Below are 113898 nucleotides of genomic sequence, written 5' to 3'. Positions count from 1 at the left end.
CAATGCCTCGTGCATCAACTGTGCCTGCGTCTTCGGCGCCAGGCCGCCGAGCGGCGGGTCGCGGTCGAGATTGGTCGGGAAGGAATAGCCTTCGGCGCAAGCGGCGACGGCGTTGGTGATTTCATCGGGCGTAAGCCTGCCCTGTAGGGTTTTCAACGCGGGGAAGAGCCTGGCGCTCATCCTCTCGCGGTTGACGGTCTCCATTGCCCGGCCGAAGGCGGAGGAGACCTGCAGGAGGTTGGCGACACGCTTGATGTCGGCCGAGCGGTTGGTGCCGGCGGCGTGAAAGACGGCGGGATTGAAGAAGACGACGTCGCCTTTTTCGAGCGGCAGCTGCACGTGGTTGGCTTCGAAATAATCGCGGAACTCCTGGCGCTTCAGCGCGAGATAACCCGGCACATAGCTCTGGCTGTGCGGCAGGAAGAGCGTCGGGCCGCTTTCGAGCGGCATGTCGCAATGGGCGACCGCGCCCTGCAGCGTCAGCACCGGCGAAAGCCGGTGCACATGCGCCGGAAACTGCTCGATCACCTCAGACGACTGGAAGCCGAGATGGTAGTCGCGATGCGCCGACTGTGCTGCGCCGCCCGGATTGACGCGGTTGACCTGCGCCGTCATCTGATAGCTCGGGCCGAGCCAGGCTTCGCTTGCCAGCGCGACGATGGCGTTGCTGTAATATTCGGCGAAATTCGTTGGATCGGCGAGGCAATGTTTTTCCAGCGAATTCCAGATCCGGTCGTTGGCGCCGGGCTTGGCGAAGTGATCGCCGCCACCGGTCGAGGTGCGGTGCTGCTCCTCGATGATCTGATCGAAGATCGCGCTGGCGCGGTCGATGATGCCGGCATCCTCGTAAGCATGTTTGAATACGATGACGCCGGGGCCGTCGCCGAAGGCCTCGCAGATTTCGGCCAGCACGGCGCGCCGGTCTTCCGCTACCGCCGCCATCACCTTGCGGCTGTCATAAATCAGGATGTTTTTCTCGACCGCTGACGCGGTGGGGTAATCGGCAAGCGCGGTCGTCTTTTCCGCAAGACGGCGAAAATCGGCAAGATCGCAGGCATCTTCGGAGAGCCAGACACGGTCGGCGCGCAATTTCTGCTGGTTATCGATTTTCATCCCAGGCTCCTCCCTGTTTCCGATGGGGGCACTATACGCCGCGGTGCGAGGTGATGTAGATCAGGAATCCATCAAAAAACCATCAGGAAGGGTCCCATGGCGCATGCTTTTCTCGTCAAGGACATCGCCTTTCAGGCCGGACTGAGCACCGCCACCGTCGACCGGGTGTTGAACGGCCGACCGGGCGTGCGGCAACAGACGGAAATGCGGGTGAGAGCGGCGATCGCGGAACTGGAGAAGCAGCAGGCGGGGGCGATGAGCAGCGGGCGCACGCTGGCGATCGATATCGTCATGGAGACGCCGCAGCGTTTCAGTGATGCGGTGCGGGCCGCCTTCGAGGCCGAGATGGCAACCTTTCTGCCCGGCGTCTTTCGCTGCCGCTTCCACTTTGCCGAAGTGCTGAAGCCGGTAGAACTTGTGCAGCTTCTCGATCGCATCCGGCTGCGCGGCACGCACGGTATCGTGCTCAAGGCCCCTGATGTCGGCGAGGTCGTTGCCGCCGTCGCGCGGGCGGATGCGGCCGGGATTCCCGTGGTGACGCTGGTGACCGACCTGCCGAATTCGGCGCGCATCGCCTATGCCGGCGCTGACAACCGGGCGGCGGGAGAAACTGCCGCCCATCTTGTCGGCGAATGCCTCGGGCGTGACGGCGGCAAGGTGCTGGTGACGCTGTCGAGCGGGCGGTTCCGCGGCGAGGAGGAGCGCGAAATCGGTTTTCGCCGCGTCATCCGCGCCCATTACCCCGACATCGGCGTCACCGAAATCAGCGAGGGGCACGGCAGCGATGCGGCGACGGGAACGCTTGCGGTGGCAGCGCTCGCGGCCGATTCCGCGATCAACGCCGTCTATTCGATCGGCGGCGGCAACCGAGCCGTGCTGGCAGCCTTCGAAGCCGCCCACCGTCCGGTCCGCGTCTTTGTCGCCCATGATCTCGATGCCGACAATCGGGCTTTGCTTGCGGCACGCCGGATCGGCTTCGTCCTGCATCATGATCTCAGAACCGATGCGCGTTCGGCCTTCAGGGCGATCATGAGCAGCGAGGCCTCGGCCCGGCGGACGGTTCCGGCCTTTCTTTCAGCGGTTGAAATCATCACGCCCTACAACATGCTGGCCGGCGATTGAACCAATCGGCTTTCCATCGATGCCGGATTTGGGCTAAAGCTTGATATGAGCGAGGTAAGCGGCATGGATTACAGCGACGTCAGCACAATTGCGGCCTGGGTTACGGAGCAGGGACTGAAGGGCGCTTCGGAAGCAGAACTGATGACCGGCTTCTGCGCGGCCTGCCGGAATGCCGGCCTGCCGCTCGACCGCGGTCTGGCGCTGATGGACACGCTGCACCCCGTGCATGAGGGCCGAGCCTTCCGCTGGGACAGCGTGGAGGAGATCGAAGCCGAATTCGAATACGGTCCGACGAGCTCGGGCGAAGCGGCCGCGAACTGGCAGCGCTCGGCCTTCTACCATCTCTGGTCGGGCAACGAGCGGGAGGTGCGCCGACGCCTGGGCTTTGGCGATCCGACCGATTTCAGCATGCTCGACAAGATCGCGGAAGCCGGCCACACGGATTTCGTGGCGATGATGCATCGTTTCAGCGAAGCCGGCACAATCGGCGAAATGGATTGCTTCTTCTCGCATTTCGCGACGAAACATCCTGAGGGTTTTTCCGATCACGATCTCGCCATCCTGCGCAAGCTCGTGCCGGTCCTCGGATTGGCGATCAAGTGCATCGCGCTCGGGCGCATCGCCCGCACCATCGCCGAAGTCTATCTCGGTGAGGACGCGGCGCGCCAGGTAATGGAAGGCAAGATCAGCCGCGGCAAGTCGGAGCGGATTTCCGCGGCGCTCTGGTTTTCCGATCTGTTGAACTACACAAAGATTTCCGACCGTGTACCGCCCGAGGAAATCATCCCGCTGCTAAACGATTACAGCGAGGTAGCGATCTCGGCGATCCACGAGGCGGGCGGCAATGTGCTGAAGCTGATCGGAGATGGTGTGCTTGCGATCTTCAAGGGCGAGGTGCCGGCTGAGACATGCCGTGCGGCGCTCAGTGCCGAATCGCTGCTGCGGGAAAAGCTCGCCGCGCTGAATGCCGCCCGCGCGACCGACGGCCGGGCGACGACGGACGTCTATATCGGTCTGCATATCGGAGATGTCTTTTACGGCAATATCGGCAGCCAGGACCGGCTGGACTTCACCGTCATCGGCCCTGCCGTCAACGAGGTCAGCCGGATCGCCTCGATGTGCCGTTCGGTCGATCTCAACCTGCTGATCTCCTCTGATTTCGCTGCGGCCATACCCCAGGAAGAGCGTGCCGCGCTCGCATGCGTCGGACGTTATGCGTTGCGCGGCGTGCAGCGCGCGCAGGAACTGTATACGCTTGACAGCGCCCGACTGAACGGCTGATTTCCAGGGCCGTTAGCGCAAAAGGCTCTGGCCGCCATCGATCCAGATTGGCGTGCCGGTGATGTGACGGGCGTGGTCGGATGCGAGGAAGAGGATCGCCTCGGCGACATCCTCGCTCGAACCCTTCTTGCCGTTGGTGATCGGAATTTCGCCTTCCGGCCAAATGACCGGCACTTCGGTCTCCTCGCGATGGCGCATGGTGGTGTTGGCGGCAATGCCGGTTTCGATCGCTCCGGGGCAGACGGCGTTGATGCGGATGCGATGTTTGCCGAGTTCCAGCGCAAGCTGCTGGACCATGGCAACTTGTGCCGCCTTGGTGGCGGTATAGGCGGTGGCGCCGGGCGTCGTAAAGGTGCGGGTGCCGTTGATCGAGGAGACGACGACGATGGAGCCGCCATTCCGTTTCAGATAGGGCACGGTCAGATGGAGAGTCAGATAGGTGCCGCGCAGATTGACTGCCATCGTCTGATCCCATTCGTCAGGCTTCAGATCATCGATCGGTGCCCAGACGCCGTTGATGCCGGCATTGGCGACGACGATGTCGATGCCGCCGAAGGCCTCGGTCATCCTGTCGATCGCCGCCCGCATCTGGGATTCGTCGCTCGTGTCGGCCGTCAGTGCGATCGACCGGCCGCCGGCAGCGACGATCTCGTTGCAGGTTTCCTGCACTTCGCTTTCCGTGCGGCTGAGGACCGCGACCCTTGCGCCTTCGGCGGCAAGCTTCAATGCAGCCGCTTTGCCGATGCCGGAGCCTGCCCCCGTCACCAAGGCGCTCTTTCCCTCTAATGCCATGAGACGCTCCTCTGCCAAGTGGTGGAGAAGCAATGATCGCCGCGGCTCTTGGTTCCGGAACGATTGTGGATCGATCGCTATTTCAACAGGCTGTAGCGCAGCGCCCATCTCTCCGGCCCATGGACGGCGGCGAAGAGCAGGCCGGCGAGGAAGGTGAAGTGATCGACGAAGAAGCCGAATTCGGCCTGGTTCTGCTGCCAACGAGACGCTCCGTGGAAGGCAAAGGCGAGGAAGATCACGTAGATGCCTGCGAGCAGGCTGGCTTCGGCAAAGAAGGCCCCGGAGATGAAGGCGAGCGCCAGCGCGATCTCGAAGAAGGCCGCGACCCAGGTAAGCAATGTCGGCATCGGAAAACCGGCGGCAGTGATATAGCCCGCCGTCGCGCCGATATCGGCGAATTTGAAGCCGGCGGCCATGAAGAAGATGAAGCTGAAGATGACGCGGGCGACGATGATTGCGATTGCTCTGGCCATGCTGGATCTCCTCTTTGAGTTTCCACTATGACGGATGAGACGGGCGATATCCGACACGGCGCATGAAAAAGGGCCGCTTGCGCGGCCCCTCCAATCTTTACCACTCGGCGAAGCTGCCGTCGGCATGGCGCCAGATCGGATTGCGCCAGCGATGGCCTTGCTTGGCGCGCTCGATGACATAGGCCTCGTCGACCTCGATGCCGAGACCGGGCCCCTGCGGGATCGAGACGAAACCATCGGCATAATGCAATACCTCCTTGTTGGAGATATAATCGAGAATGTCGTTGCCGGTGTTGTAGTGGATGCCGAGGCTCTGTTCCTGGATAAAGGCATTGTAGCTGACGGCATCGACCTGCAGGCAGGCGGCGAGCGCGATCGGGCCGAGCGGGCAATGCGGCGCCAGCGCCACGTCATAGGCTTCGGCCATCGCCGCGATCTTGCGGCATTCGGTGATGCCGCCGGCATGCGAAAGATCCGGCTGGATGATGTCGACATAGCCGTCGGAAAGGACCTGCTTGAAGTCCCAGCGCGAAAAGAGCCGCTCGCCGAGCGCGATCGGCGTCGAGGTATGGTTGACAATATCGCGCAGCGCTTCCTTGTTTTCGGAAAGCACCGGCTCCTCGATGAACATCAGCTTGTAGGGCTCGAGCTCCTTGGCGAGAACTTTCGCCATCGGCTTATGCACGCGGCCATGGAAATCGACGCCGATGCCGATATGCGGGCCGATCGCCTCGCGGATGGCGGCGATGGTCTCGACCGCCTTTTCCACTTTCTCGTTAGTATCGACGATCTGCATTTCTTCGCAGCCGTTGAGCTTGATCGCCTTGAAACCGCGGGCGACCACGTCCCTGGCATTGTTGGCGACATCGGCGGGTCGGTCGCCGCCGATCCAGGAATAGACCTTGATGCGGTCGCGGAGCTGGCCGCCGAGCAGCGAATGGATCGGCTGGCCGAGGGCTTTGCCCTTGATGTCCCACAGCGCCTGGTCGATGCCGGAGATGGCGCTCATATGGGCAGCACCACCGCGATAGAAGCCGCCGCGATACATTACCGTCCAGTGGTCCTCGATCAGGAAGGGATCCTTGCCGATCAGGTAGTCTTCGAGCTCGTGGACGGCGGCCTCGACCGTCAGCGCGCGGCCTTCGACGACCGGCTCACCCCAGCCGACGATGCCTTCGTCGGTCTCGACCTTCAGAAACAGCCAGCGCGGCGGAACAATATAGGTGGTGAGTTTGGTGATCTTCATCGCGGTTCTTTCCGTCTTTTCCCATGTTTCACGCGGCGGCGGCGCCGCTCATTCCTCAGCAACCATTATCTGGTTCTGCCGATCACCTTTTCGGCGGCGGCAAGGTCGCGCACCGCAAGGTCGAGCATGCGGTTGGCGCATTCGCGGGCGCCGGTTTTGTCGCGCATGCGCAGTGCCTCGACCAGCTGCCCGTGAACGAGCACCGCATCCTCCCGGTTTTCGACGGCGATGTTGGAGGCATGCAATGCATATTTCAGCGCCGCGTGGATGGCGCTCGACAGGCGGCGGAAGACCTGGTTGTGGCTGGCGGTGAGCAGCACCGTATGAAACATCAGATCGGCGTCGGTGAAGCTTTCCGGTTCGCCGGCGCTGTCGCGCATCTGCCGCCAGGCCTTGTCGAGATCGGCGATCTCCTGGGCGCTGGCGCGTTCGGCGGCATATTCGGCGGCTGCCGGCTCTATGGTGCGCCGGGCTTCGAGAATGCAGCCCAACAGGTCAAAGTCCTTGATGTAAGGCCCCATCCAGTTGAGCACCTCGGCGTCCAGGATATTCCACTCGTCCCTGTCGCAAACGGTCGTTCCGACCCGCGGCTTGCCGCGGACCAGTCCCTTGGATTCCAGCACTTTCAGCGATTCGCGAATGACGGTGCGGCTGACGCCGTAGAGCTCGCAGAGGTCGTTCTCGCGGGGCAGCGGCGAGCCCGAGGGATAGCGATCCGCACAGATATCCTGCGCGATCGCCGCCGTAACGTTACGGCGTACGCGCGGCCGGCGTTCGCTGCTGCTGGAGCTTTCCGCTCGGCCCTGTCCCTCAGATTCCAACTTCACCTCTCCGCAACTTGCTCCCGGGAAGCAACCGGACCTCATTATCCGAATTCGATCGGCTTTGCGACGGGTCCTCCCGGCTCTCGTTGCTATGCTACTATTATAATCATCATACATTGGCAATTGACTGGTATGATGATTTAACATAATTCATTGGACACTGCCGGGGAGGCAGTGGCTCGATTTCAGAGTTTAGGGAGAGAGACATGCGCTTGTTCAAAGCAGCTATTGTGGCTGGCGCTTTCGCCATCCTGGCAGCCGGCTCGGCATTTTCCGCCGACGTGAAGATTGGATTCATCGTCAAGCAACCCGAGGAGCCGTGGTTTCAGGACGAGTGGAAATTCGCCGACCAGGCAGCCAAGGAGAAAGGCTTCACCGTCGTCAAGATCGGCGCTGAAGACGGCGAGAAGGTTCAGTCGGCGATCGACAATCTCGGCGCTCAGGGCGCGCAGGGCTTCATCGTCTGCACGCCCGACGTCAAGCTCGGCCCCGGCATCGTCGCCAAGGCGGAAGCCAACCAATTGAAGCTGATGACGGTCGACGACCGCCTCGTCAGTGCCGACGGCAAGCCGCTGGAAGACGTGCCGCATATGGGCATTTCGGCCACCAAGATCGGCGAGACAGTCGGCCAGGCCATCGTCGACGAGATCAAGAAGCGTGGCTGGGACATGAAGAATGTCGGCGCGATCCGGGTTTCCTACGATCAGCTGCCGACCGCGGTCGATCGCGTCGAGGGTGCGATTTCGGTGCTGAAGTCAGCCGGCTTCCCGGCCGAGAATATTTATGACGCGCCGCAGGCGAAGACCGATACGGAAGCGGCGCTCAATGCCGCGACCACCGTTCTCAACAAACATGCCGATGTGAAATACTGGGTCGCCTTCGGCCTCAACGACGAAGCCGTTCTCGGCGCCGTCCGTGCCTCCGAATCGGTCGGCATTCCGGCGACCAACATCATCGGCGTCGGCATCGGCGGGGCGGAATCGGCGATCAACGAATTCAAGAAGCCGGCGGCGACGGGTTTCTTCGGCACCGTCATCATCTCGCCGAAGCGCCATGGCTACGAGACGGCGATCAACATGTACGACTGGATCGCCAACGGCAAGGAGCCGGCAAAGCTGACGCTGACCTCCGGGTCGCTGGCGCTGCGCGGCGACTACGAGAAGGTCCGTAAGGATCTTGGCATCGAGTGATCATCTCCGGATGATGTCAATCCGGCAGCACCCGAGCGTGCTGCCGGATTCCTTCTCGGCGGAGCGGTGATGGCTTTCCTCGAATTCAACAATATCTCCAAGGGCTATCCCGGCGTGCAGGCGCTGGCGAGTGTTTCCTTCACCGTCGAGAAGGGCGCCGTCCACGGCCTGATGGGCGAAAACGGCGCTGGCAAATCAACGCTGATCCGCGTTCTTTCCGGCGATCAGGCCGCCGATGACGGCAGCATCTTGATCGACGGTGAGGAGCAGAAATACGCCTCCGTGCGTGACGCCTTCCATGCCGGCATTGTCGTCATCCATCAGGAACTGCAGCTCGTTCCGGAGTTGACGGTGGCCGAAAACCTCTGGCTCGGGCGCTTTCCGGCCAAGGGCGGCGTCATCCAGTCGAAGACGCTGATCGAAACGGTGCGCGCGAAGCTCGAGGAGGTCGGCATCGATGTCGATCCGTCGGCCAAGGTCAGCTCGCTTTCGATCGGCGCGCGGCAGATGATCGAGATCGCCAAGGCCGTGATGCTCGACGCGCGGGTGATCGCGCTCGACGAGCCGACCTCCTCGCTTTCCTCGCGTGAAAGCGAAATCCTGTTTTCGTTGATCGGCAGGCTGAAGGCGAGGGGAGCCGTCATCCTTTACGTCTCGCATCGTCTCGACGAGATTTTTCGACTTTGCGACAGCCTGACGGTGCTGCGCGACGGCAAGCTTGCCGCCCATCACCCGAAGATCGCCGAGACGACGCGTGAACAGATCATTTCGGAAATGGTCGGGCGCGAGATCAGCAATGTCTGGGGATGGCGCGAACGCGCGCCCGGCGACATCCGGCTGGAGGTCAAGGGCCTATCCGGGCCGAGGCTGCGCAATCCGATCAGTTTTTCCGTGCGCCAGGGCGAAATTCTCGGCTTCTTCGGCCTGATCGGCGCCGGCCGCAGTGAGATGGCGCGGCTGCTTTATGGCGCCGATGCCAGCGATCAGGGCCAGGTCACGATCGACAGCATTGCCGTGTCGCCCAACAATCCGAAGGCTGCCATCAGGGCCGGCATGGTGCTCTGCCCGGAGGATCGTAAATTCGACGGCATCATCCAGGGCCGGTCGATCGAAGAGAACATCGCGATTTCATCACGCCGGCACTTTTCGCCCTTCGGCGTTCTGAAGCCGAAGATGGAGGCGGTGCAGGCAGACCAATTTATCGCCAAGCTTCGGGTGCGCACACCGTCGCGCCGGCAGGACATCGTCAATCTCTCGGGCGGCAATCAGCAGAAGGTCATTCTTGGGCGCTGGCTCTCCGAGCAGGGCATCAAGGTTCTCGTCATTGACGAGCCGACCCGCGGGATCGACGTCGGGGCGAAGTCGGAAATCTACGACATCCTCTATGAGCTGGCGGCCGGCGGAATGGCGATCGTGGTGATATCGAGCGAGTTGCCCGAAGTCATGGGCATCTGCGATCGGATCATGGTGATGTGCCAGGGCAGGGTGGCGGTCAATGTCGCCCGGCCGGATTTCGACGAGCGCAGCATCCTGACGGCGGCACTGCCCGATAAGAATGCCGCCGGCACCATTTAAGATCAGGAATACGGACAATGAATGCGTTGAAAAAAACCCTTCTCGGCGAACAGGGGCTGGTGGTGATCTTCGCCGCCGCCTTCGTGATCGTCTCGCTCTTCGTCCCGAACTTCCTGACCGAGCGAAATATGCTGGGGCTCTTGCAGTCGGTCGTCACCATCGGCATCGTCGCCTGCACGATGATGTTCTGCCTAGCATCGCGCGATTTCGATCTTTCGGTCGGCTCGATCGTCGCGTTCTCCGGCATGATCGCCGTAATGGTCTCGAACGCGACGGGTTCGATTCCGGTCGGTCTGCTGGCCGCCCTGCTGTGCGGCGCCATTGTCGGCTTCGTCAACGGCATCGTCATTGCTCGCTTTCGCATCAATGCGCTGATCACTACGCTTGCGACGATGCAGATCGTGCGCGGGTTGGCGCTGATCGCCTCGGATGGCCGCGCCGTCGGCATCAATGACCCGGCCTTCTATCAACTGGCCCTGTCGCGCTTTGTCACCGTGCCGACGCCGATCTGGATTATGCTGATCCTTTTCGTCGTCTTCGGCTTCGTCCTCAATCGCACCGTCTTCGGCAAAAATACGCTGGCGATTGGCGGCAATCCCGAGGCCTCGCGGCTTGCCGGCGTCAATGTCGTCAACACACGTATCTGGATCTTTGCGCTGCAGGGCCTCGTCTGCGGCATTGCCGGCATTCTGCTTGCCTCGCGCATCACCTCCGGCCAGCCGAATGCGGCGACCGGGCTCGAGCTGTCGGTCATTTCCGCCTGCGTTCTTGGCGGGGTTTCGCTGGCCGGCGGCCGGGCGGCGATGAGCGGCGTCATTGTCGGCGTGCTGATCATGGGCATTGCCGAAAACGTTATGAATCTCCTCAATATCCAGGCATTCTATCAGTATGTCGTGCGCGGGCTGATCCTGCTGATCGCGGTGCTGCTCGACAATTTGAGATCTTCGGCCGCGGGACGACGTGGATGAACAACGGACATGGCGGAGATGAAATCGAGCTGAGCCACGGCGATCTCTCGGTCAGGGTCAGCCGCCGGGGCGCTGCCGTCACCGCCGCAACGTTTCGGGGCAAGCCCTTTCTCCTTCCAACTGGCGGCCCAGGCGGAATTTTCGCGAATTTTCCCATGGTGCCGTTCAGCAACCGGGTGGAAGGCAATGCCATGTCCTTCGGCGGACGCGACTATGTCTTCCAGCGAAATTGTCACGATCCTCTCTACCTGCACGGCGATGGCTGGATCAGCCTTTGGCAGCTGGAGGAATCGAGCCCCGAGCATGTGCAGCTCAGCTTTTCGCGTGATGCCGACGGCATTTCGCCCTACGCCTATCTCGCCCGGCAGGAGATCCGTCTAGCCGGCAATCGACTGGCGCTGGCACTCTCCGTGGAGAACCGCGGTGAGGCGGCTCTGCCCTTCGGCCTCGGTCAGCATCCTTTCTTCGTCAGGACGCCGGAAACGCGATTGACGATTGCAGCCGACCGCTTCTGGAACGAGCGGCACGACCATCTCCCCGGAGAGCCCGGACCGGTCCCTGATGATTTCGATTTCATGTCCGGCAAGCCGCTGCCGCGGCTCTGGATGAACAATGCCTTCGAGGGATGGGACGGGCGCGCAGCCATCGCCTGGCCGGAGCTTTCAATTCAGGCGGCGCTGGAAGCTGATGCCGCGCTCGGCCGGTTCATGCTGTATATGCGGACCGACCGCACGGATTTCTTCTGCCTCGAACCGATGAGCCATCTGCCGAACGGCCATCACCTGCCTGAGCTCGGAGGCCTCATGCCGCTTGCGAGGGGTGAGGTCCTTTCCGGCAAGGTCACGATCGAGCTGTCAGCGCTGCCGGTTCAACCGGAGGGAAGATGATGAGCAACCGCCTACAGGGCAAGAACATCCTGATAACGGGCGCTGCGCAAGGTATCGGCCTTGCGATCGCGAAGGCGTTCATCAGCGAAAATGCGGCCGTCTATCTCGTTGACCGCGATGCGGCGCTGCTGGCTCGGGCAGCGGCGGATCTCGCGAGCACCGGCGCCCGCGTCGGTTATCTGCCAGCCGATATAACCGATGCCGGAACGATCACGCGGGTGGTTGCCGAGGCGAATGAGGAGATCGGTCTGTTGAACGCGCTCGTCAACAATGCAGGGGTCAACGTCTTTGCCGAGCCGCTCGCGACGACCGACGACGAATGGAACCGCTGTTTCGACATCAACCTCAAGGGCGCATGGAATTGCTGCAAGGCGGTGCTGCCGGGCCTGATCGAACAGGGCGGCGGCGTCATTCTCAACATTGCATCGACGCATGCCTTCACCGTCATCCCGCACACATTTCCCTATCCGCTGGCAAAACATGCATTGCTGGGCATGACGAAATCGCTCGGTCTCGAATATGCGGCCCGCAATATCCGGGTCAACGCGCTGGCGCCGGGCTATGTCTCGACGCAGAAGGTGATCGATTACTGGAACAGCTTTCCCGATCCGGAAGCGGCAAAGGCCGCGACGATGAGGCTGCATCCCGGCGGGCGGATCGCAACACCGGAGGAGATCGCCATGGCGGCGGTGTTTATGATCTCCGACGAGTGCCCGTTCATGAACGCGACCTGCCTGACGATCGACGGCGGCCTCAGCGTTCTGCAGCATTCCGCCTGAAAGGGCTTCAAGCCGGCTGATTTTTACAGGCCTGTCGTCTTCTGGCGATAGAGCATTATATTGCCATCGGGAAGACAATCTGATCTCCCGCAGGCATGGAGCGGCACCCTGCCGCTTCCTCGAAAGCACAATCGAAACAGGAGGACGGCATGCAGATCAATCGCACGGCTTCGGCCCATTGGACCGGTGGCCTCAAAGACGGCAAAGGCCTGATCTCGACGCAGAGCGGCGCCCTGACAGACTACCCTTACGGCTTCGCCAGCCGCTTCGAAGGCATTCCCGGCACCAACCCGGAAGAGCTGATCGGTGCTGCCCATGCCGGCTGCTTCACCATGGCGCTGTCCTTGATCCTCGGTGAAGCCGGTTTCACCGCCGAGCATATGGAAACTTCCGCCAAGGTGACGCTCGAAAGCGTCGAGGGCGGCTTTGCCGTCACCGCCATCCATCTTTCGCTCTCCGGCCGCATCCCCGGCGCCGATGAGGCGACCTTTACCGAACTCGCCAATAAGGCGAAGGCCGGCTGCCCGATTTCCAAGGCGCTCGCCGCCGTTCCGATCACGCTCGACGTCAAGCTCGCCTGATTGCTGCTGCCGCCGACGGGAAGTGCCGCGCCTCTCTGTCGCGGCACTTTCCAATTTCCTCACGTCTTTCCGAGAATTCGCTGTGTTCAATGCGCCGGGCTGCTCCGATAGCCCTTCGCGTCGCATTCCCGTGCCGGTATATTGACAAATGCCGGCTGATATTTTACGACTGACGAAATTCGAAAATCGTCAGTCGTAACTCGGACTCCGAAAACCATGAACGACATCGCGGAAAATACGCTCGACGTCACCCGGCAGGAGAATGTCACCCGCATTCTCGATGCGGCCGAGCGGCTGTTTCGCCACTATGGCTACAGCAAGACGACGGTGGCCGACATTGCCCGCGATCTCGGCATGTCGCCGGCCAATATCTATCGGTTCTTCGCCTCGAAGGTGGAAATCCACCAGGCGCTCTGCGGGCGCATGCTCGCCACGGCCTATCAAATCGCCTACGACATCCGCCATCAGCCGATCAGCGCCAGCGAGCGGCTGCGCCGCTATGTCGAGACCCAACATCAGTTGACGCTCGATCTGATGCTCGACGAGATGAAAGTGCATGAGATGATCATCGTTGCGATCGAGCGCGACTGGCATGTCATCGAGAAGCATATCGACCGCGTCCATGATCTCATTGCCGAAATCATCGCTGAAGGGATCGCGGCCGGCGAGTTTGCCGAGCAGGACCCGGTCGTTGCCTCGCGCTGCTTCGGCGCGGCGACGATCAATCTCTGTCACCCGCAGATGGTGGCGCAATGTCTTGCCAAAACCAACCGCGCGAGCGTCGACGAACTGATCGATTATGTGATCAGGGCGCTGAAGAAATAACGGGCGGCAGCCGCCGCCGAATCCCCCGAAACGATCCAGGAGTGCGGAAGATGTTTTCGCTCAAGACCCTCAGCCACCGCATGCCGTCCGTCGCCAGCCTTGTGCTCGTCAGCGCCGTCGGCATCGGCCTTTCCGCCTGCTCGGAGGAGAAGGCCGAGGTGAAAGAGGTCATCCGGCCGGTGAAGGTCGTCGAGATCGCCAGGGCCGGCGACACCCGCAAGCTCGATTATTCCGGTTCGGTCAAGGCGCGCACGGAGATGAACCTCGGATTCCGCGTCGCCGGCAAGATCACCGAACGCCTCGTCGACATCGGCGATCGGGTGACGCCGGGTGACGCTCTCGCCCGCATCGACGCCACGGATTACCAGCTGGCTGTCAAGACGGCTGAAGCCAATCTCGCCGCGGCCGAAAGGGGTGTGGAAACCGCCGATCTCGCCAACAAACGCGCCGAGCAGCTTTTCGACAAGAGCGTCGCTCCGAAGTCGCAGCTCGAACAGGCAGCCCTCAGCCACGACCAGGCGATTTCGCAGCGCGATGCCGCGCTTTCCGCGCTCGACCAGGCGAAGAACCAGGTAAGCTATACCGATCTCAAGGCCGGCCAGAACGGCATCGTGACCGCGATCAATGCCGATATCGGCCAGGTCGTCGGCTCCGGCACCGCCGTCGTCACCGTTGCCGTCGACGGCGAGAAGGAAGTGCAGATCGCCGTTCCGGAAAACGATATCGCCGAATTCAAGCCGGGCAAGACGGTCAAGGCAAGCTTCTGGGCCGACGACAGGCTGGTGCTTGACGGCAAGGTGCGTGAAGTCTCAGGCAGCGCCGACCAGCAGTCGCGCACCTTTGCGGTTCGGGTGAGCCTGCCGAACGATCCGCGCGTGCTTCTCGGAATGACGGCGACGATCGAGGCCGATGTCAGCAACGGCAACAGCTACGTTTCGATCCCGCTCAGCGCGCTCGCTGAAAAGGACGGCAAGCAGATGGTCTGGACCGTCGACCGCGACACGGCGACTGTGCATGGCCGCGACATCAAGGTCGCCGATTTCACCGGCGACGGCGTGCATGTGACCGAGGGCCTCGATACCGGCGATCTCGTCGTTGCCGCCGGCACGCAGTTCATGCACGAAAATCTGAAGGTGAAGGTGCCGGACCAGCAATCGGCCCTGGCCGCCACGGACCAGACGGTCCGCTGATCGCGTCGCAAAGGGAAGAAAATCATGGATGCCACCACCACTGAAAAGCGGCCCTTCAACCTGTCGCGCTGGGCGATCGGCCATCCGAGCATCGCCCGCTTCCTCTTCGGCCTGATCATCATCACCGGTGTGCTCGGCCTGATGCGCATGGGCCAGCGCGAGGATCCGGAATTCACCTTCCGCGTCATGGTCGTGCAGGCGATCTGGCCGGGTGCTTCCATCCAGGAGATGGAAGACCAGGTCGTCAACAAGATCGAGCGCAAGCTGCAGGAAACCCCGCATATCGACTGGGTCAAGTCCTATACGCGGGCCGGCAGCGCGATCATCACCCTGCAGGTCAAGGGCGACACGAATTCGAAAGACGTGGCGGATGCCTTCTACCAAGTGCGCAAGAAGGTCGGCGACATCTCCAGCGAGCTGCCGCAGGGCCTGCTCGGCCCTTATTTCAACGACGAATTCGGCGATACTTTCATCACGCTGCACTCGATCAGCGGCGACGGTTATTCCTATCCGGAACTGAAGAAATTCGCGATCCAGGCGCGCGACATGCTGCTGACGACGCCGGGCGTCGAGAAGGCCGTCATCATCGGCGACCAGCCGGAGAAGATCTATATCGACGTCTCGTCCAAGGCGCTCGCCGAGCGCGGCCTGACGATCCTCGACCTGCAGAACGCCGTCAAGGGCCAGAACAACGTCGATCCGGCCGGCTCCGTCGATACCGGCCTGCGCTCGGTGCGCATCTCCGTCGAGGGCGACGTCAAGAAGGCGGCCGATATCCGCGAGCTGCGCCTTCGCGCCGGCGGCCAGGTGACGCGTCTCGGCGATATCGCCACCGTCAGTTCCGGTCTCGAGGATCCCTATCAGCGCAAGTACCGCTTCAACGGCCATGATAGCGTCCAGGTCGGCGTCGTCATGGCCAAGGGCTTCAATGTCACCGATGTCGGCAAGGGCGTGGAGACGACCTATCAGCGCTTCGAGGACGCGCTGCCTTACGGCGTCGCCGTCGACCAGATCGCCAACCAGCCCGACGTGGTGACGGATGCGATCAGCGAATTCATGCATGCGCTTGGTGAAGCCCTCGTCATCGTGCTTGTGGTCTCGTTCCTGTCGATCGGCTGGCGCTCGGGCCTCGTCATCGCCATCGCCATTCCGTTGGTGCTCGCTGCCACCTTTGCGCTGATGTACGAACTCGGCATCGACCTGCAGCGCATCTCGCTCGGCGCGCTGATCATCGCGCTCGGCCTGCTCGTCGACGATGCGATGATCGTCGTCGAGATGATGGAGCGAAAGCTGGAGGAGGGGCTGGTCAAGATCGAAGCGGCAAGTTTTGCCTATTCCTCGACCGCCTTCCCGATGCTGACCGGCACACTGATCACCACGGCCGGCTTCATTCCGGTCGGCTTCGCCGCATCGACGGCCGGCGAATATGTCAGGTCGCTGTTTTATGTCGTCGGCATCGCGCTGGTGACCTCGTGGTTCGTCGCGGTCTACTTTACCCCCTGGCTCGGCTACATGATCCTCAAGCAGCGCCATCACGCCGGCGAGCATCATGATGCGTTCGATACCGGCTTCTATCGCCGGCTGCGCGGCACCGTCGGCTGGGCGGTCCGCCACCGGGTCATCGTGCTGCTCTTGACGCTCGGCACCTTCGTCACCAGCCTCTGGGCCTTCCAGTTCATTCCGCAGAATTTCTTCCCGCAATCCTCGCGGCCGGAAATCCTCGTCGATCTCTGGCTGCCCGAGGGCAGCAGCATCAAGGAAGTCGAAGTCCAGGCAAAGGCGCTCGAAGCCAAGATGATGGATGATCCCGACAAGCGGTTCATCGCCACCTATATCGGCGAAGGCGCGCCGCGCTTCTTCCTGCCACTCGACCAGCAGCTGCGCAACCCGAACTTCGCTCAGCTCCTCGTCATGGCCAATGACGAACCGGCGCGCGAACGGCTGATCGTCAAGCTGCGGACGATCCTTGCGGAAGACTTCCCCTCGATCCGTGGCAAAGTCGACCGTCTGTTCCTCGGTCCGCCGACCGGCTGGCCGGTGCAGATGCGCGTTATGGGACCGGACCGCCAGGAAGTGCGTGAGATCGCCGACCAGGTGAAGGCGCGGTTTGAGGCCAATCCGATGCTCGGCGCCATCCATGACGACTGGCTGGAACAGGTGCCGGCGATGAAGCTGGTGATCGACCAGGACCGCGCCCGGGCACTCGGCGTCACCTCGCAGCGCGTGCGCCAAATGCTGCAGACCGCCATGTCGGGTGCTGCGCTCGACGATTTCCGCGACGGCGAGGAGACGGTCTCGATCGTCGCCCGTGAGCCGGATTCCAGCCGCTCGCTGCTGTCTGCGGTCAATTCGGTCTATGTCCCGACGGATTTCGGCGGCTTCGTGCCGGTCTCGCAGGTCGCCAAGGTCGTGCCCGTCATGGAGCAGGGCATTGAATGGCGGCGCGACAGGCTGCCGACCATCACCGTGCGTGCGACGCTGCCGGACGGCGTGCAGCCGAACGACGTGGTGATGAAGATGTATGCCGACATGCAGGACCTGCGCGACAGTCTGCCGGCCGGCTACAAGGTCGAGATCCAGGGCGGCGCCGAGGACGCGGCGGAAAGCCAGATGTCGATCGCCGCCAAGGCACCGATCATGCTGGCCGTCATCATCGTGCTGCTGATGATACAACTGCAGCATTTCGGCAAGGCGATGCTGGTGCTCGCCACCGGCCCGCTCGGCATCATCGGTGCGGCGGCCGCCTTGCTGATCAGCGGCGCGCCCTTCGGCTTCGTGGCGATCCTCGGCGTCATCGCGCTGCTCGGCATCATCATGCGCAACTCGATCATCCTGGTCGATCAGATCGACCAGGATATCAAGGCCGGCATGCACCGGCAGGAGGCGATCGTCGGTGCTGCCGTACGGCGTTTCCGGCCGATCATGCTGACGGCTCTGACCGCGGTGCTGGCGCTGATCCCGATCTCGCGCGGCGTCTTCTGGGGCCCGCTCGCCTACGCGATGATGGGCGGCATCCTGGTTGCGACAGTGCTCACGATCCTGGTTCTGCCTGCCGGCTACGCGCTTTTCTTCGGCCGAGAGCCGAAGGCAAAGAACGAGCCGGGCAGGGATGCCGACGCCATCCAGGAAGAGGCGGATGACAGACATCCGCCGGCGTTGGCAGCTGAGTGAGGACGGCGCGGCGAAAGCCGCGCCGTTTTCCTTTGCGGGGTCGTCATCCCTCTCAAAGCGCGTTTCTTGGGGCGGTTCACGGAAACGCGGACCGCCCAACCCGTTATTGCGCTGTAATTTCCGCAACCTGCGCAGGCCGTTCCGCCTTGAAATCGGGCGGCCGATTCCATTGCCGTCTCGAAAAAGCTAAGCTTGCGAAAGCATGCCGAGAGTTCCGCCGCGATCCCGGCCATGCATTCGCGCGGATCAATTCGCGGCGGGAGGCAGGACCATGGCCGATTACCATCTGGAAGCAAGCTGGAGCCCGGTCGAGGGTGGTTCCGGCCGCTTGACCTTGACGCTCTTCAATCTTTCGTCCGAACCGCTTTCCGGCTTCTCGCTTGCCTATAGATCACCGACGCGGATTGCCGACACCCATGTCTGCGACGGTGCCAGCATGCGGCGGCAGGTCGCGAATTTCCATGAATTCCTGCCGCCCGAGGGGCTGAGCATTCCCCCGGGCGGGCACTGGCGGTTCACCGTCGAGGGGCTGGCCGACGAACCGAAACATCGGACCGACGGCATCAAATCGGCCGGTTTGACGCTGGCGGACGGCCGTCGCGTTGCGGTCGGTTTCGGCGATCTCATGCTTGAAGGCGGGGACGGCGGTGTGACGCCGCCGCTGCTGCCGCCGGGTCGGGTCGAGGAACCCTTTGCGCTGCTGCCTTGGCCGCTGTCGCTCGGTCTGAAGGCGGGAGATTTGCCCTCCGTCCTCTATCCTGCCGAAAGGACCCGGCCGGAGGCGATCAAGGCACTCTCTCTGCTTCTTGCGCTTTACCAGCGGCTCTATCCTGCCGAGCCCGCGCCGTTCTCGCTTGCTGCCATCAAGGGCGGGCGGGCCATTCGTTTCGTCACCGAATCCTCGATCGCAGCCTTAGCTTACGAACTGCGTTTCACCGCGCGGGAGATCGTGCTTTCGAGCGCGGACGCAGCGGGACGGCACTATGGGCTGATCAGTCTGGCGCAACTGCTGCACGGCGCCCGCGCCGGCCACGACGTCTTCAAATTCCCGAATTTCGGGACGATCGCCGACCAGCCGCGTCATGGCTGGCGCGGCTGCCACCTCGACGTGGCGGGGCAGTTTTATCCGGTGGCTGATGTCATCCGGCTGATCGATATCCTCGCCTGGAACAAGCTCAATATCTTCCACTGGCACCTGACCGACGACGAAGCCTGGCGGCTGGAGATCAAAGCCTATCCCGAACTGACGGAAGCGAGCGCAAAGCGTGGGCCTTATGAAACGCTCATACCTGACTTCGGCGATGGGCAGGGCGCGCGCATCGGCCACTATACGCAGGACGACGTCAGGCGCATCGTTGCGCATGCCGCCTCGCTGCACATCGAGGTGGTGCCGGAAATCGACATTCCTGGCCACAGCACCGCGGCGCTCTCTGCGCTGCCCGATCTCGTCGACCGGCAGGAGCCGCCGGACAGTTACCGCTCGCCGCAGGGCTATGCCAGCAATGCTCTCAATCCGGCGGTCGAATTCACCTATGAATTCCTCGGCAAGGTGTTCGACGAGGTGGTGGCGCTGTTTCCCGGCGAATATGTCCATATCGGCGGCGACGAGGTTGCTGAGGGGGCCTGGCTTTCCTCGCCGCTCTGCAAGACATTGATAGAGCGGGAGAAGCTTGCCGGCACCGCCGCGCTGCAATCCTATTTCCTGAAGCGCATCAAGGCCATGCTGTCGCAGCGCGGCAAGAAGCTCGCCGGCTGGAACGAAGTATCGCACGGCGGCGGCGTCGATCGCGACGGCACGCTGCTGATGGCCTGGGAAAAGCCGGAGCTCGGCCTTGCGCTGGCCGAGGACGGTTACGACATGGTGATGACGCCGGGACAGACCTATTATCTCGACATGGCCCAGGCTGAGGCCTGGGACGAGCTCGGCGCCAGCTGGGCTGGTTTCACGCCGCCGGAACGCACCTATACTTATGAGGCCGAGGTCGGGCTGCCGGAGACCTTGAGGGACAAGATACGCGGCATCCAGGCCTGCATCTGGAGCGGCAATGTCGGCTCGCGCGCCACGTTCAACCGGCTGGTCTTTCCGCGTCTTCCGGCAATCGCCGAAGCGGCGTGGACGCCTCTGACGCGCAAGGACTGGGATCGGTTTGCAGCGATCGTGCGGATGTGGCCGGTACTTTAAAGAGCGGCTGCCTCGGCCTTCAGTCCCAGCAGTGCGGCGCCGATCAGTCCGGGTTCGATGCGGCATTGGCTGCGCACAACCAGCGGGCGGTCGAACTTGCGCAGGATGCGGGCGCGCACGGCGTGGTCGAGTTCGGCAAGCAGGGGTTCGACATTGGACAGGCCGCCGCCGACCGGCACGATGGTCGCGCCGGTGATGTTGATCGTCAGCGCAAGGGGCGAGGCGACGAGATCGACATAGACGTCGATGGTCCGTGTCGCCTTCTCCTCGCCTTGCTGCCATTGACCGATGATCTCTTCGCTGGAAAGATCGAGATCGTGCAGCGTCTTGTGCAGACGCTCCAGGCCGCGGGCGCCGCCGACGGTATCGACGCAGCCTTTCTGGCCGCAGCCGCAGGCATAGGCGGGAATGGCGACAGGCGGATTGCCGGCTGCAGACGCGATGATCGGGCCATGACCCCACTCGCCGGCAAAGCCGCCGGCTTCATTGACGAGGCGCCCGTCGGCGACCAATCCGCCGCCGACGCCGGTGCCGAGGATGGCGCCGAAGACGATGCGGTGGCCGCGGCCGGCGCCCAGGCCGGCTTCGGCGATGGCGAAGCAGTCGGCGTCGTTGGCGATCAGTGCCGGCAGACCGAGTTCAGCTTCGAGATCGGCCGCCAGCGTGCGGCCATGGATGCAGGGAATGTTGGCGCAGATCAGCCGCTGCGTATCGGGATCGACGACGCCGGCGATGGACAGCGCGACACGGCTCGGCGCTTCGCCGGTTTCGGCGATGATAGCGCGCAGGGTGTCGACGAAAGCGGCGAAATCATCCTTCGGCGTCGGACGGCGGCCGAGCGGCACGATGTCTGTCTCGGAGCGGGCGATGCCGCCCTTGATTGCGGAGCCGCCGATGTCGAACGAAATTATCATTGTCACTCTGCCGCTTTCCTGGTCTGGGCCGTCTGCTCGCACTGTTGGCGGGGAATTACAAGCCTTCATTCCCTCCTCGGGTTCAGGGTTGTGCCGTAATTCTGACCGCATAAGTCATTCAATTGGCATATTGCGCGGCCAAAATCGGATTCCGCACTTCCATCATCCACCGGTATCATGACAATCGAAAACGCCGATTCCAACAAACGCCGAAGACCACGCCCGCCACGGCCCAAAGGCCGCCGCCTCTCATCCATCCTGCGGCAGTTGGCCGCCGACCGCAGCCGGGAGCGGATTTCGATCGGTGATCTGTTCCAGACGATGGGCGACAGGGCGATCAGCGCGCTGATGCTGATCTTCGCGCTGCCGAACGCGTTTCCCACACCGCCCGGCACCTCCGCCCTGCTCGGTGCGCCTTTGGTATTTCTGGCGGCGCAGCTGACCTTCGGGTTAAAACCCTGGCTGCCCAAGGCGATCGCCGACCGTTCGGTGCTGCGGGAGGATTTCGAGAGCGTTGTCGTCCGCATCCATCGCTGGCTCGCCTGGGCCGAACGCATGCTGAAGCCGAGGCTTGCCATCTTCGCCGAGCCGCCGGCAGAGTATTTCGCCGGTCTCGCATGCTTGCTGCTGTCGATCGTTCTGGTGCTGCCGGTTCCGCTCGGCAATATCCTGCCGGCGATCACGATCTCGGTCTTCGCTTTCGGCATCATGGGCCGCGACGGGCTCTTCGCGCTCATCGGCTTCATCATGACCGCCGTGTCGCTCGTCATTGCCGGCGGCGTGATTTACGGCCTCGCAAAGGCGGGGGTCTATCTCGTGATGCAATGGTTTGCCTGAATAGCAGCGGTTATTCGGGCAAGGCTTCTGTCAACAGGCTCGACATTTTCAGGAATTTTGTTTTGATCTGTCGCGGTACAGACTCGAAATCATCTCCGGCGGGCGGCAAGCCGGCTCACTTTGCGTGGTAGGCATCATATGGCAAAAAGATCCGAGACCCCTGCACGGCTCGACGATGCGGCGCGTGCCGGCTGGCTTTATTACGTCGCCGGGCGCACGCAGGACGAAATCGCCGCCTCGATGGGGATCTCGCGGCAGTCGGCGCAGCGGCTGGTTTCGCTCGCGGTCGCCGAACGTCTGATCAAGGTGCGGCTCGATCATCCGATCGCCGCCTGTCTTGAACTCGGCAGTCAGCTGCGGCGGAAATTCGGACTGAAACATGTGGAGGTGGTGCCGAGCGATCCGGGCTCCTCGTCGACCACCATCGGCATCGCCGAGGCGGCGGCGGCCGAGATCGAGCGCTGGCTGAAGCGGGCGGAGCCGATCGTGCTTGCGGTCGGCACCGGCCGTACGCTGAAGGCGGCCGTGGACCAGCTTCCGGCCATCGAATGTCCCAATCACCGCATCGTCTCGCTGACCGGCAATATCGCGCCGGACGGATCGGCGGCCTATTACAACGTCATCTTCAGCATGGCGGATGCGGTGAAGGCGCGGCACTATCCGATGCCGCTGCCGGTTCTCGTCACCTCGGCCGAGGAGCGGGAACTGCTGCACGGCCAGCAGCTTGTGCGTTCGACGCTCGACATGAGCGCACAGGCCGACGTCACCTTCGTCGGCATCGGTGAACTCGGCATCGACGGGCCGCTCTGCGTCGACGGTTTTCTCGAGAAGGACGAGATGATGGAGCTGATGCGCGGGGGTGCGGTCGGCGAGATCTGCGGGTGGATTTTCGATGTTGACGGCCGGCTGCTCGACAACCCGATCAACGAGCGTGTCGCGTCCGCACCGATCCCGTCCCGCGAGGCATCGATGGTCATCGGGCTCGCCAAGGGCAAACGTAAATTCAAGGCGATCAAGGCTGCCGTCGTCGGCCATCAGATCAATGGATTGATCACCGACGAAGAGACTGCTGAGTTTTTGCTCAAGAATTGAGCAAAAAATTCTTCTTCTGAATCAATTAGATAGGTAGGCTGTTCGGCATTGCAGCAACGATTGCCGATTGACATTTTTTGCTGCGTGGTGAGTAATTGCTCATGAGCAAAGCGAATGCTCACATCTCGTCTTCTGGGAGGAAGATATGACATTGAGAACTTTCCTGCTGGGCGCCTGCTCGGCATTGGCGTTTGCCGGCATGGCTTCGGCCGAAACGCTGACAATCGCGACCGTCAACAACGGCGATATGATCCGGATGCAGAAGCTGACGGATGACTTCAAGACGAAGAATCCCGGCATTGACCTTGAATGGGTCACCCTCGAAGAAAACGTGCTGCGCCAGAAGGTTACGACCGACATCGCGACCAAGGGCGGCCAGTACGACGTTCTGACGATCGGCACTTATGAAGTTCCGATCTGGGCAAAACAGGGCTGGCTGCTGCCGCTCGACAATCTCGGCGCCAATTACGACGTCGACGACCTGCTGCCGGCAATCCGCAGCGGCCTGACCACGGATGGCAAGCTCTATGCGGCGCCGTTTTACGGCGAAAGCTCGATGGTCATGTACCGCAAGGACCTGTTCGACGCCGCTGGCCTGAAGATGCCGGATGCCCCGACCTGGGACTTCGTGGCGGAGGCTGCCCGCAAGATCACCAACAAGGACAAGGAAATCTACGGTATCTGCCTGCGCGGCAAGGCCGGCTGGGGCGAGAACATGGCGTTTCTGACGGCCATGTCCAACTCCTTCGGCGCGCGCTGGTTCGATGAAAGCTGGAAACCGCAGTTCGACCAGCCGGAGTGGAAGGAAACTTTGGACTTCTACGTCAAGCTGATGAAGGACGCCGGCCCTCCGGGTGCTTCTTCCAATGGCTTCAACGAGAACCTGGCGCTCTTCCAGACCGGCAAGTGCGGCATGTGGATCGACGCAACGGTCGCCGCTTCCTTCGTCAGCAACCCGAAGGAGTCCACCGTTGCCGACAAGGTCGGCTTCGCGCTCGCCCCGGACAAGGGCCTCGGCAAGCGCGGCAGCTGGCTCTGGGCCTGGAACCTCGCCATCCCGGCAGGCTCGCAGAAGATCGAAGCTGCCGAGAAGTTCGTCGCCTGGGCAACGAGCAAGGATTACACCAACCTGGTGGCTGAAAAGGAAGGCTGGCTGAACGCACCTCCCGGCACCCGCACCTCGCTCTATGCGAGCGCGGATTACCAGAAGGCCGCTCCCTTCGCCAAGATGACCCTCGACTCGATCAACTCGGCCGATCCGACCAAGCCGACCGTCAAGCCGGTCCCCTATGTCGGCGTCCAGTTCGTGGCGATCCCGGAATTCCAGGGTATCGGCACGGCGGTGGGGCAGCAGTTCTCGGCAGCCCTTGCCGGCCAGATTTCGGTCGATCAGGCGTTGAAGAGCGCACAGCAGCTGGCAACCCGGGAAATGACCAAAGCCGGCTACATCAAGTAAACCTCCTGAGAAGGCGGATCCTTGACAATCCGCCCCTCTGGGCCGCCGATCGCCCGAACCGCATCGGCGGCCGTTTTTCCAGACAAAGCTTTCCTGCGGCCGCTCCCCGCTTCAGACCAGATCGGTGATTGCCATGGCAACCTTGCACACTCGCTCTTCCGCGCGCCTGATGATCGCGCCCTCCGTGCTGCTCCTCTTTGCGTGGATGATCGTTCCGCTTGCGATGACGATCTATTTCTCGACGCTGAACTACAATCTGCTCAGCCCCGGCATGGAGAGCTTCGTCGGCTTTCTGAACTATGAATATTTCCTGTCCGATCCGGCCTTCTTCGCCGCGCTGATCAATACGCTGCTGCTCGTCGCCGGCGTGCTTGTGATTACCGTCATCGGCGGCATCGCCTTCGCGCTGCTGCTCGACCAGCCGATGTACGGCCAGGGCATCGTGCGCATCCTTGTCATTGCTCCGTTCTTCGTCATGCCGACGGTCGCTGCGTTGGTCTGGAAGAACATGTTCATGAACCCGGTCAACGGCCTCTTTGCGCATCTTGCCAAGGCGCTCGGCCTGCAGCCAATCGACTGGCTGGCGAATGCGCCGCTGTTTTCCGTCGTTCTCATCGTCGCTTGGCAATGGCTGCCCTTTGCCACCCTCATCCTGCTGACGGCGTTGCAATCGCTCGACGAGGAGCAGAAGGAGGCGGCCGAGATGGACGGCGCCGGGGCGATCTCGAAATTCATCTATATCATCCTGCCGCACATGGCCCGCGCCATCACCGTGGTGATCCTGATCCAGACGATCTTCCTGCTTTCGGTTTTTGCCGAAATCCTCGTCACCACCAATGGCGGGCCGGGCACCGACAGCACTAACCTGACCTATCTCGTCTATGCGCAGGCGCTCTTGCAGTTCGATATCGGCGGCGCGTCGGCGGGCGGCATCGTCGCGGTCGTGCTTGCCAATATCGTCGCGATCTTCCTCGTCCGCCTCGTCGGCAAGAATCTGGAGGCTTGAGATGGCCAGAAAAGTCACAACGCAGCGCAAGGTCATCGTCACCGCGATTGCCTGGACGCTCGGCATCCTGATCTTCTTCCCGATCCTCTGGACCTTCCTGACGAGCTTCAAGTCGGAAGCCGACGCCATCGCCTCGCCGCCGCAGTTTCTGTTCTTCCACTGGACGACGGAGAACTATGCGGAGGTGCAGAGCCGGTCGAACTATCTCGGCCACTTCATGAATTCGGTGGTCATTTCCTTCGGCTCGACGCTGATCGGCCTGATCATCGCAATCCCGGCCGCCTGGGCGATGGCGTTTTCGCCGACCAAGCGGACCAAGGACGTGCTGATGTGGATGCTGTCGACCAAGATGATGCCGCCGGTCGGCGCGCTGATCCCGATCTATCTGATGTTCCGCAATTCCGGCCTGCTCGACACCCGCACCGGGCTGGTGATCATACTGACGCTGATCAACCTGCCGATCATCGTCTGGATGCTCTACACCTATTTCAAGGAAATCCCCGGCGAGATCCTCGAAGCGGCGCGCATGGACGGAGCGTCACTGATGAAGGAGATCATCTACGTGCTGACGCCGATGGCGGTGCCCGGCATCGCCTCGACGCTGCTTCTGAACATCATCCTTGCCTGGAACGAGGCGTTCTGGACGCTCAACCTCACTGCCTCCAAGGCGGCGCCGCTGACGGCCTTCATCGCCTCCTATTCCAGCCCGGAAGGCCTGTTCTACGCCAAACTCTCGGCGGCTTCGACCATGGCGATCGCGCCGATCCTGATCCTCGGCTGGTTCAGCCAGAAACAACTCGTCCGCGGCCTGACCTTCGGCGCAGTGAAATAAGAAAAGGGAGACAAACATGGGCAGTATTACCCTTCAGAAGGTTTCCAAGGTCTTCGGCGAAGCCAAGGTCATCCCTTCGATCGATCTCGACATCAAGGACGGCGAATTCGTCGTCTTCGTCGGCCCGTCGGGCTGCGGCAAGTCCACGCTGCTGAGGCTGATCGCCGGTCTCGAGGACGTTTCCGGCGGCAAGATCGTCATCGACGGCAGGGACGCCACCGAAAAGGCGCCGTCGGAACGCGGCCTTGCCATGGTGTTTCAGTCCTACGCGCTCTATCCGCATATGAGCGTGCGCAACAACATCGCCTTCCCGCTGAAGATGGCGGGCGTCGACAAGGCTGAGATCGACCGCAAGGTGACCGATGCCGCCCGCGTGCTTAATCTCACCGATTATCTGGAGCGCAAGCCGCGTCAGCTTTCCGGCGGCCAGCGCCAGCGCGTGGCGATCGGCCGCGCCATCGTGCGCCAGCCTTCGGCCTTCCTGTTCGACGAGCCGCTGTCGAACCTCGACGCCGCACTGCGCGTCAACATGCGCCTCGAAATCAGCGAACTGCATCAGCAGTTGAAGACGACGATGGTCTACGTTACCCACGACCAGGTCGAGGCCATGACCATGGCCGACAAGATCGTCGTCTTGAACCGGGGCAATATAGAGCAGGTCGGCTCACCGCTCGAACTTTACAGCCGCCCGCGCAACCTTTTCGTCGCCGGCTTCATCGGCTCGCCGAAGATGAATTTCATCAAGGGCCAGAACGCCGCCCAGCTCGGCGCTCACACGATCGGCATCCGTCCCGAACATATGCTGTTGTCGATGGAGAGCGGTGACTGGAAGGGCAGGGTGGTGGTCGCCGAGCATCTCGGCTCCGACACCTTCCTGCATATCGATGCCGACGGCATCGGCATGGTGACGGCGCGCGGCAGCGGCGATTTTGCCGCCAAGGCGGGCGATACGGTCTACCTGACGCCGGACCGTTCGCGCATTCACAAATTCAACGAGGGCGGCCTTGCCATCTGAGGCAGGCGGCCGGCTGGGGGCAGGCATGCGAGCCGGGCGATGGCGCCCGGCCGTTTCGGCAAGACCTTCAAGAGGACTGGAACATGACGTGCAAACTATCGCTGGCAACGCTTCCGGACGCGGCGCGCACCGCCGCCATTCCCCGATATGACAGGGCGTCGCTGAAAGCCGGCATCGTGCACTTCGGGGTCGGCAACTTCCACCGGGCTCACCAGGCGATTTATCTCGACGATCTCTTCAACGCGGGCACGGATCACGACTGGGCGATCGTCGGCGCCGGCGTGCTGCCGTCCGATGCCGCCATGCGTGAGAGGCTTGCGGCCCAGGATTTCCTGACGACGGTGGTCGAACAGGACAACAACAAGACGGCGGCGCGCGTCACCGCGCCGATGATCGACATCTTGCCGGTCGGCGATCCTGCCGCGATCATCGCCAGGCTTGCCGATCCCGAGATCCGCATCGTTTCGCTGACGATCACCGAGGGCGGTTACTTCATCGATGCATCGGGCACATTCAACCCGGCCCATCCCGATATCGCCTCCGACGGAAACAGTCCCGACGCGCCGAAGACGGTGTTCGGGCTGATCGTCGCCGGCCTGAAGGCGCGCAAGGAAAAGGGCATCGGTCCCTTCACCGTCATGTCCTGCGACAACATTCCCCACAACGGCATCGTCACCGCCAATGCGGTGGTCGGCACGGCGGCACTTTCGGATCCCGCCTTCGCCGACTGGATCCGGGAAAACGTCGCCTTCCCGAATGCGATGGTCGACCGCATCACGCCGGCGACCGGCCAGCGGGAGATCGATTTCCTCAGGGACAATTTCGACATCGAAGACAATTGGCCGGTCTATTGCGAGGAATTCAAGCAGTGGGTGCTCGAGGACAAGTTCACCGCCGGCCGGCCGGCGCTGGAAAAGGTCGGCGTGACCTTCGTGCCCGATGTCACGCCTTATGAGCATATGAAGATCCGCATCCTCAACGGCGGACATGCGGCGATTGCCTATCCGGCGGCGCTGATGGACATTCATTTCGTGCATGATTCCATGGCAGATCCGCTGATTCGCGCCTTCCTCGCCAAGCTCGAAAAGGACGAGATCATTCCGATCGTGCCGCCGGTGCCGAACACGTCGCTGACGGATTATTTTGCGCTGATCGAGCATCGCCTGCTCAATCCGAAGATTGCCGACACCATTCCGCGCCTGGCCCAGGACGGTTCGAACCGCCAGCCGAAATTCATCCTGCCGTCGACGCTCGACAATCTCCGCCAGAACAGGGATGTCGTCGGCCTGGCGCTGGTCTCGGCGCTCTGGTGCCGTTATTTCGCCGGCAAGACCGATAGCGGCAAGGATATCGTCTTCAACGACGCCAGCGCCGAGCGCCTGCATGCGGCGGCGCTGAAGGCCAAGGACGATCCGTCCGCCTTCCTCGCCTTCGACGATATTTTCGGTGAGGTGGCAAAATCCGATCTCTTCCGCAAGCGTTTCGCCCATGCGCTCAAAACCTTGTGGGAAAAGGGCACGCGGGGAACGCTGCAGCTCTATCTCGACGGCAAGCTCGCGGTGTAAGGACCGGGTGGCGGTATTCGCGCCGCCATCCGTCCGGTCTGCGAGCGGCGCGGACGTGCGTGCGAATTGAACTCAGGTTGGGTCTTTCATGGCTGATGCTGAACCACGGCTGGTCATCTTCGATTGCGACGGCGTGCTCGTCGACAGCGAGCCGATCTCGATCAGCGTCCTCGTCGGCGCGATGAACGATCTCGGCGTCTCGATCAGCGAAGATCAGGCCTATGAGCGCTTTCTCGGCCGCAGCCTGTCGACGCTCATCGATACGCTGGAAACCGAATTCAACATCCATGCCAGCGAGGAATTCCTCGAACGCATCCGCACCGATCTCTACGCTCGCTTCCGCACCGAATTGAAGCCGATCGATGGCATTGGAGCGACGATCGACCGGCTCGGCATTCCGTGCTGCGTCGCCTCGTCCAGCCAGATGGAGCGAATCCGGCTGTCGCTTTCCGTCACCGGCCTTCTCGACAGGCTGCCCGACATCTTCAGCGCGACGATGGTCAAGCGCGGCAAACCGGCGCCCGATCTCTTCCTGCATGCGGCGCGCGAGATGCAAGTCGAACCTGGATCCTGCGTCGTCGTCGAGGACAGTCCGGCCGGCATTGCCGCCGCCAAGGCGGCGGGTATGACTGTCTTTGCCTTCACCGGCGGATCGCATGCGAATTTCGCCGGATACCGTGCCGAACTCGACCGGCTTTCGCCGGAAGTCGTGTTTGACGCCATGCCGGATTTGATACACCTTGTCCGCAACCATAAGCTGGACGGGACCAAGATTTGATGCGTGATCATGTGGTTGCGGTCGATGTCGGCACCGGCAGCGCGCGCGCCGGTGTCTTCGATGCCGCCGGCCGTCTGCTCGCCAAGGCAGAACATCCGATCGCGATGAACCGGCCGCGCGAAAACCACGCCGAGCACGATTCCGAAGACATCTGGTCGGCTGCCTGCACGGCGGTGCGCCGCGCGATGGCGCAATCCGGCATTGCCGCCGCCTCGGTCGGCGCGATTGGTTTCGACGCTACCTGTTCGCTTGTCGTGCGCGACGTCGAGGGCCGGCAGATCAGCGTTTCCACCGGCGGCGAGCAGCGTTTCGACACGATCGTCTGGCTCGACCATCGGGCGCTGAAGGAAGCCGATTTCTGCACGGCGACGGAGCACGGGGTGCTCGAGCATTCCGGCCACGTCATGTCGCCGGAAATGGAAATGCCGAAGCTGATGTGGCTGAAGAAGAAGCTGCCCGCCACATGGGAAAAGGCCGGTTACTTCTTCGACCTTGCCGATTTCATGACATGGAAATCGACCGGATCGCCGGCTCGCTCGCGCTGCACGTTGACGGCGAAATGGAATTATCTCGCCCATCTCGAAAAGGGCTGGCAGCAGGATTTCCTGCAGCGCATTGGTCTCGAAGATCTTCAGGCGCGCGGCCACCTGCCGGATGAGACGACGCCGGTCGGCGGCAGCGTCGGCCGGCTGACGCCGGAGGCGGCGGCAGTCCTTGGGCTGACCACCGATTGCCACGTCTCGGCCGGGATGATCGACGCCTATGCCGGCGCGCTTGGCGCACTCGGCGGTTATGCCGCCGATCCGGTGAAACGCGAGCATCAACTGGCGCTGATCGCCGGCACGTCGAGCTGCATCGTCGCCTTTTCGCAGGAACGCAAACCGAGCCACGGCATGTGGGGTCCCTATTACGAGGTGGTCTTCCCGCAGTCCTGGCTGGTGGAGGCCGGACAATCGGCGACCGGGGCGCTGCTCGACCATATGGTCCGCATGCATGCGGCGGGCGGCGAGCCGACGGCGGCGCTGCATCAGAGGATCGTCGCGCGCATTGCCGAGTTGCGGGCCGAGGAAGGCGATGCTTTCGGGGAGCGCATTTTCGTGCTGCCGGATTTTCACGGCAATCGTTCACCCCGCGCCGATCCGCATGCGGTCGGCGCCGTCAGCGGGCTGACGCTCGATACCTCCTTCGACGGGCTGTGTGCACTCTATTGGCGGTCCGCAGTGGCCATTGCGCTCGGCATTCGCCATATCCTGGAGAAAATGAAGGAATATGGCTACGTGCCTGATACACTGCATGTCGCCGGCGGGCATGTGAAAAACCCGGTGCTGATGGAACTCTATAGCGATGCCACCGGCTGCAAGGTCGTGGTGCCGAAGATGAACGAGGCGGTGCTGCTCGGCACGGCGATCGCGGCATCGGTCGCCTGCGGCCTGCACAAGGATTTGGCGGCAGCCGGCGAGGCGATGTATCCGGGCGGCCAGGAACGGCTGCCCGACAGGGCGAAGCAGGCCCTCTACGATCGCGATTATCGCCGTCTTCTGGCGATGTATCGGCACCGCGCCGAGCTGGAAACGATGCGGTAGCCGCCGAAAGCGCGGTTTCAGTGGTTGGCCGTCTCGCCGAGGACGGTTGCGAATTCCAGCATGCGGCGGCGGCGAAGCGCGGCCTCTTCCCCGACTTCGAGGATGACCGACTCCGACAGGCAATCGAGCAGGGCGATCAGCGGCGGAAGATTGTCGAGATCGGGGGCGCGGGCGGGCGGCAGGGGCAACATGACGTTGGATTGATCCGCCATCCAATCCGCCTGCTGCGGTGAAATCAGGACGACCTTGTAGCCGTAGCGCCGCGCGGTTCTGGCAAGCAGGCGCGCCTTGGCGAAGCGGCGACAGTCGATGATGACGAGCAGCGCGTCGTCGACCGCCGGGCGGGCAAAGAGGTCGGCAAAACGGTTGTCGGCGCCGTCGAGCGTGCGCACGCCGTCGCGGGCCTGTGTCAGCCGCTGGCAGAAGTGATTGGCGAGACTTGCAAGCCGTGCGTGGGTGGCGATCGAGACTTCACGAGCGGTGCTGATCAGGCTGACAGCTTCGGACCAGTGCGGCTGCGCCGTCAGATGATAGATATGATGGAGCGCCTGGATCTGTTCGGCGACCAGCACGGCGAGCGGTTTGCCTTCCGCAGCATCCGCATGCAATTCACTCATGGCGCTCTGCAACTGAGCCGGCGATGTCGTCACGGTCTCGCGGATCTCGACCTTGACGCTGTCCAGGCCCTGGTAGCCGAGCGCGCGCAGAAAACGCCCGACGGTCATGGGCGATAGGTCCAGCCGGTCGGCAACCGACGCGGCCGTCTCAAACGGCAGGTCATTCAGGTGTTCGGAGAAATATTTCGCGATACGACGCTCGGCCGGTGTGCCGCTTTTGACGTATTGCCTGAGTTTGTGCACAAAATCTTCCACATCAGCCTCCCCCGTCTTCCCTCAGAGGCGTTCCGTGGATGCGCTATCGCGATCCCTTGTCTTTGCAACTATTTTCGGAAGCTGCTTCTCAGGCCCATGCTTAATTCTATGGGCCATAATATTATATTAGCACTTATATTGCGACAAGTTTCTATTACAGCCTGCAATTTTATTCTCTCTTGTCGGTGGCATTCGCCTTTCCTACATCTTCTGCGCAACTGGAGACGCTGAAGAAATGATCCTTGACGCCGCTCGACTATCACTCGCCAACCTGTTCGCGCCGGAAACGCGTTCGGTCTTCTGGAAAGTGCTCGGCCTGACGATTCTGGTGCTGGCCGGTCTCTGGTTTGCATTGCGCGGGGCCTTCATGGCCTTCCTCTTTCCCTGGCTGACGGGCTTCTTTCCCGATCTGCCGGAATGGGCGGGGTGGCTCACCCTCGTCTTCGCGATCCTCGCGGGCATCGGCCTTGCGCTCCTGCTGGCGCTGTTGCTGTCGCCGGTCACGGCCTTGATCGCAGGCCTGTTTCTCGACGATGTCGCCGATGTCATCGAAAAACGCGATTATCCCGCGGACGCGCCGGGCACCGCCATGCCGCTCGGTCCTGCCATGGCAAGCTCGATCAAGTTCCTTGGCGTGGTGATCCTCGGCAATATCGTCGCCTTGCTGCTGCTGTTCATTCCCGGCGTCAATCTGGTCGCCTTCTTTCTGGTGAACGGCTACCTACTGGGAAGGGAATTCTTCGAATTCGCCGCCATGCGCTTCCGCCCGCCGCAGGAGGCGCGGCTTTTTCGCGCCAAGCATGCGCCCACCGTCTTTCTCGGCGGGCTGCTTATTGCGCTGTTTCTGATGATCCCCTTCGTCAATCTGCTGACGCCGCTCTTTGCCGCCGGCATGATGGTGCATCTGCACAAGCTGATTTCGGCTCGCGACACCGGTTCGCGCGCCTGAGGCTCAGCCGGGCAGGGCGGAGGCGTCGTACAGCGCGGCGAATTCCGCGCTCGGCGGGATCGGCTTGATGATGTCGATCAGCACGCCGTTCGGATCAGCGGTGATGAAGTGCCGCTGGCCGAAATCCTCATCGCGGATCTCTCTCAAAATCGGCAGGCCTGCGTTCCGGCAGGCCTCGTAGATACGATCGACATCCTCGACCTCGAAATTGAGCAGCAAGCCGCGAACCTCACCGCGCGCGGCGGCAGGGATGGTCTCGTGGCTGCCGTCCAGGATGGCGAGCGCGACATGCTCCGCCTCGACCGATTGCAGGTGAACGTACCAGTCGCTTTCAAAAAGCGCCTTGAAGCCGAAGTGGGCGCAGTAGAAGGCGGCGGTGCCCTCAACGTCGCCCGTCATGATGACAGGATAATAGCTGGTCGATTTCATCTCTTGCTCCTTCGCTTTTACATACAGTCTGTATGTTTTTTTGTATTAACATACATGCAGTTTGTATGTAAATAGACGGTATGAGCCGCAGCAATCGCGAGAGAACCGAACAGACAAGGCAGGCGCTGATCGACGCCGGGCGGCGTATCTTCGTCGAGAAAGGTTATGCCGAAACGGCGACGCCGGAGATCGTCGCGGCGGCAGGGGTGACGCGCGGGGCGCTCTACCATCATTTCGAGGACAAGAAGGCACTGTTCCAGGCGGTGATCGCGTGCGAGGCCCAGGATGTGGCCAAGGCGATCGAGGCGTCTTCGGCGCCGAAACAAGGACAGCGGGCTGCACTGATCGCCGGCGCTTCGGCCTATTTCGCCGCGATGGCGCAGCCAGGGCGAACACAGCTGCTGTTGATGGAAGCGCCTGCCGTTCTCGGATCGCCGGTGGTCGCCGCACTGGATGCGGAAAATGCGGAGGCGAGTTTGCGGGAAGGACTTGCGGCGTTTCTGCCGGAGGCAGGCGCCTTGCTCGACCCGCTGACATCACTGCTGTCGGCAGCTTTCGACCGCGCCGCGATCGCGATCGACGCCGGCGGGGACAGGCGGGATTACGAGCGGGCGATCGCCGTCTTACTCGACGGCCTCGCCGATCACCTGCGGCGGTAGCTCGACGAGCGGCGCCGGAATATCCCAACTTTTGTCCGGCGATTTGCAGATGTCGGCGATGACGCAGCGCTCGCATTCGGGGCGGCGTGCCTTGCAGGTGTAGCGGCCGTGCAGGATCAGCCAGTGATGGGCGTGATAGAGGTAGTGTCTCGGAACCACCTTCATCAGCCGCGCCTCGACCTCGTCGGGCGTCTTGCCGGGGGCCAACCTGATGCGGTTGGCGATGCGGAAAATGTGAGTGTCGACCGCCATCGTCGCCTGGCCGAAGGCCATGGACAGTACGACATTGGCGGTCTTGCGCCCGACGCCCGGCAGGCGGACCAGTTCCTCGCGCGTTTCCGGTACTTTGCCCGCGAATTCGTCGACCAGCATCTGGGAAAGCGCGATGACGTTCTTTGCTTTGTTGCGATAAAGGCCGATCGTTTTAATGTAATCGCGGACCTTCTCCTCGCCGAGATCGAGCATTTTCTGCGGCGTGTCGGCGACCTTGAAGAGCGCTCGCGTCGCCTTGTTGACCCCGGCGTCGGTGGCTTGGGCGGAAAGCGCCACGGCGACGACGAGAGTGAAGGGGTTGGTATGCTCGAGTTCGCCCCTCGGTTCCGGCCGCTGCACCGAGAAACGGCGGAAGATCTCCTCGCGCTCAGCCACGGAATAGGCGGTTTTCACCGCCGCTGCCGGTTTGCGGCGGGTGATGCCATTCGAGTTTTGGGACGGTTTGCCAACGGATTTGAGTTTCGGATTCGCCATGGAGAATCTATACTCAACGGCCATGATGGAAAGCAACGCCGACAGCTTCAACGAAAAGCCTGTTTTCGCAGCCGAACTCTTTCCCCACCGATCGCTCGGGCGCAAGGGCTTCAAGGTGCTGCTCATTTTGTCGGGCGCCGTCTGCTTTCTCTACGGCATGTTCTTCACCGTGACCGGCGCCTGGCCGATCGGCTTCTTCTTCGGGCTGGATTTCCTCCTGCTTTACGGTGCTTTCTGGCTGAGCTACCGCTCCGGAAGGGCGCGCGAGGAAGTCACGGTGTCGCGCACGGATGTTTCGGTGCGCAAGTTTGCGCCGTCGGGGCGGATGGTGGAACATCATTTCAACCCGTTCTGGGCGCGGTTCCTCGTCCGCCGGCATCAGGAAATCGGCATCCTCTCCATGCAGATTTTCGGCGAGGGCCGGCGCACGGATGTCGGCTCCTTCCTGAACCCTGATGACCGCGAGAGTTTTGCCAAGGCTTTCAAAGGGGCGCTCGCCACGGTCAAGCAGCGTCTCTGAGCCGATCCGCCGGAGGCGCAAGAATCGGGTGGTTTGGCCGTCCGCCCTTGATTATCTCCTGTCTAAAGGAGAAAAACGATGAATATGATCGCGAAGCTCGACACAGATATCACCCCCGGCGGCCCCGACTACGATACCGTCCGTCGGGTCATCGAACTCATCAGCGAAGAATATCGCGACCAGCCCTCGCTGGAAGCGATCGCGGCGCGGCTGAATCAGTCCCCAACGCAGCTTCAGAAGACCTTCACCCGCTGGGCCGGCCTCTCTCCCAAGGCCTTTCTGCAAGCCGTCACGCTCGACCACGCCAAGCGGCTGCTGCGCAAGGAAGAGATGCCCTTGCTCGAAACTTCCATCGAGGTCGGGCTTTCCGGCCCGAGCCGCCTGCACGATCTCTTTGTCACCCATGAGGCGATGTCTCCGGGCGAATGGAAGGCGAAGGGCGGCGGCCTAACGATCCGCTACGGCTTCCACAGTTGTCCCTTCGGTGCGGCTCTCGTCATGGTCACGGATCGCGGCCTCGCCGGCCTTGCCTTCAGCGACAGCGGCGACGAAAAGGCCTGCCTGGAAGACATGACCTGCCGTTGGCCGAATGCTGAATACATCGACGACCGGCAGGCGACGGCTCCCTATGCCGAGCGCATCTTCCAGCCGGGCCGCTGGACGTCGGACCAGCCGTTGCGGGTCGTCCTGATCGGAACCGATTTCCAGGTCAGCGTCTGGCAGAGCCTGCTGAAGATCCCGTTCGGCAAGGCCGTGACCTATAGCGATATCGCCAGGGACATCGGCCGGCCGACCGCCATGCGCGCTGTCGGGGCTGCCGTCGGGGTCAATCCGATTTCCTTCGTCGTGCCCTGCCATCGCGCGCTTGGCAAGAACGGAGCATTGACCGGATATCATTGGGGCCTGACCCGCAAGCGGGCCATGCTCGGCTGGGAATCGGCGCACGCCTGAGGAGAGCGGCGGGTCGTTCGCCGCTGCCGCCCACCCCGCATTGCCGCGCTATCGCTCCGGTATTTCTCTCCGCTGAGGAGAAGAGGCTGACGGTGATGTCTCAGCCAATTCCAGCAGCGCCCGCGCCGCGCTTTCGTCGGTGATCAGCGTATTGCAGCCGATGCGCTTGATCGTGGCGCGGATGGCGACGGCACGATGGGCGCCGCCGGAGGAAAGCACGATGTGCTTGGCTTCCTTCAGCGTGTCGAGATCGACGGACATCACCCGACGATTGATTGAGTGGTCGACCGAATTGCCATCTCTGTCGAGGAAGTTGAACATGGTGTCGCAGACGCAGCCGGCGTCGATCAGTTCCTGCAGTTCGGCCTTCGATATCCAGCCTTCCGACAGCGAAGTCGAATGAGGACCGATATCGCCGCAGCTGACGATCGCCAGATCAAGATTCTCGGCGAGACGGTAGATCGTGTCCAAGCCGCACTTCTCGATGAGATTGCGTTTGGTTTCTACGGAATCGACCAGAAGCGGCGCCAGGAACATATAGCATTCGGCGCCAAGCTGATTTGCCAGCCGCCACGTGTAATCGATCGGGTTCGTCTGGTGGACGGCGACGATGCCGCCGAGCAGCGACACGACCTTGCAATTGGCGCGGCGCGGTGGCCGGAAGCTCGACAGCGAGGCGGTCATCGTGCGGCCCCAGCCGACGCCGATCGTATAGTCGTCCGGGATGGCCTCGGAAAGGAACTGGCCAAGCGCCAGGCCGACATTCTTTGCCAGCGAGGCGACGTCGCCATGGACCGGCGCCGGCACGACGATCGCCTCGTCGAGGCCGTAGGCGCGCTCCAGCTTCACGGAAAGCTCGACGCAATCGCCGATCGAATCGTTGATCCAGATCTGGACTTCGCTGCGCTTCATCGCCTCGTCGAGCAGCCGGATGACGGTGGTGCGGCTGATACCGAGCTGTTCGGCGACATCCTTCTGAGTCAGGCCCTCGTTGTAATAGAGCCACGCGGCCCGCAGCCGCAGCGAGGATGCCTCCGAATAGGCTGTATGCGTTCCGCGTTTGAGCTTGACCACATGTCCTCCAGCCGAGTCCTGCCCTAAATCCCATCAGGAATGAACGGCTGTCGCGGCGCGTTTGTTGCCGGGATAATGACGGGTGTGACACTTATGTCAATTGAAATGCACAAATGTCCTTGACTTTTCCTCGGGCGAATGGCGATAGTCCCGGCGACACGAAGTCGTTCTGTCCGTCCGAGGAGGACATAGTGCGGGCATGCCGAAAGTCACGACCGGCCTTCCAGCCGCAGGCGACATCGCTCGCGTTCGGCGTGCGGTTTGTCCGCGGGAACATGGCCACTGTCCTTCACGTTTATGAATCATCCGTGACGGATGTGCGCATTTTCGCCTGCAGCATGCCGACAACCTGTCGGTAGATCACCTTTGCCGGGCGGAACTCGCGCCGGTCGCAGCCCAAGTTCAACAAGGATTATTGATCATGACATCCAAGCTTGACCAACTCCGCGAGATCACCACCGTCGTCGCCGATACCGGCGACATCGAGGCGGTCGCGCGCCTGAAGCCAGTCGATTGCACGACGAATCCGAGCATCGTGCTGAAGGCGCTCGGCACACCGATGTTTGCCGATGCCATCAAGGAAGCCGTCGCCTGGGGCAAGTCGCAGGGCGGCAATCCTGAAGCCGTCTCCTCCGCCGTCGCCGATCGCCTCGCAATCTCGGTTGGCGCTGCGCTGGTAAAGCTTGTCCCCGGCCGGGTCTCGACCGAGGTCGATGCCGACCTGTCCTTCGACACCGAGGCTTCGCTTGCCAAGGCGCGCTCGATCATTGCTGCCTATAAGGATCGCGGCATCGAACGGGACCGCATTCTTATCAAGCTCGCGTCCACCTGGGAGGGCATCCGCGCCGCCGAAGTGCTGCAGAAGGAGGGCATCGACTGCAACCTGACGCTTCTCTTCAGCAAGGTCCAGGCGATCGCCTGCGCCGATGCCAAAGTGTTCCTGATCTCGCCCTTCGTCGGCCGCATTCTCGACTGGTACAAGAAATCGACCGGCAAGGATTACACCGCCGAGGAAGATCCGGGCGTCATCTCCGTGCGTGATATCTATAACTATTACAAGGCGAACGACATCAAGACGATCGTCATGGGCGCCTCCTTCCGCAATGCCGGCGAAATCGAAGCCCTTGCCGGCTGCGACCGGCTGACCATCAGCCCGGCGCTGCTTGACGAACTTTCCAAGGATGAGGGCAAGCTGGAGCGCAAGCTCTCGCCCGAGAGCCGCAAGCCCGACGCCAAGGTTTCGGTCGACGAGAAGACCTTCCGCTGGATGATGAACGAAGACGCGATGGCGACGGAAAAGCTCGCCGAAGGCATCCGTGCCTTCGCCAAGGACCTGACGACGTTGCGCAGCATGGTGCAGAAGGAACTGCAGCTCGCTGCCGCCTGATCGAGGTGCGCAAACAATTGGAGGCGCGGAGGCCGGCCTCTGCGCCTTTTTCGTGCTGATATCAACGGCCTATGCGGCCGGAGGCAACGATAGTGCAAGAGAAGCTGGCAAGTTCTTTGGTGACATTTTTCCGAAGACATGCAAGCTTCATCATCGCTTTCCTGGCCGGGCTGGCGGTCTTTCTGCTGGTGACGTCGCGTGAGGTCAGCGCCCGCAACATCCTGTTCGGATGGAATGCGAGCGCCGGCGTGTTCATCGTGCTCAGCTGGCGCAAGATGCTGCAGGCGACGGTGGAAAGCATCCGCGAACGCGCTGCGGATCTCGATTTTTCCGATACGGTCCTTTTGGCCCTTTCGATCGGCGCGGCCGTTGCCAGCATCGCCGGTATCGGCCTCGAGCTTCATTCGATCAAGGAGGCTACACCCGACGTCGCGCTCACGCGGGCAGGCGGCGCCGTGCTGACGATCCTGATCTCCTGGGTTTTTCTGCACACGCTCTTCACCATTCACTACGCCCATTATTTCTATGGCGGGGCCGACGAAGAGCGCGGCTTGAAGTTTCCCGACGGGATCGAAGAGCCCAGCTATTGGGACTTCCTCTATTTCTCCTTCACCATCGGAGTTGCGGCGCAGACGGCGGATGTTGCAGTCGGGTCGACCGGCATGCGTAAGCTGACGCTGCTGCATGCCGTGCTGTCTTTCCTGTTCAATACGACGATCCTGGCGTTGGCGATCAATGTTGGCGCAAGCCTGCTATAATGCGCTGCCACCGCGGCCGCGAGGATCGGAGAACCGGCTGGCCCAGCATGGACGGGGAAGCTGAAGCAAGAGCGGCTGGCCGATCGCCGCCTTTCGACCGGAGGGTAAGATGGAAAGCGCCTCAAGCCGGCTGCAACCGGCCGATCTCATTCTTCTCCTGGGCAGGCTTCTGCTGTCGCTGATCTTCCTGCACGAGGGGTTGTCGCTTGCGGCCGATCCCGCCGCGACCATAGACACCTTCGAAAAACTGGGTCTTTCGGCGCCGATCGCCTTTGCCACTATCGTCCTTCAGATCGGCGCCGGCCTTTGCGTTGCGACCGGGTTCCTCAGCCGGCTCGGCGCCTTGGCGCTGGCGCTCTTTTGTCTGGCAACCGCCTTTCTCTTCCACACCAACTTTGCGAGCCAGAACGAGCTCCTGCATTTCGAGAAGGATCTGGCGATTGCCGGCGGCATGTTCGTGCTGGTGGCTGCGGGCGCGGGATCGATATCGATCGGGCATCTGCTGAAAAAGCGGACGGACCGTATGCACCGCTGGCTAAGGGCGATGTTATAGCAGGCGCAATCCTGCCCCGCTGCCATCGAAAGGCCGGATAGAGAGCGAGAGACGTGGCTTCAGGCCGGCGGCTTGCCAAATGCTGCTGGCCGCAACTTACAGAACTGCCTGTCCAGCCATCAGTGCAAGGACCAGGAAGATCAGGAAGATCACCAGGGCGATGCCGAAGAGCACGCGGGCGATGGTCGCCGTGGCTGCGGAAACACCGGAAAATCCGAAGAAGCCGGCGATGATCGAAATCACCAAAAATATCAAAGCCCATTTCAGCATGGCGTCATCCTTTGCTTTTGCGTGAGAAGACGCGGCAGCTGGGAAATTGTTCCAGATCGTTGGCATCGGACCGCATTGCCTCGGGGTGAAACGCGGCTCACTTCAAAGCGTACACCGGCTGTGATTTGCCGATCGATGATCAATCACCGGCAACCATCGTCCAAGCTGCGCTCCGATATGGCCTGGCGCGACGGCAGGCAGTTGCCGGCGCTTACAGCCAAACCACCCGAGCCTCCCCAGATCCTGCCTTGCGCCGTTAGCCGTGATTGATCATCACGTGGCGAACGGCGGTGTAATCCTCCAGCGCATAGGTCGACAGGTCCTTGCCGTAGCCAGACTGTTTGAGACCGCCATGCGGCATCTCGTTGACCAGCATGAAATGCGTGTTGATCCAGGTGCAGCCATATTGCAGCCGGGCGGCGGTCTTCATGCCGCGGCCGATATCCTTGGTCCAGACCGAGGAGGCCAGGCCGTAATCGCTGTCGTTTGCCCAGGCGACGGCATCGTCGGCATCGGAAAAGCGGGTGACTGAGACGACCGGGCCGAAGACCTCGCGGCGGACGATCTCGTCGTCCTGCACGGCGCCTGCAATGACGGTCGGGGTGAAGAAGAAGCCCTTGTCGCCGGAAACCTTGCCGCCGGCGGTGATCTCCATGTGCTTGTGTTCGGAGGCGCGGGCGACGAAGCTTTCGACGCGATCGCGCTGGCGCCGGGAGATCAGCGGGCCGATTTCGTTTTCGGTATCGTCGGCGTGGTTGAAGCGGATGCTTGCGACGGCCGAGGAGAGATCGGCGACGAAATTGTCGTAGACCCTGGCGTCGGCATAGATGCGGCAGGCGGCCGTGCAATCCTGTCCGGCATTGTAATAGCCGAAGGTGCGGATGCCTGACACGACGGCATCGATATCGGCGTCATCGAAGACGATAACCGGCGCCTTGCCGCCGAGTTCCAGATGGGTGCGCTTGACCGTTTTGGCGGCGGCCTGCAACACCTTTTTGCCGGTGGCGATATCGCCTGTTATCGAGACCATGCCGATCTTGGCGTGATTGATCAGCGCGTTGCCGACGCTTTCGCCGCGGCCGAGGATGACGTTGACGACGCCTTCGGGCAGGATTTTGGAGAGCAACCTCGCCATCTTCAACGCCGTCAGCGGCGTCTGCTCCGAAGGTTTGAAGACGACGGTATTGCCGCCGGCGATCGCCGGCGCCAGTTTCCAGGCCATCATCATCAGCGGATAGTTCCACGGCGCGATCGAGCCGACGACGCCGATCGGATCGCGGCGGATCATCGAGGTGTGGCCGGGCAGGTATTCGCCCGCGGCCGGTGCATGCAGGTTGCGCACGGCACCGGCGAAGAAACGATAACAATCGACGATCGCCGGGATTTCATCGTTCAGCACTGATTTGATCGGCTTGCCGCAATTCAAAGCCTCCAGTGCGGCGAAGCCGGCGGCATCCTTCTCGATGGCGTCGGCGATCTTCAGCAGGTAGCCGGAGCGTTCGCCCGGCGTCGTCTGCGACCAGCTTTTGAAGGCTTTTTCGGCGGCATCGACTGCGGCGTCGACCTGGGACAGCGAGGCTTCGGGAAGGTCGGTCACCGTCTCGCCGGTCTTGGGGTTCAGGATGTGCTCTTCCGTCTCCGTGCCTTTTTCGAAGCGGGAACCGATCAGCATTTGGGTATCCATGATGTTCTCCCTGTTATTTGCCGGCGCCGGCAATCTGGTCGCCGTCGCGGGTGAGGTAATAGGCTGCCAGGATCGGCAGGAAGGTGACGAGCACCACGACCATGGCGACCACATTGGTGACCGGGCGCTGGCGCGGGCGGATGAGTTCTTCGAGCATCCAGATCGGCAGGGTCGATTGCTGGCCGCCGGTGAAGGTGGTGACGATGACCTCGTCGAAAGACAGCGCGAAAGCGAGCATGCCGCCGGCAAGCAGGGCGGTGCCGATATTCGGCAGGATGACATGGCGGAAGGTCTGGAAGCCGTCGGCGCCGAGGTCCATCGAGGCCTCGATCAGCGAGCCGGAGGTGCGGCGGAAGCGGGCGACGGCATTGTTGTAGACGACGACCACGCAGAAGGTGGCGTGGCCGAGCACGATGGTCCAGACCGAAAACGGGATGTCGAACAGGCTGAAGGCGGAGCGCAGCGCAATGCCGGTAATGATGCCGGGAAGGGCGATCGGCAGGATGACCAGCAACGAGATCGCCTCGCGGCCGAAGAACTTCGTCTGGCTGACGGCTGCCGCGCAGAGCGTGCCGAGGACGAGCGCGATCGCGGTGGCGATGACGGCGACCTGGACGGAGAGACCGAGCGCCGACCAGACGTCCGGCCGGTTCCACGCTATCGTGAACCACTGCAGCGTCAGGCCCGGCGGCGGCCATTGATAGCTCTTTTCCTCCGTCGTGAAGGCATAGACGAAGATCAGCAGGATCGGCAGGTGCAGGAAGAGCAGTCCGCCGGCGGCGGCGATCTTCAAGGGCAGCGGCGATCTCTTGAGATCAGAGCGCATCGAAGGCCCCCAGCTTTTTGGCGAGCGACAGGTAAAGCGCCATGATGACGATCGGCACGACGGAGAAGGCGGCGGCGAGCGGCACGTTGCCGGCCGTCCCCTGCTGGGCGTAGACGGCTTGGCCGATGAAGAGCCGGGACGAGCCGATGATCTGCGGAATGATGTAATCGCCCAATGTCAGCGAGAAGGTGAAGATCGAACCGGCGACGATGCCGGGCAACGCTAAAGGCAGCAGCACGGTGCGGAAGGTCTGGCGCGGCGTCGCGCCGAGATCGGCCGAGGCCTCGATCAGATTGCCGGGCACACGCTCGAGGGCCGCCTGCGTCGGCAGGATCATGTAGGGGAGCCAGATATAGACGAAGACGATGAAGGTGCCGAGGTAGCTCACCGAGAGCGAATTGCCGCCGATGACGGGCAGATTGAGCATGCCGTCGAGCAGCCAGGCGAGATGCAGCTTTTCAAAGATCCAGGTGAGGATGCCTTCCTTGGCGAGGATCAGCTTCCAGGCGTAGATCTTGACGAGATAGCTCGACCACAGCGGCAGCATGACGCCGAGATAGAAGAGCACCTTCCATTTACCTTGCGCATAACGCGCCGCGTAATAGGCGATCGGAAAGGCGATCACCGCGGCGGCAACGGTAACCAGCGCCGCCATGACGACGGTGCGGATGATGATGTCGAAATTCGTCGGACTCAGAAGCTGGGCGTAGGTCGCAAGGGTGAATTCGTAATTCACCAGGCCGGAAAAATCGTCGATCGAGAAGAAGCTCTGCAGCAGCAGGGCGATCAGCGAGCCGATATAGATGATGCCGAGCCAGAGCAGCGGCGGCGTCAGCATCAGGAAGAGCAGGAGTTTCGGGTGCCGCCAGAAGGCGTCCGACATGCGGCCGAAGAGCCCGCTGCGTCCCGGCAGGATCGATGTCTTGGCGTCGGAGAGGGTGAGCGCCGTCATGCCGCATCGTCCATGTAGTGGATATCGGCAGCCTGCCAGGCAAGCCGGATACCGGTGCCGATGTCGGGCACAGGCGCGCCGGCCGGCAGCATGACATGCAGCCGGCTGCCGCGGAGATCGACGCTGAGGCGAGTGGCGGCGCCGAGGAAGCTTGCATGTTCGATGGTCGCCTCGATGCCGTCGCTTGCCAGGCGGATCGCTTCCGGACGCAGGCTCGCCCAGCGTTTCTCGCCGCCGAGCGTGGCCATCAGATCCGGCCCGATGACATTCGAGGAGCCGACGAAATCGGCGACGAAGCGGGTCCTCGGGCGGCGGTAGATATCCTGCGGCGTGCCTTCCTGGACGATGTTGCCATTGTTGAAGACGGCAACACGATCGGCCATGGACAGCGCCTCGCCCTGATCGTGCGTGACGAAGACGAAGGTGATGCCGAGCGCGCGTTGCAGGCTCTTCAATTCTTCCTGCATCTGCTCGCGCAGCTTCAGGTCCAGCGCGCCGAGCGGCTCGTCGAGCAGCAGTACCTTCGGCTTGTTAACGAGGGCGCGGGCGAGCGCCACGCGCTGCCGCTGGCCGCCGGACAGCTGACCGGGGCGGCGGGCGCCGTAGCCCGGGAGCTTGACGAGTTCGAGCGCATCGCCCGCCGCCTTTAGTCTTTCCGCCTTGCCGACGCCCTTGACCATCAGCCCGTAGGCGACATTGTCGAGGATGTTGAGATGCGGGAAGAGCGCGTAGTCCTGGAATACGGTATTGACGTTGCGGCGATAGGGCGGAACGCCGTCGGCCGTCTCGCCGAAAATCTGGATATGGCCGGCGCTCGGCTGCTCGAAGCCGGCGATCAATCTCAGGCACGTCGTCTTGCCGGAGCCGGAGGGGCCGAGCATGGTGAAGAATTCGCCGGCCGCGATCTCGAGATCGACGCCGTCGACGGCGCGAACCTGGCCGAAATAGCGCGATACCTGCTGGAAACGGACGGCTGACGTCATTGGAGCTCCGGAAATTGTCATCTGGCTTCTCCCTAGTAGGAGAGCTGAATGCAGCGGGAGCGCTGGCTCCCTCTTCTCCCCAGCGGGGAGAAGGTCGCCCGAAGGGTCGGATGAGGGGGACGGTGAGGCATGTGCGACCTCGCTTGGCTCGGTCGTTCGCTCCTTCGTCGCCCACCCCCTCATCTGTCCTTCGGACATCTTCTCCCCGTTGGGGAGAAGGGAAGTAGCTCACCGCCCGCCGATCACGCCGATATAGTCCGACACCCAGCGATGGTAGGGTACGCATTCAGTCTGCGTCGCGCATTTGGCGACCGGGGTCTTCCAGAACTTGATCTTGTCGAAGTGATCGAAGCCGTTGGTGGCGCAGCCGGCATCGCCCATCAGTTCGTTGCCCTTGCAGGCGGCGGGAACGGAGGGGACGGCGCCGAACCAGGCGGCGGCGTCGCCCTGGACCTTGGCCTGCAGCGAATGTTCCATCCACATATAGGCGCAGTTCGGATGTTCGCTGTCGGCGTGCAGCATGGTGGTGTCGGCCCAGCCGGTGACGCCTTCCTCCGGGAAGGTGGAGGCGATCTTCTGCTTGTCGGCCTGCAGCAGGTTGACCTGGAAGGGCCAGGAGCCGGAGGCGACGACGCCTTCGTTCTTGAAGTCGTCGATCTGGATCATCGCATCGTGCCAGTAGCGCGAGACCAGCTTGCGCTGGCCGCGCAGCAGGTCGAGGGCCGCCTTGTACTGATCTTCGGTCAGCTCGTAGGGGTCCTTGATGCCGAGATCCGGCTTGTGGGCCATCAGATACATGGCGGCGTCGGCAATATAGATGGCGCCGTCATAGGCCTGGACGCGGCCCTTGTTCGATTTGCCGTCGGGCAGCGTCTGTTCCTCGAAGACGACGTTCCAGCTGGTCGGCGCCTTGTCCTTGAAGGCATCGGTATTGTACATCAGCACATTCGGGCCCCAGAGGTAGGGCACGCCGTAATGTACGTCGCCGACCGTATACCAGGCGCCGTTCTGCAGGCGCTGGTCGACGGTCTTGAAGCTCGGGATCAGATCGGTGTTGATCGGCTGAACACGCTTGCCGGCGATGAGGCGCAGCGACGCATCGCCCGATGCGGTGACCAGGTCGAAGCCGCCCTCGTTCATCAGCGAGACCATTTCATCCGAGGTGGCGGCGGTCTTAACGGAAACTTTGCAGCCGGTCTCCTTTTCGAAGCCGCTGACCCAGTCGTAGTTCTTGTCGGTTTCGCCGCGTTCGATGTAGCCGGCCCAGGCGACGATGCTGACCGCACCCTCGCCTTTGCCGAGCGCCTTCAGCGGTTCGGCGGCGGTCACCTGCGTCGCGAAGCTCAGGCAGGCGATCGCTGCCGTGCAGGATTTCAAGAGATTCGTCATCGTCCGGCTCCCGGTCTGGCGCCACTTTCCGTGGCGGTTTGTTCCCGCTCAAGAAGGTGATCCCAAATGGGCGCTTTCGCAAATTCATTTATCAGAAAGGCGATATCGGAAATTCCGATATCAGCGGACGCGACCGGATCGCAGGCTTTCGGCGATGCCGACGAAGTCGCGCGCCGCCTGCGGCAGGCTGGAGCCCTTGCGCCAGACCATGCCGACCTGGACCACCGGCAGCGAACCGGAGACGTCGCGGCTCTCGATGCGGTCGCCTTCCAGCGACCACGGGCGGTAGACGAGATCGGGAAGCAGCGCCACGCCGGCGCCCGTTGCGACCAGGCTGCGCACCGGCTCCACCGAGCGGGTGCGGAAGGCGACATGCGGGCGGGCGCCGAGCGCCGACAGTAGCTTGCCGGTATTCTCCTCGATTTCGTCGACGGTCAGCATGATCAGCGGTTCGCGGGCGATATCGGCCACCGAGATAATGTCGGCCGAAACCAGCGGATGGCCCATCGGCAGCCATAGCCGATAGGGTGAGGTTTCGAGGATTTCCGCCTGCAGCGCCATGCGGTCGCGCAGGTTCGATATCACCATGACCGCGACATCGAGTTCGCCGCCGACCAGGAGATGCTCGAGATAACCGCCATTGTCCTCTATCGCACTGACCTCGACGCCAGGACAGGCGCGCCGGTATCGCGCCAGCAAGTCGGAGAGAACGTAGCCGGCGACCAACGAAGTGACGCCGATGTTCAGCGTGCCGGAAAGGGCGCTCTGCCGGCCGGAGAAGCTGGTGCGCGCATCGGAGACGGAGGCGAGAATCTTGGTCGCGTGACGGAGGAACTGGTGTCCGTTGTGGGTGATCGTCAGGCCGCGCGGATGGCGCTCGAAGAGCTCGACGCCGAGATCGGTTTCGAGCTCCTTCAGCGCTTCCGTCACCGAGGATTGCGAGATCGAAAGGTTCTGCGCGGCGCGTGTCACCGAACCTTGTTCGGCGACGGCGACAAAATATTGGATCTGGCGAAGCGTGAAGGCCATCAGCGTTTAGAGCATGGCGGAATGTGCGGTGGCAAGCGGTTGAAAAAGACGGACCTTTTTTGGTGTTTTTTCAAAATGGAGCAGGCTTGGCATGCTCACTTAAACTTTCGGAAACGTCATTTCTCTAGCATTCCCAGCACCTATCCTGCGTTGGAGTTTGAGATGGCGGAGCAGTTGGCGTGAAGGCCTTACTGCGCATATTCCGGCCCTCCCGGAAATTGGCAATCATCATCGGCGGCGTCTCGCTTCTGGCGGGCGTTTCCGGTGGTGCGGCGCTTTATGTCGGCAAGGACAGGTTGATCGGTGTCTCGGGCGGCGGTTCCGGGCTCGAATGCTCCGACGTCAACCTGGTGACGATCAAGAAGCAGGATCACGTCTGGGTGCGGAAATACATCAAGACCGAACCGACCGACGGCATGACGCGTGTCAGGACCGCGCTGCGTGTCGCCCAGGCTGTTTATGCCGCACAGAAACCGGATCTGGTACAGGTGGTGGTGCTCGACGAGAACGGCCCGACGCTGCGCGCCGATATTCGCGGCCGGGCAATCGGCGCCGACGTCGTTTACATCCCGCATCCCGACAAGGCGGTTCCCGGTCTCGACGACAAGCCCTATACGGCGCGCTACTATGACGGCAAGGCCAGCGAAAACGGGCTGTTCTTCGGCGAGCGCATCGACTTGCCGGCTGATGAGATCGCGATGATCAGCGCCTCGTTCAAGGATCCCGAGGATTGCGTCGACCCGGTCGCCGTCGGCTCGACCAATAGCGAAGAAAAGGGCATGAAGGATGCTGGCGGCGGACATGGCGCACCAGCAGCCGAAAGCGAAGCCGCGCCCGCCGGCGAGAGCGGCAGCCCCGGCGTGGTGGCTGAGGCGCCCGCCGAAGAGCCGCCGGCGGAAGCTCCAAAGACACACTGACCGCCGCATGAAAAAAGCGGAGCGCCCCCTACAGCGCCTGCGCCCCCTACAGCGCCTGCGCCCCCTACAGCGCCTGCGCGTCTTATCAGACGCGCAAAGGATGCTGTAGCACTTTTGGATGGCTGCATAATTCTCTCCTTAAATCGATTCCGATTTAAGGAATTATGCAGTGGCACTCCGCTTTCGTTTTCCGACGTCTCTTCCTGTCAGTCGGCTTTGCTGCGGCGGGCCGGGAAGAGGATGACGTCGCGGATCGATGGCGCGTTGGTCAGCAGCATGATCAGACGGTCGACGCCGATGCCGAGGCCACCGGCCGGCGGCATGCCCTGGTCGATCGCATCGAGAAATTCCTCGTCCAGCTGCTTTTCCTTTTCGCCGCGGGCATGCGCCTGTTCGAGCTGCTCGACCATGCGGCGGCGCTGCTCCTCGGGATCGTTGAGTTCCGAAAAGGCGTTGCCGAGTTCCCAGGCGTTGCAATAGGTCTCGAAGCGCTCGACGAGGCGCGGCTCGCCCGGCACTTCCTTGGCGAAGGGCGAGATGTCCTTCGGGAAATGCGTGACGTGGGACGGCTGGATCAGCGTCGCTTCGACCTTCTCCTCGAAGATGAAGGCGAGGCATTCACCCCAGGTCCAATCCTTCTCGACGGCGAAGCCGGCCGCCTTGGCAGCAGCGCGCGCTTCCTCATCGGTCTTGATCGCGAGGAAATCGATGCCGGTCGCTTGCCTGACGGCATCGGGCATCGGCACGCGCTTGAACGGCCCCTTGAAGGACATCGTCTTGTCGCCGAAGGGAAACTCCGTCGTGCCGTGAATGGCAAGCGCCAAGCTCTCGAACAGCCGCTCGACGAGGTCCATCATGTCCTCGTAATCGGCATAGGCCCAGTAGCACTCCATCATGGTGAATTCGGGATTGTGCCGGGTGGAGACGCCTTCGTTGCGGAAGTTGCGGTTGATCTCGAAGACCTTGTCGGTGAGGCCCGAGACCAGCGTGCGCTTCAGGAACAGTTCCGGCGCGATGCGCAGATACATGTCGAGCTTCAACGTGTTGTGATGCGTCTTGAACGGCTCGGCGGTGGCGCCGCCATAGATCGATTGCAGCATCGGCGTCTCGACTTCCATGAAGCCGTCATTCTCCATGAAGCGGCGGATGCCGGAGACGATCTTCGAGCGCTGCTGAAAACGAAGCTTCGAATCCTCGTTGGTCATGATGTCGAGATGGCGCTTGCGATAACGCAGCTCGATGTCGGAAAGGCCATGCCACTTCTCGGGCATCGGCAGCAGCGACTTGGTCAGCATTTCGATCTTCTGGGCGTTGATCGTCAGTTCGCCGCGCTTGGTGCGGCGCACGACGCCGGTAACGCCGATGATGTCGCCGATGTCAATCATCGGCAGCAGGGCGCGGGCTTCCTCGCCGGTGACGTCCTTATGCGAGAAGATCTGGATCTTGCCGGAGGCGTCATGGATATCCATGAACATGCCCGAATTGCGCGAGGAATAGACGCGGCCGGCGACGGTGACGACATCCTGCGTCTCGACATCCGGTTCCAGGGATTCGTATTTGGCGCCGAGCTCGGCGTTGGTCATCGTCCGGTGGAAATGCGCCGGATAGACATCGCCGATCTGCTCGCGCAGCAGCTTCAGCTTCTGGGCGCGCACCTCAGTCGCGTCGGAGGAAAGAGTGCTTTCGGTCTTGTTGTCAGCCACTGTCGAAATCCTCTGACTGTTCTTACTTCGAGCCGACGAGGGCGGCGACCGCCTGCGCGGCGAGCTTCAGGCGCTGGCGCACGACCGAGCGGCCGAGGATCGCCATGGAATCGAAGAGCGGCAGCGAGCGCGATGAGCCGGAGACGGCGACGAAGAGCGGCGAAACCACGACCTTCAGCTTCTTGCCCATGCGGTCGGCGATGGCCCGCAGCTCCGCCTCGATCGTCTCGACATTCCATTCCAAGATCTTTTCGAGATCCGCCTGAACGGTGTTGAGGATCTCGAGAATCTCTTCCGGCGGCGATTTGATCTTGGCGAAGTCGGACGGCTGCAGGCCGAGATCGGACTTCAGCAGGAAGCCGGCGAGATCGGGCAGTTCACCGAGCTTGGAAATGCGGGTCTGCGACAGGCGCAGGCCTTCCTTCAGGCGATCGTTTTCCATTGCCCAGGTCAGCACGCGCGCCTGAAACTCCTCTTCGGAGAGCTTTTCGCGGATCCAGCGGCCGTTTAGCCAGTCGAGCTTCTGGATATCGAAGATCGCGCCGGCCTTGGAGAGGTTGTCGGGATCGAACTTTTCCGACAGCTCATCCATCGTCAACAGCTCTTCGCCTTCTGCGATCTGGATGAAGAACAAGCCGAGGAAGTTCATCAGCGCTTCGGGGATATAGCCGAGCGCGGAATAATAGGAGATCGAGGTCGGGTTCTTGCGCTTCGACAGCTTCGACTTGTCGGCATTGCGCATCAGCGACAGATGCATGAAGACCGGCTGGTCCCAGCCGAAATAGCGATAAAGCAGGATGTGCTTCGGCACCGAAGCCAGCCATTCCTCGCCGCGGGCCACGTGGGTGATCTGCATCAGATGGTCGTCGATGACGTTGGCCATGTGATAGGTCGGCATGCCGTCGGCCTTGATCAGCACCTGCATGTCGACGGAATCCCAGGGGATGGAGACATCGCCGTAGACGCCGTCGGTGAAATCGCAGGAGCCTTCGGCCGGGATTTTCATGCGGATGACGGTCGTCTCGCCGGCTGCCATGCGCGACGTCACTTCCTCGGCAGACAGGCTGAGGCAGAGACCGTCATATTTCGGCGGCTTGCCGGCGGCGCGCTGCGCCTCGCGCATCTGCTCCAGCCGCGCGGGCGTGCAGAAACAGCGGAAGGCGTGGCCCTTGTCGAGGAGCTCCTGGGCGTAAGGCTGGTACATCGGCTTGCGGTCGGACTGGCGATAGGGGCCATAGGGACCGCCGATATCGGGACCTTCCTTCCATTCCAGCCCGCACCATTTCAGCGCATCCAGCACCTTCGTCTCGAATTCAGGGGTCGAGCGCGTCGCGTCCGTATCTTCGATGCGCAGGATGAATTCGCCGCCATGCTTCTTGGCGAAGAGATAGTTGAAGAGAGCGATATAAGCGGTGCCGACATGCGGCTCGCCGGTCGGCGAGGGAGCGATGCGGACGCGAACGCCGGTAGCTGTGCCGGAAACTGTCATTGTGTGTGCCCGTCAATGAATGCCGGACGGTTTTCGCGGGAAAGCGACGTTCGGCCGGAAGGATGCAGATATCTTCGGCAAACCGGCCGGAAAAAGGGCATGCGCCCGCACCATCCGCCGATCGTCCGTTCGGCTGGCCTTAGGCCATATTCAATCCGGCGCGTCAAGAAAAACCGCGCCTGCAAAGGGCCTGACGGCGCTAGGGCAGGGCGCGCCGGCTGCGACGCGCCCCTTGCTTCAGTCTCAGTGAGCGCCTTCGCGTTTGCGCTTGCGGGCGTTGCGCGCGAACATGTTCAGCACCTCGACCAGCGCCGAGAAGGCCATGGCGGCATAGACGTAGCCCTTCGGCACGTGGAAACCCATGCCTTCGGCGATCAGCGTCGTGCCGATCATCAGCAGGAAGGCGAGCGCCAGCATGACGATCGTCGGATTCCGCTCGATGAAGTTGGCAAGCGGGGTGGCGGCGACCAGCATGACGGTGACGGCGGCAATGACGGCGATCACCATGATCGGCAGATGCGGCGTCATGCCGACGGCGGTGATGATGCTGTCGACGGAGAAAACGAGGTCGAGCAGCAGGATCTGGCCGATCGCCGATGCAAAGCCGCTCGTTGCCGACGTCGCGATGAAATCCTCCTGATGGTCGATCGGATCGACGCTGTGGTGAATTTCCTTGGTGGCCTTCCAGACGAGGAACAGGCCGCCGGCGATCAGGATCAGATCCTTCCAGGAGAAGCCGTGTCCGAAAGCTTCGAACAGCGGTTCGGTCAGCTGCACGATCCAGGCGATGGTGCCGAGCAGAGCAAGACGCATAATCAGCGCAAGGCCGATGCCGATCTTGCGGGCTCTTTCCCGGTGCTCGGGCGGCAGTTTGTTGGTCAGAATGGAAATAAAGATCAGGTTGTCGATCCCGAGAACGACTTCCATCACCACCAGCGTGATGAGCGCCACCCAGGCGGCCGGATCCTGAATGAGCGTCACAATTTCCTGCATCAGCGTATATCCCCTTTGCGTCACATGAACGATGACGCCCCGCAATGTAGTGTCGGCGGCTTGCCGCGCAAGCGCCGCAAGGGGATATACGAAATCGATGTGACTTTTATTCCTTAGAACAGGATGATTTAAGGCCGGCTCGGCCTTAAATTTGAATCCTGTTCTAAGTTAAAGAGTTAGAGCATGATGTCGCCCGAAAACCGCTCGCACTTTTCGGCATCATGCTCTGATCGGCAACCAGATTTCGGTGACGCCCATGCCGGTATAGGGGTCGAAGCGCTCGTCGTAGCGTTCGAACATGTCGGGCGTCTCGCCGTGCTCCAGACCAGAGGACGGCCACCACGCGCCGAAAATCCGGTTGATTGTGAGAGAAATGCCGGAGACATGGCCGCGATGGGTGAAGACGACGTAGCGCTGGCCGGGAAGCTTGAGCGTCGCAAAATCGGCGGGCAGATCGCCGGTATCGGAAATCTCCACGGCGGCCATGTAGCGGAATTTCTCCGCTTCGCCGTCGATATGGGTGCAGACGCCGTAGGCGACATTGCCTTTCTGGCCGGAGATATGGCCGAAATGGGCATTGAACTTCTGCCAGAGTGAAGGGATGGCGGCATCGCCGCCATGGGCGTAGATCTCCTCCAAGCCGGCAAGAAGCATCGGCTGCAGGGTTTCGAAGCGGGGTGCTTCGAGGTCACTGAGGTGGGCGGGGTCCATTCTGATCGGCTCCACTAAGACAAGGTTACGAGTGTGCCCCTGTCTGCGCACCGCATCCGGCGTCATGCCGAACTGGTCGCGAAAGGCACGGGTGAAAGCTTCGTGGGAGCCGTAGCCCGCGCAAAGCGCAACCTCGAGGATGGTGGATGAGCCGCTGACCAACGCGGGTACGGCGCGGCTGAGGCGCCGCCCCCTGATATAGCCGCTAATCGAGTGGCCGGTGACCAGCCCGAAGACGCGCGACAGATGGTAGCGCGACAATCCGGCTGCTTCCGATATCTCTTCCAGCGATATATCGCTTTCGAAATGGCTCTCTATGAACCAGATCGCCCGTGCGATGGCGCTCATTTTCACTCCCCTGGTTGCGGCTTCTTCCTTAGAGAAAAGTCGAAAGCGGGGTTTGATCGTTCTTGCGGAGTTTTGGCCGATGCACGCGAGCAGTCAAGAAAGCGTATCAGGCGGTGTCGTGCCGGCGCGCGCCATAGGCCGCCATGAAGACCTTGATCGCACCGCGGATAACGCGGTCTATTTCTTCGCGGCTCGGCGGTTCCTCCATGCTGCCGAACAGACGCAGCTTGAAGAAACTGCCGCTGGCAAGATCGAGAAATTGGCCGGCGGCGAGATCGATGTCATCGATCTCGAGCGTGCCCGCAGCGATGTGGCGTTCCAGGAAATCGCGCATTATGGTGCGCAGATTGACCGGACCCTTGAAGAAGCGTTGACAGAGCTCAGGCATCCGGTCTCGAACGCCGAGAACGGTGCGCATCGCGGTGATGACCTTTTCGTCGGTCATATGGGTGACGAAGCTTATCCCGAATTCGTACAGCCCGGATTCGAGGTCGTCGTGTTCGGCAAGCGCCGTGCGGACAGCGGCGACGAAGGCGGCACGCTCGGTGTCGACCATCGCCGAAAACAGTTCTTCCTTGTTGGTGAAGTAGACGTAGAGCGTTCCTTTCGAAACACCGGCCTCACGCGTCACATCGTTCATGCTGGCCGCATCGAAACCCATTTTCATGAAGACGCGCTTGGCGCCGTCGAGGATCTGCTGGCGCTTGGCCGGATCTTCGCCCGCGGCAAATCGGCCTCCAGCAGGAGGAGGGCTGAATACGGCGGCATTCTCGGGTTTCAGCGTCATGTCTCCTTAACCGTGTTTATGGTTTCGCCCTTTGATTAAAAGAAATCGAACCGATTGGTTCTATGCATCTTGATATGACGGTAAAACAGGTTTATGTCAACTGAACCGAACCGTTCAGTTCGATTGATTACTCCAAGATCGGTAAGTGGCCATGTCGAGCAACCAGAAAAGCAACGTCGCGCGAATCATCAGCGAAAAGGCCGAAGCCGAAGAGGTCAAGGCCGAGGTCGCGACTGTTGTGGAGGCTCCGACGGCGGAAGCCCTGGAAAAGCCGTCCGCCCCCGCGCAGTCGGCGCCGGCTCCGGTCGCCGCACCCGCGGCTGCGAAGAAGCGCCGCAGTCCGGTGCTGCCGATCGTCGTGCTCGCTCTTCTGGCGGGCGGCGGCTGGTATGGTTACGAATGGTGGACGAACGGCCGCTTCATGGTGTCGACCGACGACGCCTATATCGAGGGCGATATCGCAACGATTTCGCCAAAGGTCACGGGCTACGTCGCGAAGGTGAATGTGGTCGCCAACCAGGAAGTCAAAGCGGGCGACGTGCTTGCCACGCTTGATAACGGCGACTATCAAAACGCCCTCGATCAGGCGCAGGCCCAGATCGCCACCGAACAGCTTTCGCTGCAGCGTATCGACGCGCAGATCGAAGGCGCCAATGCAAGCCTTGCGCAGGCGCGGGCGCAGAAGGTGGCACTCGAAGCGGCCGTTCGTGGTGCCGAAATCACCCAGAAACGCCAGAGCGAGCTCCAGGCGAAGTCGGTCGGCACCGCTGCCGATCTCGACAACGCCAATATCGCGCTCGACCAGGCCAAGGCCAATCTTGCCGGCGGCGACGCCAACATCACTGCTGCACAAGCCAATATCACCATTCTCCAGGCCCAGCGCAAGGAAGCCGAAGGCTCGGTCCGGGCGCTGGAAATCTCGCGCGACAAGGCCGCCCGCGATCTCTCCTTCACCGTGCTCAAGGCGCCTTACGACGGCATTGTCGGCAATCGCTCGGTCCAAGAAGGCGATCTCGTCTCGCCCGGCCAGCGGCTGATGGCGCTGGTTCCGGTGCATGAGCTCTATATCGACGCCAACTTCAAGGAAACGCAGATCCAGCATCTCGTTGCCGGCTCGAAGGTCAACGTCCATGTCGACGCCTATGACGACCATCCGATCGTCGGCACCGTTGAATCGATCTCGCCGGCGTCCGGCTCGGTCTTCTCGCTGCTGCCGCCGGAAAATGCGACGGGCAATTTCACCAAGGTGATCCAGCGCGTGCCGGTGCGCATTGCGCTGCCGCAGGAGGCGCTCGACAGCGGGCGTCTGCGCGCGGGCCTCAGCGTCGTCGTCGATGTCGACACCCGTACGGCGCCGAGCAAGTAGGCCTTCAGGAAAGGCAGAGGTGATCTGATGGCCGGGAGCGCGACAGCAACGGCGGGGACGATTCCGGTGGCACCCGCCCATGCCGACGAGCGCATGGATCCTAAGAAGCTCATCGCCTTCTTCGCGATGGTGCTCGGCATGTTCATGTCGATCCTCGACATTCAGATCGTCTCGGCCTCTCTTGCTGAAATCCAGGCCGGCCTTTCGGCCGGCAGCGACGAGATCGGCTGGGTGCAGACGTCCTATCTGATCGCCGAAGTGATCATGATCCCGCTTTCGGGCACGCTGGCGCGCATCATCTCGACGCGTTATCTTTTCGCGATCTCGGCCGCCGGCTTCACCATGGCGAGCGCGCTTGCTGCGACGGCGACGAATATCGACCAGATGATCGTCTACCGGGTCATCCAGGGCTTCATCGGCGGCGGCATGATCCCGTCGGTGTTTGCGGCCGCCTTCACGATCTTCCCGCCGTCGAAGCGGAGCATCGTCTCGCCGATCATCGGCTTGATCGCAACACTGGCGCCGACCATTGGCCCGACTGTCGGCGGTTATCTCAGCCATGCCTTTTCCTGGCACTGGCTGTTCCTCGTCAACATCGTGCCCGGCATTATCGTCACGATCGTCACCTGGAACTTCATCGATTTCGATAAGCCGGAACTGTCGCTCTTCAAGAAGTTCGACTGGTGGGGTCTGATCTCTATGGGCGTCTTCCTCGGCGCGCTGGAATATGTGCTCGAAGAGGGCAATTCGAACGACTGGTTCAACGACAGTTTCATCACCAGCGCAGCGGTTGCCTCCGGCGTCGCGGCCATCGTCTTCTTCTATCGCGCCTTCACGGTGGATTTCCCCGTTGTCGACCTCAAGGCTTTTGCCAACCGGAATTTCTCCTTCGGCTCGGTGTTTTCCTTCGTCATGGGCATCGGCCTTTATGGCCTCACCTATATCTATCCGGTCTATCTCGGGCGTATCCGCGGCTATGACTCGCTGATGATCGGCGAGACGATGTTCGTCTCCGGCCTTGCGATGTTCTTCACCGCGCCGATCGCCGGCCGGCTGTCGACCAAGATGGACCTGCGCCTGATGATGGTGATCGGCTTCGTCAGCTTCGCCGCCGGCACATACATCATGATCCATCTGACGGCGGACTGGGATTTCTACGAGCTCTTCATCCCGCAGATCCTGCGCGGCTTCGGGCTGATGATGTGCATGGTGCCGATCAACAACATCGCGCTCGGCACGATGCCGCCTTCGCGCATTCGCGGCGCGTCCGGCCTGTTCAACCTGACCAGAAACCTCGGCGGCGCCGTCGGTCTTGCCGTCATCAACACCGTGCTCACCAACCGGCAGAACGTGCATTACGAGCGGCTGCGGGAAAATATCGACTGGGGCAATCCGGCCGCCGTCGACCAGATGAACAACATGGCCGCCAATTTCAACACATACGGCATGGATGGCGCCTCGGTCGCGATCAAGCAGATGGTCGGCCTGGCCACCAAGCAGGCGGTCATCCTGTCCTTCAGCGATGTCTTCCTGATCCTGACCGCGCTTTTCGTCGCGATGATCCTTGGAGTCGCGATGATCCAGAAACCCGCGCCGCAAGGCGGGGGAGGCGGTGGCGGCCACTGACCTCCGGCCTGCCGCCCCATGAAAAGGTCCTCTCCGGAGGACCTTTTTGTTTGCAGTTTTCCAGCCCCTATGCGATCAGCCAATAATCGTCCTGCTGACCGGCTCCAGGCCGGCGGCGATGCGGGAAACGCGATGGGCGAGTCGCCCGTTCGATTTTTTGATTTACGTACATCAAAATTGGCGTTAATGGTCTCATCAGGAGGAATGATGAGGCCAACAGTTCACGATATCGCTGCCGCTGCCGGGGTCAGTCTTGCGACTGTCGACCGCGTTCTCAACCGGCGTCCGGGTGTGCGCCATGTCACGCGCGAAAAGGTCGAGACTGCGATCCGCGAGCTCGGTTATATCAGGGACGTGGCTGCGGCCAATCTCGCCAAGGGCCGCACCTATCCGCTGGTGTTCATCCTGCCGGCCAGCGACAATTCCTTCATGCACGGGCTCAATGGGGAAATCCGGCAAGCGATCCTCCGTTCGGCTGCCGAGCGCACAGATATTCGCACCGTCGAGGTGTCGGCCTTCGATCCGGCCGCTCTCGTCGCTGTGCTCGAAGAGCTCTCTCGGGAAAAGCCTTGCGGCGTTGCCATGGTCGCGACCGATGCACCTGAAGTGCGCGCCACCGTCGACAGGCTGGTGCATGCGGGCTTTCCCATCGTCACCCTGGTGTCCGACCTGACGGGCTCGCTGCGCCACCACTATGCCGGCGTCGACAATATCGCGGCCGGCCGCACGGCGGCGCGTCTGCTCGGACGCTTTCTCGGGCCGCGAAAGGGCGAGATCGCCGTGCTCGCCGGGTCCATGCTGGTGCGCGACCATCGCGAGCGGCTGGAGGGCTTCACTGCAGTCATGGCCGAGGAGTTTCCCGAGCTGGCGATCCTGCCGGTGCTCGAAGGCCGTGACGATCCGGAGATCGCCCATATGCTCGTCGCCGACGCGCTTGCCAGGAATGCCGGCATTGTCGGCGTCTACAGCCTCGGCGCCGGCAATCGCGGCCTCATTCGGGCGCTGAAGGAGAAGGCCGTCGACAGGACGCTGACCGTCATCGCCCATGAACTGACCACCCATACGCGGGCGGCGCTTATCGACAATACGATTGATGCAATCCTCAATCAGGACGCCGGCCATGAAGTGCGCAGCGCGATCCGCGTGCTGAAAGCCAAGGCGGACGGGCTCCCAGTCATCGACGCGCAGGAGCGCATCCGTCTCGACATATTCCTGAAAGACAATCTGCCGTAACGGCAAAGGAGCATACCCATGTATCTCGGTCTCGATCTCGGAACCTCCGGCGTCAAGGCGATGCTGATCGACGGGGATCAGACGATCGTCGGCTCGGCCAATGGTTCGCTCGACGTTTCGCGTCCGCATTCCGGCTGGTCGGAGCAGGAGCCGGCCCATTGGGTGCGCGCCACCGAAGAGGCCGTCGCCGGTCTTATGGCGAAACACCCGAAAGAGCTTGCCGCTGTCAGGGGTATCGGCCTTTCCGGCCAGATGCACGGCGCGACGCTGATCGACGCCGCCGACAAGGTGCTGCGCCCCTGCATACTCTGGAACGACACGCGCAGTCATGTCGAGGCTGCGGCGCTCGACGCCGATCCGCGCTTCCGCGCGCTGACCGGCAATATCGTCTTCCCCGGCTTCACGGCGCCGAAGCTCGCCTGGGTCAGGCAGCATGAGCCGGACGTTTTCGCGAAGATCGCCAAGGTGCTGCTGCCGAAGGACTATCTGCGTCTGTGGCTGACCGGCGAATATATTTCCGAAATGTCGGATTCGGCCGGCACCTCCTGGCTCGACACCGGCAAGCGGGCCTGGTCGTCCGATCTGCTCGCCGCCACTCACGTTTCCGAGGAGCAGATGCCGACGCTGGTCGAAGGCACCCAGCAGGCCGGTATGCTGCGGTCCGAACTCGCGGCACAGTGGGGCATATCGGGCAATGTCGTCGTTGCCGGCGGCGCGGGCGACAATGCCGCATCGGCCTGCGGCATGGGGACGGTCAGCGATGGCGCCGCCTTCGTCTCGCTCGGCACCTCCGGCGTGCTTTTTGCCGCCAACGGCTCCTATCTGCCGAAGCCGGAAAGCGCCGTGCATGCTTTCTGCCACGCGCTGCCGAATACCTGGCATCAGATGGGCGTCATCCTGTCGGCGACCGATGCGCTCAACTGGCATTCCGGCGTGACCGGCAAGTCGGCCGCCGATCTCACCGGCGAACTCGGCGAGACGCTGAAGACGCCGACGGGCGTCACCTTCCTGCCCTATCTTTCCGGGGAGCGTACGCCGCACAATGATGCCGTCATCCGCGGCGCCTTCATCGGGTTGGAACATGAAAGCAGCCGCGCGGTGCTGACCCAGGCCGTGCTCGAAGGTGTCGCCTTCGCCATCCGCGACAATCTCGAAGCGCTGCGGTCGGCCGGCACCGGCATATCCCGCGTCACGGCGATCGGCGGCGGTTCGCGCTCGCGCTACTGGCTGGCGTCAATCGCCACCGCCCTCGGCGTTCCGGTCGACCTGCCCGCCGACGGCGATTTCGGCGCGGCCTTCGGCGCTGCCCGACTCGGCCTGATTGCCGCGACGGGTGCCGATCCGATTGCCGTCTGCACGCCGCCGGTGACATCAGGCACGATCGAACCGGTGTCGGCGCTGAGCGGCGCTTACGAGGAGGCTTACCAGCGCTACCGCGCGCTTTATCCGGCGATCAAATCGCTGGCGCATTGAAAGTTTGGGCTAGCGGCCCCCTCATCCGACCCTTCGGGCCACCTTCTCCCCGAGGGGAGAAGGGAAAAGAGGCGCCGCAGCGAGTCTCTTCTCCCCTCGGGGAGAAGGTGCCGGCAGGCGACGAGGGGGCCTCTGGCGTAGACCAACAATACAGAACTTCGAAAAGATACGAACCCAAGGAGACCTGACATGAGCACCGGATTTTTCGGCGATATCCAGAAGATCAAATATGAAGGCCCCGACAGTACCAATCCGCTGGCCTTCCGCCATTACCAGCCGGACGAGATCGTCCTTGGCAAGCGCATGGAAGACCATCTGCGTTTTGCGGTGGCCTATTGGCACACCTTCACCTGGCCGGGTGGCGACCCCTTCGGCGGTCAGACCTTCCTGCGTCCGTGGTTCGAAGATTCGATGAAGGCTGCCAAGCTCAAGGCCGACGTCGCTTTCGAATTCTTCTCGCTGCTCGGCGCGCCCTATTACTGCTTCCATGACGCCGACGTGCGTCCTGAAGGCAAGAATTTTGCTGAAAACACCAAGAACTTGAACGAGATCGTCGATTACTTCGCGGAGAAGCAGGCCGCGACCGGCGCCAAGCTGCTCTGGGGCACGGCGAACCTCTTCTCCAACCGCCGCTATATGTCGGGTGCGGCCACCAACCCCGATCCCGATGTCTTTGCCTTTGCGGCCGCGACCGTGAAGACCTGCATCGACGCCACGCAGAAGCTCGGCGGCGAGAACTACGTGCTCTGGGGCGGCCGTGAAGGTTACGAGACGCTGCTCAACACCGACCTCAAGCGCGAGCTCGACCAGCTCGGCCGCTTCCTCAACCTCGTCGTCGAGTACAAGCACAAGATCGGCTTCAAGGGCACGATCCTGATCGAGCCGAAGCCGCAGGAGCCGACCAAGCACCAGTATGACTACGACGTCGCGACCGTCTACGGCTTCCTCAAGAAGCACGGGCTGGAAAACGAAGTGAAGCTCAATATCGAGCAAGGCCACGCGATCCTTGCTGGCCACTCCTTCGAGCATGAGCTGGCGCTTGCCAATGCGCTCGGCATCTTCGGCTCGATCGACATGAACCGCAACGACTACCAGTCCGGTTGGGACACCGACCAGTTCCCGAACAATGTTCCCGAAATGGCGCTTGCCTATTACCACGTCCTGGCAGGCGGCGGCTTCACCACCGGCGGCACCAACTTCGATGCCAAGCTGCGCCGCCAGTCGCTCGATCCGGCAGATCTTTTGATCGGCCATATCGGCGGCATGGATTGCTGCGCCCGCGGCCTGAAGGCCGCCGCCAAGATGATCGAGGACAAGGCCCTGTCGCAGCCGCTCGCCGATCGTTATGCCGGCTGGGAAACCGCCGAGGCGCAGAAGCTCTTCCGCGGCGAATACTCGCTGGATGAGATCACCAACTGGGTCGAGACCAAGGACGTCAACCCGCAGCCGAGATCCGGCAAGCAGGAACTGCTCGAGAACGTCGTCAACCGTTACGTCTGATAAGATGCGCCGGCGGCCAGCGGTCGCCGGCGCAGCTCTTTGTAGCCGGCTATTATAGCGTCTTCAGCGCTTCAACCATTGGCGCGACGGTGCGGAAACGGAGTTTCGAACCACCAGATCCGGCCGCAGCAGGATTTCCGTTTCGGCCGGCCGACCATCGGACAGGAGCTCCAACAGCAGCGCCATCGCATGTTTGCCGATCGCCGTTCGCGGCTGGCGGATCGTCGTCAGCGACGGGGAGATGAAGACGGCCTGCGGCACGTCGTCGAAACCGGTCACCGAGAAATCGCGCGGAATGTCGTAGCCGCGTGCCTCGAGCCCGACCATGACGCCAATCGCCGTCTGGTCGTTCACGCACATGAAGGCGGTCGGGAGCGTGTCGCGCATGAAAAGCTGCTCGACCGCATGCCGGCCGCTTTCGATCGTGCCGTCGCCTTCGAGCACGATCCTGAGATCCGGCGGGACGCCGGCGGCGTCGAGGCCGGCATCGTAACCCATGCGGCGCCTGACATAGGCAAGCCGGGTGCGCGAATCGCCGATGAAGGCGATCTTGCGATGGCCTTCGGCCAGCAGCAGATCCACCGCCTTTCGCGCCCCCTCGGTATCGTCGACGCCGACATAGGGAATGCCGCCGTTGAAAACCGGTTCGAAAACGCCGACGCTCGGCGGCAGCCGGGCGGTCATCGTCTGATGGCCGAAGGGCAGGATGCCGGTGAAGAGGATCAGCCCGGCCGCCTGGTTGGAGTTGAAGAATTTCAGATATTCCAGGCCGCGCTGGGCGTCATTCTGGGTGTGGCCGATCAGGATGCCGTAGCCGTGGGCGCGCGCCTCGTTCTCCAGTCCGACGAGAATGTTGGAGAAATTGGGATCGCCGATGTCGGGCGCCACCACCAGGATCATGTTGGAGCGACCGAGCCTCAGGCTGCGTGCCATGGCGTTGGTGGTGTAGCCGGTGACGGCGATCGCCTGATTGACTTTAAGCCGCGTCGAGTTGGCGACCTTTTCCGGCGTATGGATCGCCCGCGAAACCGTCGCGATGGAGACCTCGGCGATCCGGGCGACGTCTTCGATTGTTGCGGGCGTGGAATTCGACACTGCGCTCTGCCTTGGGGCTGACTTCGCCGCGACACTACACAGACTCGCCGAGAGGTCAAAGGCAAGCTTCAGCGGATCTGTGTAAATCCACGATGTAAACCTTTACATGCATGATGTAAAGGTTTACATAAGGCTCAAAGCGGACGGGAGCCGCAAGCGCATAGCTCTGAGGATCGAGAGCGGTTTTCAGAATGGAAATGTGCGCTAGTTCAAGGTGATGGAGCGGCGCCGGTGCGTTCTGCCGGATGCAAGGCGCTCTTGGGGGAGGCATGATGACCGTGGAGATCGCCGACACCGCACCCGTGGTGCTGTCCGCCAGGCGCATATGCAAATCCTTCAGCGGCGTGCAGGTGCTCTTCAGCGTCAATTTCGATCTCCGTGCCGGCGAAATCCATGCGCTGATGGGTGAAAACGGCGCCGGCAAGTCCACCCTCGTCAAGGTATTGTCCGGCTTCGAGCAGCCGAGCTCCGGCGAGATTCTGCTCGACGGCCAGCCCGTTATCCTGCCGCCCAATGGTGCGGCGGAAGCGCTCGGGATCGTCATCATCCATCAGGAATTCAATCTCGCCGACCATCTGACCGTGACGGAAAGCCTGTTCCTCGGGCGTGAAGTCACGCGTTTCGGTGTGCTCGACCGCAAATATATGCGCGCCGAGACGCGCAAGGTTCTCGACGTGCTCGGTTCGCATGTCGATGAGAATGCGCTGATCAGCACGCTTTCCATCGCCGACAAGCAGATGGTCGAGATCGCCAAGGCGATCAGCCGCGATGCGCGCGTCGTGTTCATGGACGAGCCGACGGCCGTCTTGTCGCGGGAAGAGACAAGCATGCTCTTCAAGCAGGTTCGCAAGCTGCGTGACCAGGGCACCAGCTTCGTCTTCGTCTCCCATAAGCTCGATGAAGTGATGGAATTGACGGATCGGGTGACGGTGCTGCGCGACGGCCAGTGGATCAAGACGTCGCCGACATCAATCCTCGACGGGGAATCGATCGCGCAGCTGATGGTCGGCCGCGAGCTCTCCAGCCTCTATCCCGCCAAGGTCGAGCCCGATGTCGACGAGGAGGTCGTCCTCAGGGTTTCCTCGGTGTCGACCGGTTATGTCCGGGATGCGAGCTTCGAAGTGCGCAAGGGCGAAATTATCGGCTTCTCCGGGATGATCGGCTCCGGCCGCACCGAATTGATGGAGGCGATCGCCGGCCTGCGAACCCGCCTTGAGGGTGAAGTAGTCATCAAGGGGCAAACCGTTCCCTCCGGCGACGTGCATGCCGCCAATCGCTGCGGGCTTGCCTACATGACCAAGGACCGCAAGTCGAAGGGCCTGCTGCTGCGCTCCGGCATGATGGCCAACCTGACGCTGCAATCGCTCGGGCGGCATTCTCGCCATGGCTATCTCAGCCCGAGCAGCGAAGCGGCGGCGCTGGCGAAGGCCAAGCGACGGTTCGACATCAGGGTTCGCGACGGCAATATCATCGCCGGTCGCATGTCGGGCGGGAACCAGCAGAAGCTGCTACTTGCCAAGGTCATGGAGACCGATCCCGACATCGTCATCATCGACGAGCCGACGCGCGGCATCGACGTCGGCACCAAGCAGCAGATCTATCATTTCATCTCGGCGCTTGCCCGGGACGGTCGGTCGATCATCGTCGTTTCCTCGGAGATGCCGGAGGTCATCGGCCTCTGCACGCGGGTGGCGGTGATGCGCGAAGGACATATCGTCGGCGTGCTCGAGGGAGACGAGATTTCCGAGCAGGAGATCATGCGCTACGCCGCCGGGCTGAAAAAGAAGGCGGCGGCGTGAAGGCGGAGCGGAACTTCGGCGAAGCGGACAATAGATAACGTACCCAGAGTCTGGGGCGGGAGGTTGGTTTTGGATATGAGTGTTAACGAAGAGACCAGGGAGATCCGGCGCAGATCCTGGCGTGACGTCGATCTGCGCGCGGTTGCACCCTTTGCCGCCCTGGCCTTGCTTCTCATTGTTGGCGCATTGGTCAATCCGAATTTCATCGGCATCACCAATCTGGCCAACGTCGCGACACGCTGCGCCTTCATCGCCATTATCGCCGTCGGCGCAACATTCGTCATCTCGGCCGGAGACCTCGATCTTTCCGTCGGCTCGATGGTGGCCTTCGTCGCCAGTCTGATGATCCTGCTGATCAATTCGGGCGTCATTGCCGATCCGGTGCTGATGCTGACGGCTGCCGTGCTGTTCACGGTCATTGCGGGGGCTGTTTGCGGCCTCGCCAACGGCCTCATCACCACCGTCGGCAGGATCGAACCTTTCATCGCCACGCTCGGCACCATGGGCATTTATCGCGGCCTGACCACCTGGCTGTCGCAGGGCGGCGCGATCACCTTGCGCTCGAGCGACATCCAGACGCTCTACCGTCCGGCCTATTTCGGCAATATCCTCGGTCTTCCGGTTCCGATCGTGGTGATCCTCGTCGTGACCGCGATTGCGGCCTTCATCCTGTACCGCACGCGTTACGGCCGCCATGTCGTCGCTGTCGGTTCGAACAGTGATGTCGCGCGCTATTCAGGTATTGCGGTCAATCGCGTGCGCACCATTGCCTTTGTCATCCAAGGCCTCTGCGTGGCGATCGCCGTGCTGCTCTACGTGCCGCGTCTCGGCTCCACCTCGGCGACAACCGGCATCTTGTGGGAGTTGCAAGCCATTACTGCCGTCGTCGTCGGCGGCACGGCCCTCAAGGGTGGCGCCGGCCGTGTCTGGGGCACGATCTGCGGCGCCTTTATTCTCGAACTCGTCGGCAACATCATGCTGCTTTCGAATTTCATCAGCGAATATCTGATCGGCGCGATCCAGGGTGCGATCATCATCATCGCCATGCTGGTACAGCGGTCACTGGTGCGCAAATCGTAAGGCAAGCCGGCTTCTCGAATTGGTCGGGCTTTACAGGGCACCCGGCTCGAATTGGACAAGTCCCTGATATTTTTGGGAGGAAATAGCATGCGCAAGCTCATGTTGGGTCTGGCGGTTGCGGGGGTGGCTTTTGCCGGCGCAGCCTACGCCCAGGACAAGAACTACACGATCGGCGTATCCATTCCGGCCGCCGACCACGGGTGGACTTCCGGGGTCGTGTTCCACGCCGAGCGCGTTGCCAAGAAGCTGATGGCCGAACATCCGGGCTTGAACGTCATCGTCAAGACTTCGCCGGATGCCGCGACACAGGCCAACGCCGTGCAGGACCTTGATACGCAGGGCATCGACGCCCTCGTCATCCTGCCATCGGATCCGGATCCGCTCGTCAACGCCATCAAGGAAGTCAAGGACAAGGGCAAGTTCGTGGCGCTGGTCGACCGCGCACCGTCCAACAACGACAACTCCGTGCGCGACCTCTATGTCGCCGGCAACAATCCGGCGCTCGGCGAAGTCGCCGGCAAATATATTGCCGAAAAGACGCCGGAGGCTGAAGTCGTCGTCATCCGCGGCCTGCCGATCCCGATCGACCAGCAGCGCCAGGACGGCTTCGACAAGGGTATCGCGGGCTCCAAGGTCAAGGTTCTTGACCGCCAGTACGGCAACTGGAACCGCGACGACGCCTTCAAGGTCATGCAGGACTATCTGACCAAGTACCCGAAGATCGACGTCGTCTGGTGCCAGGACGATGACATGGCGGTCGGCGTTCTGCAGGCGATCGAGCAGGCCAAGCGCACCGACATCCAGTATGTCGTTGCCGGCGCCGGCTCCAAGGACATGATCAAGAAGGTCATGGACGGCGACAAGCTGATCCCGGTCGACGTTCTCTATCCGCCGGCAATGGTCGGCACGGCGATGGAACTGACGGCGGCTGCGCTCTACGATCAGGTGCCGGTCCACGGCAATTACATCCTCGACGCGACGCTCGTCACCAAGGAGAATGCCAAGAACTTCTACTTCCCGGATTCGCCTTTCTGATTGCGATTGAGATATGCGCCCATTCGAAAAGAATGGGCGCGTTTCTATTTTTCCATCGGCATGCCGCCCAAAATGCTGCACGTACCTCTTGCCCGTCAAAGCCCATCATGATTAGCTCGCAGCCATATCGCATCCGGGCTCACGCCAGATCCGAGAGCGAGGGCGAAGAGGCGCCTTGCGCCCGCCGAATTGCGTGCTACAAGTTTCCAGAAACGTTTACGGTCGATGTTCAGGGAGGAATCTGACATGAAGACGATCAAGGGCCCCGGCCTGTTCCTTGGCCAGTTCGCGGGCGATGCCGCGCCTTTCAATTCGTGGGACGCCATCACCAAATGGGCGGCCGATATCGGCTACAAGGGCGTGCAGGTGCCGACCTGGGCGAGCCAGCTGATCGACCTGAAGGAGGCTGCGACATCCAAGGATTATTGCGACGAATTCGCCGGTAAGGCCCGCGAGAACGGCATTGAGATCACCGAACTTTCCACCCACCTGCAGGGCCAGCTCGTCGCCGTTCACCCGGCCTATGACGAAGCCTTCGACGGGTTCGCAGTCCCCGAGGTGCGCGGCAATCCGAAGGCCCGCCAGGAATGGGCGGTCGAGCAGGTCAAGATGGCGCTGACCGCATCGAAAAACCTCGGCCTCAGGGCGCATGCGACCTTCTCCGGTGCGCTCGCCTGGCCGTTCATCTATCCCTGGCCGCAGCGCCCCGCCGGCCTGGTCGAGACCGCTTTCGACGAGCTTGCCCGCCGCTGGACGCCGATCCTCAACCATGCCGACGAAAACGGCATCGACGTCTGCTACGAGATCCATCCGGGTGAAGACCTGCATGACGGCATCACCTTCGAGATGTTCCTGGAGCGGGTGAAGAACCATCCGCGCGCCAACATGCTCTACGATCCCTCGCACTATGTCCTGCAGTGCCTCGATTATCTCGACAATATCGACATCTACAAGGACCGCATCAAGATGTTCCACGTCAAGGATGCGGAGTTCAATCCGACCGGGCGCCAGGGCGTCTATGGCGGTTATCAGGGCTGGGTCGAACGCGCTGGCCGATTCCGCTCGCTCGGCGACGGCCAGGTCGATTTCGGCGCGGTCTTCTCGAAGATGACGGCCAATAATTTCGACGGCTGGGCCGTGGTCGAATGGGAGTGCGCGCTGAAACACCCGGAGGACGGCGCCCGCGAAGGAGCCGAATTCGTCGCCGCCCATATCATCCGCGTCACCGAAAAAGCTTTCGACGACTTTGCGGGCAGCGGCACCGATCAGGCGGCGAACCGGCGGATGCTGGGGCTTTAGTTCTTCATTTCCCTTCTCCCCAGCGGGGAGAAGATGCCCGTTAGGGCAGATGAGGGGGATGAGAAGCGATAGCGACGAATGCCTTGAGCGGAAAGCGAAAGGCGATGTCTGTCGTGAAGCCTCCTCATCCGACCCTTCGGGCCACTAACCAGGGTCGAGCCGCAGGTCTCGCCCCGTCCTTCGAACCCCCGCCGGGGAGAAGGGAAGAAAGATTCAGGAGGACAAGAATGGCAATCGAAGCATCATCGGAACAGACCCGCGAGCCGCGCATCCGGCTCGGCATGGTGGGCGGCGGCGCCGGCGCGTTCATCGGTGCAGTGCACCGCATCGCGGCGCGCATCGACGATCAGTACGATCTTATCGCCGGGGCGCTGTCGTCGACGCCTGACAAGGCCGTACAGTCGGGCCGCGATCTCGGTCTCGACCCGTCGAGGACCTATTCCAGCTACCGCGAGATGGCGATCCGCGAGGCGAAGCTGAAGAACGGCATCGAGGCGGTGGCGATCGTCACGCCGAACCATGTGCATTACGACGCAGCCAAGGAATTCCTGAAGCGCGGCATTCACGTCATCTGCGACAAGCCGCTAACGTCGAACCTTGCCGATGCCAAGAAGCTGAAAAAGGTCGCCGACGAAAACGGTGCGCTCTTCGTGCTGACGCATAATTACACCGGTTATCCGATGGTCCGCCAGGCGCGCGAGATGATCGCCAACGGCGAACTCGGCGATATAAGAGTCGTCCAGGCCGAATATCCGCAGGACTGGCTGACCGAAGCGGTCGAGCAGACCGGCCAGAAACAGGCCGCCTGGCGCACCGATCCGGCCCAGTCCGGCGTTGGCGGCTCGACCGGCGACATCGGCACGCATGCCTATAATCTCGCCTCCTTCATCACTGGCCTGGAACTCGACAGCCTGGCCGCCGATCTCGACAGTTTCGTGCCCGGCCGCCGGCTGGATGACAATGCCCATGTCATGCTGCGCTTCAAGGCGAAGGGCTCGGAGAAGCCGGCCAAGGGCATGCTCTGGTGCAGCCAGGTCGCGCCCGGCCATGAGAACGGCCTGATGGTGCGCGTCTACGGCACGAAGGGCGGCCTGGAATGGACGCAGAAAGATCCGAATTACCTCTGGTACACGCCCTTCGGCGAGCCGAAGCGGCTGATCACCCGCGGCGGCGCCGGCGCCGGAACTGCTGCCGGCCGCGTTACGCGCGTGCCGTCCGGACATCCGGAAGGTTATCTCGAGGCGTTCGCGACGATCTATACGGAAGCCGCGCATGCGATCAATGCGCGCAGGAAGGGCAAGGCGGTCGACAAGGCGGTCGTCTATCCCACGGTTGACGATGGCGTGAAGGGTGTCGCCTTCGTCGAGGCCTGTGTCGCCTCGTCCAAGAAAAACGGTGCCTGGGTCAAGCTCTGAGCTTGGCGATCCGCGCCTGGAACGGCGCGGAGCCCGCGAAAATGCCGAGGCGGCCAATGGCCGCCTCGGCTTGTCCGTCATTCGTCAGGCTGCAGCGCGGTTGCGCTTCATCAGGCTGTCGACGCTGAGCGGCCCGGCACCTGCCGCCACCAGATAAAGAAATACGAAGCAGAACAGGATCGCTGCGACGCCGCCATTCTGCGTGGGATAAAAGCTCTTTCCCGCATGGCCGATGAAATAGGCGAAGGCCATCAGGCCCGAAAGCACGAAGGCTGCGATGCGGGTCTGGAATCCGACCAGGACCAGGAAGCCGAGGGTGAGTTCGATCAGCCCGGCAATCCAGGAGAGCGAGCCCATCGGCGGCACGCTTGCCGCGGCCGGAAAATGCAGGATCTTCTGCGTTCCGTAGCTGAAAAGCACGAGCGAGGAGATGATGCGCAGCAGGCTCAGCAGATGAGGCTGCAGCAGATGGATCGAAGACAGCATTGGGTCCCTTTCATGTTTGCAATGTCTTCGCTGTGTAGTGATCACGGGCTCGGCAGCAAGTCACGCCTGCTGACATTCGCGTTATGAGGTCGGTCGCGGCGGGAACGCGAATGTCCGAAGCGGTAATATGATGCCGGACATGGCTGTTCCGTCCTTCCTACTGCAACGTTGCAGTTTTTCTTGACCGAGACCTGTACTTTGTTTTTCGGCTTGGCTAAATCCGGCCCAACGGCCAGTCAACATGCTGAGAGACGGGGATTAGAGATGATCGATGCGAAGACGCTTGCAGACCGCTTTCCCGGCGATTTCACCTTTGGCGTCGCCACCGCCGCCTTCCAGATCGAGGGTGCGAGCAAGGCCGACGGCCGCAAGCCGTCCATCTGGGACGCTTTCTGCAACATGCCCGGGCGCGTCCACAATCGCGATAATGGCGACGTTGCCTGCGATCACTATAACCGGCTGGACCAGGATCTCGATCTCATCAAGGAAATGGGCGTCGAGGCCTATCGCTTCTCGATCGCCTGGCCGCGCATCATCCCTGACGGCACGGGTCCGGTGAACGAGGCCGGCCTCGATTTCTACGACCGGCTCGTCGACGGCTGCAAGGCGCGCGGGATCAAGACCTTCGCGACCCTCTACCATTGGGACTTGCCGCTGCTGCTTGCCGGTGACGGCGGCTGGACGGCACGCTCAACTGCTTATGCCTATCAGCGCTATGCCAAGACGGTGATGAGCCGCCTTGGCGATCGTCTCGACGCCGTCGCGACCTTCAACGAACCCTGGTGCATCGTCTGGCTCAGCCACCTCTACGGCATCCATGCCCCGGGTGAGCGCAACATGCAGGCCGCCCTTCACGCCATGCACACCATGAACCTCGCCCACGGCCTCGGTGTCGAGGCGATCCGCTCGGAGGCTCCCAATGTGCCCGTCGGACTTGTGCTGAACGCTGTCTCGATCATCCCGGGCTCCGACAGGCCGGCGGATCTCGCTGCCGCCGAGCGCGCGCATGAGTTCCACAACGGCGCCTTCTTCGATCCGGTCTTCAAGGGCGAATATCCAACGGCATTCGTCGAGGCGCTCGGTGATCGCATGCCCGTCGTCGAGGACGGCGACCTGAAGCTCATCAGCCAGACGCTCGATTGGTGGGGGCTGAATTACTATACGCCCGAGCGCGTCGCCGATGATGCCGACCGCAAGGGCGATTTTCCCTGGACCGTGAAAGCGCCGCCGGCAAGCGACGTCAAGACCGATATCGGCTGGGAAATCTATGCGCCGGGCCTGAAGCGCCTGATCGAGGACCTTTACCGCCGCTACGAGCTGCCGGAATGCTACATCACGGAGAACGGTGCCTGCGACAACACCGATATCGCCGATGGCGAGGTCGACGACACGATGCGCCTCGACTATCTCGGCGACCATCTCGACGTTATGGCCGATCTCATCAAGGACGGCTATCCCATGCGCGGCTACTTCGCCTGGAGCCTGATGGACAATTTCGAATGGGCGGAAGGCTACCGCATGCGCTTCGGGCTCGTCCATGTCGATTACGAGACGCAGCTGCGCACAGTGAAGAAGAGCGGCAAATGGTATCGCGACCTCGCGGGCCAATTTCCGAAAGGAAACCATAAGCCGGGTCAGCGGTCTGTCTAAGCGCAAATTCTACCGGCGGCCCCCGGCCCCTTCGGACCGGCGGCGGGCAAAAAAATAGACCGACCAAATCCGCAACAGGCGGTTGCTTAAACGTTTCTGAACCGTTGGCTGGCAAAGTCCGATGGCTAGGGAGCGGTAATGCAGATACTCGGAAAGTTGCAGGGCAAGGGATCGGGAATAGGCCGTCACATCACCGTCACGGCTGTCCTGTTCTCCTTTGCTGTCATCGTCGCGGTTGCCACCATCATGGTGCTGACGGCAATCGAACGCGTGGCTGAAAATGCCAATGTCCTTGATGACGCGCGCTCGCGTGAAACGACGATCGGCGCGTTGCAGACCTTCGAGGATCAGCTCGGTGCGACGCTGGACGATTATGCCGCCTGGGACGATGCCGCCGCCAACGTTTACGCAGCCGATGGAATGGCGTGGACGGTCAGCAACTACGGCGAGATGTCGGTCAATAGCTCACTTTTCGATATGGCGATCGTCATCGATGATGCGAAGAAGTCGATCATAGCCTATCGCGATGGCAAGCCGATGGAGGAGCCGCTCGCAGATTTCTTCGCGCCTTCTTTCTGGAAGCTGCTCGACACGGTGAAGGCGGCCGGCCCGGCCGATAAGCCTCAGGCCGTCGGTTTCGTTCGCACCAAACGGGGGATTGCCGCAGCCGGCGTGGCGCTGGTGCGGCAAAAATCCGGGGCGCTCGATGTGCCTGCCGGTCAACATCGCTATCTTATTTTCGCCCGGCATCTCGATGACGACAGGGTGAGCGCGCTCGGTCAGACCTATGTCATCGGTGGCCTGCGGCTGGCGCCGCCGACCTTCGAAGCCGAGTATCTCGTGCCTATCGTCGACCCGATGGGGGCAACGCTAGGCAAGCTCGTCTGGACCTCGCGCGCACCGGGGAATATCGCCTATGCGCAGGTGCGGCCGATGGTTATCGAGGCTCTCGGTCTGGTCGGCTTGTTTTTCGTGGTGCTGCTGGCCATCGGCTGGCTCGCCGGCCGCCGCCTAAAGGCGGAGGAAAACAGGGCCCGCGAGGAGGCGCTGCGCGACAGGCTGAGCGGGCTGTCCAATCGCGAGGGTCTCGGGCTGGCCGTCGACCGCTTTGTCGTCGAAGCCCGCCAGAGCAAGCGCAATGTGCTGCTCCTCTATCTCGACCTCGACGGTTTCAAGGAAGTCAATGACAGCTATGGACACGGCACCGGCGACCAGTTGATCCGCGCGGTCGCGGCCGGGCTCAAGGTGTTGATCCCACAAGGCGCGGTTCTCGCCCGCATCGGCGGCGATGAATTTGCGATCGCCTTTCTCTCCGACGGCGAGAATGCCGCCGCGCTGCAGCTTTCCGAGCAGATCCTCGATTTTCTGGTCGATCCGCTGGAGATCGGTCGCCGCGTCGTCGTCGTCGGCGCCAGCATCGGCATCGCCATGTCGCCTGCCGGCGCAATTGACCGCGAAGAACTGGTGCGCCGCTCCGACCTTGCGATGTACAAGGCGAAGGAGGCCGGTCGCGCGCGCATGACGCTCTACGATCCGTCGATGGATGCGGACCGGGAGCAGCGCAATGCGCTGGAGCTCGATCTCAGAATTGCCATCGAAAGCGGCGACCTGACGCTCGCCTATCAGCCATTGGTCGATGCAACCACGCATGCGCTCAGCGGCGTCGAGGCGCTGGTGCGCTGGAACCGCCCGGGTCACGGCCCTGTTTCGCCCGAGATATTCATTCCGATCGCCGAGACCAGCGGTCTCATCGAATCGCTCGGCCTGTTTGTGCTGCGCAAAGCCTGCGAGACGGCCAAGCAATGGCCGGAACTCAATGTCTCGGTCAACGTCTCACCCGGACAGTTCCGTAATCCCGCCTTCACCGACTATGTGCGCTACGTGTTGAAACAGACGGAGATCGAGGCCAGCCGCATCACGCTGGAGATCACCGAAGGTTACATGATCCAGAACCCGCAGCGGACCCGCCAGTCGATCGAACGGTTGAAGGGGCTGGGGGTCAAAGTGGCGCTCGACGACTTCGGTTCCGGCTTCTCCTCGATCGGTTATCTCAGGCAGTTCGGCTTCGACCGCATCAAGATCGACCGCTCGCTGGTCATGGGCGTCAACGAGGACAAACGCCAGCGCGAAATGCTGCAGGCAACGGTGGCGCTTGCCCGCTCGCTCGATATTCCGGTGACGGCCGAAGGCATCGAGACCGAGGGGCAGGCAGTCGCCATGCGCCTGTTCGGCTGCGACTGTCTGCAAGGGTATTTGTTCGGAAAGCCGATGGTGGCCGAGCGAATTACCGACATGCTCAACGAGCTGCGCGCTGCCGAGCCGTCGGCCCAGCGCCGTCTCGGCGCGGCCTGACGACGACATTCTCGGACAGCAAGCCTGTGCGACAGGAACAGGTCAGCTGCCGATATGCCGCTGGCCGCGTTTTCTTGCCAGCGCGATCTGATGCTGCCGCTGACGGTAGCGCAGCCGGTCTTCCTCTGTGCGCGTGTGATAGCAGTGGCTGCAGGAAACGCCTTCCTCGTAGAGCGGCGAGGTGATTTCCTCGGCGGTGATCGGGTTGCGGCAGGCGTGGCACAGCCGGTGCTCACCTTCCTTCAGGCCGTGTTCGACGGACACACGCTCATCGAAGACGAAGCAGGCGCCATCCCAGAGGCTTTCCTCCGGCGGCACGTCCTCCAGATATTTCAGGATGCCGCCCTTCAGATGATAGACCTCGTCGAAGCCCTCAGCCTTCATGAAGGCCGTGGCCTTCTCGCAGCGTATGCCGCCGGTGCAGTACATGGCAATCTTCGGCTTGTTGTGCAGGCCGGAATTCTGACGCACCCAATCCGGAAATTCGCGGAACGTCTTCGTCTTCGGGTCGATCGCGCCGCGAAAGGTGCCGATTGCCGTTTCATAGTCGTTGCGGGTGTCGATGACGATCGTATCGGGATCGGAAATCAGCGCGTTCCAGTCCTGAGGCGCCACGTAGGTGCCGACCACCTTGTTGGGGTCGATGTCTTCGACGCCCATGGTGACGATTTCCTTTTTCAGCTTCACCTTCAGGCGCAGGAAAGGCATCTTCGAAGCGCGGCTTTCCTTGTGCTCCAGGCCCGAAAATTCCGGCTGGGCACGCAGGAAAGCGAGCACGGCGCCAATGCCGGCATCCGGTCCCGCGATCGTCCCGTTGATGCCCTCATGCGCCAGAAGCAGCGTTCCCTTGACGCCGTTCTCTTCGCAAAGCGCCTGCAGCGGCGCTTGCAGGCTGGCAAAGCACGGTACGGAAACGAAATGGTAGAGCGCCGCTACGAGGAACGGGCCGGTGTGTGTCAGGCTGTCGGTCATGCGCGGGAAATACAGAAAATCGGCGGCTCGCGCAATTGCCTTCGCCGGTAGCGGCTTTGACGGTGACCGATTATGTTTTCGCCTTCCATTCCGAAAACGGCCGCACGCCGAAGCTTCGATCGGGAGTGTCGTCGAAAATGCTGATGAACTCGATCGAGTGTCCATCCGGATCCTTGAAATAAATCGACAGGGCCGGCATCCAGCCGAGAACCACCGGCTCCGCCGCCGGTTCGCCGGTAAAGCCGAGAGGTTCGACACCCTTTGCCTTGAGAGCGGCGGGCGCCTGAAGCACGCCTTCGACAGTCATGCGGAAGGCAATATGCAGCCGCATCCTCAGGGGTCCGGTTCCGGTTTCCCAAAGGCCGAGCATGCCAGTCTTCCTGTCGTCCACCAAGAGGAAAGCGACTTTGCGCTCCTCGAATGACGCCGCCGGTTCGAGTCCGACGACATCCCGGTAGAAATCCGTGGAGGTCTTGAGGTCGGCAACGGTCAGATGGGTCTCGTAGAGCCCGAGCAGCTTTGGCAAAGCAGCGTTTACGGCAAGCATTTTTTCCTCGCGGTCAGGTCTGCTTGGTCGATTGCCGGAGGGTAGGACCTCAAGCCTGGTTGAGGTCAATGGGCTTTCGACATTTCAAAGGCGCTGGCGCAATCGAAATAATGACGCCGCCGCTCAATTTGCGGCCGTCAGCCAGAGCAGTTCGATGCGCTGCGCTTCGTCATCAGGATCATCGGCGAAAACGGCTTCGGCTTTGACAAGCGCCTGCCGCCGGTCTTCCTGCTGGCGGAAGATGATGGCGTCGAGCAGATGCGCCAGATCGTCATTGCGGGTGAAGAGTTGCGGCTCGGCTTCCACCAGTTCGCAGAGCACTGCCAGGTCGTGAATATGGCCGAGATCCTCGACGAGCTCCTTGGCTGCATCGCGCTTGGCCTTCATCGCGCCCGGCCAGATGTCGCGCAACAGGGCGTGATAGAGCCGATAATCGTAGGTGCGTTTGCGCAGAACATGGAAGTCGTCGGCCGACGCCTCGCCGTGGCAGGCGGTAAGCGCGGTCCCGGCCTTTCGCGCGGTGCGGCGCCAGCTCTTCGCCAGCATGCGGGCATTCCTGCGATGACCGCTATCAAATGAGACTGTATCGAGTGCGACGATCGCTTTTTTCAGAACGTCCGAGGTTTCCGCGAGCCGCTGCTGCAGGCCGCTTTCGGCCTCCGCCATCCAGTCACGGCGCCCTTCGAGAACGGTGACGATCCGTCCGAGCGCTTCGCCCTCTTCATTTCCGCGGGCTGAATGCTGCAGATATTGCGCCGTGCCGATGAAGGCGGCGGCGTCGCGGATTGCCGACAGCGAGCGTGCAGCATCGCGCAGCCTTGCATTTTCGCGGTCCTGAAAATCCGGCACGTCGCGCGCGACGAGCCGGTAGAGCGAGCGCAACCGCTTGAGGTTCTTGCGGAAAGAGTGGATCGCCTCATGCGCGCCGTCCGGCCGCTCCTCAAGGACCACGATAGCGCTTTGTAGCTGCTCGGTCGCGACGTCGCGGAACGCCTCGGTGAAATCGGCGTCAGGCCGAATGCGATAGGCCATGCCTGTCATGCCCGTATTCTGTGGCGAGGGCCTGGTTGGAATAGCGGAAATCGCCAGTCACTTCGCGGCCAAGCCAGCTGGGCAGCGCCGGGTCGTCGGTTTCCGCCGTCATTTCCACTTCGGCGATCACCAGCCCGCGATGCGCGCCCGCAAAGACGTCGACCTCCCAGACGAAACCCTGATACGGAACGCGGTAACGCGTTTTTTCGATGACGATGCCGATCGCGTTCTGCAGCAGCTCTTCGGCATCGGCAATCGGGATGTCAAATTCGAATTCGTCGCGGGTGATGGCGCTGCGGCCAATCTTGATCGTCAGCTTCGCCTTCCGGCCGTCGAAGATGCGCACCCGGACGGAGCGGTCGTCCATTGAGGCGATGTAACCCTGCTTGAGCACAGATTTCGTCTCGACGGCGGATCGCCATCCATCGCTGCGTACCAGGAACTTCCGCTCGATCTCTTTCGCCATGCCAGTGAACCTTTTGTGACGATCGCCGCACGGTAGACCAATTTCCCCGCATTTCCTACCCATCTTCTCATGCGACCGGGTTTTATCTCGACAAGGGTCGGCGGGGGCGTTATTCGGGATGCAATTTCAATCGTTTCAAGGAGGTCGCGCGACCATGGGCGAGAAAACAGAGAAACTCCTTTCCATCCTGAAACTCCAGCCGGTCGTCCCGGTCCTGATCGTCGATGATGCCAGGTCGGCGGTGCCGCTGGCCCGCGCGCTCGTCGCAGGCGGCCTGAAGGCAATCGAGATCACCATGCGCACGCCGGCGGCCCTCGAGGCGGTGCGGGCCGTCGCTGCCGAGGTCGAGGGCGCCGAAGTCGGCGCCGGCACAATCCTGAATGCCGCCCATTGGCAGGCCGCCGTCGAGGCCGGTTCGAAGTTCATCGTCAGCCCGGGCACGACGCAGGAGCTGCTCGATGCTGCCGCCGATTCCGATGTGCCGCTGCTTCCGGGCGCTGCGACTGCCAGCGAAGTCATGGCGCTGCGCGAAGAAGGCTATCAGGTGCTGAAGTTCTTCCCTGCCGAGCAGGCCGGCGGCGCCGCCTTCCTCAAGGCGCTTTCCTCACCCCTTGCCGGCACGCTGTTTTGCCCGACCGGCGGCATATCGCTGAAGAACGCCAATGATTATCTCTCATTGCCGAACGTCGTCTGCGTCGGCGGCTCCTGGGTGGCGCCGAAAGAACTGGTCGCCGCCGGCGACTGGGCTGGCATTACCAAGCTCGCGGCAGAAGCGGCGGCGCTGAAGGCCTGAGGCCGTATTTTCTTGGGTTGGGTGTGAACCCCCTTCTGTCCTGCCGGACATCTCCCCCACAAGGGGTGAGATCGGCAGGAGGTTAGCCTTTCCGCCCCATCGTGGCTGTCAGTTGTTTGGGGAAGCCCTCACGCCCAGCCAATCTCCCTCCTTGTGGGGGAGATGCCCGGCAGGGCCGAGGGGGTGCGCCTCTCGGCGGCGAGCCCTCACATTTGTATTTCAACCGTCGCAAACCTATGTACTCCTCCAGCTTCAAACAGGGAGATGACGAGGAATGTTCGACGCAAAGAAGCTTCTCGACCAGTTCTTGGGTTCGCAGGTGCCGGGTCTCGGCGGTTCGGTCCGCGACAGGGCCGGCGATGCCGTCCAGACGGCAAAGAACAATCCGATGAAGACCGGTGCGATCGCCGCCGCGCTTCTAGGCACCAAGACCGGCCGCAGTATTGCCGGCAATGCCCTGGCGATCGGCGGTCTTGCCGCCATTGCCGGCCTTGGTTACCAGGCCTACAAGAATTATCAGGCGGGGCAGGCGCCCGCAGCCCCCTCGGATGCACCCTCGGCAAACAATCCGGTTCTTCTGCCGCCGCCTGTCGAATCCGGTTTCGGGCCGGCGTCTCCTGCCGGCAGCAATGAATTCGTACTGGTGCTGATCCGCGCGATGATCGCCGCCGCCAAGGCCGACGGTCATATCGACGATGCCGAACGCGCCCTCATCATGGACAAGGTCAAGGCCGCCGATGTCAGCGGCGAGGCTGCGGCCTTCATCGAGCATGAACTCGCTTCGCCGACGGATATCGACGCGCTCGTCGCCGCCGCCGTCACGGAAGAACAGCGCGTCGAGCTCTACACCGCCTCGCGGCTGACCATCGAGCCGGATTCGCGCGCCGAACGCGGCTACCTCGATCTGCTTGCCGGCCGGCTCGGCCTTGCCGACCAGCTGGTCGACCACATCGAGGCGACAGTGTCGTCCGCCAAGACGACATTGTCACAGTGACATCCAGGCCGGTTGCCTTTATCGGGCGGCTGGCCTATCCCCTCTGCCGAAAAGGGGAGTGAACATGCGCGATCTTGCAAATTTCAAGGGCTGCCCGGCGCCGAAGCCGGTCACGCTGAAAGGCCGTTTCGTTACTGTCGAGCCCTATCGGCGCGCGGAACATCTCGAGGCGTTGTGGGACGGGCTCGGTGGCATGGGCATCAACCCGCTGCTGCTCTATTTCGCGCAGGACGATTTCTCCGGTATCGAAGATTTTGCCAACTGGCTGGAGGTCGTCCACACCAAGTCCGGCTGGCTCACCCATATCTTCCGCGACAACGCCAGCGGCAAGATTGTCGGCATGGCGAACTATATGCGCGCCGACCCGGCAAATGGCGTCGTCGAGATCGGCGGCGTGGCGCATGGGTCCGATATGAGCCGTTCGCCGCTTTCCACCGAGGCGCACTACCTGATGGCCAAACACGTCTTCGAAGATCTCGGCTACCGCCGCTACGAATGGAAATGCGACAATAACAACGAAGCGAGCAAGACGACGGCGGTGCGGTACGGCTTCAGCTTCGAAGGGGTGTTCCGTCAGCACATGATCTCCAAGCATCGCAACCGCGACACCGCCTGGTTCTCGATGATTGATGCCGAATGGCCGCTGATCAACGATGCTTTCGAGGCCTGGCTTTCGCCCGATAATTTCGACGCCGCCGGCAAACAGATCCGACGCCTGCAGGATATTCGTGCCGATCTTGAGAAGGAAAGGCTCGCGTGAATCAGGAGAGCCGCTCGCAGGCGACCGCCGCCGCTATCATCCTGCTCGGCGCCGGCCTCGTCATCTATTTTCTGCCGACCATCGTTTTATGGATCGGCAATTTCTCGCCGGTGCTGGGAATTGCCGTCGGAGTCTGCCTGATTATGGCGTTTTTCGCGGTTTTCTGGCTCAGGGCGCGTTACCAGCGCGGCCGAGAAAAATAAGGTCAACCCTGCAGGGAGGCGCCGAGCAGCAAGACGCCCATCAGGATGACGAGAAGGGCGCCGAGGATTTCGATGGCGTTGCCGATCCAGACCGAGGCGGCCGAGCCGCGTCCGGAGAGGCGGATGGCAGCACCCTTGGCGGTGACGGCGAGGGTGGCAAGCAGCGATACGGTAATTGCGGTGCCGAGCGACATGGCGGCGACCGACAGCATGCCGCCGAGATAGAGACCGTTCAGCAGCGAAAAGGTCATGACCAGAAGCGCACCGGAGCACGGGCGGAGGCCGACGGCCACGATCGCCGACCAGGCTTCGCGGACGCTGAACCTGTCGCCGGCGAGCAGGGCCGGATCCGGCACATGTGCATTGCCGCAGGTCTCGCAGACCATGCCCGGAACGAAGGTGTGGCCGGCGTCCACGGCCTGCGCCTTGCCATTGAAGGCATAGGCCTGGCGTTCGGCGGCGTTGTCCTTCCAATCGAGCATCATGCTGACCGGACCGGCGGACGTGGCCATCAGCCGGCGGCGCGGCAAATTGCCCGCCATCGAGCGCAGTTTGCGAAACAGCAGCCAGCCGCCGAAGAGGATGACCATGACGAAGCTGGCGATTTCCATCGCATGGGTCGCGGCCGTCAGCGTGATGCCGGTGCCGCGCAGCACCAGCCAGGTGCCGCCGACCAGGGCGACGGCGACGACCCCCTGGATGAAGGCCGAAATGAAGGAAATCACCACGCCACGCTTCAGCTCGACCTCGTTGGCGATCATGTAGGAGGAGATGACCGCCTTGCCGTGGCCGGGGCCGGCGGCATGGAAGACGCCGTAGGCGAAGGAAAGACCGATCAGCGATGTCAGCTGCCACGGATCCTCGCGCATGCCCTTCAAGGCATCCGTCAGCGCCCGGTAGAAGGCCTGCTGTTCATAGTTCACATAGAGCAAAAGCGGTGCGAACGGCCCGCCGGTCGGTTGAAAACTCGGTTCGGCCGTGCCGATGCCGAGCGGCGATTGCGCATGGGCAAGGCTTGCCGCTGTCACGAGCGCAAGCAGTGCTGCGGAAAGGATGAGGGGGCGTTTCATCAACATGTGATATCCAGCCGGGTGGCGAAGAGCTTAGACATGTTGGTGCCGGTCGGATCGTTGAAGAAGGCGTCCGTCAGCGACTGCTTGTTTTGCGTGATTACCTCGTCGGCATCCGGTCTCACCACCTGGTGTTTGCAGGCCTTGAAGCTGTCGCCGACCGTGGAGAGTTCGTTGTCTGTCGGAAAGTCGATCGACGTATAGAGCGTCGGGTCGTAGACGCCGAAAGTGAGCCTGCCCTTGAGCGGCATCTTCTCCGCCGGCTTGACCGCGAAGAACATCAGGAGCTGGCCGTTCTTATAATCGACATGGATGATGTCAGGCTGCTGGACGGTGACGTTCTTCCCGTTGACCGTCAGGTTCATGTAGTAGTCGTAATCGGCAAGCGATTGCTTCACCGTTTTCCCGACCTGCGCGAGTTCGTTCGGCTCCAGCTTCAAATCGGTGTTCTTGTCGAAATCCATGACGACCGAGGAGGAGAAGACCTCGTCGAAGCGCCAGACATTGCGCAGTTCCTCGATGCTGCCGTCGGCGCCGGCGACGACTTCGAGCCGCGCCTCCACGAAGATATGCGGATGCGCAAGGGCGGCGGCCGGCGCCAGCGAAAGAAGCGCGGCTATCAATGGTATGGATTTTTTCATGCGTCCCGCTGCCTTATTCGCTCGACCCGAGTTCTTGCCAGAAATTGGGACGGAATTGGGACCGGCTTGCGGCCGATGCCGTCGTCGACGTCCGATCGCCCAGTCGGGCGGGTCTTTCGGCGCAGTCTCACGGATGCTTCTTGAACCAGTTGTGCAGGTAGTCGACGAAGATCCTCACCTTGGCCGGCAGGTAGCGCCGGTGCGGGTAGACGGCATAGATGCCGCGGTCGGTCGGGATGTAATCGTTAAACAGCGTCAGCAGTTCGCCGCTCTCGATCGGCTTGCGGGCGACGAAATCGGGGATGAGGGCGATGCCGATGCCGGCGAGGGCGGCGCGCAATGTCGCATGCGGACTGTTGACCTCTATCGGCCCGGAGACGGCGACGGTGAAGGTGGTGTTATCAGGATTGTAGAAGCGAATGCTCCCCTGGGTGCGCGAATTGGTATCGACGATAAAGGGGACATTGGAGATGTCGCTCGGATGCTCAAGATCGGGATGACGCTCGATAAAATCCGGGGTGGCGCAGAGATGGACGCGGAAATCGGAGATCTTGCGGGCGATCATGCCGGAATCTTCGAGCTTGGAAATGCGGATCGCCACGTCGAAGCCTTCCTCGATCAGGTCGACGAATCGGTCATCGGCGGCGATCTCCAGCGAAAGGTCCGGGTTCTCGGCGGCAAAATCGATCAGCGACTGGCCGACGTCGGCGTCGACGAAGGTGCGGGGCACGGAGATGCGCAGCCGTCCCTTCAACTGGGCATTGTTTTCGCGCACGAGATCGGCAAGGTTGTCAATCTCCTTCAGAATATCGGAGGCGCTGCGGTAATAGGTGTGGCCGGCTTCGGTCATCGAGAACTGCCGGGTGGTGCGGTTAAGGAGCAGAGCGCCGAGTTCGTCTTCCAGTTCGCGCACATATTTGGAAAGCAGCGCCTTCGAGCGGCCGGTGCGCCGTGCGGCGGCGGAAAAGCCTTCGGCCTCGACGACGTCGATGAAGGCGCGTATGCGGGTCAGAGTGTCCATGGCGCTTCCCCAAGCTGTTTCGAAACATTGAACAAATTGGCCCAACCTGTTCAATTATTTTTTTGACCTCCAAATCAAAAAAACGCTTGATTGTGAAGGCGAATATTCTTATTTCCACCTCAGCCCAAAGTCGCACGTGCCCATGGGTGTCCGCCGAACCCTCGAATTGGTGAGGAAATCGGTAAGGTACCTGGAATTAACCCCTCCAGTCGCTATTCCGGCCAACCGGAAAATGCGAGGACGCCTGAAGCAACGACGGTGCGGGCCTTTTTGTTCTCTCCCTGCTTTCCATCAGCGGGGGTTACTGAAGAGGCACACCATCATTGCCGGAAGTGCGGTTGGGATTCTCCCTCCAATCCATGGCAGACAAAGCCGAACTTACACCGCCTCCGCGGCGTTGGTTCACTATCCGCGCATCGAGCGCTTGCTATGGTTCCGGGGTCTCCACCGGCTGGTTCCAATGCGAGTTCTCGTATGCCCTTTGTCCTCCGGTTCATGCCGGAGCTCTGGAATTGGAAGAGGGAATCGATATGACCACCCAGCGCATCCGCGACTTTCTCGCAACCCGACGTCCCGACGGTCCCTGCCTCGTGGTTGACCTCGATGTCGTTCGCGACAATTTCCACGCCTTCCGTCACGCCATGCCGGACAGCGCCATCTACTACGCCGTCAAGGCCAACCCGGCTCCTGAGGTGCTGAAGCTGCTCGCAGGCCTCGGCTCTAATTTCGATTGCGCATCCGTTGCCGAAATCGAAATGGCGCTCGAAGCCGGCGCGACCGCTGCCCGCATCTCCTTCGGCAACACGATTAAGAAGGAACGCGACGTCGCCCGCGCGCATGCGCTCGGCGTCAGCCTCTTTGCGGTCGACAGCCACGAGGAAGTCGAGAAGATCTCGCGCGCCGCTCCCGGCGCCCGTGTCTTCTGCCGCGTGCTCACCGACGGCGAAGGCGCCGAATGGCCGCTGTCGCGCAAGTTCGGCTGCGTTCCGCAGATGGCCGTCGACGTTCTCGTCTACGCCCATCAGCTCGGCCTGCAGTCCTACGGCGTCTCGTTCCATGTCGGTTCGCAGATGACCAAGGTCGATGCCTGGGATTCGGCACTCGCCGATGCCAAGCGCGTCTTCGTATCGCTTGCCAAGCAGGGCATCCACCTGCAGATGGTCAACATGGGCGGCGGCTTCCCGACCAAGTATCTGCGCGACGTTCCGTCGGCAGAGGCTTACGGCAAGTCGATCTACCAGGCGCTGCGTACGCATTTCGGCAACCAGATCCCGCAGACGATCATCGAGCCGGGCCGCGGCATGGTCGGCAATGCCGGCGTCATCAAGGCGGAAGTCGTTCTGATTTCGAAGAAGTCGGACAATGACGATGCCCGTTGGGTCTTCCTCGACATCGGCAAGTTCGGCGGTCTCGCCGAGACGATGGACGAAGCCATCCGCTATCCGATCCGCACGGAGCACGACGGCGACGAGATGGAGCCCTGCGTCATCGCCGGCCCGACCTGCGATTCGGCCGACGTGCTCTACGAGAAGAACCTCTATCCGCTGCCGATCTCCCTTTCGATCGGCGACGAGGTCCTGATCGAAGGCACCGGCGCCTATACGACGACCTATTCGGCGGTCGCTTTCAACGGTTTCGAGCCGCTGAAGGCCTACGTCATCTAAGGTCGTTTCCGCCGGCCCCGTAACCAGCCGGGGCGGCAACTTCACAATTTTCCTTCATCGCCGCTGATAACGGTATTGGGTACGGGAGGCCAAGATGGCCGCTGTTCTTGATTCTGTCCGCGCATTCTTTGCGCCCACCACGTTCGCCATCGACGCCGAAAATCCCTCGGATGTCGTTGCCCGTGAAAACCTGCTCGACCGCATCATGGGGCCGGATCGCCGCAAGAAGTCGTCGGAGAAGATCCGCCGCAACCGTGTTCCGGCCGAGGGCCTGGCGCTGGTCGCGCGTGATCGCGATGGTCATGTCATCGGCTCGGTGCGGCTCTGGAACATCGAGGCCGGCGTTAATGATGCAGGCACGCCGATCAATGCGCTGCTGCTCGGTCCGCTCGCCGTCGATTCCCGTCACGGCGGCAAGGGCATCGGCGCGGCGCTGATGCGCGCGGCGATTCTCGAGGCGAAGAACCGCGGCCATGGCGCTGTCCTGCTCGTCGGCGACGCCGCCTATTACGAGCGTTTCGGCTTCTTTGCCGAAAAGGCTCGCCATCTTGTCATGCCGGGTCCGTTCGAACGCTCGCGCTTTCTTGCGCTCGAGCTTACGGAAGGCTGGCTTGACGGCGCGGCCGGCATGATCGTCCCGTCCGGACGCATGCTGACCGGCGCGCCGGTGCGCCGCGCCGCCTAACCCATCGGCTGGCCGGGGTCGGATCTCCTTCCTCCGGCCGGCAATATCCGCGCCGCTTGAGCATGCAGGCAGGCGGGCCTGCCGTGGTCGCGGCGCGGATTGTCTTCCCGCCCGGTGGCGTGGGCGAAGCGGGCACCGGCGCGCCGGTGCACTGGCAACACAATCGCGTGAAAAAAGCAGTCGGCCCGCGACCCTGTCGCGGCAATACCTTATCTTGCCCCGGATGGTCCGCGCTCTCTCGCTGCTGTTTTTCTTTTTTCTGTCGCTTGCCGCAGCGGCGCCGGCTGCCGCCCAGAGCACCGCCCGCGCCGTCACCGGGCTTGGTCCGCGTCTCGATCGGGCGGCCAGCGACCCGGCGATGCGGCCGCTCAAGACGGTGATCGTCGCGCGCGGCGGACGCGTGCTTGCCGAACGCGGCTTCCGCGGACATTCTCCGGCGGAATCGGCCAATATCAAATCCGCCTCGAAAGCGATCGTTTCGGCGCTTGTCGGCATCGCCATCGGCAAAGGCCTGCTTGAGGGACCCGATCAGAACATCGCGCCGATCCTGAAAGCCGATCTGCCTGAAACACCGGATCCGCGTCTCAATGACATCACCATCGGCAATCTTCTCTCCATGCAGACGGGGCTCGATCGCATGTCCGGACCGAATTACGGCCGCTGGGTCTCCTCGCGCAACTGGGTGCGTTTTGCGCTTTCGCAGCCTTTCGTCGATCGGCCCGGCGGCGAAATGCTCTATTCCACCGCCTCCACGCATCTGCTTTCGGCCATTCTCACCAGGGTCGGCCGCCGCTCGACGCTGGCGTTGGCGCGCGATTGGCTCGGCCCGGTCGAGGGTTTTCGCATCGGTGCATGGGAGCAGGATCCGCAGGGCATCTATCTCGGCGGCAATCAGATGGCGATGAGCGCGCGGTCCTTGCTTGCCTTCGGCGAACTCTATCGCAACGGCGGCAAGACCGCCGAAGGCCGTCAGGTCATCCCGGCCGACTGGATCTCCCAATCGTGGCAGCATCGCACCAACTCCCGCTTTTCGGGCGACGAATATGGCTATGGCTGGTTCACACGGCAGATCGCCGGCGAGCAGGTGCATTTCGCCTGGGGTTACGGCGGGCAGATGCTCTATATCGTGCCGTCACTCGATCTGACGGTCGTCATGACCTCGGAAGAGAGCGGTCCGTCCGCCCGAAACGGCTACCGGGATTTGCTGCACGGTCTGTTGGCTGACATCATCGGTGCGGTGCGGGCCGCCTGATTGCGGCGCCCCGGGCATCCTGGAAAATCAGCAAGCCGCGTAACGACCCGGGCGAAGCACATTTTGGAAAGCCCTAGATATTCTGATCCATCGTTTCGGCCGGGATTTCGTCGGCGCGGTGGATGCGCACGACGGTGGCCGGCACGCCGGCGACCGTACAATGTTCGGGAACCGGCTTCAGCACGACGCTGCCGGCGGCGATCTTGCTGAAGGCGCCGATTTCGATATTGCCGAGGATCTTGGCGCCGGCGCCGATCATGACGCCGTGGCGGATCTTCGGGTGGCGGTCGCCGGTTTCCTTGCCGGTGCCGCCGAGCGTGACGCCCTGCAGGATCGATACTTCATCCTCGATCACGGCCGTTTCGCCGATGACGATGCCCGAGCCGTGGTCGAGCATGATGGAAGCGCCGATCCGTGCGGCCGGATGGATATCCGGGCCGAAGACCAGCGAGGCGAGATTGGCGAGCCAGGTGGCGATCTCCGGCCGGCCGGCGTTCCACAGCGCGTGGGCGATGCGGTGCGTCTGCAGCGCATGAAAACCCTTGAGGTTCAGAAGCGCGTGCAGGAACGTCGTGCAGGCCGGGTCGCGCTCGCGCACGGCTGCGAGATCGGCCTCGATTTTCCGCATGATATCGTCGGTGAGGGTGGAGAGGGCAAGATCGAACAGATTGCCTGTTTCCACCTGCGTTACCGAAAGCCGCGCCGCCAGCACCCGGGCGATGATCTCATTGTTGCCGGTGGCATCCGTTACCTCTGTGGCCAGCAGCCGTCGCAAGATCGGCTCGCGCACGGCAAGTTCGGCCGCCTCGGCGCGGATCACCGCCCAGACGGAGGCATTGTCCGGGGACGGTGGCTGTTGTTCGGCCAAACCGAGGCCGGTCGATTTCGGCATTCCCGTTTCCTCTGTCAGCGACAGCGCGGTCACTTCCTGCGCGCGGTTCATGTTTCGCCTGGCCAAGGCATTTGGCAAGTCCAATGTTCTACGGCCCTGGATCAGACGGCTGTAGGCAAGGCGTCAGCTCCGGAAGCCGGCGCCAGTGATAGAGCACGTCGGGCTCCTTTTCCTCATTGTCGAGACCATCGGTCTTTTCCTCGACGGAAAAACCGTGCCGCTCGTAGAAAGCGCGGGCGCCGCTATTGCGCTGGAATGTCCACAGCCTGATTTCATCCATCTCCTCCCGGGCGCAGCCGAGCAACAGCGAGCCGATGCCGATATTCTGGAGATCGGGGAGAACGTAAAGCTGTTCGATCCAACCGTCACCATAGGCGATAACGCCGCCCAGCCGGTTTCCGATCTCGGCGCCGAGGATGGTGCAATTCGGCAGGAGATGCGTGCGCCAGTACTGCTCTTCTTCCTCAGGCGTATGCAGATCCGGCAGCCAGGGCAATCGCCGCCACAGGGCGACGCGCCTGATTGCCGCCGCCGCCTGCATATGCTCGGCGCCAAGCGCCACGATCTCCGGTTCGGTCACGGCGTCGCCCATTGCCGGCAACAGGAGCTCACGCCGAAATATCGATGACGCCGCAATCGCCGGCTTCAGAGGCGAAAGCGAGCAGCTTGCCGTTTGCGCTCCAGCTCATCGCCGTGATCGCGCCCTTGCCGGGGCGGCGCAGCAGCGCTTCCTTGCTGTCGGCGATGCGCACGGCCAGAATCATGCCGTCGATGAAGCCGATGGCAAGAATGTCTTCCAGCGGGTGGAATTTCACCGAGGTTGCAATGATATTGGCGCGGGTGCCGAGTTCGAGCGGCGCCTTGCCCATCGGCCCGTCCTTGCCCTGGAAGGGCCAGACGATGGCTGCGGGCGCGCCTGATGAGGCGAGCCATTTGCCCTTTACCGACCAGGACAGCGATTTCACCTTGGCGGGATAGCCGGTCATGCGCATGTGCCGGGCCTCGGCGCCGGGTTTGCTGTCGAGCTTCCAGCCGTGCAGGGCATTTTCCTGCATCGAGGTGACGAGAAAATTGCCGTCAGGCGAGAAGGTGACGCCGGTATGCGCGCCCTTCCATTCGAGATCGACCGGTTTGGCGCTCGTGCCGACCCAATGCAGCGACACGCCATTGTAACGGGCGGCAGCGATGCGCAGCCCTTTCGGCGCGAAGGCGATGCCTTCGACCGTGCGTTCCTCCGGGAATTCCTTGGTCGTGCCGTCAGCGAGGCGGACGAGCGAGCTCTTGCCGTGAGAATAAGCGACGGCGCCCTGCGGGCCGGCCGCGACCTGCGAGATCCACTTGCGTGTCGCAGTCGCGAGCTCGCTGACGCTGCCGTCGGCGGCAATGCGGAGCACCTTGCCGTCCTCGCCGCCCGAGATCAGGCTGTCGCTATAGGGATCGCGGATGGCGGTGAGCATGCCCTGATGGGCCTCGCAAACCCTCTCGCCGCCGTCCAGCCGATGAAACGTGCCGTTTGCGTTTGCGAAGAAGGGGATGTCACCTAAAAATTCGACGGCCAGAACGTGGCCGTCGAGATCAAGCGGTGCAACTGTCGGCATCAGGCTGCTGCCTCGCATGCCTTGAAGGAGGCCTCGAGCTTTTCACGGTCGAGATCGCGGCCGATGAAGACCAGACGGCTTTCATGCTTCTCGCCGTCCTTCCAAGGGCGCTGATGATCGCCCTCGATGATCATGTGCACGCCCTGAACGACGTAACGCTCGGGATCGTCCTTGAAGGCGATGATGCCCTTGAGGCGTAGAATATTCGGGCCCTGGATCTGGGTAACCTTCTGGATCCAGGGGAAGAAGCGCTCCGGGTTCATCTCGCCGCCGCGCAGCGACACCGACTGCACCGTGACATCGTGAATCGCCGACATCGCGCCATGATGGTGATGGTCGTGATGGTCGTGATGGTGGTGATCGTGATCACCATGCTGATGATCGTGATCATGGTGATGATCGTGATCGCAGTCCGGGCCGCAGACATGGTCGTCATGGCCGTGTTCGAGGAAATGCGGATCGTTTTCGAGCGCCCGCTCCAGGTTGAAGGCGCCCTGGTCTAGCACGCGGGCGAGGTCGACGCCCGAGCGGCTGGTCTTGTAGACCCGGGCCGCAGGGTTGATGGCGCGGACAATGTCCTCGATCACGTCAAGTTCTTCCGCAGTCACCAGGTCGCTCTTGTTGATGACGACGACGTCGGCGAAGGCGATCTGGTCTTCGGCCTCGCGACTGTCCTTCAGGCGCAGCGGCAGGTGCTTGGCGTCGACGAGAGCGACAACGGCGTCGAGCTCGGTCTTGGCGCGCACGTCGTCATCCATGAAGAAGGTCTGGGCGACCGGCACCGGATCGGCAAGGCCCGTCGTTTCGACGATGATGCCGTCGAAGCGGCCGGGGCGGCGCATCAGGCCTTCGACGACGCGGATCAGGTCGCCGCGCACCGTGCAACAGACGCAGCCATTGTTCATCTCGTAGATTTCCTCGTCGGACTCGACGATCAGGTCGTTGTCGATGCCGATTTCGCCGAACTCGTTGACGATGACCGCATATTTCTTGCCGTGGTTTTCGGAGAGGATGCGGTTGAGCAACGTCGTCTTGCCGGCACCGAGATAACCGGTGAGCACGGTGACGGGAATGGGCTTCTGGGTGGCTGTCGCGTCGGTCATGAGAACCTCTAGGATTAGGCGTGCGGCCGAGCGGCTTTGGATCGGCTGCTTAAACGGTTGGTCTCATATTATGGCATGGGCGCGGCAGTTCAAAGGGTTTTATAATGTTATAAGATCACGTCATCTGCCCGTGCAAATCAGTCGTCTTCACCGGAGCTCGCCGACGTCGAAGGCATCGACATCTTCCAGCAGCTCCACCAGGCCCCTTACCGCATGGGCAATCAGCGCCTCGCCCTTTTCAGCCGTCGCCGCCGCGGCATTGCCTGCCACGCCTTCGGCATTGAGATCCGACATCTTCCAGCCGAAGGCGTGCGGCCCGTAGGCGCGCAGATGTTTGAAGCGCTCGGCAAATTCCGTCTGACGCGAAGGGAAATCTGCAGCCTTCGCCATATCGACCCTGTCAGGATGAAGCGCCAGCATGACCGAGGTCTCGATATCGCCGCCATGAATGCCGATCGCCTTTTCCTCGGAAGGGATCACCCCATCCGGCAGGCCGAAGCGAGTCCAGCTCGTCGCCACGGCCAGCATGGCAAAGCGGACCCGCGCCTCGGTCGCGACGATCGTCATCACGGGCGAGTTGCCGCCATGGGCGTTCAGCATCACCAATTTACGGATATCCTGCTTGGCCAGGCCTTCGGCAATGCCCAGCCAGCGGTTGACCGCCTCGTCGAAGGCGAGCGTCTTCGTTCCTTCAACATCCAAATGCTCTATGGAGTAGCCGACCGATTCGGGGGGCAGGAAGGTGATCGGCAAGCCGGCGGGCAGCGCCGCCTTCAATCGTTGGGCGATGCCTTCGGCAATCAGCGTGTCGGTTTCGAAGGGCAGGTGAGGGCCGTGCTGCTCATGAGCACCAAGCGGCAGCACGGCGATGGGGTGGCGCGGGGCAGAGGCCGGGCGGCTCTCGTCGAAGCGGGGCGAAGGCGTCATCATCCGGTCGTTGCCTCTTGTTTATGACGAGATCCTGGGCAATGTCATATCGCAGCGGCGTCGGGGCTTAAAGATCAAAGGGATGGCTATGGGAAAGAAGCATAAGGACGGCAAGAAGAGCAAGTCCAAGAAGAAGGACCAGACGGAGTATACGCTCGTCGATCTCTCGCCGGCGCTGACCCAGGCGGCTCGTTCCATGCGTACGGTGCTCTCGCGCAACCTGTTCGAAAGCGGCCTCTATGCCGGCCAGGACGGCGTCATTCTCTCGCTCGCCGAGAGCGACGGCATGACGGCGGGCGGCCTTGCCCAGAAGCTCGGCGTCAAGGCGCCGACGATGACCCGCACGATCGGCCGCATGGAGGCGCAGGGCTTCCTCGAGCGCAAGCCGGACGCCGAGGATGCGCGCCTGACCAAGGTCTATCTCACTGCGCTCGGCCGTGACAGCGTGCGGGCGATCGAGATGGCGGCCTCGGCCTGCGACAGGCTGGCGACGCTGGAATTTTCAGAAAAGGAAATCCGCAATCTCGTGCGCCTCTTGAAGGCGATCGACGCCAATCTGCAGGCCGAAGCGCTTCCTTTGGAAGAACATGACGAAGAGTGAAATTTCGCTGAAAAGACGAATTGCTTCCGCCTGTTAAATCTTTTAATTAAACATTTTAAGGGACCGCGCCGGTTTTCCGACGCGCTCTGCTGTCTTGCGTGCTGCCTGGAGGAGGACACGTGGTCCAGAAGATCAAGCTTTCGACAATCGCCGAAACGCTCGGCATTTCAACGGCGACGGTATCGCTCGCCTTGCGCGACAGTCCGCTGGTTGCCGGCAATACGCGGGAGAAGATCAAGGAACAGGCGCGCGCGCTCGGCTACATCTACAATCGCCGTGCCGCGAGCCTGCGCACCTCGCGCTCCGGCATCATCGGCGTCGTCGTGCACGACATCATGAATCCCTTCTACGGCGAGATCCTGAAGGCGATCGAAAGTGAGCTCGATCGCAGCCGTCACACCTTCATCCTTTCCAACCATTACGACAATGTCGAAAAGCAGCGCACCTTCATCGAGACGCTCCTGCAGCTCGGCGGCGACGGCGTCATCATGTCGCCGGCGATCGGCACGCCGCCGGAAGATCTGCAGCTGGCGGAGGAAAACGGCATGCCGGCAATCCTTGTCGCCCGCTCGATGGATGGTCTGGAGCTGCCGACCTATCGCGGTGACGACAGCTACGGCATTTCGCTTGCCACCAACCACCTGATCGGCCTCGGTCACCGCTCGATCGCGATGATCGGCGGCACGGACCAGACGTCCACCGGCCGCGACCGCTACCAGGGTTATGTCAATGCGCTGCGCAAGGCCGGCATCGAAGTCGATCCGAACCTGCGCATTCCCGGCCCGCGCTCGAAGCAGGGCGGTTTCGAGGCCGCGGTGCATTTCCTCTCGCTGCCTCAGAAGCCGACGGCGGCCGTCTGCTGGAACGATCTCGTCGCCATCGGCCTGATGAACGGCATTGCTCGTGCCGGCCTGGTGCCAGGGCGCGACATTTCCGTCACCGGTTATGACGATCTCGAGGAAGCTTCGATCGCCACGCCGGCGCTGACGACCGTCTGGAACGGCCAGACCGAAGTCGGCCGCCTGGCTGCGCGCGCGCTTCTCGATCGTCTCGCTGGCAGTCACGAACCTGACGGCATGCATCTCATCAAGCCGGAAATGCGCATCCGCCAGTCGACCAGTCCCCATCGGCCCCGCGCCTGAACCAGCCCCGTCCAAGAGGAAAAGCCATGTCCCGCATCGCCATTCTCGTTCCTGGGAAGATACACGAGCGTGTTCTCGAAAGGCTGAAGGATCGTTTTGAGATCATTGCCGTCGCTCGCGAGGAAAAGCTGGCGCTCGACGGCGAGACAGCCGGCCGCATCCGCGGCGTCGCCGTCTCCGGCGCTTTTCCCGGCACCTGGATGGACCAGCTGCCTGGTGTCGAGGTGATCGCCAGTTTCGGCGTCGGTTATGACGGTATGGATGTAAAACGGGCAGCCGAAAAGGGCATCGTCGTCACCAATACGCCTGACGTTCTCAACGACGAGGTTGCCGACACGGCGCTCGGCCTGCTCTTGAACACGATCCGCGAATTGCCGCGGGCCGAAGCCTGGCTGCGTGCGGGCAACTGGAAGCCGGGCACGGCCTATCCGCTGTCGCGTTTCTCGCTCAAGGGCCGTCATGTCGGGCTCTACGGCCTCGGCCGCATCGGGCTCGAGATTGCCAAGCGGCTGGAGCCGTTCAAGGTAAAGATCAGCTATCACACACGGTCGCGCCATGCCGATGCGCCGTATGATTATTACCCGACGTTGAAGGGACTGGCCGAGGCGGTGGACACATTGATCGCCATCGTTCCGAAGACGCCGCAGACGCACAAGACGATCGATGCCGATATTCTCGCCGCTCTCGGTCCGAACGGCATCCTCGTCAATGTCGGCCGCGGCTGGACGGTGGATGAAGAGGCGCTGAGTGCGGCTCTTGCGTCAGGCGCGCTCGGTGCGGCCGGCCTCGACGTCTTCTATGAAGAGCCGACCGTGCCGGCGACGCTCATGGAACCGGCCAATGCCGTGCTGCTGCCGCACGTCGCCTCGGCCTCCGTGCCCACGCGCAATGCGATGGCCGATCTCGTGGCCGACAATCTGATCGCCTGGTTCGAGAAGGGGGCGGCGCTGACGCCGGTGCCGGAGACACCGCAAAAGGTTTGGAGACGCGATGGTTCAAGCTGGCGCGCCTGAGCTGGCCAGTGGTCACGCGATCGCCTGCGCCGCGGTCACGGGCGGTTTGGCGGCAGCGTAACTGCGAACGGCATCGCCGAAGGCGGCAAACAGCCCGTTCGACGTCTTGTCGGTTTCGACCCAATATTCCGGATGCCATTGCACGCCGACGGCGAAGGCCTTGGCATCGATGACGGAAACGGCCTCCACGGTGCCGTCCTCGGCGGTGGCCTCCACCTGCAGGCGCGGCGCGGTCCTGGCGATCGCCTGGCGATGCAGCGAGTTGACGCGGATATCGCCCGGGCCGATGATGCCGGCAATGCAGGACCCTTCCTTGACGTGGACAGTCTGCCGGATGGCGTACATGCCGTCACGGTCGACGCCTTCCGGCCGGCGATGGTCCCAGATGCCGGGTTGCTCGTGGATCTCGCTTGCCAGCGAGCCGCCGAGGGCGACATTCAGCTCCTGAATGCCGCGGCAGATGGCGAGCAGCGGTATGGCGCGATCGATGGCGCGGCGGATGAGCGGCAGGCTTGTGGCGTCGCGGGCGGGATCGAAGGGACCGTCCTTGTCATTTGCCTCGGCGCCGTAAAGTGAAGGATGCACATTGCTGGCCGAGCCCGATACCAGCAGACCATCGACGCGGTCGAGGATCGCGTCTGTGTCGTAGCCAGCCTCGAAAGCCGGGATGACAAAGGCCATGACGCCGGCCGCATTCAATGCGGCACTGAGATATTGATGCTGCACGGCGTGCCAGGTCGCGCCGTCGAAGCTGCGAATATCGGCAGGAATGGCAACGATCGGTTTCGTCATGTTTGCCCCGGTGAAATCTTCTGCTTGTCGTTTCTGCCGCCAGAATGGCCGCGAAGTCAACGTTTGGCTGCAGCTGGCGGCCGATTTCCGCCAAGACCTCGTCGTGGCGGCTGTCCTCGCGGCTAAGCTGCTGATTTTGATGGGTGCCTGCCTGTTGCCTTATTGCCGTCTTGATGCCAAAGGCTAATAGACTAAAGCTTGAATCGCGGCCCTCGCCATGCTTAGCTCTGCCCTCGCTGCGGGTAGGGGTGAAGATTGGCCGCGCAGTGCCATCTATACGGGAGGTTTTTGATGGATCGTCGTTCGTTTTTCAAGAAGGCGGGAACCGCCGGGGCCGGCGCGGTCGCCGCAACGGCATTGGCAGCGCCTGCGATCGCGCAGGAGAATCCGAAGATCGCGTGGCGCATGACGTCGTCGTTTCCGAAGAGCTTGGATACGATCTATGGCGGTGCCGAAGACATCGCCAAGCATGTTGCCGCCGCCACGGACGGCAACTTCACCATCCAGCCTTTCGCGGCCGGTGAAGTCGTGCCGGGGCTGCAGGCCGTCGATGCGGTGGCTGCCGGCACGGTCGAGGCAGCCCACACCACCTCCTATTATTTCGTCGGCAAGGATCCGACCTACGCCATCGGAACGGCCATTCCGTTCGGGCTCAACAGCCGCCTGACCAATGCCTGGTTTAATGACGGCAACGGCAACAAGCTGATGAACGAGTTTTATGCCACGCAGGGCATGTATGCTTTGCCGGCCGGCAATACCGGTGCCCAGATGGGCGGCTGGTTCCGCAAGGAAATCAACACGCTCGACGACCTGAAGGGCGTCAAGATGCGCATCGCCGGCCTGGCCGGCCGGGTCATGGAAAAGGTCGGCGTCGTCCCGCAGCAGATCGCCGGCGGCGACATCTACCCGGCGCTCGAAAAGGGCACGATCGATGCGGCGGAATTCGTCGGTCCCTATGACGATCTGAAGCTCGGCTTCCACAAGGTGGCGAAATATTACTATTATCCGGGCTGGTGGGAAGGCGGCCCGACGGTGCATGCGTTCTTCAACCTCGACAAATGGAGCAACCTGCCAAAGCACTACCAGGCAGCGCTCACCGACGCCTGCGCCTTCGCCAACACCAACATGCTGGCGAAATACGACACGAAGAACCCGACTGCGCTGAAGCAGCTCGTCGCCGAAGGCGCGACGTTGCGCCCATTCAGTCAAGAGATCATGGAGGCCTGCTTCCAGGCGGCCATGGGCATCTACGGCGAAATCTCGGCCAACAACCAGTATTTCAAGAAGATCTACGACGACCAGACCGCTTTCAAGCGCGACGCCTATCTCTGGATGCAGCTCTCGGAATACACGTTTGATACGTTCATGATGATCCAGCAGCGGGCCGGCAAGCTCTAAGCGCTTCCATCGGCGCGTGACACGAACGCATACCAAAACCCCGGATCGCTTGATCCGGGGTTTTGTTTTGGCCCTGTTATTTCCGGGAGTTATTTCGCAGGTGGCGGCGGGGCTCCCGGCAAGCCGAGCGGCGGCAGGTTCAGGCCGGGGATCTGCGGCGCGCCATTGCCGCCGCCGCCCACCGGCGGCAGGCCGAGCTGGCCGCCGAAGCCCGGCACTTCGATCTTGATCGAGTTTGGGTCGACCTTCGGGCCGCGGTCCAGCCAGTAGGTGACCGATTGCGGCCAGAAGATCACGATTGCCACCAGGATGATCTGCATGCCGACCCAGGGCAGCGCGCCCATATAGATATCGGAGGTCTTGACGTCCTTGCTGGCGATCGAGCGCAGATAGAAGAGCGCGAAGCCGAAGGGCGGATGCATGAAGCTCGTCTGCATGTTGACGCAGATCAGCACGCCGAACCAGATCAGGTCGATGCCGAGACTGGAAGCGACGGGGGCGAGCATCGGGATGACGATGAAGGCGATTTCGAAGAAATCGAGGAAGAAGGCGAGCACGAAGATGAAGATGTTGACGAAGATCAGGAAGCCGACCGGGCCGCCTGGGATACCCGACAGCATGTGCTCGATCCAGCGCGAACCGTCCATGCCCTGGAAGACGAGGCTGAAACAGGTGGAGCCGATCAGGATCATCACCACCATCGAGGTGATGTGGGTGGTCGACGTCATCGCCTCGCGGATCAGCGGCCAGGTGAGACGACGATGCAAGGCGGCAAGCCCCATGGCGCCGACCACGCCGAGCGCGCCGGCTTCCGTCGGCGTCGCAAGCCCCATGAAGATCGTGCCGAGCACCAGGAAGATCAGCACGATCGATGGCACCATGCCCATCATCACTTTGGCGAGCAGCGCCCAGTCAAGGTTGCCGCGCACCTCTTTCGGCAGCGGCGGCATCGATTTCGGCCGGATGATCGACATGACAAGGATGAAGAGGACGAAGATCGCCACCTGCAGGATCGAGGGGCCGATCGCGCCGAGATACATGTCGCCGACCGATCTGCCGAGCTGGTCGGCGAGGACGACGAGCACGAGCGAGGGCGGGATCACCTGGGTGATGGTGCCGGAGGCGGCGATGACGCCGGTGGCAAGGCGCGGGCTGTAACCGTAGCGCAGCATGATCGGCAGCGAGATCACACCCATAGTGATGACGGAGGCGGCCACCGTGCCGGTGATGGCGCCGAGGACGGCGCCGACCAGGATGACGGCATAGGCAAGGCCGCCGGGAATGCCGCCAAAGAGCTTGCCGGTGCCTTCGAGCAGATCCTCGGCAAGGCCGCAGCGTTCCAGCACCGCGCCCATGAAGGTGAAGAAGGGGATGGCGAGCAGCAGGTCGTTGGAGACGATGCCGAAAAAGCGCAGGGGCAGCGCTTGCAGAAAGGCTTCGCTGAAATGGCCGGTGGCGATGCCGATGATGCCGAAGAACAGGCCGACGGCGGCGAGTGAAAAGGCGACCGGAAAGCCGTAGAGCATGAAGAGGACCATGCCCAGGAACATGGCCGGCGGAATAATGCCGAAATCAAACAAATCCGTTCCTCCCGGGGCGCTATTGCAGCGGCTTTTCGTATTTTGTGTCGATGCTGATATGGCCGGTGAGGGCGGCGATCCGCTTGATCAGCTCGGAAACGCCCTGAAGGGACAGCAGTCCGAAGCCTGCGACCAGGATCAGCTTGACGGGCCAGCGGATCAGTCCGCCGGCATTGCCCGATATTTCCCCCTGCCGGTAGGACAGTGCGAAGAAAGGCCAGCAGAGCCAGGTGAGGAAGATGCAGACGGGGATGAGGAACAGGATGAGGCCGACGATGTCGATCCAGATCTTCGCCTTGTCGGACACTGCGCCATAGATCAGGTCGACGCGGACATGCTCATTGTTGCGCAACGCATGCGAGGCGCCGAGCATGACAACGAAGGCGAACAGATACCACTGGATTTCCAGCCAGCCATTCGAACTGTAGTTGAAGGCATAGCGGACGATGGCATTTCCGGCACTAATCAGACAGCAGAACAGCACCATATATTCGGAAAGTTTGCCCATGATCCGACTGACCGAATCGATCAGCCGGCTTGCCGCCAGAAGTCCCGACATTCGTTTCCCTTATTCTTGTCCTGCCGTTATTCGGCAGCTTTCCCTCTTAGGAATCGGTGTAGACTACGGCCCTCGAAATTGGAAGGATAAATGCCGCGCATAGGCGCATAGACGTATAGCGCCGTCGCCTTTCTTGCGCGGACTTGGGATTTTTCCGAAAACGATTCCGATTTTCAGGGCTGAGGTGGTACTAAGACGGCCGCCCGCATGGCCGGTAGGGTATTTTAACAACCCAGGCGTGGATGATTATTTCAACAATCTCGCGACAAGGCTGCATTGTCACGCCAAGGCTGTGCTGTTCACCCTTAGGTTTTAGAAAATTTGACCAAATGTTTGATTCGATTGAAATCAATTTTTAAAGGGTTGCCTCTAGAATTCCCGCGCACAGGGAAAGTGTGGATGAAGCCAGATAGCCCGAACAGGGTCCCTTTAGACGTGTATCTGTCGTTTGTGAGTTCCCTTTCCGGGAACCGCATGACGCTTCTTGCTGGCGTAATCGTCCACGTGGCGACATGCCTTGCCGTCGCCGCCAAGACACAGTCTTCCGTCTACATTCTCCTCTCTGCCGCCTTCCTTCTGGTCTTCAGCGTCCGCATGGCCATCTTCCGGCAGTTTGACCGTGTCGACAAGGAGAAGCTGTCGCACGCCGGAATCGAGCGTTGGGAGCGGATTCTGGTTGCCGGTGCTGCCTGCACTACGGCATTGCTTGGTATCGCCAGCGGCTACGCGATCTTCGTCGTGCGCGATTCCTTTGCCGAGCTTGCCTGCATTGCCGTCACTATGGCAACCATGGTTTCGGTCGTCGGCCGCAACTACGGTTCGCGCCTCGCGGTCGACCTTCAGACGTTCTCCTGCTGCCTGCCGATGATCGTCTGCAGCCTGTTGGCGCTGGATTTCTACCGCGGTCTACTGTCGATCTTCCTTATTCCCTTCTGGCTGACGACGCGGGCAATGGCGAATGGCGTGCGCGAGTTCCTTTACGAGAATGTGATCGCGCGCCGGGAAATCACCATGATCGCCGACCGTTTCGATACAGCGCTCAACAACATGCCCCATGGCCTGGTGATGGTGGATGTGGAAAATCGCATTCAGGTCGTCAACCGCAAGGCCTGCGAGCTATTGAGGATCGGTGCACCGGAGCGGCTGAAGGATCGCGACCTCGGCGCCGTGCTGCGTTATGGCGCGCGTTACAGCTTCATGGATGCCTCGCAGCCGGAGCTCATCCTGCGCCAGCTCACTCAGGTCGCCGACGGCAACCTGTCACGTACGCTCATTCATTTCCCTGAGGACCTGTCGCTCGAATTCTCTGCCAGCCGGAGGGCAGACGGCGGCGCCGTTCTGATCTTCGAAGACGTGTCGAGCCGGGTGAAGGCGGAGCAGAAGATCATGCACATGGTCCGCTTCGATGCGCTGACCGGCCTGCCGAACCGCGAATATTTCGGGCAACTGGTCCAAGAATATCTCGCCAGGCACCCGCGCAAATCAGGACCGCTCGGCTTCATGGTTCTTGATATCGACGAGTTCAAACATGTCAACGACATGCGTGGTCACGTCACCGGCGACCATCTGCTTTGCGCCATCGCCGCCCGCATCAAGCAGGCTTGCGGCAATGCCATCCTCGGCCGGTTGATGGGCGATCAGTTCATCCTGTTCTTCCCGCATGCGAAGGAGCCCACATCGCTCGAGCTCTCGATTCGCCGCGTGCACGCCGCGATCCAGGGCCATTATGAGGTCGACGAGCTGACCTTCCTCGTGTCGCTCAGCGCCGGCTACGCGATCCTCGAAAGCTCGGCCTTTGCAATGGATGAGTGGAGCGTCAAGGCGGATCTTGCCCTGTTCGAAAGCAAGTCCCGCCTCAAGGGCGGCATATCCGGATTCGAGCGGGAGATGGACGGGCGCTATATCGAGCAGCAGAAGCTGAAGGCTGACCTGCGCGAAGCGGTTTCGGCGCAGGCGCTGCATCTCGTCTTCCAGCCGATGTTCCGGGCCGATGGCACACGGATAGAATGCGCCGAGGCCTTAGCCCGCTGGGTGCATCCGGAGAAGGGCTCGATTCCGCCCGATGTGTTCATCCGGCTTGCCGAAGAGATGGGCATTATCTCCGACATCACCCGTTTCGTCCTGTTCAAGGCCTGCAGCGAGTGCATGAGCTGGCCGGACCATATCGCCGTCTCGGTCAACCTCTCGGCGCGCGACCTGCGCGATGCCGATATCCTTTCCGTGGTCGCCGATGCGCTCACTCATTCCGGCCTCGATGCGGCGCGGCTGCATCTCGAAGTCACCGAAAGCTGCCTGATCGACGAGCCGCAGGCCGTGCGCGCCATCCTGGCGGAGCTGAGGGCTCGCGGCATCACAATCGCCATTGACGATTTCGGCACCGGTTTCTCCAGCCTCAGCTATCTCGACACGCTGCCGCTCGATATCGTCAAGATCGACCGTTCCTTCGTGCGCAACATCGTCGAGGATACCCGCCGTCTCAAGCTGTTGCGCGGCACGGTCCATCTCGCCCGCGAACTCGGCCTGAAGATCGTCATCGAGGGCGTCGAGACCGAGGAGCAGCTCGCGCTGCTCAACAAGCACCGCAGCACCGATCTGGTGCAGGGCTATGTTTTCTCGCAGCCGGTGCCTTCCCAAAACATCCCGCTGTTGCAGCAGGGCATCGGCCGCCGCCCCGTGCAACGTCGCCGCAATAAGGTCGCCTGAACGCTCTGTGAGCGCCAATTCTTCCGCTGACAATCCCCCGCACCGTTAACCTTAATAGTTTATATACGGGCCGAATTATCGGATTTCCTTGCCTAAATTTCACCGGCGTATGATTAATGATCCGTTAACGAGCGGATCGAGAGAATGTCAGAGACACTGTTCAAGCGTGGTGATTTCAGCACGAAAATTTTGGATATTTTGGATCATGTCGAATATCGCCGCGTCGAAAGCAGCGAAGACATGGAACAGGTGGAACGCCTGCGTTACAAGGCTTACAAGGCCCATGACGTCCTGGCGCTCGCTCCGAAAGGGCTGCTTGATGACAGCGATTTCGACAGCCACGCCTATATTTTCGGGTTGTACTATTATGGTGAGCTGATCAGCACGATCCGAGTTCATTATGTGACACCTGATCACCGCCTCAGTCAGTCCGGTGGCGCTTTTCCTGAAGCGATGGACGAGCTCCTGGATGCCGGGTTGACGTTGATTGATCCGGCGCGTTTCGCAGCTGACCCGGAACTCACCGCGGATCTGCCCTGGGTTCCCTATCTGACGCTGAGACCCACCATCGTTGCGGCCGCCTATTTCCGCGCAGACCGTGTGCTTCAGTTCGTTCGACCGCCGCATGCCGCTTTCTATAAGCGGGTCTTCTATGCCGACACGATCGTCCCTGGCCGACTGGCGAAGAATTACGGGATCGACATGACGCTGATGGCGACGAATGTGGTCGAGGTCGGGCGCAAGCTGTTGACGCGCTATCCCTTCTTCATCTCCAGCGCCAGCGAGCAGCGTATGATGTTCTCGCGCAATCCCAACGACACGTTGCCGCCGCTCACCATTATTCCGACGGCGCGTTTCGTGCCGCCGGGTGAACTCGGCACTGACCTGCCGCTCTGATTTCTCCTGCCTCCGGACGGGGCGACATAGGGCGATGACAAGATCCGCAGCCGATGTCCCGCCATGCCTTTTTCCTCCGTGGGAGAGGGGTGGTTTGGAACTGTGGCTGCGGCATTCTCATGCATTGCGCTTTCGCCTGTCATTGTGTAATTCCTGCAGGCAGGGATTTCCCTCGGCCTAAGCGGGGGAATCAGGCAGCGCAGAGGCATTCAGGGAGACGATATTTATGGCCGAACATCATACCGGACCGGTCGAGACCGGCGCGCCGATGGATTACCGGGAACATGAAAAGACCTACGACATGTTCATCGCGGCCACGAAATACGGCTCGATGCTTCTCATCGTCCTCCTGCTTGCGATGACTGCCGGTTTCTTCGGCGGCGCCGGCCTTCTCGGCGGCCTCTTCGTCTTCATCATTCTTCTCGCTGCCGGCGTCTTCCTGGTCCGCTGATCGCGGCAAAGGGAGGGCTTCGCCGAAGCTTGTGACTGAAGCGCGTTGCGATCGTTCAGATTCGCTGTTCGTGCTTCAGGTCTTTATTTTCTCGCATATCGTTATCGCAGAACCGCCGGACAGTTTTGCGCGACATGCTTAGGTGCTTGGCCTGCGCAGGGAAGCCTGCGGCGGTCTGGCTGACCCGGAGGAGGGGGCAGTTGGGCAATATCGTTTTCGTTGCAAGGGAAATTGCCGGCGAGGAGACGCGTGTCGCGGCCTCCGCCGAGACCGTAAAGAAAATGAAGAGTTTCGGCTTCGACGTCGTCGTCGAAGCCGGCGCCGGGGCGGCGTCTCGTATTCCGGATGGAGAGTTCGAGGCGGCGGGCGCCAGGATCGGCAGTTTTGCCGACGCCGCCTCCGCCGACGTGGTGCTGAAGGTCCGCCGCCCGAACGAACAGGAAATCTCATCCTATAAAAGCGGCGCCGCGGTGATCGCCATCATGGATCCGTACGGCAATGACGAAGCGATCGCGGCTCTGGCCAGTGCCGGGCTTTCGGCTTTCGCGATGGAACTGATGCCGCGCATCACCCGCGCCCAATCGATGGACGTGCTGTCGTCCCAGGCCAATCTCGCCGGTTACCAGGCCGTCATCGAGGCGGCGGCGGTCTATGACCGCGCCATGCCGATGATGATGACGGCCGCCGGCACCGTGCCGGCCGCCAAGGTCTTCGTCATGGGTGCCGGCGTCGCCGGCCTCCAGGCGATCGCCACCGCGCGCCGTCTCGGCGCGGCGGTTTCGGCCACAGACGTCCGCCCGGCCGCCAAGGAGCAGGTCGCCTCGCTCGGCGCCAAGTTCATCGCCGTCGAGGACGACGAGTTCAAGGCGGCAGAAACGGCCGGTGGCTATGCCAAGGAAATGTCGGCCGACTATCAGGGCAAGCAGGCCGCACTCGTGGCCGAACATATTGCTAAGCAAGATATCGTCATCACCACCGCGCTGATCCCTGGTCGCGCCGCGCCGCGACTGGTTTCACGCGCCATGCTCGCCTCGATGAAGCCGGGTGCCGTTGCTGTCGACCTCGCGGTCGAGCGCGGCGGCAATATCGAGGGCGTCGTCGCCGGCGAGGTCGCCGATGTTGACGGTGTCAAGGTGATCGGTTTTGCCAATATGCCGGGCCGGGTTGCGGCCAGCGCCTCGGCGCTCTACGCCAAGAACCTCGTCACTTTCCTCGAGACCATGGTCAATAAGGAAACCGGCAGCGTCGTCGTCAACCTCGACGACGAGCTGGTCAAGGCGACGATGCTGACCTTTGCCGGTGACGTGGTTCATCCCGCCTTCGGCGGCGTGAAGAAGGGGACAACTGATGGCCAGTGAAGCAATGGACAGAGCGCTGGAACAGCTCGACCAGGCGGTGACCGCGGTGATTGCGGCGACGGCCCAGGCGCCGGAAGCGGCCAGTGCCGCCACCGGCGGGGCGATCGATCCCTTCGTCTTTCAATTCGCGATCTTCGTCTTGTCGATCTTCGTCGGTTATTACGTCGTGTGGTCGGTGACGCCGGCCCTGCATACGCCGCTGATGGCCGTCACCAATGCGATCTCCTCGGTCATCGTCGTCGGCGCACTGCTGGCGGTCGGCATCTCGACGAGCGGACTTGCGACCGGCTTCGGCTTCGTCGCCCTCGTGCTGGTTTCGGTCAATATCTTCGGCGGCTTCCTCGTCACGCAGCGGATGCTGTCGATGTACCGCAAGAAGGACCGGTGAGCGACCGATGACCAATATCGCAGCCTTCCTCTACCTCGTCTCCGGCGTTCTGTTCATCCTAGCGCTGCGCGGCCTGTCGCATCCGGCCACCAGCCGCAAGGGCAATCTCTACGGCATGGTCGGCATGGGGATCGCCATCCTGACGACGCTGGTGCTGGCGACGCCTGACTTCGGCGGCTTTGTGCTGATCATCCTTGGGCTTAGCATCGGTGGCAGCGTCGGCGCCTATGTCGCCCGCACCATCGCCATGACCTCGATGCCGCAGCTCGTCGCCGGCTTCCATTCGCTGGTCGGACTTGCGGCCGTGCTGGTCGCGGCTTCGGCGCTCTATACGCCTGCTTCCTTCGGCCTTGGCGAGATCGGTCATATCCACACCGAGGCGCGTGTCGAGATGGCGCTCGGCGTGGCGATCGGGGCGCTCACCTTCACCGGCTCGATCATCGCCTTCCTGAAGCTCGACGGACGCATGTCCGGCAAGCCGATCCTCTTGCCCTACCGGCATGTGATCAATGCGGCCCTGCTGGCGCTGATCATTCTGTTCATCATCGGGCTTGCCGTCGCCGAAAGCCATTTCGACTTCTGGGCAGTCGTGGCGCTGTCGCTGGCGCTCGGCGTTCTCTTGATCGTGCCGATCGGCGGCGCCGATATGCCCGTCGTCGTCTCGATGCTGAACTCCTATTCGGGATGGGCTGCGGCCGGCATCGGCTTCACGCTCGGCAATCTGGCGCTGATCATCACCGGCGCGCTCGTCGGTTCCTCCGGCGCAATCCTCTCCTACATCATGTGCAAGGGCATGAACCGTTCCTTCGTCTCCGTCATCCTCGGCGGTTTCGGCGGCGAGACGGCGGCCAGTGGACCCGACACCTCGGACCGGACGGTCAAGCTCGGCTCGGCCGAGGACGCGGCCTATCTGATGGCGAATGCCTCGAAGGTCATCATCGTGCCCGGATACGGCATGGCGGTTGCCCAGGCCCAGCATGCCTTGCGTGAACTCGCCGACAATCTCAAGAAGAACGGCGTCGAAGTGAAATATGCCATTCACCCAGTTGCGGGCCGCATGCCCGGCCACATGAATGTGCTGCTCGCCGAAGCGAATGTTCCCTATGACGAGGTCTTCGAGCTCGAGGACATCAATTCGGAATTCGCCCAGGCCGACGTCGCCTATGTCATCGGCGCCAACGATGTCACCAATCCGGCCGCGCGCGACGACAAGACCTCGCCGATCTACGGCATGCCGATCCTCGACGTCGACCGGGCGAAGACCTGCCTCTTCGTCAAGCGCTCGCTCGGCTCCGGTTATGCCGGCATCGACAATACGCTTTTCTACAAGGACGGCACGATGATGCTGCTCGGCGATGCGAAGAAAATGACCGAGGATATCAACAAGGCGATTTCGCATTGATCGAGTGAAACAGCCGCCCTCCTGCATATCGCCAGGAAGTGTGCAGCGGGGGCTGCTTTCTTATGTCTCGCCCGGCACCAGCGTCATCTTCTCGACCCCGATCGCCAGGTTCAATCCTTCCTGAGCCTGGACGTTCAACGGCTGCAGCATGAACGCTTTGTTGGTGCCGCCGGCGATCACCTTGGCGCCGGCGCCTGCACCGATGCTCGCATCCGCCCCGATGCCATAATATTCACCGGCCAAGGCGAATTGCGGCATATCCGTGCCGGTTTTCGCAAGCACTTGCCAAATCATCACGCTCTTGCCGGTCTGACCAATGTCGAGGCCGAACTTCTCGATTTTGCCGGCGTAGACCGCCTTGACGCCGCCGGATGCCGGCGTGTAGGTGCAGATCAGGTTCTTCTGCGACGTGATGATCAGACCCTGGCCGCCATCCGATCCGCAGACCAGGCGGCCAAGCGTGACATAGTTTTCCGCGCCCGCCGGGCTTGCCCAGGCCGCGGCCGTCAGAGCCGCGGCTGCGATGATGGTTTGCTTGAACATGGTCTTTCTCCTTAGGAACGACCTGTTCGAAACGGGTGCAGGTGGCGATTGTTCCGGGAGGCTGAAGCACGCCGCATCAAACGTGATTCATGGGATGCGCTCTGGCGCTTTGATTTCCAGGAACCCCTGCGCTCCTCCGGGCTACATGGGTCAGTCCCGTTCCAGTGCGGCGCGCTGCGCCGTCAACACCCATAACAGGCCTTCAGGCAGGAAATCGATCTCAACTGTGCCGCGGAAGGCGGCGGCGGCATGGGCCTTGATCACGGTCGTACCGAAGCCTGTGCGTGAGGGCTCTATCACCGGCGGGCCGCTACGCTCCTCCCAGGTGAAGCGGAGCAGGGCATCCGGCTTGTCTTCCTCCCGGACATCGCGCCATTCGAAGCGGACACGGCCCTGCGGAACGGAAAGTGCGCCGTACTTCACCGAATTGGTGGCCAGCTCATGCAGCGCCAGACCGAGATTCTGCACCGCGTCGGGCTTCAGGACGAAATCCTCACCTGTGATTTCGATCTGTTCGCGCGATTGCGGGAAGGCCTGTAGATGGATATCGACGACCCGCCGCAGCGACACGCCTCCCCATTGCTCGCTGGTCAGCAGCTCGATCGAACGCACCAGCCCCTCGAGGCGGTCGGCGACAGCGGCCTGGAAGGTCTCGACGCTGTCGGCCTGCTTGGCGAGCTGGCGCATCATTGCCTGGACAAGCGTCAGAAGATTTTTCGTGCGGTGGACGAGCTCGTGCATGACGAAACGCAGCCGGTCCTCGGTCTGGCTGCGGTCGAAGGAGGCATTCGACAGGGCGATCGCCACCTGGTTCGCCTCGATGACGCTGGTCTCGACCGGCGAGACAATGTGGCCGTCGCCCATACGCTTTGCCATTTCGGCGATATCGCGGATGGTGGTGCGCACCTGTCTCGCGACGGCATAGGCGGCGAGCACGGCGACGAGCACAAGCGCCACGCCGCCGATGATGAGGAAGCGCCAGGTGCTGAGGATCGAAGCCTGTGCCACCGGCCCCCAGATCACCGTTTTCCATGACCAGCCGGGAATTTGAGCATAACCGAGCAGCATGTGGGGCAGGATCGTCTTGTCTTCGAAGACACCCCGGGAGAAACCAAGCGCCGGCAGGATGCGCGGATCGAAGGGCGTGCCGGGTTCCAGGGCTGCGGGGCCGGCGGCAACGACCACGTGACCGCTTTGATCGATGACGGCGGCCGACCAGCCGGCAGCAAGGCCCTGAGTCGTCACCAGCCTGCCGAGATCCTTGGCATCCTGCGTAATGATCAGGGCTGCGACCGGATCATCCGCTGCCCGCGGGAGGGTGACGTTATAGACCCAATCGCCGCTGGTTCTGCCGCGAAAAACATCGGAAGCCTCGATGCGGCCGGATTTCATGGCGGCATCGAGGGCGGCGATATTTGCCATCTCTCCGAGCGGCGTGCCGAAAGGCCGGCGTGTATTCAGCAGTTGCCGGCCGGTGCGGTCGACGGCAAGCACGTAAAGCGAATTGTTGCGCAGAGCCGTTTCCGTGCGCTCGTGGAAGGAGGCGAAATCGCCGTTTTCAAGTTCCGGCGAACTCGACAGCAGCCGCAGCGTCGTCGCCATGTCCTGAAGCTGGCGGTCGATGATGCGCGAAAGGGCAAGCGCGTCCTGCGCCGTCTCGCGCTTCAGCGCCGAACGCTGATTGTCCTCAAGCTGCAGCAGAAGCAGCGTCACGAAGGCGAAAATCGGCAGCGCGATCGCCACCGCCATGGCAACGAGATAGGTGCCGATCGAAGCCTTTGGGAAGAACAGCGCAACGATCTTCATTGAATGCGCCACGCCGCCTGCGCCATCGCACAATCCATCGAGTCCAATCGAGCGAAGGATAAAATCACCGGGCACAAAACATGGCCGCATCCCTTGCGTCGCTTGGACGATGCGCGGCGCTGGGGCGGGCGCTGCCCGCAACAGTTTTCGCTCGCGGTCAGGAACGCAAAGATCCGTATCTCTTGCAAAACGCCCTCAACACGTTTTTCCAACGCCCGATAGCGGGCTATCGAAGCAGCGACATGTTAGGGGGAGCAAGAGCGGCTTGCAACATCGTATGACATGCCATCAAAGACGGCGGGTGTTTTTTCCGCACCTCTCTTTTCAAGGCGATGCAGCCGCCTCCATGACAGCGTCGACGTCATCGACCGCCGCTGCACGCGCATCGGGCCGGTGACAGATAAGGCGGCTCCGCCCGAGATTTCTCGCAACGGCAAGGATCTGGAGCATCCGGTGGTCCGGCCGCCCCAATGCACATCCTTAGCCGGCTGGTGCGACGCCGACGCGAGCAAGGCCGTCACGAGCCGGCTGGTACTTCGGATCGAGGCCGATCGCATGGCGATAGGAGCGGGCGGCCTTGGCCTTGTCGCCGCGGCGTTCGTAGACGAGCGCCTGGTTGGCCCAGGATTCGGCGATGTTGCCGTTGAGCTCGATCGCATGGTTGAAATCGGCAAAGGCGTTGTCGTCGTCGTTCAGCGCGATATAGGAAATGCCGCGGCCGTTATAGGGCTCGGGCGAGTTCGGCGCGAGCGAGATCGCTTTCGAGAAATCGTCGATCGCCTTGTCCTGCTGATTGCGCTTCTGATAGATCAGACCGCGATTGTGATAGGCGCGGCCATCGGTGGTGCCGAGCTGGATCGCCCGGTCGAAATCGTTGAATGCCTGGTCGTCCTGGCCGGCCATGCGATAGACATTGCCGCGGCCGATATAGGCGACGTCATAGCTCGGGTTGATCTGCAGCGCGGCGTTATAGTCGGCGATCGCCTGAGCCTGCTGACCCATGTTGCGATAGACGAGGGCGCGGTTGGCATAGGCCTGGAAGAAGCGTGGATTGATCTGCAGCGCCGTGTTGAAATCGTTCAGCGCCGGACGGAATTGGCCGCCGCGGCCGTAAGCGGAGCCGCGGACATTATAGCCTTCGGGATCCCGGGGGTTGGCGTTGATAACTGCCGTCAGCGACGCGATGTTTTCTTCCGAACCCTGCGCCTTGTCGATGCGGATCACCGCGTCCGTAGTATTGGTCGTTTCGCAGCCGGCAAGGCCGAACAGGGCGGCCAGCGCCATAGCCGGCAGCAATGCGGTTTTCTGCAAGCGCCAGGCGCGGGACGGATTGAAGGTGGTAACAGCCATTCGGGCTCGCTTTCCCCATGCGGCATATCCGATATTGGGATATGCGATCTTCAGCGGCAAACTAAAAAGGCGGCGGCGAACCAATCGCCCCCGCCACAATGCATCTGAAAACGTCGAAAAAACGACGGCAACGCTTAGCGTGCGACCAGGCCTTCGCGCTGGGCGCGCTTACGGGCCAGCTTGCGAACGCGGCGAACAGCCTCGGCCTTTTCGCGGGCACGCTTCTGCGACGGCTTCTCGTAGTAGTCGCGCATCTTCATTTCGCGGAAAATGCCTTCGCGCTGCATCTTCTTCTTGAGAGCGCGGAGAGCCTGATCGACATTGTTATCGCGGACAAGTACCTGCACGAGAATCACGTTCCTTTGGTTTGGTTGATGCCTGAGGCGGCGCAGCGCCAGGGGCAAAAAAATAACGTTCGCGCGGCCGCAGCCTTGCGATTGGTGATGCGGGATAGCAGATCGGGTCGGGGAAGTCCAGACGGATATGGGAGGCAGGTGGAAAAATCACACCGGCCCGGTATCCTGTCTCGATCGCGCCGACTCCGGCAGGGCTTCATCGAGAGCTGCAATCGCCTCCTTGAGCGCCGTCTTGACCCGAAGGCGGTCGGCGGGCTCCACCCGGCTCATATCCAGATGCAGGTCGAGGCCGGCGAGATGTTCGCTCAGAACGCGGCTCTTGTGATCCGCGCCGAGCGTCAGCCCATCCACAGCATAGGGCACGATCTCGCGCTGTATGCCCTTCATCGTGATCGGCGGCAGCGGATGGGCATCGACGATCTCGTTGACCAGCGCATAGGTTTCGTAGCTGATGACGATCTCTCCGCCCTGGGCGATCGATTGCAGGCGGGCCGCGAGATTGGCCTCCGCGCCGATGATCGTATAGTCCATGCGGTCGCTGCTGCCGAAATTGCCGACATTGCAATAGCCGCTATTGATTCCCATGCGCACGACGAAAGGCTCTTCGGTGCCGTTTCTGCGCCATCTGTCCTTCAGTTCGCCGAGGCGGCGCTGCATGTCGACGGCCATGCGCAGGCAGGCTTTCGCATCCTCCTCCGGCCCCTTCGTTTCCGGGTCGCCGAAGAAAACCAGCATGGCGTCGCCGATGAACTTGTCCACCGTGCCGCCATGCGCCAGGGCAATGTTCGACATCTCGGTCAGATATTCGTTGAGCATCTCCGTCAGCGCTTCCGGCTGCAGCCGCTCGGTGGTCGCGGTGAAATCCTTGATGTCGGAGAAGAAGATCGTCAGGCGCTTGCGCTCGGTATGGACGACCACGTCCTTCTGCCCGCTGAAAATGCTCTTGTAGATCTGCGGCGAGAGGTAGCGTGAAATCTTCAGCGAGACGCTGGCGAGGAATTCGTTGGCCGCTTCCAGGTCCTGGTTGGCGTTATGGATTGCGCGCGCCTGCTGCCGCTGCAGGAGAATGAAGCTGAGGCCGATGATGGCGACAAAAAGAAAATAGCAGAGCAGGTATTTGAAGGCGAAGACGTTGCTGGCATAGGGCTGCCGGATGATCACTTCCTGAATGCCGCGCACATCGCTCACCTTCCAATCGGTCTTCGGGCTTTCCGGGTGGCTGTTATGGCAGGCAACGCAGGCCTGGCCCATGACGACAGGGGTGGTGAACCGCAGGGTATCGGTCAGTCCGACACGGGTGAGGTCGTTCAGCGTCTGTTGCGGATTGGCGCGCAGCGCCGCGAGCGCTTGTCTTTCGAAGTCGTCGAGCTCGTGGGATGCGCGGCTCTTGAACGGGAGATCGGAGACGAAACGATAGGTGATATTGGCCTGCTGTTCCTTGATGACGTCGCCGAGCTCCAGCGAAAGTGTTGCCGGCAGCGGGATGGCGCCTGGAATATTGGCATAGTTGTGGGAGACGACCGTGCCGGCGGCCGCACCGCTGGCATGCGCGGCCAAAACCCGTCCGACGACGTTCGCCGAATAATAGGAGCGGATGCTCGATATGAGCGAACTCATGTCACGCGCCTGTCGCCGCAAGGTATTTCCCGAGAGATCGCTAATGTCGAGCCAGACGGCAAGCGGCAGCCCGGCCAGCATGGCCAGCACGACGGCGATCAGCCAGTAGCCGCTTCGGCGCGCGGCGGATTCGGAAATCACGGCGACCCTTACCCTTCTCTTGAAAGCGTGCGATTTTCGATCGCTACAAGAACATTTCGCCGGGCGCCCGGCAAGGTCGAAGCCTTTGTCATCCCAGCAAAAGCCTGGCCAAAATCGGACCCGTGGGCTCATTGACGGCGCTTCTTATCGGCCGGATGGAAAGGCGAAGGGCAAGAGGTCGAAAACGGAGCGCCCATGACGCGTGCGCGAATGGCATTCGGGCCGAAAGCGGCGTAGCCTGTCTGCCGGCAGACGCAGGCCGCTCCGCCGCGGGAGGGACAGCCGGTGAGATGATGACACGCGTGCAGCAAATCGGTGTGGTTATCGGCCTGGCGATCGTGGCGGTGCTGACGATCCTGCGGGCGGGCGATCCGGGGATTTTCAAGCTGATCCGCGGGGTGACCTTCGACGAATATCAGCGGCTGGTTCCGAGAAGCTTCGAACCGATGCCGGTCCGCGTGGTTGACATCGACGAAGCCTCGCTGCGCGAATTCGGCCAGTGGCCGTGGCCGCGGGACAGGCTGGCCCTGTTGGTGGACAGGCTCTCGGAAATGGGGGCAGCGTCCATCGCCTTCGATGTTCTCTTCGCCGAGCCGGACCGGCTGTCGCCGCGCAACGTCGTTCGCGAGATCGCCGGCGTCGATCCTTCCCTTGCCGAGAAGCTGCCCGATAACGACGAGATATTCGCCGGCTCGATTGCCGGCAAACCCGTCGTCCTCGGCTTCGGCTTGTCCAACGAGGGCAGTTACCGGCCGCCCGTCAAGGCGGGCTTCGCCTTCACGGGCGAAAGCCCGGTCTCGGCCCCGCCCTTTCTGCACGCTTCGACGCCGCTCAGGCCGCAACTGGAGGCCAATGCAGCGGGGCTTGGCCATATCAGCCTCAATCCGGGCAATCCCTCGCCTGTGGTTCGAGCGGTTCCGCTGTTCCTGACCGATGGCGAGCAGCTCTATCCGAACCTGGCGATCGAGGCGCTGCGGGTCGCGCAGGGGGTGTCGACCTATGTGCTCTCGGGCGCGCCCGACCGCGCCGCCATTATGACATCGGCAAAGATCGGCGACTTCGTCGTGCCGCTGACGGCGGCCGGCGAACTCTGGCTCTATGTCACGCCGGACCGGGCCGAGCGCTATATATCTGCACGCCAGGTGCTCGCCGGTGCAGGCGCCAGCCCCGACGTTGCGGCCGCCATCAACGGCAGCGTCATTTTCGTCGGGACTTCTGCGGCCGGCCTGCAGGACATTCGCGTCACCGCGCTCGGCGAGAATGTCCCTGGCGTTTCGCTGCATGCGCAGGCCGTCGAGCAGATTCTCTCCGGCCAGTTCCTGTCGCGGCCCGACTGGGCGGACGGGCTGGAAATCCTCACGATCGCGGTGCTCGGATGCCTGCTCGTCGTGGTGACGACCTTCGTCAGTCCCGCCGTCGCCCTGGTCTGCGGCCTGCTCATTACGGCAATGGCGCTCGTGGCGTCGTGGTTGTCGTTTCTCTATGCGGGACTTCTTCTCGATCCGCTGGCGCCGATCGTCAGCGGATCGATCACCCATTTTGCCGCAACCTCGTTCCGCATTCTGGTGATCGATCGGGAAAGGCGCGAGGTGCGGCGCGCCTTCGGACATTATTTGTCTCCGTCGCTGCTCCATCGCATTGAGCATAACCGCGACGCATTGCGCCTGGGTGGGGATGACCGCGAGCTGACGGTCATGTTCGTCGACGTCAGGAACTTCACCGAGATGAGTGAACGGCTGGCGCCGACGGATGTCGTCGCCTTCCTGAACACATTGCTCGACGCGCTGAGCCGTCATGTCGTGGCCAATGAAGGCACACTCGACAAGTTTATCGGCGATTCGATCATGGCGTTCTGGAATGCGCCGGTCGATGTTGCGGATCATGAAACCAAGGCGGTTCGCACAGCCCTGGCCATGCGCGCGACACTCGCCGAACTGAACGCCGGCGACGCCTTCGGCTTCGGTCCCGATCAGGAGGTCGGCATCGGCATCGGCATCCATACCGGCATTGCCTGCGTCGGGAATATGGGCGCCAAGACCCGCTTCAACTATTCGGCGGTCGGAGATGCCGTCAATGTCGCGGCCCGCATCGAGTCGTCGTGCAAAGAGGTAGGCTTCGATATCCTCATCTCCGACAGCACTGCACTTTCAGTGAAGGGAATGGCGCTGATCGACGCCGGCGCCATTCCACTGAAGGGAAAGAGCAGCCGCACTAAGATCCTTGCCGTCCTCGGCGATGAGCATGTGGCGGCATCCCGGGAATTCGCCGCGCTCAGTGCCGTTCACCGGCAATTGATGCAAGCCCTGCATTCGCATTCAAAAAATACCCGCAAACTTATGGATACGGCAAAGCTCAGGGCGGATGAAGTGGTGGGCGGTTTGGTGGAATTTTATCGGCGGATACCCAGCAGGACCAACCATTTTCGGGAATTGCCTGCGGTGATCGAAAAGAGCGCCGCCGATGCCGAAAAGTAAAAGCGATTTTCCAAGAGCGGTGCCCTTCTTGGGGATATCACCTTCACTGCCCGACACGCCGACAGTCCTCGCCGGCCTTTGCACTGCTCGTCGATGCACTGGCCCATCGTCTGGCGGATACAGCAGTGCCGACGCCTTGACTTGCGAGGATCCCGAAAACAGCCTCACCGACCGCGATTGAAATTCCGACTTCTGTCGTGGTTTCGATCATTCTTATGATCGCGATCTCCATCATGGTGGCGCTCGAGCTCCCGATGATCCAAACCGTGATTTCCCGGCTTTCCGTCATCGTCATGGCTGCCATGGCCCTCATGCTTGTCGGGTCTATCCGGCTTGTCATGGTGGGGCTTGTCATGGTGCGGCCTGTCGTGATGAGGCTTGTCGTGATGAGGCCTGTCGTGATGAGGCTTATCGGGCTTGTTCGGTCGCTCCTTTTGCGGCTCGGCCTGTCTCTGTGGCGGATCCTGCCTCTGCGGAGCAGGTGCAACTGCCGGCGGAGGCCGTGTTACGTCTTTTCTTTCCGGCATCACGGAGGCCATATTGCAGCCGCCGAGCATGCCGAGGCCGCCCGAAAGCCGTTGGTTGCCGGAAAGGAAGGGCAGGGCACGCTGGTTTCCAAGTCTGTCAAGGACGTTGCGATCGACCCGGCCGGCCGCCGTCATATCGCCATTCGGTTTGGCGACAACGCAATCGCAGCGTTGCTGCAGCTGGCGACAGCCGCCGGGGCCGCAGAAGCTGGCCGCGCCGTTCAGGAGGACGACGGCGGTGGTGCCGTCGGGGCCGACATAGAAATCGAATGCAGTGCCGCGCACGCCGATCGTGCCGGCGGGCGTCAGGATCTGATAGGCCGACGATTTGGAACTGCCGCTGACCCAGCGGAAGGTCCCCTTGGCGGCCTTGATGGTGAGCTTTCTGACCGATTGCGTGTCGTCGAAGACATATTTGTCGATGACGACAGAGGACCCCCAGCCGACCGCGAGCTTGGTGCCGTCTCGAAACAGAAACTGGCCAAGCCCGGATTGCGATGTTCGAATCCGCTCG

General features: G+C 62.0%; 105 protein-coding genes (2 of these 105 only partly in view). 60 read left to right on the top strand and 45 right to left on the bottom strand.

Annotated features, from left to right (window positions below; translation table 11 throughout):
* Positions 1 to 1113 carry the 5' portion of a phytanoyl-CoA dioxygenase family protein gene (locus tag K6M89_RS11235; protein ID WP_222139475.1) on the bottom strand. Its footprint begins 69 nt before the window's first position, so the window shows 1113 of its 1182 coding nt (coding positions 1-1113); the start codon lies at positions 1111 to 1113; its stop codon lies beyond the left edge, outside the window.
* Between the two features lie 96 nt (positions 1114 to 1209).
* On the opposite strand from K6M89_RS11235, the gene K6M89_RS11230 reads away from it, so the two are divergent.
* Both K6M89_RS11230 and K6M89_RS11225 read left to right on the top strand, forming a co-directional pair.
* A complete protein-coding gene (locus tag K6M89_RS11230; RefSeq protein WP_222139474.1) occupies positions 1210 to 2235 on the top strand; it encodes a LacI family DNA-binding transcriptional regulator in 1026 nt (341 codons plus the stop codon).
* Between the two features lie 63 nt (positions 2236 to 2298).
* Positions 2299 to 3516: an adenylate/guanylate cyclase domain-containing protein gene (locus tag K6M89_RS11225; protein ID WP_097580518.1), complete on the top strand. Its 1218-nt coding sequence runs from the start codon at positions 2299 to 2301 to the stop codon at positions 3514 to 3516.
* A gap of 12 nt (positions 3517 to 3528) precedes the next feature.
* Here the strand turns inward: K6M89_RS11225 and K6M89_RS11220 are convergent, their stop codons facing one another.
* The 4 genes from K6M89_RS11220 to K6M89_RS11205 all read right to left on the bottom strand — a co-directional run bounded on the left by K6M89_RS11220 (position 3529) and on the right by K6M89_RS11205 (position 6893).
* Complete coding sequence (locus K6M89_RS11220) at positions 3529 to 4308, bottom strand: SDR family oxidoreductase (protein ID WP_222139473.1); 780 nt, start codon at positions 4306 to 4308, stop codon at positions 3529 to 3531.
* 77 nt (positions 4309 to 4385) lie between these two features.
* Entirely contained in the window at positions 4386 to 4781 is a 396-nt protein-coding gene (locus K6M89_RS11215; protein ID WP_222139472.1) for a DoxX family protein, read from the bottom strand.
* Positions 4782 to 4878: 97 nt separating this feature from the next.
* A complete protein-coding gene (gene dgoD, locus K6M89_RS11210) occupies positions 4879 to 6027 on the bottom strand; it encodes a galactonate dehydratase (RefSeq protein WP_222139471.1) in 1149 nt (382 codons plus the stop codon).
* Between the two features lie 65 nt (positions 6028 to 6092).
* Positions 6093 to 6893: a FadR/GntR family transcriptional regulator gene (locus tag K6M89_RS11205; RefSeq protein ID WP_246642398.1), complete on the bottom strand. Its 801-nt coding sequence runs from the start codon at positions 6891 to 6893 to the stop codon at positions 6093 to 6095.
* 164 nt (positions 6894 to 7057) lie between these two features.
* Here K6M89_RS11205 and K6M89_RS11200 point away from each other — a divergent pair, with 164 nt between their 5' ends.
* The 10 genes from K6M89_RS11200 (at position 7058) to K6M89_RS11155 (ending at position 20199) form a co-directional block, all read left to right on the top strand.
* Positions 7058 to 8041, top strand: a complete 984-nt coding sequence (locus K6M89_RS11200) for an arabinose ABC transporter substrate-binding protein (protein WP_222139469.1) — start codon at positions 7058 to 7060, stop codon at positions 8039 to 8041.
* Between the two features lie 69 nt (positions 8042 to 8110).
* The gene (gene araG, locus K6M89_RS11195; protein ID WP_222139468.1) at positions 8111 to 9616 is read left to right on the top strand and encodes an L-arabinose ABC transporter ATP-binding protein AraG; all 1506 of its coding nucleotides are present in this window, start codon (positions 8111 to 8113) and stop codon (positions 9614 to 9616) included.
* A 17-nt stretch (positions 9617 to 9633) separates the two neighbouring features.
* Positions 9634 to 10584: an L-arabinose ABC transporter permease AraH gene (araH, locus tag K6M89_RS11190; RefSeq protein ID WP_097580490.1), complete on the top strand. Its 951-nt coding sequence runs from the start codon at positions 9634 to 9636 to the stop codon at positions 10582 to 10584.
* Positions 10581 to 11471 carry an aldose 1-epimerase gene (locus K6M89_RS11185; RefSeq protein WP_222139467.1) on the top strand — a complete coding sequence of 297 codons (891 nt, stop codon included), beginning with the start codon at positions 10581 to 10583 and terminating at the stop codon, positions 11469 to 11471. Before araH ends, K6M89_RS11185 begins: the two co-directional genes overlap by 4 nt.
* A complete protein-coding gene (locus K6M89_RS11180) occupies positions 11471 to 12250 on the top strand; it encodes an SDR family oxidoreductase (protein ID WP_222139466.1) in 780 nt (259 codons plus the stop codon). The genes K6M89_RS11185 and K6M89_RS11180 overlap by 1 nt, the downstream gene beginning before the upstream one ends.
* 149 nt (positions 12251 to 12399) lie before the next feature.
* Entirely contained in the window at positions 12400 to 12831 is a 432-nt protein-coding gene (locus tag K6M89_RS11175; protein WP_010028352.1) for an OsmC family protein, read from the top strand.
* Positions 12832 to 13047: 216 nt separating this feature from the next.
* Positions 13048 to 13656: a TetR/AcrR family transcriptional regulator gene (locus K6M89_RS11170; RefSeq protein WP_064694220.1), complete on the top strand. Its 609-nt coding sequence runs from the start codon at positions 13048 to 13050 to the stop codon at positions 13654 to 13656.
* Positions 13657 to 13706: 50 nt separating this feature from the next.
* Positions 13707 to 14846, top strand: coding sequence for an efflux RND transporter periplasmic adaptor subunit (locus K6M89_RS11165; protein WP_222139465.1), 1140 nt, complete (start codon positions 13707 to 13709; stop codon positions 14844 to 14846).
* A 24-nt stretch (positions 14847 to 14870) separates the two neighbouring features.
* Entirely contained in the window at positions 14871 to 18017 is a 3147-nt protein-coding gene (locus K6M89_RS11160; RefSeq protein ID WP_222139464.1) for an efflux RND transporter permease subunit, read from the top strand.
* A gap of 271 nt (positions 18018 to 18288) precedes the next feature.
* Positions 18289 to 20199 (top strand): beta-N-acetylhexosaminidase, encoded by a 1911-nt coding sequence (locus K6M89_RS11155; protein WP_222139463.1) that lies wholly within the window; start codon positions 18289 to 18291, stop codon positions 20197 to 20199.
* Here K6M89_RS11155 and K6M89_RS11150 read toward each other — a convergent pair.
* Positions 20196 to 21113 (bottom strand): ROK family protein, encoded by a 918-nt coding sequence (locus K6M89_RS11150; RefSeq protein WP_222139486.1) that lies wholly within the window; start codon positions 21111 to 21113, stop codon positions 20196 to 20198. The genes K6M89_RS11155 and K6M89_RS11150 overlap by 4 nt on opposite strands.
* 258 nt (positions 21114 to 21371) lie before the next feature.
* Between K6M89_RS11150 and K6M89_RS11145 the strand changes: the two genes are divergently transcribed.
* The 9 genes from K6M89_RS11145 to K6M89_RS11105 all read left to right on the top strand — a co-directional run bounded on the left by K6M89_RS11145 (position 21372) and on the right by K6M89_RS11105 (position 31277).
* Positions 21372 to 21950, top strand: coding sequence for an exopolysaccharide biosynthesis protein (locus tag K6M89_RS11145; protein ID WP_170964780.1), 579 nt, complete (start codon positions 21372 to 21374; stop codon positions 21948 to 21950).
* Positions 21951 to 22088: 138 nt separating this feature from the next.
* Positions 22089 to 23042, top strand: coding sequence for a sugar-binding transcriptional regulator (locus K6M89_RS11140; protein ID WP_064683127.1), 954 nt, complete (start codon positions 22089 to 22091; stop codon positions 23040 to 23042).
* Between the two features lie 145 nt (positions 23043 to 23187).
* Positions 23188 to 24498 (top strand): ABC transporter substrate-binding protein, encoded by a 1311-nt coding sequence (locus tag K6M89_RS11135; RefSeq protein ID WP_222139462.1) that lies wholly within the window; start codon positions 23188 to 23190, stop codon positions 24496 to 24498.
* 133 nt (positions 24499 to 24631) lie between these two features.
* The gene (locus tag K6M89_RS11130; RefSeq protein ID WP_222139461.1) at positions 24632 to 25504 is read left to right on the top strand and encodes a carbohydrate ABC transporter permease; all 873 of its coding nucleotides are present in this window, start codon (positions 24632 to 24634) and stop codon (positions 25502 to 25504) included.
* Between the two features lies 1 nt (position 25505).
* Positions 25506 to 26336 carry a carbohydrate ABC transporter permease gene (locus K6M89_RS11125; protein WP_038691452.1) on the top strand — a complete coding sequence of 277 codons (831 nt, stop codon included), beginning with the start codon at positions 25506 to 25508 and terminating at the stop codon, positions 26334 to 26336.
* A gap of 16 nt (positions 26337 to 26352) precedes the next feature.
* A complete protein-coding gene (locus K6M89_RS11120) occupies positions 26353 to 27351 on the top strand; it encodes an ABC transporter ATP-binding protein (protein WP_097580480.1) in 999 nt (332 codons plus the stop codon).
* Between the two features lie 83 nt (positions 27352 to 27434).
* Entirely contained in the window at positions 27435 to 28916 is a 1482-nt protein-coding gene (locus K6M89_RS11115; RefSeq protein ID WP_222139460.1) for a mannitol dehydrogenase family protein, read from the top strand.
* An 88-nt stretch (positions 28917 to 29004) separates the two neighbouring features.
* The gene (locus K6M89_RS11110; protein WP_222139459.1) at positions 29005 to 29694 is read left to right on the top strand and encodes an HAD family hydrolase; all 690 of its coding nucleotides are present in this window, start codon (positions 29005 to 29007) and stop codon (positions 29692 to 29694) included.
* The gene (locus K6M89_RS11105) at positions 29694 to 31277 is read left to right on the top strand and encodes an FGGY-family carbohydrate kinase (RefSeq protein WP_222139458.1); all 1584 of its coding nucleotides are present in this window, start codon (positions 29694 to 29696) and stop codon (positions 31275 to 31277) included. The genes K6M89_RS11110 and K6M89_RS11105 overlap by 1 nt, the downstream gene beginning before the upstream one ends.
* Before the next feature lie 17 nt (positions 31278 to 31294).
* Here K6M89_RS11105 and K6M89_RS11100 read toward each other — a convergent pair whose 3' ends face one another.
* On the bottom strand, positions 31295 to 32149 hold the full coding sequence (locus K6M89_RS11100; RefSeq protein WP_097580476.1) for a MurR/RpiR family transcriptional regulator: 855 nt from the start codon (positions 32147 to 32149) through the stop codon (positions 31295 to 31297).
* A 235-nt stretch (positions 32150 to 32384) separates the two neighbouring features.
* Between K6M89_RS11100 and K6M89_RS11095 the strand changes: the two genes are divergently transcribed.
* The gene (locus K6M89_RS11095; protein WP_097580475.1) at positions 32385 to 33098 is read left to right on the top strand and encodes a sulfate transporter family protein; all 714 of its coding nucleotides are present in this window, start codon (positions 32385 to 32387) and stop codon (positions 33096 to 33098) included.
* Positions 33099 to 33101: 3 nt separating this feature from the next.
* On the opposite strand, the gene K6M89_RS11090 is transcribed toward K6M89_RS11095, so the two are convergent.
* Positions 33102 to 33527, bottom strand: coding sequence for a VOC family protein (locus K6M89_RS11090; protein WP_222139457.1), 426 nt, complete (start codon positions 33525 to 33527; stop codon positions 33102 to 33104).
* Positions 33528 to 33607: 80 nt separating this feature from the next.
* Here K6M89_RS11090 and K6M89_RS11085 point away from each other — a divergent pair, with 80 nt between their 5' ends.
* The gene (locus tag K6M89_RS11085) at positions 33608 to 34186 is read left to right on the top strand and encodes a TetR family transcriptional regulator (protein WP_222139456.1); all 579 of its coding nucleotides are present in this window, start codon (positions 33608 to 33610) and stop codon (positions 34184 to 34186) included.
* Here K6M89_RS11085 and nth read toward each other — a convergent pair.
* Complete coding sequence (gene nth / locus K6M89_RS11080) at positions 34151 to 34933, bottom strand: endonuclease III (protein WP_498072971.1); 783 nt, start codon at positions 34931 to 34933, stop codon at positions 34151 to 34153. The genes K6M89_RS11085 and nth overlap by 36 nt on opposite strands.
* 22 nt (positions 34934 to 34955) lie before the next feature.
* Here nth and K6M89_RS11075 point away from each other — a divergent pair, with 22 nt between their 5' ends.
* The gene (locus K6M89_RS11075) at positions 34956 to 35453 is read left to right on the top strand and encodes a DUF2244 domain-containing protein (RefSeq protein WP_097580471.1); all 498 of its coding nucleotides are present in this window, start codon (positions 34956 to 34958) and stop codon (positions 35451 to 35453) included.
* A 78-nt stretch (positions 35454 to 35531) separates the two neighbouring features.
* Positions 35532 to 36404 (top strand): methylated-DNA--[protein]-cysteine S-methyltransferase, encoded by an 873-nt coding sequence (locus K6M89_RS11070; RefSeq protein WP_222139454.1) that lies wholly within the window; start codon positions 35532 to 35534, stop codon positions 36402 to 36404.
* Positions 36405 to 36452: 48 nt separating this feature from the next.
* On the opposite strand, the gene K6M89_RS11065 is transcribed toward K6M89_RS11070, so the two are convergent.
* Positions 36453 to 37478 carry a sugar-binding transcriptional regulator gene (locus K6M89_RS11065; protein ID WP_222139453.1) on the bottom strand — a complete coding sequence of 342 codons (1026 nt, stop codon included), beginning with the start codon at positions 37476 to 37478 and terminating at the stop codon, positions 36453 to 36455.
* A 421-nt stretch (positions 37479 to 37899) separates the two neighbouring features.
* Between K6M89_RS11065 and tal the strand changes: the two genes are divergently transcribed.
* The 3 genes from tal to K6M89_RS11050 all read left to right on the top strand — a co-directional run bounded on the left by tal (position 37900) and on the right by K6M89_RS11050 (position 40176).
* Positions 37900 to 38865, top strand: coding sequence for a transaldolase (gene tal, locus K6M89_RS11060; RefSeq protein ID WP_222139452.1), 966 nt, complete (start codon positions 37900 to 37902; stop codon positions 38863 to 38865).
* Between the two features lie 71 nt (positions 38866 to 38936).
* Positions 38937 to 39623 (top strand): DUF1345 domain-containing protein, encoded by a 687-nt coding sequence (locus tag K6M89_RS11055; RefSeq protein ID WP_246642397.1) that lies wholly within the window; start codon positions 38937 to 38939, stop codon positions 39621 to 39623.
* Positions 39624 to 39732: 109 nt separating this feature from the next.
* Positions 39733 to 40176: a DoxX family protein gene (locus K6M89_RS11050; protein WP_222139451.1), complete on the top strand. Its 444-nt coding sequence runs from the start codon at positions 39733 to 39735 to the stop codon at positions 40174 to 40176.
* A gap of 96 nt (positions 40177 to 40272) precedes the next feature.
* On the opposite strand, the gene K6M89_RS11045 is transcribed toward K6M89_RS11050, so the two are convergent.
* The 7 genes from K6M89_RS11045 to K6M89_RS11015 form a co-directional block, all read right to left on the bottom strand.
* Positions 40273 to 40446 carry a DUF1328 domain-containing protein gene (locus K6M89_RS11045; RefSeq protein ID WP_222139450.1) on the bottom strand — a complete coding sequence of 58 codons (174 nt, stop codon included), beginning with the start codon at positions 40444 to 40446 and terminating at the stop codon, positions 40273 to 40275.
* Between the two features lie 256 nt (positions 40447 to 40702).
* Positions 40703 to 42130 (bottom strand): gamma-aminobutyraldehyde dehydrogenase, encoded by a 1428-nt coding sequence (locus K6M89_RS11040; protein WP_222139449.1) that lies wholly within the window; start codon positions 42128 to 42130, stop codon positions 40703 to 40705.
* Positions 42131 to 42143: 13 nt separating this feature from the next.
* Positions 42144 to 42956, bottom strand: coding sequence for an ABC transporter permease (locus K6M89_RS11035; RefSeq protein ID WP_097580465.1), 813 nt, complete (start codon positions 42954 to 42956; stop codon positions 42144 to 42146).
* On the bottom strand, positions 42946 to 43908 hold the full coding sequence (locus tag K6M89_RS11030; RefSeq protein ID WP_222139448.1) for an ABC transporter permease: 963 nt from the start codon (positions 43906 to 43908) through the stop codon (positions 42946 to 42948). Before K6M89_RS11030 ends, K6M89_RS11035 begins: the two co-directional genes overlap by 11 nt.
* The gene (locus K6M89_RS11025) at positions 43905 to 44891 is read right to left on the bottom strand and encodes an ABC transporter ATP-binding protein (protein ID WP_222139447.1); all 987 of its coding nucleotides are present in this window, start codon (positions 44889 to 44891) and stop codon (positions 43905 to 43907) included. The genes K6M89_RS11030 and K6M89_RS11025 overlap by 4 nt, the downstream gene beginning before the upstream one ends.
* Positions 44892 to 45119: 228 nt before the next feature.
* Positions 45120 to 46280: an ABC transporter substrate-binding protein gene (locus tag K6M89_RS11020; RefSeq protein ID WP_222139446.1), complete on the bottom strand. Its 1161-nt coding sequence runs from the start codon at positions 46278 to 46280 to the stop codon at positions 45120 to 45122.
* Positions 46281 to 46400: 120 nt separating this feature from the next.
* Complete coding sequence (locus tag K6M89_RS11015; protein WP_222139445.1) at positions 46401 to 47309, bottom strand: LysR family transcriptional regulator; 909 nt, start codon at positions 47307 to 47309, stop codon at positions 46401 to 46403.
* Between the two features lie 179 nt (positions 47310 to 47488).
* On the opposite strand from K6M89_RS11015, the gene K6M89_RS11010 reads away from it, so the two are divergent.
* The gene (locus tag K6M89_RS11010) at positions 47489 to 48226 is read left to right on the top strand and encodes a hypothetical protein (protein ID WP_222139444.1); all 738 of its coding nucleotides are present in this window, start codon (positions 47489 to 47491) and stop codon (positions 48224 to 48226) included.
* 206 nt (positions 48227 to 48432) lie between these two features.
* On the opposite strand, the gene lysS is transcribed toward K6M89_RS11010, so the two are convergent.
* The 5 genes from lysS to K6M89_RS10985 form a co-directional block, all read right to left on the bottom strand.
* A complete protein-coding gene (gene lysS / locus K6M89_RS11005) occupies positions 48433 to 49929 on the bottom strand; it encodes a lysine--tRNA ligase (protein ID WP_222139443.1) in 1497 nt (498 codons plus the stop codon).
* A 22-nt stretch (positions 49930 to 49951) separates the two neighbouring features.
* Positions 49952 to 51418: a glutamate--tRNA ligase gene (gltX, locus tag K6M89_RS11000; RefSeq protein WP_222139442.1), complete on the bottom strand. Its 1467-nt coding sequence runs from the start codon at positions 51416 to 51418 to the stop codon at positions 49952 to 49954.
* A gap of 243 nt (positions 51419 to 51661) precedes the next feature.
* Positions 51662 to 52411 carry a TerC family protein gene (locus K6M89_RS10995; RefSeq protein ID WP_097580513.1) on the bottom strand — a complete coding sequence of 250 codons (750 nt, stop codon included), beginning with the start codon at positions 52409 to 52411 and terminating at the stop codon, positions 51662 to 51664.
* Between the two features lie 219 nt (positions 52412 to 52630).
* Positions 52631 to 53470, bottom strand: coding sequence for an AraC family transcriptional regulator (locus K6M89_RS10990; protein ID WP_222139441.1), 840 nt, complete (start codon positions 53468 to 53470; stop codon positions 52631 to 52633).
* Between the two features lie 106 nt (positions 53471 to 53576).
* Positions 53577 to 54257, bottom strand: a complete 681-nt coding sequence (locus K6M89_RS10985) for a TetR/AcrR family transcriptional regulator (RefSeq protein WP_097580456.1) — start codon at positions 54255 to 54257, stop codon at positions 53577 to 53579.
* A 151-nt stretch (positions 54258 to 54408) separates the two neighbouring features.
* On the opposite strand from K6M89_RS10985, the gene K6M89_RS10980 reads away from it, so the two are divergent.
* From K6M89_RS10980 to xylA, 5 genes are all read left to right on the top strand, one after another.
* The gene (locus tag K6M89_RS10980; protein WP_222139440.1) at positions 54409 to 55623 is read left to right on the top strand and encodes an HlyD family secretion protein; all 1215 of its coding nucleotides are present in this window, start codon (positions 54409 to 54411) and stop codon (positions 55621 to 55623) included.
* 27 nt (positions 55624 to 55650) lie between these two features.
* Complete coding sequence (locus tag K6M89_RS10975; protein WP_222139439.1) at positions 55651 to 57249, top strand: DHA2 family efflux MFS transporter permease subunit; 1599 nt, start codon at positions 55651 to 55653, stop codon at positions 57247 to 57249.
* A 207-nt stretch (positions 57250 to 57456) separates the two neighbouring features.
* A complete protein-coding gene (locus tag K6M89_RS10970) occupies positions 57457 to 58482 on the top strand; it encodes a LacI family DNA-binding transcriptional regulator (RefSeq protein ID WP_222139438.1) in 1026 nt (341 codons plus the stop codon).
* 18 nt (positions 58483 to 58500) lie between these two features.
* Positions 58501 to 59955 carry a xylulokinase gene (xylB, locus tag K6M89_RS10965; RefSeq protein WP_222139437.1) on the top strand — a complete coding sequence of 485 codons (1455 nt, stop codon included), beginning with the start codon at positions 58501 to 58503 and terminating at the stop codon, positions 59953 to 59955.
* A gap of 189 nt (positions 59956 to 60144) precedes the next feature.
* The gene (gene xylA / locus K6M89_RS10960; RefSeq protein WP_097580451.1) at positions 60145 to 61455 is read left to right on the top strand and encodes a xylose isomerase; all 1311 of its coding nucleotides are present in this window, start codon (positions 60145 to 60147) and stop codon (positions 61453 to 61455) included.
* A 63-nt stretch (positions 61456 to 61518) separates the two neighbouring features.
* Here xylA and K6M89_RS10955 read toward each other — a convergent pair whose 3' ends face one another.
* Entirely contained in the window at positions 61519 to 62550 is a 1032-nt protein-coding gene (locus tag K6M89_RS10955) for a LacI family DNA-binding transcriptional regulator (RefSeq protein ID WP_097580450.1), read from the bottom strand.
* A 272-nt stretch (positions 62551 to 62822) separates the two neighbouring features.
* Between K6M89_RS10955 and K6M89_RS10950 the strand changes: the two genes are divergently transcribed.
* From K6M89_RS10950 to K6M89_RS10930, 5 genes are all read left to right on the top strand, one after another.
* Positions 62823 to 64349 (top strand): sugar ABC transporter ATP-binding protein, encoded by a 1527-nt coding sequence (locus K6M89_RS10950; protein ID WP_222139436.1) that lies wholly within the window; start codon positions 62823 to 62825, stop codon positions 64347 to 64349.
* Positions 64350 to 64424: 75 nt separating this feature from the next.
* A complete protein-coding gene (locus K6M89_RS10945) occupies positions 64425 to 65429 on the top strand; it encodes an ABC transporter permease (protein ID WP_097580448.1) in 1005 nt (334 codons plus the stop codon).
* A gap of 87 nt (positions 65430 to 65516) precedes the next feature.
* Positions 65517 to 66464 (top strand): substrate-binding domain-containing protein, encoded by a 948-nt coding sequence (locus K6M89_RS10940; RefSeq protein WP_097580447.1) that lies wholly within the window; start codon positions 65517 to 65519, stop codon positions 66462 to 66464.
* 246 nt (positions 66465 to 66710) lie between these two features.
* Positions 66711 to 67763 (top strand): sugar phosphate isomerase/epimerase family protein, encoded by a 1053-nt coding sequence (locus K6M89_RS10935; RefSeq protein ID WP_222139435.1) that lies wholly within the window; start codon positions 66711 to 66713, stop codon positions 67761 to 67763.
* A gap of 227 nt (positions 67764 to 67990) precedes the next feature.
* On the top strand, positions 67991 to 69178 hold the full coding sequence (locus K6M89_RS10930) for a Gfo/Idh/MocA family protein (RefSeq protein WP_222139434.1): 1188 nt from the start codon (positions 67991 to 67993) through the stop codon (positions 69176 to 69178).
* An 84-nt stretch (positions 69179 to 69262) separates the two neighbouring features.
* On the opposite strand, the gene K6M89_RS10925 is transcribed toward K6M89_RS10930, so the two are convergent.
* Positions 69263 to 69664, bottom strand: a complete 402-nt coding sequence (locus K6M89_RS10925; RefSeq protein ID WP_222139433.1) for a DoxX family protein — start codon at positions 69662 to 69664, stop codon at positions 69263 to 69265.
* 264 nt (positions 69665 to 69928) lie between these two features.
* Between K6M89_RS10925 and K6M89_RS10920 the strand changes: the two genes are divergently transcribed.
* Together K6M89_RS10920 and K6M89_RS10915 are read left to right on the top strand one after the other, a co-directional pair.
* Positions 69929 to 71314, top strand: a complete 1386-nt coding sequence (locus tag K6M89_RS10920) for a GH1 family beta-glucosidase (RefSeq protein WP_222139432.1) — start codon at positions 69929 to 69931, stop codon at positions 71312 to 71314.
* A gap of 138 nt (positions 71315 to 71452) precedes the next feature.
* On the top strand, positions 71453 to 73666 hold the full coding sequence (locus tag K6M89_RS10915; RefSeq protein WP_097580443.1) for a bifunctional diguanylate cyclase/phosphodiesterase: 2214 nt from the start codon (positions 71453 to 71455) through the stop codon (positions 73664 to 73666).
* Positions 73667 to 73708: 42 nt separating this feature from the next.
* Here the strand turns inward: K6M89_RS10915 and trhO are convergent, their stop codons facing one another.
* The 4 genes from trhO to K6M89_RS10895 all read right to left on the bottom strand — a co-directional run bounded on the left by trhO (position 73709) and on the right by K6M89_RS10895 (position 76683).
* Positions 73709 to 74638 carry an oxygen-dependent tRNA uridine(34) hydroxylase TrhO gene (gene trhO, locus K6M89_RS10910; protein WP_222139431.1) on the bottom strand — a complete coding sequence of 310 codons (930 nt, stop codon included), beginning with the start codon at positions 74636 to 74638 and terminating at the stop codon, positions 73709 to 73711.
* A gap of 70 nt (positions 74639 to 74708) precedes the next feature.
* The gene (locus tag K6M89_RS10905) at positions 74709 to 75185 is read right to left on the bottom strand and encodes a VOC family protein (RefSeq protein WP_222139430.1); all 477 of its coding nucleotides are present in this window, start codon (positions 75183 to 75185) and stop codon (positions 74709 to 74711) included.
* A gap of 123 nt (positions 75186 to 75308) precedes the next feature.
* On the bottom strand, positions 75309 to 76217 hold the full coding sequence (locus tag K6M89_RS10900) for a CHAD domain-containing protein (RefSeq protein ID WP_222139484.1): 909 nt from the start codon (positions 76215 to 76217) through the stop codon (positions 75309 to 75311).
* Positions 76195 to 76683 carry a CYTH domain-containing protein gene (locus K6M89_RS10895; protein WP_222139429.1) on the bottom strand — a complete coding sequence of 163 codons (489 nt, stop codon included), beginning with the start codon at positions 76681 to 76683 and terminating at the stop codon, positions 76195 to 76197. Before K6M89_RS10895 ends, K6M89_RS10900 begins: the two co-directional genes overlap by 23 nt.
* A 154-nt stretch (positions 76684 to 76837) precedes the next feature.
* Here K6M89_RS10895 and K6M89_RS10890 point away from each other — a divergent pair, with 154 nt between their 5' ends.
* The 4 genes from K6M89_RS10890 (at position 76838) to K6M89_RS10875 (ending at position 79433) form a co-directional block, all read left to right on the top strand.
* Complete coding sequence (locus tag K6M89_RS10890; protein ID WP_222139428.1) at positions 76838 to 77476, top strand: 2-dehydro-3-deoxy-phosphogluconate aldolase; 639 nt, start codon at positions 76838 to 76840, stop codon at positions 77474 to 77476.
* A gap of 274 nt (positions 77477 to 77750) precedes the next feature.
* Positions 77751 to 78470, top strand: coding sequence for a tellurite resistance TerB family protein (locus tag K6M89_RS10885; RefSeq protein ID WP_039622297.1), 720 nt, complete (start codon positions 77751 to 77753; stop codon positions 78468 to 78470).
* Positions 78471 to 78534: 64 nt separating this feature from the next.
* Positions 78535 to 79230, top strand: a complete 696-nt coding sequence (locus K6M89_RS10880) for a GNAT family N-acetyltransferase (RefSeq protein WP_097580437.1) — start codon at positions 78535 to 78537, stop codon at positions 79228 to 79230.
* The gene (locus tag K6M89_RS10875) at positions 79227 to 79433 is read left to right on the top strand and encodes a hypothetical protein (protein WP_097580436.1); all 207 of its coding nucleotides are present in this window, start codon (positions 79227 to 79229) and stop codon (positions 79431 to 79433) included. Before K6M89_RS10880 ends, K6M89_RS10875 begins: the two co-directional genes overlap by 4 nt.
* Before the next feature lie 2 nt (positions 79434 to 79435).
* On the opposite strand, the gene K6M89_RS10870 is transcribed toward K6M89_RS10875, so the two are convergent.
* The 3 genes from K6M89_RS10870 to K6M89_RS10860 form a co-directional block, all read right to left on the bottom strand.
* The gene (locus tag K6M89_RS10870; RefSeq protein WP_222139427.1) at positions 79436 to 80509 is read right to left on the bottom strand and encodes a nickel/cobalt transporter; all 1074 of its coding nucleotides are present in this window, start codon (positions 80507 to 80509) and stop codon (positions 79436 to 79438) included.
* Positions 80503 to 81144 (bottom strand): DUF1007 family protein, encoded by a 642-nt coding sequence (locus tag K6M89_RS10865; protein ID WP_222139426.1) that lies wholly within the window; start codon positions 81142 to 81144, stop codon positions 80503 to 80505. The genes K6M89_RS10870 and K6M89_RS10865 overlap by 7 nt, the downstream gene beginning before the upstream one ends.
* Before the next feature lie 127 nt (positions 81145 to 81271).
* Positions 81272 to 82165 carry a LysR family transcriptional regulator gene (locus tag K6M89_RS10860; protein ID WP_097603895.1) on the bottom strand — a complete coding sequence of 298 codons (894 nt, stop codon included), beginning with the start codon at positions 82163 to 82165 and terminating at the stop codon, positions 81272 to 81274.
* A gap of 530 nt (positions 82166 to 82695) precedes the next feature.
* Between K6M89_RS10860 and odc2 the strand changes: the two genes are divergently transcribed.
* From odc2 to K6M89_RS10845, 3 genes are all read left to right on the top strand, one after another.
* Positions 82696 to 83829 carry an ornithine/lysine decarboxylase gene (odc2, locus tag K6M89_RS10855; RefSeq protein WP_038691369.1) on the top strand — a complete coding sequence of 378 codons (1134 nt, stop codon included), beginning with the start codon at positions 82696 to 82698 and terminating at the stop codon, positions 83827 to 83829.
* 94 nt (positions 83830 to 83923) lie between these two features.
* Positions 83924 to 84514, top strand: coding sequence for a GNAT family N-acetyltransferase (locus K6M89_RS10850; protein WP_222139425.1), 591 nt, complete (start codon positions 83924 to 83926; stop codon positions 84512 to 84514).
* Between the two features lie 223 nt (positions 84515 to 84737).
* Positions 84738 to 85766, top strand: coding sequence for a serine hydrolase domain-containing protein (locus K6M89_RS10845; protein WP_097580431.1), 1029 nt, complete (start codon positions 84738 to 84740; stop codon positions 85764 to 85766).
* A gap of 73 nt (positions 85767 to 85839) precedes the next feature.
* Here K6M89_RS10845 and cysE read toward each other — a convergent pair whose 3' ends face one another.
* The 5 genes from cysE to K6M89_RS10820 all read right to left on the bottom strand — a co-directional run bounded on the left by cysE (position 85840) and on the right by K6M89_RS10820 (position 90289).
* A complete protein-coding gene (cysE, locus tag K6M89_RS10840; protein WP_222139483.1) occupies positions 85840 to 86658 on the bottom strand; it encodes a serine O-acetyltransferase in 819 nt (272 codons plus the stop codon).
* 88 nt (positions 86659 to 86746) lie between these two features.
* A complete protein-coding gene (locus K6M89_RS10835; protein ID WP_222139424.1) occupies positions 86747 to 87250 on the bottom strand; it encodes a GNAT family N-acetyltransferase in 504 nt (167 codons plus the stop codon).
* 16 nt (positions 87251 to 87266) lie between these two features.
* Complete coding sequence (locus tag K6M89_RS10830; protein WP_222139423.1) at positions 87267 to 88256, bottom strand: WD40 repeat domain-containing protein; 990 nt, start codon at positions 88254 to 88256, stop codon at positions 87267 to 87269.
* Positions 88256 to 89359 (bottom strand): CobW family GTP-binding protein, encoded by a 1104-nt coding sequence (locus K6M89_RS10825; protein WP_222139422.1) that lies wholly within the window; start codon positions 89357 to 89359, stop codon positions 88256 to 88258. The genes K6M89_RS10830 and K6M89_RS10825 overlap by 1 nt, the downstream gene beginning before the upstream one ends.
* A gap of 147 nt (positions 89360 to 89506) precedes the next feature.
* Complete coding sequence (locus K6M89_RS10820; protein ID WP_222139421.1) at positions 89507 to 90289, bottom strand: creatininase family protein; 783 nt, start codon at positions 90287 to 90289, stop codon at positions 89507 to 89509.
* Positions 90290 to 90374: 85 nt separating this feature from the next.
* On the opposite strand from K6M89_RS10820, the gene K6M89_RS10815 reads away from it, so the two are divergent.
* The 3 genes from K6M89_RS10815 (at position 90375) to K6M89_RS10805 (ending at position 93042) form a co-directional block, all read left to right on the top strand.
* Positions 90375 to 90887, top strand: coding sequence for a MarR family winged helix-turn-helix transcriptional regulator (locus K6M89_RS10815; RefSeq protein ID WP_064683401.1), 513 nt, complete (start codon positions 90375 to 90377; stop codon positions 90885 to 90887).
* A gap of 119 nt (positions 90888 to 91006) precedes the next feature.
* Positions 91007 to 92029, top strand: coding sequence for a LacI family DNA-binding transcriptional regulator (locus K6M89_RS10810; protein ID WP_020922290.1), 1023 nt, complete (start codon positions 91007 to 91009; stop codon positions 92027 to 92029).
* Between the two features lie 26 nt (positions 92030 to 92055).
* The gene (locus K6M89_RS10805) at positions 92056 to 93042 is read left to right on the top strand and encodes a 2-hydroxyacid dehydrogenase (RefSeq protein WP_222139420.1); all 987 of its coding nucleotides are present in this window, start codon (positions 92056 to 92058) and stop codon (positions 93040 to 93042) included.
* Positions 93043 to 93054: 12 nt separating this feature from the next.
* Here the strand turns inward: K6M89_RS10805 and K6M89_RS10800 are convergent, their stop codons facing one another.
* A complete protein-coding gene (locus K6M89_RS10800) occupies positions 93055 to 93834 on the bottom strand; it encodes a gamma-glutamyl-gamma-aminobutyrate hydrolase family protein (protein WP_222139419.1) in 780 nt (259 codons plus the stop codon).
* Here K6M89_RS10800 and K6M89_RS10795 point away from each other — a divergent pair.
* The gene (locus K6M89_RS10795) at positions 93812 to 94021 is read left to right on the top strand and encodes a hypothetical protein (protein WP_222139418.1); all 210 of its coding nucleotides are present in this window, start codon (positions 93812 to 93814) and stop codon (positions 94019 to 94021) included. The genes K6M89_RS10800 and K6M89_RS10795 overlap by 23 nt on opposite strands.
* A gap of 104 nt (positions 94022 to 94125) precedes the next feature.
* Entirely contained in the window at positions 94126 to 95232 is a 1107-nt protein-coding gene (locus K6M89_RS10790; protein ID WP_038691341.1) for a TRAP transporter substrate-binding protein, read from the top strand.
* A gap of 89 nt (positions 95233 to 95321) precedes the next feature.
* On the opposite strand, the gene K6M89_RS10785 is transcribed toward K6M89_RS10790, so the two are convergent.
* Together K6M89_RS10785 and K6M89_RS10780 are read right to left on the bottom strand one after the other, a co-directional pair.
* Positions 95322 to 96812 carry a TRAP transporter large permease gene (locus K6M89_RS10785; RefSeq protein WP_222139417.1) on the bottom strand — a complete coding sequence of 497 codons (1491 nt, stop codon included), beginning with the start codon at positions 96810 to 96812 and terminating at the stop codon, positions 95322 to 95324.
* Between the two features lie 19 nt (positions 96813 to 96831).
* A complete protein-coding gene (locus K6M89_RS10780; RefSeq protein ID WP_222139416.1) occupies positions 96832 to 97371 on the bottom strand; it encodes a TRAP transporter small permease subunit in 540 nt (179 codons plus the stop codon).
* Between the two features lie 399 nt (positions 97372 to 97770).
* Here K6M89_RS10780 and K6M89_RS10775 point away from each other — a divergent pair, with 399 nt between their 5' ends.
* The 6 genes from K6M89_RS10775 (at position 97771) to K6M89_RS10750 (ending at position 104570) form a co-directional block, all read left to right on the top strand.
* Positions 97771 to 100074 carry a putative bifunctional diguanylate cyclase/phosphodiesterase gene (locus K6M89_RS10775; RefSeq protein ID WP_222139415.1) on the top strand — a complete coding sequence of 768 codons (2304 nt, stop codon included), beginning with the start codon at positions 97771 to 97773 and terminating at the stop codon, positions 100072 to 100074.
* Positions 100075 to 100218: 144 nt separating this feature from the next.
* Positions 100219 to 100971 (top strand): N-acyl amino acid synthase FeeM domain-containing protein, encoded by a 753-nt coding sequence (locus K6M89_RS10770; protein ID WP_222139414.1) that lies wholly within the window; start codon positions 100219 to 100221, stop codon positions 100969 to 100971.
* 226 nt (positions 100972 to 101197) lie between these two features.
* Positions 101198 to 101422, top strand: coding sequence for an aa3-type cytochrome c oxidase subunit IV (locus tag K6M89_RS10765; protein ID WP_097580418.1), 225 nt, complete (start codon positions 101198 to 101200; stop codon positions 101420 to 101422).
* A 200-nt stretch (positions 101423 to 101622) separates the two neighbouring features.
* Positions 101623 to 102780, top strand: coding sequence for a Re/Si-specific NAD(P)(+) transhydrogenase subunit alpha (locus K6M89_RS10760; RefSeq protein WP_222139413.1), 1158 nt, complete (start codon positions 101623 to 101625; stop codon positions 102778 to 102780).
* Positions 102770 to 103168 (top strand): proton-translocating transhydrogenase family protein, encoded by a 399-nt coding sequence (locus tag K6M89_RS10755; protein ID WP_222139412.1) that lies wholly within the window; start codon positions 102770 to 102772, stop codon positions 103166 to 103168. The genes K6M89_RS10760 and K6M89_RS10755 overlap by 11 nt, the downstream gene beginning before the upstream one ends.
* A 7-nt stretch (positions 103169 to 103175) precedes the next feature.
* The gene (locus K6M89_RS10750) at positions 103176 to 104570 is read left to right on the top strand and encodes an NAD(P)(+) transhydrogenase (Re/Si-specific) subunit beta (RefSeq protein ID WP_222139411.1); all 1395 of its coding nucleotides are present in this window, start codon (positions 103176 to 103178) and stop codon (positions 104568 to 104570) included.
* 60 nt (positions 104571 to 104630) lie between these two features.
* On the opposite strand, the gene K6M89_RS10745 is transcribed toward K6M89_RS10750, so the two are convergent.
* From K6M89_RS10745 to K6M89_RS10725, 5 genes are all read right to left on the bottom strand, one after another.
* Positions 104631 to 105113 carry a DUF992 domain-containing protein gene (locus K6M89_RS10745; RefSeq protein WP_222139410.1) on the bottom strand — a complete coding sequence of 161 codons (483 nt, stop codon included), beginning with the start codon at positions 105111 to 105113 and terminating at the stop codon, positions 104631 to 104633.
* Positions 105114 to 105263: 150 nt separating this feature from the next.
* Positions 105264 to 106919: a sensor histidine kinase gene (locus K6M89_RS10740; protein ID WP_222139409.1), complete on the bottom strand. Its 1656-nt coding sequence runs from the start codon at positions 106917 to 106919 to the stop codon at positions 105264 to 105266.
* A 480-nt stretch (positions 106920 to 107399) separates the two neighbouring features.
* Complete coding sequence (locus K6M89_RS10735) at positions 107400 to 108269, bottom strand: tetratricopeptide repeat protein (protein WP_064683202.1); 870 nt, start codon at positions 108267 to 108269, stop codon at positions 107400 to 107402.
* Between the two features lie 134 nt (positions 108270 to 108403).
* Complete coding sequence (gene rpsU, locus K6M89_RS10730; protein ID WP_003585885.1) at positions 108404 to 108616, bottom strand: 30S ribosomal protein S21; 213 nt, start codon at positions 108614 to 108616, stop codon at positions 108404 to 108406.
* Between the two features lie 156 nt (positions 108617 to 108772).
* Positions 108773 to 110383, bottom strand: coding sequence for an adenylate/guanylate cyclase domain-containing protein (locus K6M89_RS10725; protein ID WP_222139408.1), 1611 nt, complete (start codon positions 110381 to 110383; stop codon positions 108773 to 108775).
* 293 nt (positions 110384 to 110676) lie between these two features.
* Here K6M89_RS10725 and K6M89_RS10720 point away from each other — a divergent pair, with 293 nt between their 5' ends.
* The gene (locus K6M89_RS10720) at positions 110677 to 112857 is read left to right on the top strand and encodes a CHASE2 domain-containing protein (RefSeq protein ID WP_222139482.1); all 2181 of its coding nucleotides are present in this window, start codon (positions 110677 to 110679) and stop codon (positions 112855 to 112857) included.
* A gap of 164 nt (positions 112858 to 113021) precedes the next feature.
* Here the strand turns inward: K6M89_RS10720 and K6M89_RS10715 are convergent, their stop codons facing one another.
* Positions 113022 to 113898 carry the 3' portion of a FecR family protein gene (locus tag K6M89_RS10715; protein WP_222139407.1) on the bottom strand. It continues 158 nt past the right edge of the window, so 877 of the gene's 1035 nt are visible here — the last part of the coding sequence; its start codon lies off the right edge, out of view — the gene reads right to left on this strand; the stop codon is at positions 113022 to 113024.

It is taken from the genome of Rhizobium croatiense (genome assembly GCF_019793465.1).
Lineage (GTDB): Bacteria > Pseudomonadota > Alphaproteobacteria > Rhizobiales > Rhizobiaceae > Rhizobium > Rhizobium croatiense.
This window is presented reverse-complemented; position numbering and strand designations above follow the sequence as displayed.

Bases quoted from the DNA above. Each gene is read 5' to 3' on its own strand.
- K6M89_RS11185 (WP_222139467.1), top strand. From the start codon at position 10,581: ATGAACAACGGACATGGCGGAGATGAAATCGAGCTGAGCCACGGCGAT.
- araG (WP_222139468.1), top strand. From the start codon at position 8,111: ATGGCTTTCCTCGAATTCAACAATATCTCCAAGGGCTATCCCGGCGTG.
- K6M89_RS10820 (WP_222139421.1), bottom strand. From the start codon at position 90,289: ATGATGACGCCTTCGCCCCGCTTCGACGAGAGCCGCCCGGCCTCTGCC.
- K6M89_RS10865 (WP_222139426.1), bottom strand. From the start codon at position 81,144: ATGAAAAAATCCATACCATTGATAGCCGCGCTTCTTTCGCTGGCGCCG.
- K6M89_RS11110 (WP_222139459.1), top strand. From the start codon at position 29,005: ATGGCTGATGCTGAACCACGGCTGGTCATCTTCGATTGCGACGGCGTG.
- K6M89_RS10945 (WP_097580448.1), top strand. From the start codon at position 64,425: ATGAGTGTTAACGAAGAGACCAGGGAGATCCGGCGCAGATCCTGGCGT.
- K6M89_RS10870 (WP_222139427.1), bottom strand. From the start codon at position 80,509: ATGTTGATGAAACGCCCCCTCATCCTTTCCGCAGCACTGCTTGCGCTC.
- K6M89_RS10975 (WP_222139439.1), top strand. From the start codon at position 55,651: ATGGCCGGGAGCGCGACAGCAACGGCGGGGACGATTCCGGTGGCACCC.
- K6M89_RS11105 (WP_222139458.1), top strand. From the start codon at position 29,694: ATGCGTGATCATGTGGTTGCGGTCGATGTCGGCACCGGCAGCGCGCGC.
- K6M89_RS10940 (WP_097580447.1), top strand. From the start codon at position 65,517: ATGCGCAAGCTCATGTTGGGTCTGGCGGTTGCGGGGGTGGCTTTTGCC.
- K6M89_RS11170 (WP_064694220.1), top strand. From the start codon at position 13,048: ATGAACGACATCGCGGAAAATACGCTCGACGTCACCCGGCAGGAGAAT.
- gltX (WP_222139442.1), bottom strand. From the start codon at position 51,418: ATGACAGTTTCCGGCACAGCTACCGGCGTTCGCGTCCGCATCGCTCCC.
- K6M89_RS10780 (WP_222139416.1), bottom strand. From the start codon at position 97,371: ATGTCGGGACTTCTGGCGGCAAGCCGGCTGATCGATTCGGTCAGTCGG.
- K6M89_RS10720 (WP_222139482.1), top strand. From the start codon at position 110,677: ATGACACGCGTGCAGCAAATCGGTGTGGTTATCGGCCTGGCGATCGTG.
- K6M89_RS11175 (WP_010028352.1), top strand. From the start codon at position 12,400: ATGCAGATCAATCGCACGGCTTCGGCCCATTGGACCGGTGGCCTCAAA.
- K6M89_RS10905 (WP_222139430.1), bottom strand. From the start codon at position 75,185: ATGCTTGCCGTAAACGCTGCTTTGCCAAAGCTGCTCGGGCTCTACGAG.
- K6M89_RS10895 (WP_222139429.1), bottom strand. From the start codon at position 76,683: ATGGCGAAAGAGATCGAGCGGAAGTTCCTGGTACGCAGCGATGGATGG.
- K6M89_RS10755 (WP_222139412.1), top strand. From the start codon at position 102,770: ATGGCCAGTGAAGCAATGGACAGAGCGCTGGAACAGCTCGACCAGGCG.
- K6M89_RS10775 (WP_222139415.1), top strand. From the start codon at position 97,771: ATGAAGCCAGATAGCCCGAACAGGGTCCCTTTAGACGTGTATCTGTCG.
- K6M89_RS10795 (WP_222139418.1), top strand. From the start codon at position 93,812: ATGGCAACGATCGGTTTCGTCATGTTTGCCCCGGTGAAATCTTCTGCT.
- K6M89_RS11050 (WP_222139451.1), top strand. From the start codon at position 39,733: ATGGAAAGCGCCTCAAGCCGGCTGCAACCGGCCGATCTCATTCTTCTC.
- K6M89_RS10790 (WP_038691341.1), top strand. From the start codon at position 94,126: ATGGATCGTCGTTCGTTTTTCAAGAAGGCGGGAACCGCCGGGGCCGGC.
- K6M89_RS11075 (WP_097580471.1), top strand. From the start codon at position 34,956: ATGATGGAAAGCAACGCCGACAGCTTCAACGAAAAGCCTGTTTTCGCA.
- K6M89_RS10750 (WP_222139411.1), top strand. From the start codon at position 103,176: ATGACCAATATCGCAGCCTTCCTCTACCTCGTCTCCGGCGTTCTGTTC.
- K6M89_RS11090 (WP_222139457.1), bottom strand. From the start codon at position 33,527: ATGAAATCGACCAGCTATTATCCTGTCATCATGACGGGCGACGTTGAG.
- K6M89_RS11230 (WP_222139474.1), top strand. From the start codon at position 1,210: ATGGCGCATGCTTTTCTCGTCAAGGACATCGCCTTTCAGGCCGGACTG.
- K6M89_RS10825 (WP_222139422.1), bottom strand. From the start codon at position 89,359: ATGACCGACGCGACAGCCACCCAGAAGCCCATTCCCGTCACCGTGCTC.
- K6M89_RS10925 (WP_222139433.1), bottom strand. From the start codon at position 69,664: ATGCTGTCTTCGATCCATCTGCTGCAGCCTCATCTGCTGAGCCTGCTG.
- K6M89_RS10930 (WP_222139434.1), top strand. From the start codon at position 67,991: ATGGCAATCGAAGCATCATCGGAACAGACCCGCGAGCCGCGCATCCGG.
- K6M89_RS10920 (WP_222139432.1), top strand. From the start codon at position 69,929: ATGATCGATGCGAAGACGCTTGCAGACCGCTTTCCCGGCGATTTCACC.
- K6M89_RS11150 (WP_222139486.1), bottom strand. From the start codon at position 21,113: ATGATAATTTCGTTCGACATCGGCGGCTCCGCAATCAAGGGCGGCATC.
- K6M89_RS11165 (WP_222139465.1), top strand. From the start codon at position 13,707: ATGTTTTCGCTCAAGACCCTCAGCCACCGCATGCCGTCCGTCGCCAGC.
- K6M89_RS10980 (WP_222139440.1), top strand. From the start codon at position 54,409: ATGTCGAGCAACCAGAAAAGCAACGTCGCGCGAATCATCAGCGAAAAG.
- K6M89_RS11135 (WP_222139462.1), top strand. From the start codon at position 23,188: ATGACATTGAGAACTTTCCTGCTGGGCGCCTGCTCGGCATTGGCGTTT.
- K6M89_RS11125 (WP_038691452.1), top strand. From the start codon at position 25,506: ATGGCCAGAAAAGTCACAACGCAGCGCAAGGTCATCGTCACCGCGATT.
- tal (WP_222139452.1), top strand. From the start codon at position 37,900: ATGACATCCAAGCTTGACCAACTCCGCGAGATCACCACCGTCGTCGCC.
- K6M89_RS10985 (WP_097580456.1), bottom strand. From the start codon at position 54,257: ATGACGCTGAAACCCGAGAATGCCGCCGTATTCAGCCCTCCTCCTGCT.
- K6M89_RS11035 (WP_097580465.1), bottom strand. From the start codon at position 42,956: ATGCGCTCTGATCTCAAGAGATCGCCGCTGCCCTTGAAGATCGCCGCC.
- K6M89_RS11045 (WP_222139450.1), bottom strand. From the start codon at position 40,446: ATGCTGAAATGGGCTTTGATATTTTTGGTGATTTCGATCATCGCCGGC.
- K6M89_RS10890 (WP_222139428.1), top strand. From the start codon at position 76,838: ATGGGCGAGAAAACAGAGAAACTCCTTTCCATCCTGAAACTCCAGCCG.
- K6M89_RS11160 (WP_222139464.1), top strand. From the start codon at position 14,871: ATGGATGCCACCACCACTGAAAAGCGGCCCTTCAACCTGTCGCGCTGG.
- nth (WP_498072971.1), bottom strand. From the start codon at position 34,933: ATGGCGAATCCGAAACTCAAATCCGTTGGCAAACCGTCCCAAAACTCG.
- K6M89_RS10815 (WP_064683401.1), top strand. From the start codon at position 90,375: ATGGGAAAGAAGCATAAGGACGGCAAGAAGAGCAAGTCCAAGAAGAAG.
- xylB (WP_222139437.1), top strand. From the start codon at position 58,501: ATGTATCTCGGTCTCGATCTCGGAACCTCCGGCGTCAAGGCGATGCTG.
- K6M89_RS10845 (WP_097580431.1), top strand. From the start codon at position 84,738: ATGGTCCGCGCTCTCTCGCTGCTGTTTTTCTTTTTTCTGTCGCTTGCC.
- K6M89_RS11095 (WP_097580475.1), top strand. From the start codon at position 32,385: ATGATCCTTGACGCCGCTCGACTATCACTCGCCAACCTGTTCGCGCCG.
- K6M89_RS10995 (WP_097580513.1), bottom strand. From the start codon at position 52,411: ATGCAGGAAATTGTGACGCTCATTCAGGATCCGGCCGCCTGGGTGGCG.
- araH (WP_097580490.1), top strand. From the start codon at position 9,634: ATGAATGCGTTGAAAAAAACCCTTCTCGGCGAACAGGGGCTGGTGGTG.
- K6M89_RS11120 (WP_097580480.1), top strand. From the start codon at position 26,353: ATGGGCAGTATTACCCTTCAGAAGGTTTCCAAGGTCTTCGGCGAAGCC.
- K6M89_RS11070 (WP_222139454.1), top strand. From the start codon at position 35,532: ATGAATATGATCGCGAAGCTCGACACAGATATCACCCCCGGCGGCCCC.
- K6M89_RS11030 (WP_222139448.1), bottom strand. From the start codon at position 43,908: ATGACGGCGCTCACCCTCTCCGACGCCAAGACATCGATCCTGCCGGGA.
- K6M89_RS11025 (WP_222139447.1), bottom strand. From the start codon at position 44,891: ATGACGTCAGCCGTCCGTTTCCAGCAGGTATCGCGCTATTTCGGCCAG.
- K6M89_RS10805 (WP_222139420.1), top strand. From the start codon at position 92,056: ATGTCCCGCATCGCCATTCTCGTTCCTGGGAAGATACACGAGCGTGTT.
- K6M89_RS11155 (WP_222139463.1), top strand. From the start codon at position 18,289: ATGGCCGATTACCATCTGGAAGCAAGCTGGAGCCCGGTCGAGGGTGGT.
- K6M89_RS10880 (WP_097580437.1), top strand. From the start codon at position 78,535: ATGCGCGATCTTGCAAATTTCAAGGGCTGCCCGGCGCCGAAGCCGGTC.
- K6M89_RS10885 (WP_039622297.1), top strand. From the start codon at position 77,751: ATGTTCGACGCAAAGAAGCTTCTCGACCAGTTCTTGGGTTCGCAGGTG.
- dgoD (WP_222139471.1), bottom strand. From the start codon at position 6,027: ATGAAGATCACCAAACTCACCACCTATATTGTTCCGCCGCGCTGGCTG.
- trhO (WP_222139431.1), bottom strand. From the start codon at position 74,638: ATGACCGACAGCCTGACACACACCGGCCCGTTCCTCGTAGCGGCGCTC.
- K6M89_RS10765 (WP_097580418.1), top strand. From the start codon at position 101,198: ATGGCCGAACATCATACCGGACCGGTCGAGACCGGCGCGCCGATGGAT.
- K6M89_RS10990 (WP_222139441.1), bottom strand. From the start codon at position 53,470: ATGAGCGCCATCGCACGGGCGATCTGGTTCATAGAGAGCCATTTCGAA.
- K6M89_RS11215 (WP_222139472.1), bottom strand. From the start codon at position 4,781: ATGGCCAGAGCAATCGCAATCATCGTCGCCCGCGTCATCTTCAGCTTC.
- K6M89_RS11220 (WP_222139473.1), bottom strand. From the start codon at position 4,308: ATGGCATTAGAGGGAAAGAGCGCCTTGGTGACGGGGGCAGGCTCCGGC.
- cysE (WP_222139483.1), bottom strand. From the start codon at position 86,658: ATGCCGAAATCGACCGGCCTCGGTTTGGCCGAACAACAGCCACCGTCC.
- K6M89_RS11015 (WP_222139445.1), bottom strand. From the start codon at position 47,309: ATGGCCTTCACGCTTCGCCAGATCCAATATTTTGTCGCCGTCGCCGAA.
- K6M89_RS11040 (WP_222139449.1), bottom strand. From the start codon at position 42,130: ATGGATACCCAAATGCTGATCGGTTCCCGCTTCGAAAAAGGCACGGAG.
- K6M89_RS11055 (WP_246642397.1), top strand. From the start codon at position 38,937: ATGCGGCCGGAGGCAACGATAGTGCAAGAGAAGCTGGCAAGTTCTTTG.
- K6M89_RS11225 (WP_097580518.1), top strand. From the start codon at position 2,299: ATGGATTACAGCGACGTCAGCACAATTGCGGCCTGGGTTACGGAGCAG.
- K6M89_RS10735 (WP_064683202.1), bottom strand. From the start codon at position 108,269: ATGGCTGTTACCACCTTCAATCCGTCCCGCGCCTGGCGCTTGCAGAAA.
- K6M89_RS10745 (WP_222139410.1), bottom strand. From the start codon at position 105,113: ATGTTCAAGCAAACCATCATCGCAGCCGCGGCTCTGACGGCCGCGGCC.
- K6M89_RS11115 (WP_222139460.1), top strand. From the start codon at position 27,435: ATGACGTGCAAACTATCGCTGGCAACGCTTCCGGACGCGGCGCGCACC.
- K6M89_RS10860 (WP_097603895.1), bottom strand. From the start codon at position 82,165: ATGGACACTCTGACCCGCATACGCGCCTTCATCGACGTCGTCGAGGCC.
- K6M89_RS10800 (WP_222139419.1), bottom strand. From the start codon at position 93,834: ATGACGAAACCGATCGTTGCCATTCCTGCCGATATTCGCAGCTTCGAC.
- odc2 (WP_038691369.1), top strand. From the start codon at position 82,696: ATGACCACCCAGCGCATCCGCGACTTTCTCGCAACCCGACGTCCCGAC.
- K6M89_RS10970 (WP_222139438.1), top strand. From the start codon at position 57,457: ATGAGGCCAACAGTTCACGATATCGCTGCCGCTGCCGGGGTCAGTCTT.
- K6M89_RS11140 (WP_064683127.1), top strand. From the start codon at position 22,089: ATGGCAAAAAGATCCGAGACCCCTGCACGGCTCGACGATGCGGCGCGT.
- K6M89_RS10950 (WP_222139436.1), top strand. From the start codon at position 62,823: ATGACCGTGGAGATCGCCGACACCGCACCCGTGGTGCTGTCCGCCAGG.
- K6M89_RS10900 (WP_222139484.1), bottom strand. From the start codon at position 76,217: ATGGCCTATCGCATTCGGCCTGACGCCGATTTCACCGAGGCGTTCCGC.
- K6M89_RS11085 (WP_222139456.1), top strand. From the start codon at position 33,608: ATGAGCCGCAGCAATCGCGAGAGAACCGAACAGACAAGGCAGGCGCTG.
- K6M89_RS10850 (WP_222139425.1), top strand. From the start codon at position 83,924: ATGGCCGCTGTTCTTGATTCTGTCCGCGCATTCTTTGCGCCCACCACG.
- K6M89_RS11130 (WP_222139461.1), top strand. From the start codon at position 24,632: ATGGCAACCTTGCACACTCGCTCTTCCGCGCGCCTGATGATCGCGCCC.
- K6M89_RS10935 (WP_222139435.1), top strand. From the start codon at position 66,711: ATGAAGACGATCAAGGGCCCCGGCCTGTTCCTTGGCCAGTTCGCGGGC.
- K6M89_RS11205 (WP_246642398.1), bottom strand. From the start codon at position 6,893: ATGAGGTCCGGTTGCTTCCCGGGAGCAAGTTGCGGAGAGGTGAAGTTG.
- K6M89_RS10770 (WP_222139414.1), top strand. From the start codon at position 100,219: ATGTCAGAGACACTGTTCAAGCGTGGTGATTTCAGCACGAAAATTTTG.
- K6M89_RS10740 (WP_222139409.1), bottom strand. From the start codon at position 106,919: ATGAAGATCGTTGCGCTGTTCTTCCCAAAGGCTTCGATCGGCACCTAT.
- K6M89_RS11200 (WP_222139469.1), top strand. From the start codon at position 7,058: ATGCGCTTGTTCAAAGCAGCTATTGTGGCTGGCGCTTTCGCCATCCTG.
- xylA (WP_097580451.1), top strand. From the start codon at position 60,145: ATGAGCACCGGATTTTTCGGCGATATCCAGAAGATCAAATATGAAGGC.
- K6M89_RS10835 (WP_222139424.1), bottom strand. From the start codon at position 87,250: ATGGGCGACGCCGTGACCGAACCGGAGATCGTGGCGCTTGGCGCCGAG.
- K6M89_RS11180 (WP_222139466.1), top strand. From the start codon at position 11,471: ATGAGCAACCGCCTACAGGGCAAGAACATCCTGATAACGGGCGCTGCG.
- K6M89_RS10830 (WP_222139423.1), bottom strand. From the start codon at position 88,256: ATGCCGACAGTTGCACCGCTTGATCTCGACGGCCACGTTCTGGCCGTC.
- K6M89_RS11020 (WP_222139446.1), bottom strand. From the start codon at position 46,280: ATGACGAATCTCTTGAAATCCTGCACGGCAGCGATCGCCTGCCTGAGC.
- K6M89_RS10915 (WP_097580443.1), top strand. From the start codon at position 71,453: ATGCAGATACTCGGAAAGTTGCAGGGCAAGGGATCGGGAATAGGCCGT.